This is a genomic window from Lysobacter sp. Root916 (assembly GCF_001429785.1).
Taxonomy (GTDB): Bacteria; Pseudomonadota; Gammaproteobacteria; order Xanthomonadales; family Xanthomonadaceae; genus Lysobacter.
In genome coordinates this window covers 57964-172862 of record NZ_LMJF01000011.1, presented here as the reverse complement: position 1 = coordinate 172862, position 114899 = coordinate 57964, and the positions used below count along the sequence as shown (strand labels likewise).

The 114899-nt window shown below is 68.1% G+C and carries 98 protein-coding genes and 1 tRNA gene (1 of these 99 running past the window's edge); 62 read left to right on the top strand and 37 right to left on the bottom strand.

Features of this window, described 5'->3' with window-relative positions:
- Positions 1 to 156: 156 nt before the first annotated feature.
- Together prpF and acnD are read right to left on the bottom strand one after the other, a co-directional pair.
- Positions 157 to 1347: a 2-methylaconitate cis-trans isomerase PrpF gene (gene prpF, locus ASE35_RS08420; RefSeq protein WP_057163565.1), complete on the bottom strand. Its 1191-nt coding sequence runs from the start codon at positions 1345 to 1347 to the stop codon at positions 157 to 159.
- Between the two features lie 86 nt (positions 1348 to 1433).
- Positions 1434 to 4031, bottom strand: coding sequence for a Fe/S-dependent 2-methylisocitrate dehydratase AcnD (gene acnD / locus ASE35_RS08415; RefSeq protein ID WP_057163564.1), 2598 nt, complete (start codon positions 4029 to 4031; stop codon positions 1434 to 1436).
- 370 nt (positions 4032 to 4401) lie between these two features.
- Between acnD and gcvA the strand changes: the two genes are divergently transcribed.
- Positions 4402 to 5319, top strand: coding sequence for a transcriptional regulator GcvA (gene gcvA, locus ASE35_RS08410; RefSeq protein WP_057163563.1), 918 nt, complete (start codon positions 4402 to 4404; stop codon positions 5317 to 5319).
- Positions 5320 to 5359: 40 nt separating this feature from the next.
- Here gcvA and ASE35_RS08405 read toward each other — a convergent pair whose 3' ends face one another.
- From ASE35_RS08405 to ASE35_RS08390, 4 genes are all read right to left on the bottom strand, one after another.
- Positions 5360 to 6715 (bottom strand): Gfo/Idh/MocA family oxidoreductase, encoded by a 1356-nt coding sequence (locus tag ASE35_RS08405; protein ID WP_057163562.1) that lies wholly within the window; start codon positions 6713 to 6715, stop codon positions 5360 to 5362.
- A gap of 105 nt (positions 6716 to 6820) precedes the next feature.
- Entirely contained in the window at positions 6821 to 7909 is a 1089-nt protein-coding gene (locus ASE35_RS08400) for a ricin-type beta-trefoil lectin domain protein (RefSeq protein ID WP_057163561.1), read from the bottom strand.
- A 111-nt stretch (positions 7910 to 8020) separates the two neighbouring features.
- On the bottom strand, positions 8021 to 11008 hold the full coding sequence (locus tag ASE35_RS08395) for a TonB-dependent receptor (RefSeq protein WP_057163706.1): 2988 nt from the start codon (positions 11006 to 11008) through the stop codon (positions 8021 to 8023).
- Positions 11009 to 11136: 128 nt separating this feature from the next.
- Complete coding sequence (locus ASE35_RS08390; protein WP_057163560.1) at positions 11137 to 14445, bottom strand: TIM-barrel domain-containing protein; 3309 nt, start codon at positions 14443 to 14445, stop codon at positions 11137 to 11139.
- 368 nt (positions 14446 to 14813) lie between these two features.
- Between ASE35_RS08390 and ASE35_RS08385 the strand changes: the two genes are divergently transcribed.
- From ASE35_RS08385 to ASE35_RS08360, 6 genes are all read left to right on the top strand, one after another.
- Positions 14814 to 15971: an SIS domain-containing protein gene (locus ASE35_RS08385; protein ID WP_057163559.1), complete on the top strand. Its 1158-nt coding sequence runs from the start codon at positions 14814 to 14816 to the stop codon at positions 15969 to 15971.
- The gene (locus ASE35_RS08380) at positions 15964 to 16911 is read left to right on the top strand and encodes an ROK family protein (RefSeq protein ID WP_057163558.1); all 948 of its coding nucleotides are present in this window, start codon (positions 15964 to 15966) and stop codon (positions 16909 to 16911) included. The genes ASE35_RS08385 and ASE35_RS08380 overlap by 8 nt, the downstream gene beginning before the upstream one ends.
- Positions 16912 to 16927: 16 nt before the next feature.
- Complete coding sequence (locus ASE35_RS08375) at positions 16928 to 18256, top strand: D-tagatose-bisphosphate aldolase, class II, non-catalytic subunit (protein ID WP_057163557.1); 1329 nt, start codon at positions 16928 to 16930, stop codon at positions 18254 to 18256.
- 41 nt (positions 18257 to 18297) lie between these two features.
- Complete coding sequence (locus ASE35_RS08370) at positions 18298 to 19074, top strand: DeoR family transcriptional regulator (protein WP_057163556.1); 777 nt, start codon at positions 18298 to 18300, stop codon at positions 19072 to 19074.
- The gene (locus tag ASE35_RS08365) at positions 19071 to 20183 is read left to right on the top strand and encodes an N-acetylglucosamine-6-phosphate deacetylase (RefSeq protein WP_057163555.1); all 1113 of its coding nucleotides are present in this window, start codon (positions 19071 to 19073) and stop codon (positions 20181 to 20183) included. The genes ASE35_RS08370 and ASE35_RS08365 overlap by 4 nt, the downstream gene beginning before the upstream one ends.
- A gap of 97 nt (positions 20184 to 20280) precedes the next feature.
- The gene (locus tag ASE35_RS08360; protein WP_057163554.1) at positions 20281 to 22086 is read left to right on the top strand and encodes an MFS transporter; all 1806 of its coding nucleotides are present in this window, start codon (positions 20281 to 20283) and stop codon (positions 22084 to 22086) included.
- A 34-nt stretch (positions 22087 to 22120) separates the two neighbouring features.
- Here ASE35_RS08360 and ASE35_RS08355 read toward each other — a convergent pair whose 3' ends face one another.
- Positions 22121 to 22648: a MarR family transcriptional regulator gene (locus ASE35_RS08355; protein WP_057163553.1), complete on the bottom strand. Its 528-nt coding sequence runs from the start codon at positions 22646 to 22648 to the stop codon at positions 22121 to 22123.
- Positions 22649 to 22714: 66 nt separating this feature from the next.
- Entirely contained in the window at positions 22715 to 23785 is a 1071-nt protein-coding gene (locus ASE35_RS08350; protein WP_082611186.1) for a DUF5694 domain-containing protein, read from the bottom strand.
- Between the two features lie 261 nt (positions 23786 to 24046).
- On the opposite strand from ASE35_RS08350, the gene ASE35_RS08345 reads away from it, so the two are divergent.
- Positions 24047 to 24676: an NAD(P)H-binding protein gene (locus tag ASE35_RS08345; RefSeq protein ID WP_057163552.1), complete on the top strand. Its 630-nt coding sequence runs from the start codon at positions 24047 to 24049 to the stop codon at positions 24674 to 24676.
- Between the two features lie 54 nt (positions 24677 to 24730).
- Here the strand turns inward: ASE35_RS08345 and ASE35_RS08340 are convergent, their stop codons facing one another.
- Complete coding sequence (locus ASE35_RS08340; RefSeq protein ID WP_057163704.1) at positions 24731 to 25819, bottom strand: serine hydrolase domain-containing protein; 1089 nt, start codon at positions 25817 to 25819, stop codon at positions 24731 to 24733.
- 401 nt (positions 25820 to 26220) lie between these two features.
- Between ASE35_RS08340 and ASE35_RS08335 the strand changes: the two genes are divergently transcribed.
- The 7 genes from ASE35_RS08335 to ASE35_RS08305 all read left to right on the top strand — a co-directional run bounded on the left by ASE35_RS08335 (position 26221) and on the right by ASE35_RS08305 (position 32717).
- Positions 26221 to 26820, top strand: coding sequence for a cysteine hydrolase (locus tag ASE35_RS08335; protein WP_343123521.1), 600 nt, complete (start codon positions 26221 to 26223; stop codon positions 26818 to 26820).
- A 57-nt stretch (positions 26821 to 26877) separates the two neighbouring features.
- A complete protein-coding gene (locus ASE35_RS08330) occupies positions 26878 to 27774 on the top strand; it encodes a LysR family transcriptional regulator (RefSeq protein ID WP_056179861.1) in 897 nt (298 codons plus the stop codon).
- Positions 27775 to 27898: 124 nt separating this feature from the next.
- Positions 27899 to 28630, top strand: coding sequence for a DUF3348 domain-containing protein (locus ASE35_RS08325; protein ID WP_056178096.1), 732 nt, complete (start codon positions 27899 to 27901; stop codon positions 28628 to 28630).
- Positions 28611 to 30707: a DUF802 domain-containing protein gene (locus ASE35_RS08320; RefSeq protein ID WP_057163551.1), complete on the top strand. Its 2097-nt coding sequence runs from the start codon at positions 28611 to 28613 to the stop codon at positions 30705 to 30707. The genes ASE35_RS08325 and ASE35_RS08320 overlap by 20 nt, the downstream gene beginning before the upstream one ends.
- Positions 30704 to 31366, top strand: a complete 663-nt coding sequence (locus ASE35_RS08315) for an OmpA family protein (protein WP_057163550.1) — start codon at positions 30704 to 30706, stop codon at positions 31364 to 31366. Before ASE35_RS08320 ends, ASE35_RS08315 begins: the two co-directional genes overlap by 4 nt.
- On the top strand, positions 31356 to 31997 hold the full coding sequence (locus ASE35_RS08310) for a DUF2894 domain-containing protein (RefSeq protein ID WP_057163549.1): 642 nt from the start codon (positions 31356 to 31358) through the stop codon (positions 31995 to 31997). The genes ASE35_RS08315 and ASE35_RS08310 overlap by 11 nt, the downstream gene beginning before the upstream one ends.
- A 183-nt stretch (positions 31998 to 32180) precedes the next feature.
- Positions 32181 to 32717 (top strand): hypothetical protein, encoded by a 537-nt coding sequence (locus ASE35_RS08305; protein ID WP_057163548.1) that lies wholly within the window; start codon positions 32181 to 32183, stop codon positions 32715 to 32717.
- Positions 32718 to 32738: 21 nt separating this feature from the next.
- On the opposite strand, the gene ASE35_RS08300 is transcribed toward ASE35_RS08305, so the two are convergent.
- A complete protein-coding gene (locus ASE35_RS08300; protein ID WP_057163547.1) occupies positions 32739 to 35600 on the bottom strand; it encodes a cytochrome c in 2862 nt (953 codons plus the stop codon).
- 228 nt (positions 35601 to 35828) lie between these two features.
- Between ASE35_RS08300 and ASE35_RS08295 the strand changes: the two genes are divergently transcribed.
- The 5 genes from ASE35_RS08295 to ASE35_RS08275 all read left to right on the top strand — a co-directional run bounded on the left by ASE35_RS08295 (position 35829) and on the right by ASE35_RS08275 (position 41696).
- Positions 35829 to 36224 carry a BlaI/MecI/CopY family transcriptional regulator gene (locus ASE35_RS08295; protein WP_057160224.1) on the top strand — a complete coding sequence of 132 codons (396 nt, stop codon included), beginning with the start codon at positions 35829 to 35831 and terminating at the stop codon, positions 36222 to 36224.
- On the top strand, positions 36221 to 37591 hold the full coding sequence (locus ASE35_RS08290) for a M56 family metallopeptidase (protein WP_057163546.1): 1371 nt from the start codon (positions 36221 to 36223) through the stop codon (positions 37589 to 37591). The genes ASE35_RS08295 and ASE35_RS08290 overlap by 4 nt, the downstream gene beginning before the upstream one ends.
- Before the next feature lie 78 nt (positions 37592 to 37669).
- On the top strand, positions 37670 to 39736 hold the full coding sequence (locus ASE35_RS08285; protein ID WP_082611185.1) for a serine hydrolase domain-containing protein: 2067 nt from the start codon (positions 37670 to 37672) through the stop codon (positions 39734 to 39736).
- Positions 39737 to 40237: 501 nt separating this feature from the next.
- Positions 40238 to 41023: a thioredoxin family protein gene (locus ASE35_RS08280; protein ID WP_057163544.1), complete on the top strand. Its 786-nt coding sequence runs from the start codon at positions 40238 to 40240 to the stop codon at positions 41021 to 41023.
- A 19-nt stretch (positions 41024 to 41042) separates the two neighbouring features.
- Entirely contained in the window at positions 41043 to 41696 is a 654-nt protein-coding gene (locus ASE35_RS08275) for a hypothetical protein (protein ID WP_082611184.1), read from the top strand.
- Positions 41697 to 41803: 107 nt separating this feature from the next.
- On the opposite strand, the gene ASE35_RS08270 is transcribed toward ASE35_RS08275, so the two are convergent.
- The 4 genes from ASE35_RS08270 to ASE35_RS08255 all read right to left on the bottom strand — a co-directional run bounded on the left by ASE35_RS08270 (position 41804) and on the right by ASE35_RS08255 (position 44682).
- Positions 41804 to 42340 carry an Ohr family peroxiredoxin gene (locus tag ASE35_RS08270; RefSeq protein ID WP_057163543.1) on the bottom strand — a complete coding sequence of 179 codons (537 nt, stop codon included), beginning with the start codon at positions 42338 to 42340 and terminating at the stop codon, positions 41804 to 41806.
- A gap of 119 nt (positions 42341 to 42459) precedes the next feature.
- Entirely contained in the window at positions 42460 to 43230 is a 771-nt protein-coding gene (locus tag ASE35_RS08265) for an SDR family oxidoreductase (RefSeq protein ID WP_057163542.1), read from the bottom strand.
- 136 nt (positions 43231 to 43366) lie between these two features.
- Positions 43367 to 44413 carry a LysR family transcriptional regulator gene (locus ASE35_RS08260; RefSeq protein WP_057163541.1) on the bottom strand — a complete coding sequence of 349 codons (1047 nt, stop codon included), beginning with the start codon at positions 44411 to 44413 and terminating at the stop codon, positions 43367 to 43369.
- Positions 44410 to 44682 carry a sigma factor-like helix-turn-helix DNA-binding protein gene (locus ASE35_RS08255; RefSeq protein ID WP_056178066.1) on the bottom strand — a complete coding sequence of 91 codons (273 nt, stop codon included), beginning with the start codon at positions 44680 to 44682 and terminating at the stop codon, positions 44410 to 44412. The genes ASE35_RS08260 and ASE35_RS08255 overlap by 4 nt, the downstream gene beginning before the upstream one ends.
- A gap of 175 nt (positions 44683 to 44857) precedes the next feature.
- On the opposite strand from ASE35_RS08255, the gene ASE35_RS08250 reads away from it, so the two are divergent.
- From ASE35_RS08250 to ASE35_RS08230, 5 genes are all read left to right on the top strand, one after another.
- Positions 44858 to 45337, top strand: coding sequence for a carboxymuconolactone decarboxylase family protein (locus ASE35_RS08250; RefSeq protein WP_056178064.1), 480 nt, complete (start codon positions 44858 to 44860; stop codon positions 45335 to 45337).
- A gap of 65 nt (positions 45338 to 45402) precedes the next feature.
- Positions 45403 to 45816 carry a cupin domain-containing protein gene (locus ASE35_RS08245; protein ID WP_057163539.1) on the top strand — a complete coding sequence of 138 codons (414 nt, stop codon included), beginning with the start codon at positions 45403 to 45405 and terminating at the stop codon, positions 45814 to 45816.
- Between the two features lie 85 nt (positions 45817 to 45901).
- Positions 45902 to 46786 carry an RNA polymerase sigma-70 factor gene (locus ASE35_RS08240; protein ID WP_057163538.1) on the top strand — a complete coding sequence of 295 codons (885 nt, stop codon included), beginning with the start codon at positions 45902 to 45904 and terminating at the stop codon, positions 46784 to 46786.
- Between the two features lie 745 nt (positions 46787 to 47531).
- A complete protein-coding gene (locus ASE35_RS08235; RefSeq protein WP_057163537.1) occupies positions 47532 to 48527 on the top strand; it encodes a trypsin-like serine protease in 996 nt (331 codons plus the stop codon).
- A gap of 99 nt (positions 48528 to 48626) precedes the next feature.
- A complete protein-coding gene (locus ASE35_RS08230; protein ID WP_057163536.1) occupies positions 48627 to 48905 on the top strand; it encodes a hypothetical protein in 279 nt (92 codons plus the stop codon).
- Between the two features lie 35 nt (positions 48906 to 48940).
- Here the strand turns inward: ASE35_RS08230 and ASE35_RS08225 are convergent, their stop codons facing one another.
- From ASE35_RS08225 to ald, 4 genes are all read right to left on the bottom strand, one after another.
- Positions 48941 to 49837: a hypothetical protein gene (locus ASE35_RS08225; RefSeq protein ID WP_057163535.1), complete on the bottom strand. Its 897-nt coding sequence runs from the start codon at positions 49835 to 49837 to the stop codon at positions 48941 to 48943.
- A gap of 32 nt (positions 49838 to 49869) precedes the next feature.
- Positions 49870 to 50385, bottom strand: a complete 516-nt coding sequence (locus tag ASE35_RS08220) for a lipocalin-like domain-containing protein (protein WP_057163534.1) — start codon at positions 50383 to 50385, stop codon at positions 49870 to 49872.
- 164 nt (positions 50386 to 50549) lie between these two features.
- A complete protein-coding gene (locus tag ASE35_RS08215; protein WP_056178051.1) occupies positions 50550 to 51062 on the bottom strand; it encodes a hypothetical protein in 513 nt (170 codons plus the stop codon).
- 512 nt (positions 51063 to 51574) lie between these two features.
- Positions 51575 to 52693, bottom strand: a complete 1119-nt coding sequence (gene ald, locus ASE35_RS08210; protein ID WP_057163533.1) for an alanine dehydrogenase — start codon at positions 52691 to 52693, stop codon at positions 51575 to 51577.
- A gap of 160 nt (positions 52694 to 52853) precedes the next feature.
- Here ald and ASE35_RS08205 point away from each other — a divergent pair, with 160 nt between their 5' ends.
- Entirely contained in the window at positions 52854 to 53312 is a 459-nt protein-coding gene (locus ASE35_RS08205; RefSeq protein ID WP_157489361.1) for an Lrp/AsnC family transcriptional regulator, read from the top strand.
- A gap of 105 nt (positions 53313 to 53417) precedes the next feature.
- Here the strand turns inward: ASE35_RS08205 and ASE35_RS08200 are convergent, their stop codons facing one another.
- The gene (locus tag ASE35_RS08200; protein ID WP_057163532.1) at positions 53418 to 54854 is read right to left on the bottom strand and encodes a hypothetical protein; all 1437 of its coding nucleotides are present in this window, start codon (positions 54852 to 54854) and stop codon (positions 53418 to 53420) included.
- A gap of 432 nt (positions 54855 to 55286) precedes the next feature.
- Between ASE35_RS08200 and ASE35_RS08195 the strand changes: the two genes are divergently transcribed.
- From ASE35_RS08195 to ASE35_RS08165, 7 genes are read left to right on the top strand one after another with little or no spacing between them, the layout of a single operon-like run.
- Positions 55287 to 55946, top strand: a complete 660-nt coding sequence (locus tag ASE35_RS08195; RefSeq protein WP_057160209.1) for a thermostable hemolysin — start codon at positions 55287 to 55289, stop codon at positions 55944 to 55946.
- Positions 55943 to 57430 carry an AMP-binding protein gene (locus tag ASE35_RS08190; RefSeq protein ID WP_057163531.1) on the top strand — a complete coding sequence of 496 codons (1488 nt, stop codon included), beginning with the start codon at positions 55943 to 55945 and terminating at the stop codon, positions 57428 to 57430. Before ASE35_RS08195 ends, ASE35_RS08190 begins: the two co-directional genes overlap by 4 nt.
- On the top strand, positions 57427 to 58101 hold the full coding sequence (locus ASE35_RS08185) for an iron-containing redox enzyme family protein (RefSeq protein WP_056178039.1): 675 nt from the start codon (positions 57427 to 57429) through the stop codon (positions 58099 to 58101). Before ASE35_RS08190 ends, ASE35_RS08185 begins: the two co-directional genes overlap by 4 nt.
- The gene (locus tag ASE35_RS08180) at positions 58101 to 58892 is read left to right on the top strand and encodes an SDR family oxidoreductase (protein WP_057163703.1); all 792 of its coding nucleotides are present in this window, start codon (positions 58101 to 58103) and stop codon (positions 58890 to 58892) included. The genes ASE35_RS08185 and ASE35_RS08180 overlap by 1 nt, the downstream gene beginning before the upstream one ends.
- A gap of 29 nt (positions 58893 to 58921) precedes the next feature.
- A complete protein-coding gene (locus tag ASE35_RS21950) occupies positions 58922 to 59593 on the top strand; it encodes a hypothetical protein (protein ID WP_057163530.1) in 672 nt (223 codons plus the stop codon).
- A 21-nt stretch (positions 59594 to 59614) separates the two neighbouring features.
- Positions 59615 to 60292 carry a response regulator transcription factor gene (locus tag ASE35_RS08170; protein WP_056178035.1) on the top strand — a complete coding sequence of 226 codons (678 nt, stop codon included), beginning with the start codon at positions 59615 to 59617 and terminating at the stop codon, positions 60290 to 60292.
- Positions 60293 to 60303: 11 nt separating this feature from the next.
- A complete protein-coding gene (locus ASE35_RS08165; RefSeq protein WP_057163529.1) occupies positions 60304 to 61689 on the top strand; it encodes an ATP-binding protein in 1386 nt (461 codons plus the stop codon).
- 179 nt (positions 61690 to 61868) lie between these two features.
- Here ASE35_RS08165 and ASE35_RS08160 read toward each other — a convergent pair whose 3' ends face one another.
- Positions 61869 to 62423 (bottom strand): DUF2058 domain-containing protein, encoded by a 555-nt coding sequence (locus ASE35_RS08160; protein WP_057163528.1) that lies wholly within the window; start codon positions 62421 to 62423, stop codon positions 61869 to 61871.
- A gap of 282 nt (positions 62424 to 62705) precedes the next feature.
- Between ASE35_RS08160 and ASE35_RS08155 the strand changes: the two genes are divergently transcribed.
- Together ASE35_RS08155 and ASE35_RS08150 are read left to right on the top strand one after the other, a co-directional pair.
- On the top strand, positions 62706 to 63056 hold the full coding sequence (locus tag ASE35_RS08155; protein WP_057160638.1) for a nucleotide pyrophosphohydrolase: 351 nt from the start codon (positions 62706 to 62708) through the stop codon (positions 63054 to 63056).
- 25 nt (positions 63057 to 63081) lie between these two features.
- A complete protein-coding gene (locus ASE35_RS08150; protein ID WP_057163527.1) occupies positions 63082 to 64956 on the top strand; it encodes a DUF2075 domain-containing protein in 1875 nt (624 codons plus the stop codon).
- A 257-nt stretch (positions 64957 to 65213) separates the two neighbouring features.
- Here the strand turns inward: ASE35_RS08150 and ASE35_RS08145 are convergent, their stop codons facing one another.
- The 5 genes from ASE35_RS08145 to ASE35_RS08130 form a co-directional block, all read right to left on the bottom strand.
- Positions 65214 to 66266, bottom strand: a complete 1053-nt coding sequence (locus ASE35_RS08145) for a helix-turn-helix transcriptional regulator (protein ID WP_057163526.1) — start codon at positions 66264 to 66266, stop codon at positions 65214 to 65216.
- A gap of 387 nt (positions 66267 to 66653) precedes the next feature.
- On the bottom strand, positions 66654 to 67028 hold the full coding sequence (locus ASE35_RS21150; RefSeq protein ID WP_157489360.1) for a hypothetical protein: 375 nt from the start codon (positions 67026 to 67028) through the stop codon (positions 66654 to 66656).
- A gap of 314 nt (positions 67029 to 67342) precedes the next feature.
- Positions 67343 to 67981, bottom strand: coding sequence for a hypothetical protein (locus ASE35_RS21145; RefSeq protein ID WP_157489359.1), 639 nt, complete (start codon positions 67979 to 67981; stop codon positions 67343 to 67345).
- 84 nt (positions 67982 to 68065) lie between these two features.
- A tRNA-Ile gene (locus ASE35_RS08135) sits at positions 68066 to 68141 on the bottom strand.
- 113 nt (positions 68142 to 68254) lie between these two features.
- Entirely contained in the window at positions 68255 to 70639 is a 2385-nt protein-coding gene (locus ASE35_RS08130) for a GH92 family glycosyl hydrolase (RefSeq protein WP_082611183.1), read from the bottom strand.
- A 472-nt stretch (positions 70640 to 71111) separates the two neighbouring features.
- On the opposite strand from ASE35_RS08130, the gene ASE35_RS08125 reads away from it, so the two are divergent.
- The 3 genes from ASE35_RS08125 to ASE35_RS08115 all read left to right on the top strand — a co-directional run bounded on the left by ASE35_RS08125 (position 71112) and on the right by ASE35_RS08115 (position 74654).
- Positions 71112 to 72416, top strand: coding sequence for a sugar MFS transporter (locus tag ASE35_RS08125; protein ID WP_057163524.1), 1305 nt, complete (start codon positions 71112 to 71114; stop codon positions 72414 to 72416).
- Positions 72416 to 73411 carry a carbohydrate kinase gene (locus tag ASE35_RS08120; protein ID WP_057163523.1) on the top strand — a complete coding sequence of 332 codons (996 nt, stop codon included), beginning with the start codon at positions 72416 to 72418 and terminating at the stop codon, positions 73409 to 73411. Before ASE35_RS08125 ends, ASE35_RS08120 begins: the two co-directional genes overlap by 1 nt.
- A gap of 100 nt (positions 73412 to 73511) precedes the next feature.
- Positions 73512 to 74654: an AGE family epimerase/isomerase gene (locus ASE35_RS08115; RefSeq protein WP_235570041.1), complete on the top strand. Its 1143-nt coding sequence runs from the start codon at positions 73512 to 73514 to the stop codon at positions 74652 to 74654.
- Positions 74655 to 74753: 99 nt separating this feature from the next.
- Here ASE35_RS08115 and ASE35_RS08110 read toward each other — a convergent pair whose 3' ends face one another.
- Positions 74754 to 75221, bottom strand: coding sequence for a hypothetical protein (locus ASE35_RS08110; RefSeq protein WP_057163521.1), 468 nt, complete (start codon positions 75219 to 75221; stop codon positions 74754 to 74756).
- A 142-nt stretch (positions 75222 to 75363) separates the two neighbouring features.
- On the opposite strand from ASE35_RS08110, the gene ASE35_RS08105 reads away from it, so the two are divergent.
- The 3 genes from ASE35_RS08105 (at position 75364) to ASE35_RS21135 (ending at position 77570) form a co-directional block, all read left to right on the top strand.
- Positions 75364 to 75735 (top strand): nuclear transport factor 2 family protein, encoded by a 372-nt coding sequence (locus tag ASE35_RS08105; RefSeq protein ID WP_057163520.1) that lies wholly within the window; start codon positions 75364 to 75366, stop codon positions 75733 to 75735.
- Positions 75736 to 76190: 455 nt separating this feature from the next.
- Positions 76191 to 76655 carry a hypothetical protein gene (locus tag ASE35_RS21140; RefSeq protein WP_157489358.1) on the top strand — a complete coding sequence of 155 codons (465 nt, stop codon included), beginning with the start codon at positions 76191 to 76193 and terminating at the stop codon, positions 76653 to 76655.
- Between the two features lie 60 nt (positions 76656 to 76715).
- Complete coding sequence (locus ASE35_RS21135) at positions 76716 to 77570, top strand: HEAT repeat domain-containing protein (protein ID WP_157489357.1); 855 nt, start codon at positions 76716 to 76718, stop codon at positions 77568 to 77570.
- 63 nt (positions 77571 to 77633) lie between these two features.
- Here ASE35_RS21135 and rpoD read toward each other — a convergent pair whose 3' ends face one another.
- Both rpoD and dtd read right to left on the bottom strand, forming a co-directional pair.
- Positions 77634 to 79487 carry an RNA polymerase sigma factor RpoD gene (rpoD, locus tag ASE35_RS08095; protein ID WP_056178007.1) on the bottom strand — a complete coding sequence of 618 codons (1854 nt, stop codon included), beginning with the start codon at positions 79485 to 79487 and terminating at the stop codon, positions 77634 to 77636.
- 72 nt (positions 79488 to 79559) lie between these two features.
- Positions 79560 to 80000 (bottom strand): D-aminoacyl-tRNA deacylase, encoded by a 441-nt coding sequence (gene dtd / locus ASE35_RS08090; RefSeq protein ID WP_056179852.1) that lies wholly within the window; start codon positions 79998 to 80000, stop codon positions 79560 to 79562.
- 102 nt (positions 80001 to 80102) lie between these two features.
- Between dtd and ASE35_RS08085 the strand changes: the two genes are divergently transcribed.
- From ASE35_RS08085 to ASE35_RS08070, 4 genes are all read left to right on the top strand, one after another.
- On the top strand, positions 80103 to 81020 hold the full coding sequence (locus ASE35_RS08085) for a lauroyl acyltransferase (RefSeq protein WP_057163519.1): 918 nt from the start codon (positions 80103 to 80105) through the stop codon (positions 81018 to 81020).
- Between the two features lie 71 nt (positions 81021 to 81091).
- On the top strand, positions 81092 to 82534 hold the full coding sequence (locus tag ASE35_RS08080; protein ID WP_157489356.1) for a tetratricopeptide repeat protein: 1443 nt from the start codon (positions 81092 to 81094) through the stop codon (positions 82532 to 82534).
- Entirely contained in the window at positions 82531 to 83061 is a 531-nt protein-coding gene (locus tag ASE35_RS08075) for a PH domain-containing protein (RefSeq protein ID WP_082611182.1), read from the top strand. Before ASE35_RS08080 ends, ASE35_RS08075 begins: the two co-directional genes overlap by 4 nt.
- An 82-nt stretch (positions 83062 to 83143) precedes the next feature.
- Complete coding sequence (locus ASE35_RS08070) at positions 83144 to 84592, top strand: PH domain-containing protein (RefSeq protein ID WP_057163701.1); 1449 nt, start codon at positions 83144 to 83146, stop codon at positions 84590 to 84592.
- A gap of 242 nt (positions 84593 to 84834) precedes the next feature.
- Here the strand turns inward: ASE35_RS08070 and ASE35_RS08065 are convergent, their stop codons facing one another.
- A complete protein-coding gene (locus tag ASE35_RS08065; RefSeq protein WP_057163517.1) occupies positions 84835 to 85887 on the bottom strand; it encodes a CDP-glycerol glycerophosphotransferase family protein in 1053 nt (350 codons plus the stop codon).
- Positions 85888 to 85912: 25 nt separating this feature from the next.
- Here ASE35_RS08065 and ASE35_RS08060 point away from each other — a divergent pair, with 25 nt between their 5' ends.
- The gene (locus tag ASE35_RS08060; protein WP_057163516.1) at positions 85913 to 86728 is read left to right on the top strand and encodes a glycosyltransferase family 2 protein; all 816 of its coding nucleotides are present in this window, start codon (positions 85913 to 85915) and stop codon (positions 86726 to 86728) included.
- Positions 86725 to 87576, top strand: a complete 852-nt coding sequence (locus tag ASE35_RS08055) for a glycosyltransferase family 2 protein (RefSeq protein ID WP_057163515.1) — start codon at positions 86725 to 86727, stop codon at positions 87574 to 87576. Before ASE35_RS08060 ends, ASE35_RS08055 begins: the two co-directional genes overlap by 4 nt.
- 540 nt (positions 87577 to 88116) lie before the next feature.
- Here ASE35_RS08055 and ASE35_RS08050 read toward each other — a convergent pair.
- The 4 genes from ASE35_RS08050 to def form a co-directional block, all read right to left on the bottom strand.
- Positions 88117 to 89799 (bottom strand): glycosyltransferase family 39 protein, encoded by a 1683-nt coding sequence (locus ASE35_RS08050; protein WP_057163514.1) that lies wholly within the window; start codon positions 89797 to 89799, stop codon positions 88117 to 88119.
- Positions 89800 to 90894: 1095 nt separating this feature from the next.
- Positions 90895 to 92196, bottom strand: coding sequence for a 16S rRNA (cytosine(967)-C(5))-methyltransferase RsmB (gene rsmB / locus ASE35_RS08045; RefSeq protein WP_057163513.1), 1302 nt, complete (start codon positions 92194 to 92196; stop codon positions 90895 to 90897).
- Positions 92193 to 93116, bottom strand: a complete 924-nt coding sequence (gene fmt, locus ASE35_RS08040; RefSeq protein ID WP_057163700.1) for a methionyl-tRNA formyltransferase — start codon at positions 93114 to 93116, stop codon at positions 92193 to 92195. The genes rsmB and fmt overlap by 4 nt, the downstream gene beginning before the upstream one ends.
- A 220-nt stretch (positions 93117 to 93336) precedes the next feature.
- Complete coding sequence (def, locus tag ASE35_RS08035) at positions 93337 to 93858, bottom strand: peptide deformylase (protein WP_057163512.1); 522 nt, start codon at positions 93856 to 93858, stop codon at positions 93337 to 93339.
- 161 nt (positions 93859 to 94019) lie between these two features.
- On the opposite strand from def, the gene ASE35_RS08030 reads away from it, so the two are divergent.
- The 12 genes from ASE35_RS08030 to ASE35_RS07980 all read left to right on the top strand — a co-directional run bounded on the left by ASE35_RS08030 (position 94020) and on the right by ASE35_RS07980 (position 107238).
- Positions 94020 to 95183, top strand: coding sequence for a LysM peptidoglycan-binding domain-containing protein (locus tag ASE35_RS08030; RefSeq protein ID WP_057160632.1), 1164 nt, complete (start codon positions 94020 to 94022; stop codon positions 95181 to 95183).
- A 91-nt stretch (positions 95184 to 95274) separates the two neighbouring features.
- On the top strand, positions 95275 to 96417 hold the full coding sequence (dprA, locus tag ASE35_RS08025) for a DNA-processing protein DprA (RefSeq protein ID WP_057163511.1): 1143 nt from the start codon (positions 95275 to 95277) through the stop codon (positions 96415 to 96417).
- Between the two features lie 78 nt (positions 96418 to 96495).
- Positions 96496 to 96984, top strand: a complete 489-nt coding sequence (locus tag ASE35_RS08020) for a DUF494 family protein (RefSeq protein ID WP_056177988.1) — start codon at positions 96496 to 96498, stop codon at positions 96982 to 96984.
- A 96-nt stretch (positions 96985 to 97080) separates the two neighbouring features.
- Entirely contained in the window at positions 97081 to 97863 is a 783-nt protein-coding gene (locus ASE35_RS08015) for a GYF domain-containing protein (protein ID WP_056177986.1), read from the top strand.
- 6 nt (positions 97864 to 97869) lie between these two features.
- Positions 97870 to 98802 (top strand): RDD family protein, encoded by a 933-nt coding sequence (locus tag ASE35_RS08010; RefSeq protein ID WP_057163510.1) that lies wholly within the window; start codon positions 97870 to 97872, stop codon positions 98800 to 98802.
- Positions 98803 to 99006: 204 nt separating this feature from the next.
- Positions 99007 to 101541, top strand: a complete 2535-nt coding sequence (locus ASE35_RS08005; protein ID WP_082607190.1) for a DNA topoisomerase I — start codon at positions 99007 to 99009, stop codon at positions 101539 to 101541.
- Between the two features lie 410 nt (positions 101542 to 101951).
- A complete protein-coding gene (locus tag ASE35_RS08000) occupies positions 101952 to 103034 on the top strand; it encodes a lytic polysaccharide monooxygenase (RefSeq protein WP_235570040.1) in 1083 nt (360 codons plus the stop codon).
- A 238-nt stretch (positions 103035 to 103272) separates the two neighbouring features.
- Positions 103273 to 103842 (top strand): Sua5/YciO/YrdC/YwlC family protein, encoded by a 570-nt coding sequence (locus ASE35_RS07995; protein ID WP_057163508.1) that lies wholly within the window; start codon positions 103273 to 103275, stop codon positions 103840 to 103842.
- A gap of 207 nt (positions 103843 to 104049) precedes the next feature.
- The gene (locus ASE35_RS21130; protein ID WP_157489355.1) at positions 104050 to 104742 is read left to right on the top strand and encodes a hypothetical protein; all 693 of its coding nucleotides are present in this window, start codon (positions 104050 to 104052) and stop codon (positions 104740 to 104742) included.
- A 94-nt stretch (positions 104743 to 104836) separates the two neighbouring features.
- Entirely contained in the window at positions 104837 to 105787 is a 951-nt protein-coding gene (locus tag ASE35_RS07990) for a CPBP family intramembrane glutamic endopeptidase (RefSeq protein ID WP_057163507.1), read from the top strand.
- A 120-nt stretch (positions 105788 to 105907) separates the two neighbouring features.
- Positions 105908 to 106585, top strand: a complete 678-nt coding sequence (locus ASE35_RS07985) for a DUF4124 domain-containing protein (protein ID WP_057163506.1) — start codon at positions 105908 to 105910, stop codon at positions 106583 to 106585.
- A complete protein-coding gene (locus ASE35_RS07980) occupies positions 106585 to 107238 on the top strand; it encodes a hypothetical protein (RefSeq protein ID WP_057163505.1) in 654 nt (217 codons plus the stop codon). The genes ASE35_RS07985 and ASE35_RS07980 overlap by 1 nt, the downstream gene beginning before the upstream one ends.
- Positions 107239 to 107499: 261 nt before the next feature.
- On the opposite strand, the gene ASE35_RS07975 is transcribed toward ASE35_RS07980, so the two are convergent.
- Positions 107500 to 108276: an SDR family oxidoreductase gene (locus ASE35_RS07975; protein ID WP_057160180.1), complete on the bottom strand. Its 777-nt coding sequence runs from the start codon at positions 108274 to 108276 to the stop codon at positions 107500 to 107502.
- Between the two features lie 120 nt (positions 108277 to 108396).
- On the opposite strand from ASE35_RS07975, the gene ASE35_RS07970 reads away from it, so the two are divergent.
- Positions 108397 to 108645: a hypothetical protein gene (locus ASE35_RS07970; RefSeq protein ID WP_057163504.1), complete on the top strand. Its 249-nt coding sequence runs from the start codon at positions 108397 to 108399 to the stop codon at positions 108643 to 108645.
- A 137-nt stretch (positions 108646 to 108782) separates the two neighbouring features.
- Here the strand turns inward: ASE35_RS07970 and sppA are convergent, their stop codons facing one another.
- Together sppA and ASE35_RS07960 are read right to left on the bottom strand one after the other, a co-directional pair.
- Entirely contained in the window at positions 108783 to 110672 is a 1890-nt protein-coding gene (sppA, locus tag ASE35_RS07965; protein WP_057163503.1) for a signal peptide peptidase SppA, read from the bottom strand.
- 130 nt (positions 110673 to 110802) lie between these two features.
- Positions 110803 to 112215: an MATE family efflux transporter gene (locus ASE35_RS07960; RefSeq protein ID WP_057163502.1), complete on the bottom strand. Its 1413-nt coding sequence runs from the start codon at positions 112213 to 112215 to the stop codon at positions 110803 to 110805.
- Positions 112216 to 112339: 124 nt separating this feature from the next.
- Between ASE35_RS07960 and ASE35_RS07955 the strand changes: the two genes are divergently transcribed.
- Positions 112340 to 113833 (top strand): DUF3667 domain-containing protein, encoded by a 1494-nt coding sequence (locus ASE35_RS07955; protein WP_057163501.1) that lies wholly within the window; start codon positions 112340 to 112342, stop codon positions 113831 to 113833.
- Complete coding sequence (locus ASE35_RS21530) at positions 113830 to 114141, top strand: DUF4286 family protein (RefSeq protein ID WP_056177961.1); 312 nt, start codon at positions 113830 to 113832, stop codon at positions 114139 to 114141. Before ASE35_RS07955 ends, ASE35_RS21530 begins: the two co-directional genes overlap by 4 nt.
- Before the next feature lie 436 nt (positions 114142 to 114577).
- Here the strand turns inward: ASE35_RS21530 and ASE35_RS07945 are convergent, their stop codons facing one another.
- Positions 114578 to 114899 carry the end of a DUF3106 domain-containing protein gene (locus ASE35_RS07945; RefSeq protein ID WP_057163500.1) on the bottom strand. It continues 338 nt past the right edge of the window, so 322 of the gene's 660 nt are visible here — the last part of the coding sequence; its start codon lies off the right edge, out of view; the stop codon is at positions 114578 to 114580.

Genomic DNA, 114899 nt, shown 5'->3' with positions numbered 1-114899 from the left:
TCGTGCCGGAACGCGGCCCGGTCGGCAGCGCCGAACCGCAGCCATGGCCCAGCCACGCTCGGCGGGTAAACGGCCCCAGCGGCGACGGCCGGCCAGAGCGGGCGGCGGCGCGGGCGCCCGCCGCCGGCCTTGTCCCTTGCTTAGCTTGCCCCTTGCTTAGAAGGAGTCGGCGGGCACGCGCACCCAGCCTTCCATCAGCACGCGCGCGCTGCGGCTCATCGAGGCCTTGGTCACGGCCCACTCGCCGTCGACCTGACGCGCTTCCACGCCCACGCGCAGGGTCCCGGAAGGATGGCCGAAGCGCACCGCGGCGCGGTCGTTGCCGCCGCCCGCGGCCAGGTTCACCACGGTGCCGGGCACCGAGGCGGCGGTGGCGATCGCGACCGCGGCCGTGCCCATCATCGCGTGGTGCAGCTTGCCCATCGACAGCGCGCGCGCGAGCAGGTCGATGTCGGCGGCGGCGATACGCTTACCGCCGGACGAGGTGTAGTCCTGCGGCGGCGCGACGAACGCGACCTTGGGCGTGTGCTGGCGCTGCACCGCGCCGGAGATGTCCGCAATCAGGCCCATGCGCACCGCGCCGTGGGCGCGGATGGTTTCGAACTTGGCCAGCGCGGCGGAATCGCCGTTGATCGCGTCCTGCAGTTCGGCGCCGGTGTAGCCCAGGTCGGTGGCGTTGAGGAAGATGGTCGGCACGCCGGCATTGATCATGGTCGCGCGCAGCGTGCCCACGCCCGGCACCTCCAGTTCGTCGACGATGTTGCCGGTGGGGAACATCGCGCCACCGCCCTCGCCTTCGTCGGCCGGATCCAGGAACTCCAGCTGGATCTCGGCGGCCGGGAAGGTCACGCCATCGAGTTCGAAGTCGCCGGTCTCCTGGACCTGGCCGTTGCTGACCGGCACGTGCGCGATGATGGTCTTGCCGATGTTGGCCTGCCAGATGCGCACGATCGCGATGCCGTCGTGCGGCACGCGCGCGGGATCGATCAGACCGGCGGCGATCGCGAACGGGCCCACCGCGGAACTGAGGTTGCCGCAGTTGCCGCTCCAGTCGACGAAGGACTGCGAGATGCCGACCTGGCCGTAGAGATAATCGACGTCGTGCTCGGGCACCGCCGACTTGGCCAGGATCACGCACTTGCTGGTGCTGGACGTCGCGCCGCCCATGCCGTCGGTGTGCTTGCCGTAGGGATCGGGCGAACCGATCACGCGCAGCAGCAGGGCATCGCGCGCCGCCCCCGGCACCTGGGCCGCGGCGGGCAGATCCTCCAGACGGAAGAACACGCCCTTGCTGGTGCCGCCGCGCATGTAGGTGGCGGGGATGCGGAGCTGGGGGAGGTGCGACATGGGCGATGGCTTCCGTGGATCGGGGGAATGGTTGCGTAAGGATCGCGACCTCGACCGCCGCGGCGGCGAGGTCGGCGATACCGGCCTCAAGCCGCCTGCGCGGACTCGAGGAAATCGTTGGCGAAACGCTGCAACACGCCGCCGGCCTCGTAGATCGAGACTTCCTCGGCGGTGTCCAGGCGGCAGGTCACCGGCACGTCCACGCGCTCGCCGTTGCGACGGTGGATCACCAGGGTCAGGGTCGCGCGCGGGGTGCGCTCGCCGATCACATCAAAGGTCTCGGTGCCGTCGATGCCCAGCGTGTTGCGGTCGGTGCCGGGCAGGAATTCCAGCGGCAGCACGCCCATGCCGATCAGGTTGGTGCGGTGGATGCGCTCGAAGCCCTCGGCGGCGATCGCTTCCACGCCCGCCAGGCGCACGCCCTTGGCCGCCCAGTCGCGCGAGGAGCCCTGACCGTAGTCGGCGCCGGCGACGATGATCAACGGCTGGCGGCGCTCCATATAGGTCTCGATCGCCTCCCACATGCGCGTGACCTCGCCTTCCGGCTCGATCCGCGCCAGCGACCCCTGACGCACCTTGCCGGCCTCGTCGCGCACCATTTCGTTGAGCAGCTTGGGATTGGCGAAGGTCGCGCGCTGCGCGGTGAGGTGGTCCCCGCGATGGGTCGCGTAGGAATTGAAGTCCTCTTCCGGCACGCCCATCTTGGCCAGGTATTCGCCGGCCGCGCTGTCGAGCATGATCGCGTTGGACGGCGAGAGATGGTCGGTGGTGATGTTGTCGCCCAGCACCGCCAGCGGGCGCATGCCGCTGAGCGTGCGTTCGCCGGCCAGCGCGCCTTCCCAATACGGCGGGCGGCGGATGTAGGTGCTCTGCGGGCGCCAGGCGTACAGCGGGTCGATGCTGCCGCCGACGGCGCCGTCGGAGCGGAACATGGGCTCGTAGACCTGGCGGAACTGCTCCGGCTTCACGCTGCTGGCGACGATCGCGTCGATCTCCTCGTCGCTGGGCCAGATGTCCTTGAGCGTGATCGGCTGGCCGTCGGGGTCGTAGCCCAGCGCGTCCTTCTCGATGTCGAAACGCACCGTGCCGGCGATCGCGTAGGCGACCACCAGCGGCGGCGAGGCCAGGAAGGCCTGCTTGGCGTAGGGATGGATGCGGCCGTCGAAATTGCGGTTGCCCGACAGCACCGCGGTCGCGTACAGATCGCGTTCGATCACTTCCTTCTGGATCGCCGGGTCCAGCGCGCCGCTCATGCCGTTGCAGGTGGTGCAGGCGAAGGCGACGATGCCGAAGCCCAACCGCTCCAGTTCGCTCAGCAGGCCGGCCTCTTCCAGGTACAGCTGCACCGCCTTGGAACCGGGCGCGAGCGAGCTTTTCACCCACGGCCGGCGCACCAGGCCGCGCGCGTTGGCGTTGCGCGCGATCAGGCCGGCGGCGATCACGTTGCGTGGGTTGCTGGTGTTGGTGCAGCTGGTGATGGCGGCGATGATCACCGCGCCATCGGGCATCTGGCCCGGCACGTCCTGCCATTGCCCGGCGATGCCGCGTGCGGCCAGCTCGGAGGTCGGCAGCCGCTTGTGCGGGTTGGACGGGCCGGCCATGTTGCGCACCACGGTCGACAGGTCGAACTCGAGCACACGCTCGTATTGCGCGCCGACCAGGGCGTCGGCCCACAGGCCGGTCTGTTTGGCGTAGGTTTCGACCAGCTTGACCTGGGCGTCCTCGCGGCCGGTCAGGCGCAGGTAGTCGATGGTCTTGTCGTCGATGAAGAACATCGCCGCGGTGGCGCCGTACTCGGGCGCCATGTTGGAAATGGTGGCGCGGTCGCCCAGGGTCAGCGCGGACGCGCCTGTACCGTAGAACTCCAGGTAGGCGCCGACCACCTTGGACTGGCGCAGGAACTCGGTCAGCGCCAGCACGATGTCGGTGGCGGTGATGCCGGGCTGCGGTTTGCCGCTCAGGTGCACGCCGACGATCTCGGGCAGGCGCATCCACGACGCGCGGCCCAGCATCACGCTCTCGGCTTCCAGGCCGCCGACGCCGATCGCGATCACGCCCAGCGCGTCCACGTGCGGGGTGTGGCTGTCGGTGCCGACCAGGGTGTCGGGGAAGGCCACGCCGTCGCGCGCATGCACCACCGGCGACATCCGCTCCAGATTGATCTGATGCATGATCCCGTTGCCCGGCGGAATCACATCGACGTTGCGGAACGCGCGCTTGGTCCAGTTGATGAAATGGAAGCGGTCCTCGTTGCGGCGGTCCTCGACGGCGCGGTTCTTGGCGAACGCGTCCTTGTCGAAACCGCCGTGCTCCACCGCCAGCGAGTGGTCGACGATCAGCTGGGTCGGCACCACCGGATTGATCTGCGAGGGGTCGCCGCCGCGCTCGGCGATGGCGTCGCGCAGGCCGGCCAGGTCGACCAGCGCGGTCTGGCCGAGGATGTCGTGGCAGACCACGCGCGCCGGGAACCAGGGGAAGTCCAGGTCGCTGCGGCGCTCGATCAACTGGGTCAGGTAGGCCGCCAGCATCGCCGGCTCGGCGCGCCGCACCAGGTTCTCGGCGTGCACGCGCGTGGTATAGGGCAGGCGATCGTAGGCGCCGGGCGCGATCGCCTCGACCGCGGCGCGTGCGTCGAAATAGTCGAGCGTGGTGCCCGGTAGCGGCTTGCGGTATTCAGTGTTCATGGCTGGCGGCTGGCTTCAATGCGAAAGGGCGGTCTTGCATGTGCCGGCATCGCCATGGCGACGGCGCCACGCACGAACCCAGGCCCGCCACATGCGCGCATGCGGTAACCAGGAAGACGGCGATGCCGAGGCCGGGAGTCGCCGGCAGGGGCGATTATCCCGCAATTGCCGCCGCGCCGGGGCCAGGCGGCGGCAAAGCCGAGCGTTCCGGGCCACGTAAGCGCCGTCGCAAGCCGGGCGAACGCGCGCGCGGCGGCCGATCCGACCGCGCCGATGCCCGTCACCCAAGGCGATCGCGGTTACCACTGGTTTGACCGTCCCCGTCGAAACGGGCAATCCTCGCCCCTCCCTGGCATCGGCCCTGAGATCGATGAATCGCATGTTCCCGGGCACGCGCGCGCTGCGGACCTTCGAGGCGGCGGCCCGGCATCTGAACTTCACCCGCGCCGCCGAGGAAGTGGGCCTCACCCCGGCCGCGGTCAGCCACCAGATCAAGGAACTGGAGGACCAGCTGGACCTGGTGCTGTTCGCGCGCGGCGGCCGCAACCTGCAGCTCACGCCGGCCGGCATGACGCTGTTCGAAGCCGCGGCCTCGGCCCTGGAATCGCTGCAACGCGCGGTCGGTCTCGCACGCGGCATGGCGCGCGGCGCCACCCAGCTGCGTATCTCCCTGAGCGCGCGCTTCGCGACCAACTGGCTGCTGCCGCGCCTGCCGCAGTTCCAGGCCGCGCAGCCGGAGCTGGAACTGAGCTTCGACATCAGCGACACCCTGCGCGATTTCGATGCCGACGACATCGACCTGGCCATCCGCTTCGGTACCGGCCGCGCCGCCGACACCTGCGCCGATCGCCTGTTCGACACCGTGATCGCCCCGGTGTGCAGCCCACGCCTGATCGCCGACGGCGCCAAACTCGAACACCCCAACGACCTGCTGCGGCACACCCTGTACTACGTCGATTGGAAAACCGACGCCATGGTCTGGCCGGACTGGCGGATGTGGATGGCCGCGGCCGGCATCGAGGATTTCGACGACCGCCGCTGCGTCGGCTTCTCCGATTCCAGCCACGTCGTGCAGGCGGTGATCGACGGCGGCGGCATCGGCCTGGCCGACCTGGACATGATCGCCAACGACCTCGCCCAGGGCCGCCTGCAGCGGCTGTTCGACACGGTCGTGCCGGTGGCGCCGGACTACGCCTATCACCTGGTCTACCCGCAGCGCAGTCGCGAAGACCCGCGCATCCGCGCGTTTCGGAGCTGGCTGCTGGAACAGGCGGGCGTGTCGATCTGAGCGCGCCGCCGACGGCCGTGGCCGCCGGCGGTCGTCGACCTCAGTACTTGGCGTCGAACGCGAAGATCGGCTTGCGCGACTTCCACAGGCCCTGAGTGAAGTCCGGGAAGTCCAGAGTCTGATAGCCCTGCGCGATGGACTGCTCCGACAGCGGCGTGATCGCGCTCCAGGCCACCGCGTCGTAGATGTCGATCGGCATCGGCGCTTGGGCCTTGACGGCCTCGACGAAGGCGTGGATCACGAAGTAGTCCATGCCGCCGTGTCCGGCGCCCTCGGCGTCCTTGGCGTACTTGCGCCACAGCGGGTGGTCGTACTGGTCCTGGTAGGTCTTGAACTCTTCCCACTTGTGCGGCGGGCTGCGACCTTCGATGTGGATGGACTGGTTGAGGTCCATCCACAGGCCCTTGGTGCCTTGCACGCGGAAGCCCAGCGAGTACGGGCGCGGCAGCGAGGTGTCGTGCTGCAGCAGGATGGTCTCGCCGTTCTCGCAGGCCAGGGTGGTGGTGACCACGTCGCCGAGCTTGAAACTGGCCTGGGTGCTGGGATGGGTGGTGCCGCCGCTCTTGGCCACGGTGTATTCGTGCAGGCCGCGCGCCTTGGTGGCGAAGCTGTTGATGCGGGTGAAGCGGTTGCCGCGATTGATGCCGGTGTACATCGCGCAGGGGCCGATGCCGTGGCTGGGATAGAGCTCGCCGTTGCGGCGCACCGAATGCTCGGTGCGCCAGCGCGCCTCGGACCAGCCCTTGGGACCGAACTCCACGCCGCTGCCGTAGGGCTGGTCGGGGTCGCCGGAGTTGAACTTCACCGCGCGCAGGTCGTGCTGGTAGCCGCCCTGCAGATGCACCAGCTCGCCGAACAGACCCGCGCGCACCATCTGCAGCGCGGCCATCACGTCGCGGCGGTAGCACACGTTCTCCAACAGCATGTAGGGCGTGCCGGTGCGCAGCTGGGTGCGCAACACCTGCCAGTGATCGTCCAGGGTGACGCCGGCCACGACCTCGCAGCCCACCGCGACCTTGGCCTCCATGGCGTCGATCGCCATCGGCGCATGCCATTCCCAGGGCGTGGCGATGATCACCGCGTCCAGGCCGCGCTGCGCCAGCAGGCGCTTGTAGGCATGCACGTCGCCGTCCTGGCCGTAGGCCTTGGGCGCGGGCTTGCCGGCCTTGGCGGCCATGTCCAGCGCGCGCTGCAGCATGATCGGTTCGATGTCGCACAGCGCCGCCACTTCGACGTCGTCGCGCCGCAGCAGTTCCTTCAGCAGCACCTGACCGCGCATGCCGGTGCCGATCAGGCCCAGGCGGATGCGCCGGTTCGCGGCCCAGGTCGGCGTGTTCGGCAGCAGGGTGCTGGCGCCGATCGCGGCGCTGGCGATGATGAAATCTCTACGGTTCATGCTGTGCTCCTGTGCATCCGCGGCCGGCTCTGCCATCAGCTTGCCACGCGTGGTTCGAATGAAAGCGGGCGGACGGCGCGAAACCGTCCGATCCGCCGAAATAGGTCAAGGTTTCAGGCGCCAACGTTGATAGCCGTTGGCCAGGCAGGTGTATGTGCGCAGGTACGCGCCGCGCACCGCGCCGTTCATGGGGTCCAGGCACTGCCGCGCGCCGACGTTGTAGACCTCGTTGGAGCCGGGGATCGGCAGCCAGCGCTGGCGCGAACCGTTGCCGCAATCGGCCAGCCGCACCTTGCCGTCGGCATCGGCCTGCAGGCACTTGCTGCGCGAACGCATCAGCAGGCGGAAGCCGTCGTCGCGCTCGATCTGCTGGTTGGCGTTGGCGGCGCAATCCCACAATCCGGCCTGAACGCCGCCGGACAAGGTGTCCAGGCAGTAGCCGCTGTGTTCGTTGAGCAGGCGTTGCGGACTGCCCAGGGTGCCGTAGACGTTGGCCGCGGCGGTGCAGTCCTGCTCGGCCGTGCAGGCGGCGCGGGCGATGGTGGCGCAGATGCCATAGGTGGTGGCGGTGCTGGTCACCGGCGCCACGCTGCCCTGCTCCGCGCTGGGCGCATGCAGCACCGCGCTGCTGGCCGGCACGGCCGCGCAGCTCGCGCGCTCCTGGCTGCCTTGCGCGTAGTCCTCAAGAAAGGTGTTGGTGCGGTTGGTCAGCCCGCCCCAGGCTGCGGGCACGTGGATGGTCGCGACCTTGCGCTGGCCGCCGCTGCCGGTGTCGACGATGTAGGCCGCCCAGCGCGCGGGCGCCTCGGCGACGATGCGGATGTCGTAGGTCGCGCGCTGCCGCCAGTCGTAGGTGACCCAGCACTGCACGCCGCTGCCCTCGTGATCGAAGTAGGCGCATTGGGTGCCGGGTTCGGCGGTCCAGCCGGTGGCTTTCCAGATCGAGAAGTTCAAGGCCTTGTTGTGGCCGTCGCGCTGTTGCAGGCCGACGTAGCCGCCGTCGCCGCCCTTGAACCAGAACTGGTGCGCCCAGTAGGTGTAACCGTCCTTGCCGGGCTCGTCGGTGACGGTGGTGGGGAAGTTCATGTCCAGGTAGCCCACATCGGTGGCGGGCCATTGGCGGTCGATGGCAACCATGCCGCCGGCGACCAGGGCGTAGGCGTTGGACGACAGCGAAAGACACAGCAACAGCACGGCATGGCATGGCGGATGGTGCGCATGGAACCCTCCTGGTAAAGACGTGTCGTCGTGGCGTGGTCGCGCACGGCGGCCGCCCCGGTCAGGAGCGGCCGCCGTGCGCTGCGATCAGAACTTGTAGCCCACCGAGAAACTGAAGACCCGACCGAAGTTGTTGGCGTAGCCCGGGAAGGTCATCCAGTCGTTGGGGTCGTAGAACGGATGGCGGTCGAACAGGTTCTTGACGGTGGCACCGACGGTGAGCTTGTCGGTCGGCTTCCAGGTCACGCCCAGGTTGGCCGTCCACCAGGCCGGCGCGCCATCGCACTTGCTCGGCTGCACCGACACGTAGCTGCCGGTGCAGGTCTCTTCGTTGTTGTCCTGCGCGTCGATGCGGTCGTAGGCCCACTTGGTCTTGCCGACGTAGTTGACGTAGAAGCTGGTGTTCCAGTCGCCATAGTTCCAGTCGACGTTGAAGGTCGCGCGCAGACGCGGGTTGTTGTAGTAGCCCACGGTGTTGCCGTACAGCCAGCCCGAATCGTCGCCGGCGTGGTACATGTTGCGGCGCGCGATGGTCGCGGCCACGCCGACGTTCAAACGGCCCCAGTCGCCCAGGTCGAAGCGGCTGCGTGCGTCGATGTCGAAGCCATCGACCAGGGTGCGGCCGCGGTTGCGGTACTGGCCGATGACGCTGGAGATGTTGCCGATGCTGTAGCCCGGCAGCGTGCCCGGACAGGTCACGCCGCTGGCCGGATCGGCGCACATCGCCGCCAGCGCGGCCAGGTTGGCGCGGTCGGCGTCGGTGATGCCGAAGCGCGTCATCGCCAGGATGTCCTCGGGCTTGCTGTAGTCCGGCGCGACGATCTCGTTGCGGCGGTAGATGAACCAGTAGTCGGCCGACACCGACAGCCAGTTGGTCGGCTCGTACACGAAGCCCAGTGTGGCGATCTTGGCCTTCTCCGGCTCCAGGCCCTGGTTGGGCTGGGTCAGACGCGCGACGTTGCGGCTGCAGTCGGAGTTACGCAGCGTGCGGCCCAAGTCCACGTCGCCGGGACGCGCGGACTGCAGCAACAGGTTGGCGATGGCGTTGGTCTCGTTGCAGCGCACCTCGTCGCGGTAACCGCCGATTTGGGCGAACACGCCGCCTTCGCCGGCTTCGGCCAGGCTGGGCGCGCGGAAACCTTCCGAATAGGTGCCGCGCAGCATCAGCTGCTCAAACGCTTGGTACTTCAGGCCGATCTTGGGCGCGAAGTTGGCGTTGAAGTTCGGGTACTTGTCCACGCGCGCGGCCAGTTCCAGCTCCAGCTTGTCGGTGATCGGCGCCACCGCCTCACCGAACACGGCGTAGGTGGTGCGCTTGCCGTCGAACCAGGATCCGCCCTGCTGGGTGATCAGGCCATTGGCCGCGTCGGGGTTGCCAGGCGTGAAGAAGGTCTCGCGGCTGAGGTTGAAGCCGAATGCGGCGCGCACTTCGCCCGCGGGCAGCGCGAACAGCGGCCCCTCGATCTTGCCGTCGAGGGTGTGCAGGCGGGTCCAGGATTCGATGTCGAAGGTCGGGTAGGCCTCGCGCAGCAGCTTGGCGTTGGCCTCGCTGATCTCGCCGAACCTGTAGGCCGGGTTGTCGGAGATGATCACGCGGCCCGTGGCCGGGTCGACGGTGAACGGACCGAAGGCGCGCTCGAAGCCTTCCAGGTTGACGTTGGTGGTCTGATAGGTGACCGAATGCGATCCGGCGGTGGTGAAGGCGCTTTCCCAGTTCCAGTCGCCCAGCGCGCCGCGCAGGCCGAACATGCCGCGGTAGCTCTTGTCGGTGTTGCGCTGGCCGAAGTGGTTGTCGCCCACGTCCTGCAGCAGGTACTGCAGGCCGACCACGCCGCCGTTGATCGCGCGCAGCGCGGGGCTGGCCTTGTTGTAGACGTTGTTGGGGCCGAGGTAGGGATAGAAGAACTGGTTGACGGTGTTGCCGGTGTTGCGCGAGAACCAGCTGGTCGGGTTGCCGGTGGTGGTGCCGAACGCGCGCGGCGTGCCGCCGTTGGCGCGCAGGTCGATGTCGGTGTACGTGGCTTCGGCGAAGGCTTCGGTGGTGTCGCCGATCAGGAAGCGCGCGCTGACATAGGCGGTGGCGCGCTCGGACTGGGCGCCGCCGTCGATCTCGTTGTTCAGCCAGGTCTGCCAGATGCAGCGCGGTCCGGCCGCTTCGACGACGACGTTCTGGCAGCCCGGGGCCGCCTCCTGCGTGCGCCGGCCGGTGACGGGATTGATCGCGAAGTAGCTGCCGGGATTGAACACGCCCGGCGCGCTGCCGCTGCCCAGGCGCAGATTGTTGATGTAGTTCGGGTTGTTGACGTAGAACTGCTCGGGCTTCTTGTCGTACCACTCCGACAGCGGGATCGGGTCGCGCCGGTACAGATTGACCGAGCCGTAGACGTTGTAGCGGTCCTCGTCCAGATCGCCGAAACCGCCGGTGAAGCTGAGCTGGTGCTCGCCGTAGGAATCGAAGCGCGGCGCGAAGTCGGTGGTGAGGTTGATCTCCGCGCCCTGGTACTCGCGGCGGGTGATCACGTTGATCACGCCGGCGACCGCATCGGTGCCGTACACGGCCGAGGCGCCGTCGGTCAGCACTTCCATGCGCTCGATCGCGGCAGCCGGGATCGAGTCGATGTTGACGAACTGGGTCTGGAAGCCCGCCGGCGCACCGTAGTAGGACAGGCGGCGACCGTTCAACAGCACCAGCGTGCCCTGCGCGCCGAGGCCGCGCAGGTTGGCCTGCGAGGCGCCGTCCGAGCCGGTGAACAGCGACTTGGAATCGACCTGTGCCGGGCGCGCCGCGGGCAGGTTGTCGAGCACCTGCAGCAGGGTGCGCGCGCCCATGTTCTCGATGTCCTGCTTGCTGATGACCTGCACCGGCGAGGCGGTTTCGACATCGGTGCGCTTGATGTTGGAGCCGGTGACCTGGATCCGTTCCAGTTCGGTGGCCTTTTCCTTGGCCTCGGCGTCCGGCGCGGCGGTGTCGGCGGTCTGCGCGTAGACCGGGCCGGCGAGCGCGGCGGCCAGAGCGATGGACAGCGCGGTGACGGGGATGCGGCGGTGGCGACAGCGTTGGCTTGAATGCAACATCTTCGGCTCCATTTCGATCGGCGGCGCTGGGCGCTGCGCGGGCGGGTTGGCTTGCGTGAGGCAACAAAGCTCCGGTGCCGCGGCCCACGGGCCGCAGTCGGAAGGCGAGTGCTAGGAATGACGCTGGCTTAGGGCGTGGCGATGGCGGCGGTATCGCCCTCCTGTCCGATCAACACGGCATTGGCCCAGTTGGCGCAGACCTGCGCCGGATGCGCGCCCTGCGCGCCAAGGGTGCGCAGGCTCAGACGCTTCAGACCCCGGATATCCAGTTCGGGCTTGACCACGCCCGGCGCGCGCACCAGACCGCTGTCGAACAACAGGCGCTCGTCGCCCCAGACCTGGAATTGCAGACCGCCCGCATCGCGGCAGCGGTCGTCGATGCCCAGATCGGCGCGCAGCAAGCGCCAGTCGCCCTGCAACTGCAGGTCGAGACGGCTGTTCGCGCCCACGCCCAGGCCGCGCCGGAACTGCAGGCCGTTCATGCGCATCTCGCTGGCGCCGCCGTACGCGCGGTCGCGCGCGATGTCGGCGGGCGCGGTCAGTTCGGACAGATAGAAGTGTTGCGCCGGACGCTCCGGCGCGCGGTGTTCGAGCACGCGGAAGGTCGACAGCGCGATCGGGCCGACGTCGCGCGGGCGCTGCGCATCGACCGCGCGCGCGCCGCCGCCCTGCGCGGCCGACACCATGGGATCGCTGCCGCTGGCGGCGTCGCCGTCCGGGTTCTGGGTGCTGAGCACGCGGAAGCGCAACAGGCGGCCGGCGCGCGGCGCGAAATCGATACGCTGCGGCTCCTGTTGCAGCTTGAGCTGGCCGCGCGCGATCGGCTCGCCCCATTCGCCGTTGCTGTCGGCCAGATAGATCTCGTAATCGCGGACCTGGCCGTGCTTCCAGTGCTGATCGTTGCGCGGCGCGATCTCGATGCCGTCGACCAGGGCGCGTTCGCCGAAGCCTATCGTCCACTCGTGCGCGCCGGTGCGCACCGCCTGGTTGCGCACGCTGCGGAACCAGGTCGCCGGGTCGTCGTCGAAGGCGTTCTCCAGCGGATGGCCGGGCTCCTCAGCCGGGCGATTGACCACCTGCAGGCTGTCGGGCGGCAGCGCGCGGCCCTGCGCGGGCGCGGCCGGGAAGTCGTCATCGGCCGCGGCGGGCGCGGTCGGCAGATCGATGCGGAACGCGAGCGCGCTGCGGATGTCCATGGGCGCGGTGCGCACAAGCACGGTGCCGCGCCGATCGGCCGGATCGTAGGTCCAGCCTTCGCTGGCGGCCTGCAGCGCGGCGCGGTCGGCCAGCGCCGGCAGCGCGCGCCCGTCCAGTTCGACCGCGCGCGGGCGCTCGCGGCTGAGCAGACGCAAGGCGTAGCGGCGCTGCGGCAACTGGCCGGCGTACTCGCCGCGCTGGCCCTCGATGCGCACGCGCACTTCGCCGCTGCCCTGCGCCGGCGCCTGCATCGCGATGGCCTGCTCGCTGAACTCGCCCTTCTGGTAACGGCGCGTGTTGCCGTCGTCTTCGTACAAGACGTAGCGCGACTCGCCCTGCGGATACAGGTCCAGGGTCAGCTCGTCCAGCGGCTTCTCGCCGTCGTAGAGCATGGCCGGATACATCGGCAGGATCGCGCCGGCGCGCACGAACACCGGCAGGGTGGCCAGATCGATCTGGCGATCGAGCTGGCGGCCCTGCGCGCCGGCCTGCAGCTGGCGGCCGTCCCAATAGTCGATCCAGCGGCCCGGCGGCAGATGGATGTCGCGGCGCCAGCCGCGGCTGGCGGCCTGGCTGCGGTACACCGGCGCCACCAGCAGCTCCCGACCGAGCAGGAACTGGTACTTGTGCGCCTCGGTATAGGCCTGCGGATCCTGCGGGTAGTCCCACATCAGCGCGCGCAGCGGCGGCGCGCCGGTCAGCTCGGCTTCGCGGGTGAGGCCGTACATATACGGCGTCAGACGCATCTTGAGCTTGAGGTAGTCGCGATTGATGCTGCGATAGGGCTCGTCGTACCACCACGGATGCTTGCGCCCGGCCGAGGACCAACCCGACATGCCCATCAGCACCGGCGTGAAACTCTTCCACTGCAGATCGCGGGTGTAGGTCTCGGCGCTGCCGCCGAAGATGCCGTCGACGTCGCCGGTGGCGTAGGCCAGGCCCGACAGCCCCGAGCCGATCAGGGTCGGGATATGCCAGCGGATGTAGTCCCAGCTGCCGCTCTGGTCGCCGGTCCAGGCCACCGCGTAGCGCTGGATACCGGCCCAGCCCATCACCGTCCACAGGAACGGGCGCGAATCCGAATTCTTCAAGATGCCGTCGTAGGCGGCGTGATTGGCGTCCATCGCGAACTGGTAGCCCTTGCCGGTCCAGGCCACGTCCAGCTTCTGCACGCGGCTGCCGGCGGTGCCGACTTCCCAGGCGATCTTGTCGACGCCGTCCTCGGTCCACAGGCCGGTGCGGAAGCCATAGCGCGCCAGGCCCTGCACCACCTTGGGCAGCTCCTTGTAGCCGCAGCCGTAGCCGTCGTTGGGCAGAATCCAGCCGCCGGGCATGTCGTGCTCGCGGTACTTGCGCGCGACGCTGTCGACCACGTCCGGGGTGCTGCCGCTGGGGCCGTCGCTCCAGCCTTCGGGTACGGTGCCGGGCTTCTTCTTGTTATCGCCGTCGTTGTAGCAATCGGCGTCGCCGTAGGAGAGCGCCCAGCGCGGCAACAGACCGGCGCGGCCGGTGAGCGCGGTGTAACGGTCCAGCAACTGCGGCAGGCCGGCGCCGACGAAGTAATAGACGTCGAACCGATCCTCGCGATGCAGCAGGGTGGCCTGGTCGGGCTGGCGCAGGTCGTAGCTGCCGTCGCTCCAGGTGTTGCGCAACATGCCCCAGCCGCGCGAGCTCAACAGCATCGGCGCCGGGCTCGGGCGATCGCCCTCTTCCCAGCCGCCGGAGTAGGAGATCTCCAACTCGCGGCCCTTGAACTCGTAGCGACCGTTCTGCTGGCCGCCGCCGTAATAGTGTTCGCCCGCGTCGCTGGACAGCACCTGCACGCTTTGCTCGGCGGCCAGATCCAACGGCTGCAGTTCGCGCCACAACGCGATCGCGCGACCGCCTTCGATGCGTTCCAGCGACAGCCGCAATGGCTGGCGCTGGATATGCAGCAGCAGCGCTTCGGTGCGGATGCGCACTTCGTTCGCGTCTTCTTCGTAGGTGTGCTCGACCTTATTGACGGGCTGCGCGGGCACGATAGGCGTGGCCTTGTCGCCGTTGGCGCTGAGCTTGCCGCCGCGGCCGGCCTGCACGCGCAGCAGATCGGCGCGCAGCAGTTCGATGCGCAGGCGCGCGCCGCTGGCGGTGGTCAGCTCCCAACTCGGGGTCGCCTCGCGCGCCGGGCCGGGTGCGATCGCACGCAGGTCGCCGACCGGCTCGGCCAGCGCCGGCACCGCCGAAAGCAGCAGCCAGGACATCGCTGCGATGAGCAGGCGGCCATGGCCTCGTGCGCTGGTGTCCACCTTGCCCCCAAGCCCGCCTAACGCGGGGATCCGAAACGCTTGCGACCGACTCTAGGGCAGCCTGTCGAAATATGTCAACAAATTGCAAAGGAAAAAGAAGGATATTTTCCTCATATCGAAAGATTGTGCAAAGCACCACTTTCGTATCGAGGCACGGAATGATCGAAACTTGCGCAAGAACCGCGGAATTGCTGCTTAGCAGCACGATCCGCCCTACGGACACCGTAAACCCAAGTGCGGCGCCAAAATCTTTCAATTAGCTTTCGATGTTTGACATTTCGAAAGAAAACACTGATCGTGAGCGCGCCCAACAGGAACCATGAATGGACGCTCCCCTGCTTCCCGATTTGTCCGCCTGGCAGCGCCTGGGCGGAGCCCATACCGCCCGAGAAATCGCCCAGCAACCCGAGCTGTGGGAGCAGTTGGCGCAGGTGCTGGAGCAGAACCGCGCGCGCATCGATGCCTTTCTCGGCGACTGGCTGCGCCAGCCCGGACATCGGGTGATCTTCACCGGCGCCGGCAGTTCGGGCTTCATCGCCGAGATGGTCGCCGACCAGATCAATGCGCAATGGCCGGCCGAGGTGCGCGCCTTACACACCACGACCCTGCTCACGCATCCCTCGCTGTACCTGCAGCGCGATCGCCCGACCCTGCTGGTGTCGTTCGCGCGCAGCGGCTCCAGCCCGGAAAGCACGGCGGCGGTGGATCTGGTGCGCGAACGCGTCGCCGATGCGCGCTTCCTCGACATCACCTGCAACGGCGAGGGCGAACTCGCGCGGCGCGGACGCGATCGCGCCGACACGCTGACCCTGCTGATGCCGCCGCTGAGCTGCGACCGCGCCTTCGCCATGACCAGCAGCCTGAGCTGCATGCAGCTGGCGGCGCTGGCGGCGTTCGACACGGCGCCGTGGCCGCAACGCTTTCAGCGCCTGCACGACTTGGCCGCGCACCTGCACGAGGCGCTAGACGATTGGGCGGCGCCGGTCGCGGCGCTGGCGCAGTCGCCGTACACGCGCGTGATCTATCTGGGCAGCGGACCGCTGGAGTCGCTGGCGCGCGAAGCCGCGCTCAAGCTGCTGGAACTCACGGCCGGGCGCGTACTGGCGCTGGCCAACACGCCGCTGGGCTTCCGCCACGGCCCCAAGTCCACGCTCGACGGCGACACCCTGGTGGTGGTGCTGCGCAGCGCCGAAGCGGTGGCGCGCCGCTACGAACAGGACCTGCTGGACGAGCTGCGTCGCGACGGCATCGCCGGCCGCGTGCTCTCGGTGGGCCCCGCGCGCGGCGACGATGCCGAAGGCGATTTCAGCCTGGAGGCGCCGGCCCTGCCCGATCCCTGGTTGGCGCCGCTGTGGCTGAGCATGGCCCAGCGCTACGCCCTGCTGCGTTCGGCCGCGCTCGGCCTGACGCCCGACAATCCCTTTCCCGACGGCACCGTCAATCGTGTCGTCCAGGGCGTGATCGTCCATCGCCATGACTGATGCCGGCGCCAGCGCGCGGACCTACTACGGCCTGGACATCGGCGGGACCAAGATCGAATTGGTCGCCTGCGACGAGGCCATGCAGGTGCGCTATCGCCGCCGCGTCGCCACGCCCACGCAGGACTACGAGGCGTTTCAGCAGGCGGTGATCGAGCTGGTGCGCGGCGCTGACGCGGAACTCGGCGACAGCGGCCTCGCGGTGGGCCTGGGCGTGCCCGGCGTGGTCGACCGCGACAGCGGACGCCAGCTCAGCTCCAACGTGCCGGCGCTGACCGGCCAGCGCGTCGAACAGGACCTGCGCGCACAGTTGCAACGTCCACTGTATCTGGGCAACGACTGCCAATGCTTCGCCTTGTCGGAAGCGCAGGGTGGCGCGGCCGCCGACTATCCCAGCATGTTCGGCGCCATCCTCGGCACCGGCGCCGGCGGCGGCTATTGCCTGCAAGGCCGCCTGATCGCCGGCTACAACGGCATCGCCGGCGAATGGGGCCACTGGAGCGTGCCGGCCGCGCTGCTGCAGCGCCACGACCTGCCGCTGCTGGACTGCGCCTGCGGCCTGCGCGGCTGCATGGAGCGCTACGTGTCCGGCAGCGGCCTCGCCCTGATCCACCAACAGCTCGGCGGCGACGCCGTCGACGCCAGCGCGATCGCACAGCGCGCCGAACAAGGCGACGCACAGGCGCGCCAGGCGTTGGCGATCCATCGCGACCTGCTCGGCTACGGCCTGGCCGGCCTGGTGCTGACGCTGGACCCGCACGTGATCGTGCTCGGCGGCGGCCTGTCCAAGCTCGACGCCCTGTATCGCGATCTGCCCGCCGCGGTGGCCGCGCATCTGTTCGGCGGCCCGCGCGTGCCGCCGATCCTGCCGCCGATGTTCGGCGATGCCGGCGGCGCACGCGGCGCCGCCGTGCTCGCACGTCAACGCCATCGCACCGTTTGATCTTCGAGACCCGTCCATGTCCGCCGTCCAAAGCCTGATCGCCGCCCACCGCCAAGGCGAAGCCGTCGGCCTGTACAGCGTGTGCTGCAGCAACGAACAGGTGCTGCTGGCCGCGATGCAGGTCGCGCGCGACTACGGCACCGTGCTGTTGATCGAGGCCACCTCCAACCAGGTCGATCAGTTCGGCGGCTACACCGGCATGACCCCGGCGCAGTACCGCGACTACGTGCTGGCGCTCGCGCAGGCCCAGGACTTCCCCGGCGAACGCCTGATCCTGGGCGGCGACCATCTGGGCCCGAACGCCTGGCAGCAGCGTCCGGCCGCCGAGGCCATGGCGCATGCGCGCGAGCTGATCGCCGCCTACGTCGGCGCCGGCTTCCACAAGATCCATCTCGACTGCAGCATGTCCTGCGCCGACGATCCCACGCCGCTGCCCGACGAGATCGTGGCCGCACGCTCGGCGGACCTGGCACGCGTCGCCGAACGCACCGCCGCGCAGGCGGGCCTGGCGCCGCCGGTCTACGTGATCGGCACCGAAGTGCCGGTGCCCGGCGGCGAAGCCTCGCTCGCGGGCGGCGTCGCGGTCACCGCACCCGACGCGGCCGCACGCACGCTGGAGATCCATCGCCAGGCCTTCCTCGCGCCGGACCTCGCGCCGGCCTGGGAGCGCGTGATCGCGATGGTGGTGCAGCCCGGCGTCGACTTCGACCACAGCCACGTGCAGCATTACGACCCGCAGGCCGCGCAGGCGCTGTCGGCCTTCGTCGAAAGCCAGCCGCGCATCGTCTACGAAGCGCATTCCACCGACTACCAAACCGAAGCCTCCCTGCACGCGCTGGTTCGCGATCACTACGCCGTGCTCAAGGTCGGCCCGGCCGCGACCTACGCCTACCGCGAGGCGGTGTTCGCGCTGGCCGCGATCGAACGCGAGCTGCTGCCGCCGGCGCAGTGCTCCGACCTGGTCGAGGTGCTGGACCGCTGCATGCGCGAGCAGCCCGCGCACTGGCGCAAGCATTACCACGGCGACGAGCGCCAATTGCGCCTGCTGCGCACCTACGCGCTCAGCGACCGCAGCCGCTACTACTGGGGCGAGCCGGAGGTGCGGGCCGCGCTGCGCACGCTGATCGACAACCTGCGCCAGACCCCGCCGCCGGCGATCCTGCTCAGCCAGTTCATGCCCGAGCAGCAGCGCGCGGTCGAGGCCGGCCGCCTGGCCGCCGAGCCGCTGGCGCTGATCCGCCACAAGATCCACGGCCGCCTGGCCGAGTACGCGCGCGCCTGCGCCCGCAACGGGGCCGGCGCCGGGACCGGAAACGAAACCTCCGCAGCCAACACGCTTTCGTAAGGCTAAGCTTTCGCTTCCGTTCCGAACCTCCAGGGCCCGTCATGCGAAACACCCGCCAACGCCGGCAACAGATCCTGCAGCTGCTGGTCCAGCACGGCAACGTGCAGGTCGCGGATCTGGTGGAACGCTACGGCGTGTCCTCGGTGACGATCCGCGCCGACCTCAGCCACATCGAATCGCAGGGGTTGGCCACGCGCAACCACGGCGGCGCCACCCTGGTGCGCACGCCGCCGCAGGAACAGGACATTCACGAGAAGGACGCGCTCAACCTGCCGCTGAAGGAATCCATCGGCGCGCATGCGGCGCGGCTGGTCAAGCCCGGCGACAACATCATCATCGATTCGGGCTCGACCACGATGACCCTGGCGCGCCACCTGCGTCAGCATCGCGACGTCACCGTGATGACCAACGGCCTCAACATCGCCTGGGAGCTGGCCAACGCGCCCGGCGTGGAGCTGCTGCTCACCGGCGGTTTGTTGCGCAAGCAATCGCTGTCGCTGCAGGGCAGCCAGGCCGAGGCCAGCCTCAATCCCTACAGCTTCGACGCCGTGTACCTGGGCGTGGACGGCCTGGACCTGCAGTTCGGGTTGACCACCCACCACGAGGCCGAAGCCAGCCTCAACCACCGCATGGTCGAGCACGCGCGCCGGGTCGTGGTGCTGACCGACGCCTCCAAGTTCGGTCGCGTGAGCCTGCACCGGATCGCGCGCCTGGATCAGATCCACACCGTCATCACCGACGACGGCATCAGCAGCGAGTACCGCGAAGGACTGCAGCGGCTGGGCATCGAGGTGATCATCGCCGAGTCGCCACCTTGACCACGCCACGCGTATTGCACGGCCGCATCCTCACCGCAACGGGATGGGTGCGCGGAAGCATCGAATTCGACCAACGCGTGCGCCGCATCCGCGCCGCGCACACGGACCAGGGCAGCGACGACGACGCGCTGATCCTGCCCGGCTTCATCGATCTGCACGTACACGGCGCCGCCGGCGTCGACCTGATGCAAGGCGGCGACGCCGCACGCACGATCGCGCGCACCCATGCGCGCCACGGCACCACCGCCCTGCTGGGCACCACCATGACCGCGCACGAGGACGACATCGTCCACGCCCTGCGCGGGCTCGCCGCGGCGATGGCAGCACCCGAAGCGGGCATGGCGCGGGTGCTGGGCGTGCATCTGGAAGGCCCTTACATCAGCCTGGAACGTCTGGGCGCGCAGCCGCCGCTGGTGGTCGAGGCGACCATGGAGCAGGTGCGGCGCCTGCACGCGCTAGCGCCGATCCGCGTGCTCACTCTGGCGCCCGAGATCGGCGAACATCGCCAGCTGATCCCGCAACTCGCGGCGCTCGGCATCCGCGTCCAGCTCGGCCACAGCGCCGGCAGCTACGAGGACGGCGTGGCCGCGCTGGAAGCGGGCGCGGCCGGCTTCACCCATCTGTTCAACGGCATGACCGGGCTGGACCACTACCGCCCCGGCATCGCCGCCGCCGCGCTCGCGCATGCGCAGTACGCGGAGCTGATCCCGGACCTGCAGCACGTGCACCCCGGCGCGATCCGCGCCGCCCTGCGCGCGATCCCCCGCCTGTACTGCGTGACCGACGCCACCGCCGCCACCGACATGCCCGATGGCGAGTACGCGCTGGGCTCGCAGCGCGTGCACAAATGCCTGGGCTGCGTACGCCTGTCCACCGGCTCGCTGGCCGGCAGCGCGCTGACCATGGACCAGGCCCTGCGCAACCTGGTTTCGCTGGGCCTGGACCTGGCCGACGCCTCCCACCGCCTGTCGCTGTATCCGGCCGATTACCTCGGCCTGCACGAGCGCGGCCGCCTGCAGGCCGAGGCCTGGGCCGATCTGGTGGTGCTGGATCCGCAACTGCAACTGCGCCAGGTCTTCGTCGAAGGCGACGAGGTCGCCCTGAGTTAAGCGGCACCCGCTCGAGTCGCAACCACCCGCACCGCCATCGCCCGTTCGGCGCGCACGCGCACCGCACGCCGGCTCACCCGCACACAGGATCGGCCCGATGAACGACGCTACCGCCGCCATGTCCCCGCCCGCCGCCGCCGACACGCCGCGCTGGAGCATCCGCTACCTGTTGTTCATCGCCGGCATGGGCGGGCTGCTCTACGGCATCGACATCGGCATCATCGCCGGCGCCCTGCCGTATCTGGAGGCGACCGCGACCGCGAGCTGGCACCTGAGCAGCCAGCAACTGGGCTTCGTGGTGGCGGCGGTGCTGCTGGGCAGCGTGCTGTCCTCGCTGTTCGCCGGCGCCATCGCCGATCTGATCGGCCGGCGCGGCGCTATGCTGCTGGCCGGCGTGCTGTTCACCCTCAGCATTCCGGTGATGGCGCTGGCCTCGGGCTATCTGCCGCTGCTGCTGGGCCGCTTGCTGCAAGGCATCAGCGGCGGCCTGATCGGTGTGGTCGTGCCCTTGTACCTGGCCGAGGTGCTGAGCCCGGAACGCCGCGGCCGCGGTGCGGCGATGTTCCAGCTGCTGCTCACCGTCGGCCTGGTGTTGGCCGCGGCGATCGGCCTGTATCACGCGCACGCGGTCGATGCCGCGGCGGCCTCGGTGCAGTCGCTGGCCGCGGCCGAACAGCAACGCGTGCTGTTCGCGGTCAAGGATCATGCCTGGCGCACCATCTTCTGGAGCTGCCTGCTGCCGGGCTTGATCTTCAGCGCCGGCGTGCTGCTGCTGAGCGAATCGCCGCGCTGGCTGGTCCGACGCGGCCGCGTCGAACGCGCACGCGCGGCCCTGCAGCGCACCGTGCCCGCCGCCCAAGTCGAGGCCACCCTGCAGCAGATGCAGGCGCCCGCGACCGCCGCGACCGGCAGCGCACCCGAACGCGACCGTCTGCTCAGCCGCCGCTACGTCTGGCCGTTCCTGCTGGCCTGCGCGATCCTCGCTTTCACCCAGGCCACCGGCATCAACTCGGTGCTGGCCTATGCGGTCAACATCCTCAACCAGGCCGGCCTGCCCGGCGCGGCGGCCAACTGGGCCGACGTCTCGATCAAGCTGCTCAACGCGGTGATGACCGTGGTCGCGCTGGTGCTGGTCGATCGCAAGGGCCGCAAGTTCCTGCTGATGCTGGGCAGCGGCGGCATCGCGCTGTCCCTGCTCGCGGCGGCGCTGTTGTTCGTGCAGGCCGAACGCGGCTCGCAGGACGTGCGCCCGCCCTTGCAGCAAGCGATCGCCGGCGACGCCCTGTCGCTGCGTTTCGATACGGCGCAGTGGCAACGCCTGGGCGTGGACCCGACGGCGCAGCCGCAGCAGCTCACCGTGGCCTATGCCTATGCCGGCTTCAGCAACGTGCGCTCGCTGCGCAGCGACGCGCTGGGCGATACCGAGCTGACGATCCGGCGCCAGGACAGCGTCCAGGCCGACAGCGTGATCGGCGCCTTCTTCCGCCGCATCCATCTCAACCCCTTCCCCGATCCCGCCGCGGCCGCGCAGGCGCCGCTGCGGATCGAACGCGCCAGCCTGGGCCCGGTGCCGCCGCCCGCGCACGGTTGGGCGGTCGCGGCCTGCATCCTGGTGTTCGTGGCGTTCTTCGCGGTCGGCCCCGGCGTATGCGTGTGGCTGGCGCTATCGGAACTGATGCCCACCCGGATCCGCTCCAACGGCATGAGCATCGCCCTGCTCATCAACCAGTTCGTGTCCACCGTGATCGCCGCGATCTTCCTGCCCACGGTCGGCCACTACGGCTACGCCAGCATGTTCTTCTTCTGGGCCGGCTGCACCGTGGTGTATTTCCTGGTTGCCGCGTTCTTCCTGCCGGAGACCAAGGGCAAGTCGCTGGAACAGATCGAGGCGCACTTCCGCTGAGGATCGCGGCGCGCGGCGCGCGCCCGGCGGCGCTTCAGCCGATGGGCAGGTGCAGGCGCAGTTTGCGCAGCAGCCGCGCCAACTCGGCGCTTTCGGTCTTGCTGAGTCCGGCGACGGCCTGCTCGGCCTGGGCGAAACGCGCCTGGATGGCGCGGTCGATCAGCTTGCGACCCTTGGGCGTCAGCGCCGCGGCCAGCGCGCGGCGGTCGTGGTCTTCGTGGCTGCGCACGATCAGCTCGCGCGCCTCCAGCCGGTTCAGGCAGGCCGTCATCGCGCCGGAGGTCAGCAGGACCGAACGCCGCAGCAAGGTCGGCGTGAGCCGATACGGCGCGCCCGAGCGTCGCAGCGTGGCCAGCACGTCCAGCTCGGTGTAGCTGAGCTCGGTCTCGCGCAGGCTCTCGCTGGCACCGGTCTCCAGCAAGCGCCCCAAATGCAGGATGCGGCCGACCACCGCCATCGCCGACGCATCCAGGTCGGGCCGCTCGCGCCGCCAATCGCGCAGCAATTGATCGACGACGTCTTCGTCGGGCTTGGGGATCTGCGATTTTGCGGACTGGGGCATACGCCGATCCTATCCAGGCGAAGTATCTCCACATGAAGATACTACGCCCGGAGGATCGCTACCGGCTCACTTCAGCACCTGCTCCGCATCGACGATCTCCACGCCCTGCATCTGCCCGAGCAGGCTGTCGAACCAGGGCTTGTGCGAACTGCCGACGATGGACAGCACGCGCGCGCCCGGTCGTTCGCGGAAAGTCTCGCGGATATTGGCGACCATGCGCAGGTTGCGGGTTTCCCAGCCGGCCACGTAGAGCTGGCCGTAGCGCTGCGGCGAGGGGTCCTTCAGGGCCGCGCCGAAATCGGCCGCGATCGCGATGCGCATCGCTTCGGGGCGGTTGATGTAGCGATACAAGCCCAGCATGTCGCCGGCCTTGCTCAGCGCATCTTCGCCGTCGCGCATGGCCTGCGCCGCGGGTGCCCCGGCGGCCCAGGCCTGCTGGACCGCCTTGCCGAACGCCTCGACATCGCTCGCGTCGACGTTGTCGCCGGTATGGTCGTCGACCGCGTGCACGCGCTGCAGACCCAGTCGCGCCGCCAGCCGCGCCGCGATCGACGCGTTCTCGTTATTGCTCAGCGCGGCCTTCTCCAGCATCGCCACCAGCGCATCGTCCAAACCGTCGCCGACACATCGCTCCGACTCCGGCAACTGCCACCACTGGACCAGGGCCGAGTTGCGGTCGTCGGCGGCCAGAAACAGCGACGCAAGGCGGCGACGCTGCGCGGGGGTGGGCGCCGCCGGCCATTGCTTCAGGGTCTTGTGGACCTCGCCGATCGCCGTCGGCACGTCCAGCCCCGTCGCCGCCTTGATCGCATCCAGCTTGCGGCAATACCCGCCCGGACCGTCCGGCCCGCCGTAGATCGCCGGATGCCGGGCCACCAGATCGCATTGCTCGCCGGACAAAGCCTCAATGGTGATGATGTCCGGCTTGAACGCGGCCAGCCGCTCCAGCACCGGCGCCAGCGACGCGCGCTCGAAACCCTCCGGCATCTGGCTCAGATGCACCGAGCCCAACACCAGCACCTGCGTGCGCGGCCCCTGCATGCCCTGGTCGAGGGTGGACAAGTCCACCTGCGCGCAGGCCGGGCCCGGACCGATCAATCCCAAGAACAGACCCCAGATCGCCCATGTTCTAGCCAATGTCGTACTCCTTGTGACGCGGCCGTCGAGGCCGGCGCTATCGTTGATGTCGGGTGGCGTGCTGCACCAGTACGCGCATGCGCCTGACCACCCGCCCGATCTCGCGATCCGGCCCGCGCGGCGCATCCGCCTCCGCTGCGATGCAGCCGGCATGCAAAAGGATTAAAGCGGCAATGGCGAATGCAATCGGGCCTGCGCCGTGCAAGTATCCGGCGAAGGCCGACGCGACCCTTGCGCGCGGCGCTACCCGGATTGGCGCGAATGAAACTGCTGCTGGTGGGTTCGACCGGGCTGGTGGGCCGTCACGTGCTCGCACTGGCCTTGGCGCACCCCGATATCGAACACGTGGTCGCACCGGTGCGCCGAGCGTCCATCGCCCAGCCCAAGCTGCTGGCGCCGGTCGTGGACTTCGATGCGCTGCCCGCGGAGGCCGCGTGGTGGCGCGCCGATGCGGTGATCTGCACGCTGGGGACCACCCTGCGCATCGCCGGCTCGCGCGAGGCCTTCCGCCGGGTCGATCACGACTACCCGCTCGCGGTGGCCAAGCTCGCCCGCCGTCATGGGGTTGCGAGCTATGCCCTGAACTCCGCCGTCGGCGCGGATCCGGATTCGCGCTTCTTCTACAACCGGGTGAAGGGCGAACTGGAGCGCGACCTAAGCGAGCTGGGCTTCCGCTCGCTGACCCTGGTGCGCCCCGGCCTGATCGGCGGCCAGCGCGACGAGCATCGCGGCGGGGAGCGCGCCGCGCTGCTGGCCCTGGGCCTGCTGGGACCGGTGCTGCCGCGCGCCTGGCGGATCAACCCCGCCGAGCGCATCGCCCAGGCGCTGCTGGAAGCGGCGTTGTCGCCGGCGCCGGGCACCCGCATCGTCGGTTCCGACCGACTGATCTAAGGCGTCGTCCAGCGCGGGCGATGCGGCCATCGCCGCCGCTGATGCCCGATCGGCTCAGCGTGCGCGGGTGCGTAGCGCGGGCTCATAGATTTCGGCGATCTCGGGAATGAAGCGCTCCGGATTCGCGCCGACCAGGTTGGTCAACACGACCACCGCCAAGCCATCGTCGGGATAGACCACGAACGCAGCGCGGGCGCCGCCGATGCCGGCCAACTGCCGATGCGGAGACGATGCCAGCACCGGCCAACCGGCCGCCCAGGCGCCGTCGGCGCCGTCGTTGAGCTTTTCCGGAATCCACATGCGCCGCACCGCGTCGGCACCGATCAGCTTCCCGTCCGACAACGCGATCAGCCACTGCGCCAACTCGCTGGCCGTGGTCTGGATGCCGCCGCCCGACCACAGGCTGGGCGGCATCTCGTAGTACCAGTGCGACAAGCGATCGCCATCGTCCGCGGCCATCGTGCCGCGCGGGGAATAGCTGTACATGGTCGCGGCATTGGCGATCAGGTCGTAGCTGCCGCCGAACGTGGTCCGAGGCATGCCCACCACCGCGAACTGGCGTTCGGCCATATAGCGTTCGTAGGGCCGCTGGCTCTGCTTCGCGATGATCCTTGCGAGCAGGCCGTAGTTGGTCTGGTTGTAGCGGTAGCGCGCGCCGATCGGCGCCTGCATGGGCCGCAGCTTCACCGCCTTCCAGGCCTCGGCCTCGGGCAGGCCGTCGATCATCCCGTCGGGGCCGACGACATCCGGCAGACCGGAGGTATGCGCGAGCAGTTGCCGCACACGAATCGGGCGCCAGGCTTCGGGCAAATCGTCCAGGTAGCGCGAGACGGGCGCATCCAGGTCCACTTGCCCGGCTTCGGCCAGCTGCATCATGGCCACGCCGGTGAAGGATTTCGTCGCCGAATTGATCGGGAACCGCGTCGTGTCGGTGACCGCCACCTGGTTCTCGACATTGGCCAGACCATAGCTTTCCGACAGTACGAGTTGGTTGTCGCGGATAACCGCGACCTGCAGGCCGGGGATGCGTTGCTCCCGCATCGTCTGCAGCACATAGCGCCTGGCTCGCTCGTTGGCGTCGCCCAAGGCGCTCGCACCTGCACCGAAGCCGGGCCACAACAAGGCAATGGCGACGACCGCCATCATGAAACGCGGCTTTCCGAACAGCATGAAACTCCCTCGGGCGGATCCGCCCATGATGCGATGGTCGATGGCCGCGGCGCGCATCGCACGCACCCGACACCCAGCACAGGGATGCGCGCATAGCCTTGCGGGTTTAAGCGCTCCCGCGCAGGCCGCCGCCAGGCCAGCCGCGGGTCGGGGCGGCGTCGCCCCCGCGCATCTGTGCGAAAACCGCACAGTTGGTGTTCGCCCAGGCCTCTAACACCGGCGCGCGCGGGCTCGCATCATGGCGCCCTCCCCACTCAAGGCCTGCTCGCATGCATATCGCCGCTCTGCTCGGAATCGCCACGCTCGGAATCGCCGGACTCGGCGGCGTCGATGCGCAAGCCGCCACCCGCGCGTCCCATCCCACCATCCGCAGCATGGCCGGCGCCGCGCCGATCGCCGAACTGCAAGCCGACAAGACCGTGTTGCTGGTGATCGATTTCCAGAACGAATACTTCCGCGGCGGCCGCATGCCGATTCCCGACGGCGAGGCCGCCTTGCGCCAGACCCGCCGCCTGATCGACTACGCCGACCGTCGCCGCATCCGCGTGATCCATGTCCAGCATGTGCTGCCGGCGGGCGCGCCCTTGTTCGCCGAGGGCGGCGACACCGTCGGCTTTCATGCGGACATGCAACCGCGCAAGGGCGAGCGCGTGGTGCGCAAGGACGCGGTGAGCGTGTTCGCGGGCCGCTCCGCGGGCGAGATCGAGCAGGTTCTGAAGGAAGCCGGCGCCGACACCTTGATCATCGCCGGCCTGCAGACCCATGCCTGCGTCGCCGGCGCCGCGCGCGACGCGGCCGCCAAGGGCTACCGGGTCGTGGTGTCCTCCGACGCGACCGCCACGCGCGACCTCGATCTGCGCGATGGCGGCCGCATCGGCCACCAGCAGTTGCACGCCTCGGCCCTGGCCGAAATCGAGGATACCTTCGGCGATGTGATGAGCAGCGAGCGGATACTCGCGCTTCCGGTGCGCTGATACCCTGCGCGCACGCGGCATCCGTACGTCGCGGGTGCCGTCCGCCGGAGTGGGATGATGGATCAGCTGTCCGCCATGCGCGCCTACCGCAGCATCATCGAGTCGGGTAGCTTCACCCAGGCCGCCGAGCGCCTGGGCACCAGCCATACCTCGGTGTCGCGCCTGCTGCGGCAATTGGAAACCCACCTGGGCGTGCGTCTGCTCAATCGCAACAGCCGCAACTTCACCACCACCGAGGCCGGCGCGCGGTACTACCGCGACTGCGTCGATATCCTCGACCGGATGGACGCCGCGCAGCAGCGCCTGAGCGCGGACCCCGAGCAACCCTCCGGCCTGTTGCGGCTGAGCCTGCCGCACGCGGTGGGCGCGCTGGAACTCGCGCAATGGCTGCCGGCATTCATGCAGCGCCATCCGCGCATCGACCTGGACCTGTCCTGCGACGACCGCATCGTCGATCTGGTCAAGGGCGGTTTCGATCTGGCCATTCGCATCGCCGGCCCGCTGCGGGACAGCGCCCTGGTCGCGCGCGAGCTGGCGGTGTCCGAGCGCGTGCTGGTGGCCGCCCCGCGCTACGTCGCCCAGCGCGGCCTGCCGCGCGGCGTCGACGATCTGTCGGGGCACGCGCTGATGGCCTATGCCGGCGATGGCCCTAGCCTGCGGCTGACTTCGCCTGGCGGCGCCGAAACCACGGTCGAATGCGGCGAGCGCCTGCGCCTGGACTCGATCCTGGCCCTGCATGCGGCCGCGATCGCCGGACTGGGCATCGCCGCGTTCACCCGCCTGACCGTACGCGAGGACCTGGCGGCCGGCCGCCTGCTGCGGATCCTGCCGCAGCTGCATGCCGGCCAGCGCCATTACTACGCAATCTATCCACATGCCAGGCAGCTGGCGCCGAAGGTGCGGGCCTACACCGAGTTCATGCGCGCCCATTACGCCGCCGCCCAGGCCAGCTGAACGGCCGTTTAGACCGGCAGGCAGGCCCCGCCCGCATGCCCGGGCCGGCCCGGGCGCGGCCCAGCGTCGGCGCCCGGCATCCCCCCGCACCCTGTAAACTGGTCGTTTTTTGGCCAATCGATCTTTGGAAGCTCTACAACGGACACTGGTCCGTGGCCCGACGTTCATTCGCCTGCTCGCTCGCCTCACGGACGTCGACGTACCCCCTCCTCCCGCATCGCTGTCGGACCGATTGAGCGACTGGATCGACTGGACCCGCGCGGTCGCGTTGTCGCGGGTGCTGGATGCCGCCACACCAATGGCGGGCACGGGCGGGCCCGCGTTCGACGCGGTCGAAGAGGCCGCCTACGCCGCCACGCGCGCCTCGCTGACCAGCGCGATCGCCGGCTGCCTGCAGCTGTGCGCAACCGGACCGCAGGCCGCGGACACGCCCGAGGCCGAGCCCGACTACGCGGTGTTCCGCCAGCACTACCTGTCCACGCAGCGGGCGATGCTGACCGCGACCGGGCGTTGGCGCGGGCGCCTGCGCGACCTGCTCGGCGCGCGCTCGGCGCAACTGAGCCGGCTCGCCGACCTGGACGCGCTGATGGAAGCGGTGCTGAGCCCGCGCGAACAGGCCTTGCTGGCCGCGGTGCCCGGCCTGCTCGGCGAGCACTTCGAGCGTTCGCGCCTGGCCGCGCAACAGGCCCGGATCGAGGCGCCGATGGCGGCGTCCGATGCTTGGCTGGATGGTTTTCGCAGGGACATGCAGGGCGTGCTGCTGGCCGAACTGGATGTCCGTTTTCTCCCGCTGGAAGGCCTGCTTGCAGCGCTTCGCCCCCACCCCCAGGGACGTCATGTACAGACATTCGCTTGATTTCGTTGTGTTCTCGCTCGGCCTGGTGGCGGTGTGCTGGATCGGCGCCGGTTATCTGGGTTCGAACCCGCTGGGGCTGGCGGTCACCGCGTTGATCGCCGCCGGCTACCTCGCCGGCGCGCTGGAACTGCTGCGCTACCGGCAGGCCACGGCCACGCTGGAACGCAGCCTGGGCGAGCTGTCCACGCCACCTTCCAGCCTGGACAGCTGGCTCGGCCAGTTGGATCCATCGCTGCGCAATGCGGTGCGTCAGCGCGTCGAAGGCCAGCGCCTGCCGCTGCCGGGCCCGGCGCTCACGCCTTATCTGGTCGGCTTGCTGGTGCTGCTGGGCATGCTGGGTACCTTGCTGGGCATGATGGCGATGCTGCGCGGCACCGGCATGGCGCTGGAAACCGCGACCGACCTGCAGGCGATCCGCGACTCGCTGGCCGCGCCCGTGCAGGGGCTGGGCTTCGCCTTCGGCACCTCGATCGCGGGCGTGGCGACCTCGGCGATGCTGGGTCTGCTGTCGGCGCTGCGCCGGCGCGAACGCCTGCGCGCGGTGCAAACGCTGGACGCGAAGATCGCCACCGACCTGCATGCGTACTCGCAGGCGCATCGGCGCGAGGAGAGCCTGCGTCTGCTGCAGCGTCAGACCGATCTGATGCCGACCCTGATCGATCGCCTGCAGACCATGATGGCGACCATCGAGCAGCACAGCCTGAGCGCGAACGAACGCCAGCTCGCCCAACAGCAAGCCTTCCACGCCCAGACCCAGGCGGTGTTCACGCAACTGGCGGCCTCGGTCGAGCAGTCCCTGCAGCACAGCGTCTCCGACAGCGTGCGCGTGGCCAGCGAGGCCTTGCAGCCGGTGATGCAGACCACGATGGCGGCGATGGCGCGCGAGACCGCCGCGCTGCGCGACAGCGTCGGCCTCGCCGTGGAGCGGCAGCTGCAGGGTTGGTCCAGCGGCCTGGAAACCACCACCGGCAACATCGCCGAGATCTGGAACCGATCGCTGGCTCAGCAGCAGCAGACCCACGAAGCCCTCACCGGCGATCTGCGCGGCGCGCTGGATCAATTCGGCGCCGGCTTCGAGCAGCGCTCGCTCGCGTTGGTGGACGGCGTGTCCACGCGTTTGGACGCGACCGCCGATCAGGTCGCACAGGCCTGGACCCAGGCGCTGTCGCAGCAACAGGACCTCAACGCCGGCCTGGCGACGCAGAACCAGGACGCGCTGAGCGCGGCGGCCGCCACCTTCGAACAGCACTCGGCCGCGCTGCTGCGCGCGGTGGATGCATCGCACGGCGAGCTGAAGACCGCGCTGGCGGCGCAGGACCAGCAACGCCTGAGCGCCTGGACCGAATCGCTGGCGTCGATGAGCGCCGCCTTGCGCGAGGATTGGGCACAGGCCAGCGCCGACACCGCGCAACGCCAGCGCGAGATCTGCGACACCCTGGCCCGCACCGCCGACGAGATCGGCACACGCGGCCAGGCGCACGCCAGCCAGACCATCGCCGAGATTTCGCGACTGGTGGATACCGCCTCGGAAGCGCCCAAGGCCGCCGCCGAAGTGATCGGCGAACTGCGCCAGAACCTGTCCGAGAGCATGGCCCGCGATACCGCGGTGCTGGAAGAACGCACCCAGCTGATGGCGACGCTGGACACCCTGCTGGCGGCCGTGAACCACGCGTCCACCGAACAGCGCGCCGCCATCGACGCGCTGGTCTCGACCTCGGCGGACCTGTTGGACCGGGTCGGCACGCGCTTCATGGGCCATATCGAATCCGAGACCGGCAAGCTCGGCGCGGTCGCCGACCAGGTCAGCGTAGGCGCAGTCGAAGTGGCCAGCCTGGGCGAAGCCTTCGGCGCCGCCGCGCGCGTCTTCGGCGAGGCCAACGGCCAGCTCAGCGAGCGCCTGCAAGGCATCGAAGACGCGCTGCAGCGCTCGCTCGCGCGCAGCGACGAACAGCTGGCCTACTACGTCGCCCAGGCGCGCGAAGTCGTCGACCTGAGCCTGCTGGCACAGAAGCAGATCGTCGAGGACATGCAGCAGCTGTCCGACCGACGCGCGGCCAACGGCGCCGCGGCGGCATGAGCGCGGATTTCAGCAGCGAGGTCGATGGCGACGCCGACGCCTCGGTGCCGGTGTGGGCCGCGTTCGGCGACCTGATGTCGATCCTGCTCGGCGCCTTCGTGCTGATCCTGGTCGGCGTGATCGCCGTGCAGCTGCAGCTGGAGGTCAAGCTCAACCAGGAAATCGCGCAACGCAAGCTGGAAACCCAGCGCCGCCAGACCCTGGAGCGCGCCTTGGCCGTGCCCCTGGCGGCGGGCCGGATCACCCTGGCCGACGGGCGCATCGGCATCCGCGGCAGCGTGCTGTTCGCCCTGAACTCGGACCAGTTGCAGCCCGAGGGACGCGAGCTGCTCAAGAGCATCGCGCGCCCGCTCGCCGCCTACCTGCGCGAGCGCGACGAAGCCCTGATGGTGAGCGGCTACACCGACGACCGCCAGGTCAGCGACGCCAATCCCGAGTTCGCCGACAATTGGGAACTGTCGGCGCAGCGCGCGCTTACCGTGACCCGCGCCCTGATCGCCGAAGGCGTGCCCTCGTCCGCGGTCTTCGCTGCCGCCTTCGGCGCCGAGCAGCCGGTCAGCGCCAACACCAGCGCGGCCGGCCGCGCCAACAACCGGCGCGTGGAAATGGCGCCGGTGCCGCGTCTGCAGCGCACGCGCGCGTCCTCCGATGCGAAGTAAACCCTCGCCCTACCCCGCCATCCTCGACGCCTGGCGCGAGCGGGGCGCCGATCGCGTCGATCCCCTCGCCTTCCACTACATGACCGCGCTGCGCCGGCGCGCGTCCGACTACGACGGCGAGGCGCGACGCGTGCTGGATAGCAAACTCGCCGACCTGATCGACGCCTACGCACGCCGGCTCGCGCGCAGCGAATCCGCCAGCGCCGACCTGGAGCGCGAGCGCGGGCCGCTAGGCGCCTTGGCCGACGAACTCGCCCGTCGCGGCGACTCCCGCAATGGCGGCGCGGCGGAAGAACGCGCGGCCCAGGGCACCCCGCTGCCGGAACTCGCCCTGCTCGGCGACTTCCGCACGCTGTGGGCGAATGTGCGCACCGACAGCCAGGTGCGGCGCTCGCTGGAACAATCCTCCAGCCATGCCGGCCCGCTCAACTCCAGCCGCCTGGTGCATCGCTCGCTCAGCCTGATGCGCGAACTCTCGCCCGGCTACCTGCAGCAGTTCCTGGCCTACGCCGACGCCTTGTCGTGGCTGGAGCAGATGAACGGCAGCGGCGTGCTGGCAGCGCAGGATCCGCCGCCGCGCGAAAGCGGCAAGCCGCGCACGCGCAGCAAACCGCGCAAGCGCCGCGAGTAGCATCAGAGCGCACGGCGGCGGACAGCATCGTGCCTGTTGCCGACGCAAGCGCACCTGCGCGAAGATCGACCGCAACCCGTCGCTGCATCGCGCCGGGAGCCGCCGGCGCGACTGCGACGCCTGCGTTGCAAGGACCCCTGTGCGCGATCGCGCCGGGCCACGAAACAGACTTCGAGGCGACACGTGAATACCCCTACGTTTTCGGCCGACATCCACAAAGGCAAGGTCCTGATCTCCTCGCTGTTCCTGTTCGCGCTGGGCCTGGCGGCTGCCTACATGGCCTACCGCGGACCCGACCCGAACAGCCTGAAGGCGATGCTGCGAAATCCCGCCATCTTCTATCCCATGACGGTGCTGGGCGCCCTGCTGTTCCTGGGCCTGGGCTTGCTCGGCATGGCGAAGCTGCGCGGCGGCAGCCCTTTGAGGGCCGGTCCGGAAGGGCTGGACCTGAGCGGCGATATCAAGATCCGCTGGAACGACATCGCCGGTATCGAGCGCTATACCGACTTCACCACGCCGTCCTTGAACGGCTACAAGGTGCTGCTGAAGGATGCGGATCGTTTCCTGGCCGCGCACCGCGATCACCGGCTCTACCAGCGCATGCTGTCCACGCACTCCACGGTGTCCACCCCGGTGGTCGTGTACACCAACAGCCTGCAGATGGACCACGACCGGTTCCAGCGCGTGGTCGCGCACTATCTCGCCACCGGCGCCGGCTGAAGCGTGCGCGGCGCAGGGCGCCTACCTGCGGCCGCGCCGCAGGTAGTCCGCCAGCTGTGCGATCTGTTCCGCGCTGAGGCCCGCCGCTTGCGGGCGCATCGCGCCTTCGCTCAGGGCATGGACGATGCGCTCGCGCGGATGACGGGCGATTACATCGCGCGGCGGGATGTTGCCCACGGCGTGGTCGTGACAGGCCGCGCAGCGTTGGCGGTAGATTTCGTCGACGGCCGCACCCGCCAACGCGTTCGAGGGCGCGGGCGGCACCACGGTCGCGACCGTGGGCGGCACGGGTGGCGGCCGACTTATGCGGCGCCCACCCAAACCGAAGGCCTGGATGCGGTCGGTGCCGACGAACACCTGGCCGCCGCCGAACGCCGGCTCGTTGTATTTGCCGCTGGTGTACAGCTCGCCCGGCGCGCTGCGCCATAGCAGGCGCAGGCTATCGGCCTCCAAGGCATACAGCACCGGGCGCGGCGCGTCGGCGCCGCTCAGCAAGGCCGAGCGCGGCGCATTCTCGTCCAGCACCCAGACGATCGCGTGCTGCGGCCCCCGGCTGGTGACCACGGGCGAGCCCGGGTTGCCCAGCACCAGCGAGGTCTGGCGTCGGTCTACTTCCAGGAACGGGGCCAGGCCCTTGCGACGCACCACCCGCAGACGCACCAGCGAAGGCGGCACACTGTCGGCCGAACCCGGCGCGCGCTTGCTGTTGCCGGTGACGAACAGATAGTCCGTGCCGTGCGGATCGCGGAAGCTCGCCGGCAGCGAACGCGAACGCGCCAGGTCCAGGGCGGCGTCGCGTTCCGAATAGGGACCGAACACGTTCAAGGGCCCGCGCGCGCCGAACTGCGGTTGGCGCTGCGGCGGCAACAGGGACGCGTCGCTGGAGGCATCGTCCGAACAAGGCGGGCGCCGGTCCAGGCGACCCGGCATGCGATCGCGATCGAGCAGATAGACATTGCCCTGCTTGCCGCCCACCGCGAGCAGGCGCCGTCGATCGCCGGAGCTCGCTTCCGGCAGCAGGATGGCGCCGCCGGAGCCTAGGTCGATATCCATCTTCGCGCTTTGGCAGTAATTGAACGGCGTATACGTACCGCTGAGCGCGAACCCGTGCTTCTCTCCCGGCGGCGTCAGCTGCAGCACCGACTGGGTCCAGTCGTGGGCACTGTCCTGATAGCCCTCGAAGCCGCTGCCGGTGACCACGTACACCCGACCTTCGAGATCCACCGCGGGCCCGCCCGCGCCCCAGATGCCGCCGCTGCCGCGGTGCGGCATCGCCACCGCCGCGAACGCGCTGCTGACTTCGGCGCGTCGCGTATCCACCGCCACCAGCCAACCGGTCTCGCTCTCGCCGAACGCCACGTACAGCTGCCCGCCATCGGGCGACAGGTTCAAGGCGCCGCGCTGCACGCGGAAATCGTGGCGACGCCTCGGCGGCAGGCGCCGCGGACCGGCATTCGCGTTCACGGCGTTGAAGCGTTCTTCGTCCAGTCGCACCGGCCAGCCGGGTTGCACCGCGCCGCTGCCGATATCCAGCGCATACGCCTGCCAGCGCGCGGCGGGATCGCAATGGGTTACGTACAAGCGCCCGCGCTTTGCGTCGATCACCGGCGTGCTCAGGATGCCGGTGGCGACGCCGTCCAGCGGCGCCGGCTGCAGATGGCAGGGCGCGCCCAGACGCGTGCGCCACAGAATCCGGCCGGCGGCGATATCGCCGCGTTGGGCCGCGGCGATGGCGTAGACGTAACCGCTATTGCTGGCCGCGATCACCACCGGGAAGACCTCTCCGCGCAGCGGCCCCTGGGTCAGGATGAGGCGGTCCAGATACAACGGCGAGGCGTACAGGCGCGCGGGCTGGCCGTCCACGCCGTCCAGCGGCAGCGATTGCCAGACTTCGCCGAATCGCGTTTCGTCGACGTTCTGAGGCGTCAGCACGGCTTCGTCGCTGCGCCAGCCGGAGCGCGCCGCGTCGACATGGAACGTCGCACGCTGCGGACTCGCGGCGGCGACCGCCTCGGGCGGCTTATCGTCGGCCGGCAAGCCGGCCGCCCGCAGCCCATCGCGCGGGATCTGCGCGCCGGCCGACCACGCGATCGCATTGAGCAACAGCGTCGCCAGCTGCGGCCGATCCAGTGCGCTGAGGTAATGCGCGCCGCTGTAGACGAAACCGCGACCGCCGCCGTCGCGCTCGAACGCCCAGGCCACGGTCACGTCCTCGGCGCGATCGGCGATCACAGGGCGCCCCGCACGAAACTGCGGATGCAGCGTGGTCTTGAGCACCGGCAGGCGCTTGCCGCCGGCCGCCGCGAACCGGAACGTGGGATAGAACTCGTCGCGATAAGCGAACGCGGCCACGCCGCGGCTCAGCGACGCGCCTGCATCGGCCGGCAGCAACTGCGCCCACTCGGTGCTGCGGTCGAACATGCCCTCGCGGGCTCCGCCCAACCAACGCGCCAGGCCCAGGTCCTCGCCCACCGGCACCGTCGAGGACTGGTGCAAGGCGACCAGGCCGACGCCGCGTTGCATCAGCGCCTGGAAGCGGCGGCGCCGTTGCGGATGGCGCAACGGATGACGATCCAAACCGTCGAAGTACCAGACCACGGTGTCGGCGCCGTCCAGCGCATGCGGGTCCTGCGGCCAACCGTCCGGATAGGCGACCACGCGCAGCGCGGCGCGCGCGTCCGGCGAGGCCTCGATCAGCGCCTGCAGCTTGCGTACGCCTTGCGGATAATCGTGCTTGCCCGGCCCTTCGCTGGCCGCCCCGCCGATGATGACCACCGTGCGCGGCGGCTCGGCGCAGGCCGACAGCAGGACGCAGACCGACAGCGCCGCTGCGTGCCTCCAACCGCGCCAACGCGCGGCGGGGCGGGCCTTGCGCACGCTCATCGACGCCTCTCCCAAGGACCGGCCGCACTCGGGCCTGAGCGCATCCTAGTCCCGTCGCTCTGCGGCAAGCGGCGGGCCGATCTATGTTCAATCGACAGTTTTTGTTTGCGATGCGGCGCGACGATGCCGCGATCGATCGCGCAGCCGGCACCACGACTAATTACATAGTTGACAAGCCATTCAGGGCGACCTAGGCTGGCAACAACTAAGGAATTAGTGGCGATACCCATGGCCCGACCCACGGCGCAATCGGTGACCGAAGCAGAGCAAGCGATCCTGGAGGTGCTGTGGGAACTCGGCGAAGCCTCGGTGCGCGAAGTCGCCAATGCCCTGGCCCGGCAAAAGCCCGTCGCCTACACCACCGTGCTGACCATGCTCGGCATCCTGCATAAGAAGGAGCTGGTGACGTTCCGGCAGGAAGGACGCGCCTTCATCTACCGCCCCGCCCTGACCAAGGCCGACGTACGCGAACGCGCGCTCAGCCATCTGATGACGCAGCTGTTCGACGGCTCGCCGGAAGCGCTGGCCCTGCACCTGATCGAGAATCACGACGTCGACCCCGGCAAGATCGCGGCGCTGCGCGACAAGGTTCGTGCGGCGCGGAAGCAGGAGAAGGCGCGATGACCCAGCTGCTGTTCTGGTTGCTGAACTACGCGGTCGAGCACCTGCTGCTCTGCCTGATCGTCGCGCCGCTGCTGTATCTCGCGATCCGGACCGGCGCGGTCGCCCCCGGCAAACGCGCCGCGCTATTGCTGTTGGCCTTCGCCTTGACCGTGATAGGCCCCGCGATTCCCTTGCCGACGACACAGCTGGGCCACTCGATCGTTCCGGCTTCGTCTTCGAGCCAACCGCGCGCAGCCGAACCCGCCGCGGCCGATCCTGGCGCGGCACTCATGACTGCCCGGCAGCGCGACGCCATGACGATCGCTCCGGAGCTGGCCGCGCTGCTGATCTCGCTGTGGCTGGCAGGCGCCGCCTGGGGCCTGGCGCGCCTGTTGTCGGCGCAGGCCGGCGCGCGGCGCGTCCTGGCCGCATCGCAGCGCTCGCACGAACTCGAACAGAGGTACCGACATGCGATCCCCGCAGGCACGCAGATCCATGTCTCGCCCTCGTTCGGGCCGGCGGCGCTAGGCATCGCGGCAGCGAAGATCGTCCTGCCTCGCGAACTGGCCACCTCGTTGCCGGACGACGCACTGCGCGCGGTGCTGCTGCACGAGGCCTCGCACATCCGGCGCAAGGACCTGCCGATACTGCTGATGCAGCGTCTGGCGCTAGCGCTGTTCTGGTGGAACCCGATTCTGCGACTGATGAGCGCGGCCATCGACTCCGCGCGCGAGATCGCCTGCGATCTGCGCGCGTCGCGGGCCTACGGCGCGTCCGTCGACTATGCCGAAGCCCTGCTGCTGTCGATCGAGCACCTCGCTCCGGCGCAACCGCGACGCGATGCGCGGGTGCTGTGCGCCGCCGCGTCCCTGGCAACACTGGATGAGCGTATCGATGCGATCATCGAGGCGCCGAAGACGCCGACGTGGGCCGCCACGGCTACCCTGTTGTCCGTGAGCGTTGCACTGATCGTCCTGTGGGTCGCGGCCGACATCGCGGCACCGCGCATCGCCTTGAAGCATCCCGTGGCCGGCAGCACCGAATCGGTCCGAACGTCGGCGCAAGCGCCCTCGCGCCATCGCACCGCCACGCCGACGACAGCGACGGATCCCGATGCCGTCATCGCCCTGCACGACGAATACTCTCAGTTCCTTTACGCCAGCCACGACGACTATACCCAGACCCTGACTAAGCTCATGGACGCTTACGGCCAGGAGCTTGCTGCGCTGGAGCGTACGGCGCCGCAAGCAGACCGCGATGCGCGCCTCGACCGCTTGAATCGGGACTACAGCCGCCTGCATGCGGCCGCCGAGTCGCGCTACCGCATCGCGACCGCGCAGGCCGAAGCCAAATTCCTGGCCGGACAGCATTCGCTGGGCTATCCCTGACACCTTGACCCCGCGGCCCAATCGCCGCTTCCCGCAGCCGCCGTACGTCCCGCGCACAGAACGACTAGGGGTTCCAACATGAAACGACGCCATTGGTGGCCCTGGGCCGCCCTGGGATGTCTATTGCTTCAAGCCAGCTGCGTTGGCGCGTTCGCGGGCATCGACACCGCCCGTCCGGTGCCGACCGAAGTGTTGAGCGAAGACGCTTGGAACCGAACCGTATCGGGCGTGCGCTATATCACGCCCGCCGGCTGGACCGGGCAAACGCATGGCGCCTTGACCGTGATGCGCACGCCGGCGGAGGACGCCAGAATCGCGATCGTGGACGTCGCCGCCCAGTCCGCGGACGAAGCCATCGCATCGGCATGGAAGCACTATCGGCCCACCGCCGCGCCTAGCCTGCCTGACGCGCGCGACCGTCCGCCGCGCAATGGCTGGTCGTCCGTGCGCAGTTACGACTACGCAAACGCAGCACAACCGAATCGCGTGCTGCGCGCCCAACTCCTGCACGAGGGCGATACCTGGATCGTCGTGATCCTGGACCTGCCGTCCGAGGCCATGAGCCGACGCGAAGCCCAAGTCACGCGCGTGCTTTCCAGCCTGCGCGCCAGGAACTACGTGCCCGATACCCTGGCGGGCAAGCCAGCGCACGCGCTGGACGCGGACCGGATCGCGGCCCTGCTGCGCTTCCTGGAGGACGCGCGCACCCGCCTCGGGATCCCGGGCGTCGCCTTGGGCGTCGTCCAAAACGGCGAGGTGAAGTACGCCGGCGGCCTCGGCATCCGCAAGCTCGGCAGCGACGAAAAGGTCGACGCCTCCACGCGCTTCCTGACCGCCTCGGTCACCAAGCCCATGACCTCGCTGATGCTGGCCAAACTCGTCGACAGGGGCGAACTGGATTGGAACGCACCCGCCGCGCGCCTGCTGCCTTCGTTCCAGGTCGGCGACCCGGCACTGACGAAACGAATCCGCGTGCGCAACCTGCTGTGCGCCTGCACCGGCATACCCGCGCAAGACATGGAATGGGCGCTGTCCGGCGACGAGTTGAAGCCGCAAGACGTATTGGGCCTGTTGGCGCGCATCCGGCCCACGGCCGAAATCGGCGAGCTGTACCAGTATTCCAATCTGATGGCCGTCGCGGCCGGCTACCTCGGCGCCCACGTCGCGCACCCCGAGCTGCCCTTGGGCGAGGCCTACGACCGCAGCATGCAGGAGTTGGTGTTCGACCCGCTGGGCATGCGCTCGACGACCTTCGATTTCGAGCTCGCGCAACGCGGCAACTTCGCCTCGCCGCACGGCCTCACCATCGACGGCGACCTCGCCGTGGCCGCGATGGGCTACAACCGGATGTCGATCCCGATGCGGCCCGACGGCGGCGCCTGGAGCAACATCGACGACCTCAACCGATACCTGCGCATGGAACTGGCCTCCGGGCGACTGCCGCAAGGCGGCCGTTACATCGGCGAACAAGCGCTGCATGAACGTCTGAAGCCTCAGGTCGCGCGCGGCGGTGTGGACCAGTGGTACGGCATGGGCCTGAAAACCGATCGCCGCGCCGGCATCCTGCAAGTGACCCACGGCGGCAGCATGGCCGGCTACCAGGCCGAGATCTTCTGGCTGCCTGAGATCGACGCCGGCTACGTGCTACTGATGAACGCCGATGCTGGCGCGCAGCTGCGTGGATTCTTCGCCGATCGCTTTCTGGAGCTGCTGTTCGACGTGGACCGTGGCGCCGCCGCGACCTTGGACGCACTGCCCGCCCGCCTGAAACGCGAGCGCGAGGCGCATCGCGCCCAGCTCGCGCCGCTGGACGCCGAGACCCTGCAGCGACTGGCGCCGGTGTACTCCCACCCCACGCTGGGCTCGATCCGCATCGTCACCGAAGGCGCCAAGACCTGGTTCGATTTCGGCGGCTGGCGCACCGAGGTGCTAATGACGCAGGACGACGCGGACACCGTGATCGAATCGATCTCGCCCAGCGTCGCCGGATTCCGGTTCACCGCGACGCAGCGCGACGGTGCGCGCGCCCTGGTGCTGGACGACGAGCAAAGGACCTACACCTTCCTGGAGGGCGATCGCCCCTTGTCGCTCGCCGCCCCGCCCGACGCCACCACCGGAAACGACCGGCCCGAGCGTTCGCCCTAGGCGAGCGCTCGCCGGCGGAGCACCGCAAACTGCGCTCAAGCGGCCATCGCACCGCGACCTCGCCGCGGGGCTCGGCCGGCGCCGGCACGTCGACCTCGCCCAGCGTGGGCCGGGCCGATCGCGATCTCTCCGCACCGTTGCCGGATCGGCCTCTCCTCGCGGCAGCGGACCGCACAGCAACCAGGCCGTTCCGCCCGCCGCATTCGCGACAATCCTGTTACTCCCCGCCGCGCCGATCGCTGGGTACATTGCTCCCACGGCGCCACCGTTGGCGCCATCGGACATCGGGATCAGGCGCCGCACCGGCAGCACGGCCGACCGAGCATCGGCGGACGTCGCCGAAACCCCGCCCCGCGGACCGCCCGAGCGTCGGGTCCGCGCCGCGCCCGCAAGCGCTCCGCCTTCCTCCGGCCAACGGATCGGAGACGGGCGCGCCTTGCCCGCACGCCGCCGATTCCGTGCCCGCTCACCACCACCGCCCCCCGGGTCCAGGAGCACCGCATGAACGCCGCACTTGCCGAAACCCACCTCGCCGATCATCCCGTCGTGTCCAAGGAATCCTGGCTGGCCGCACGCAAGGCGTTGCTGGCGCAGGAGAAGGAACTCACCCGCCTGCAGGACCGGATCGCGCGCGAACGCCGTGCGCTGCCGTGGCTGCGCGTCGACAAGGACTACCGGTTCGACACCCCCGACGGCCCGCGCCGCCTCGCCGATCTGTTCGAGGGCCGCCGTCAGTTGCTGGTGCAGCACTTCATGTTCGCGCGGGGCTGGGAGCAAGGCTGCAAGAGCTGCTCCTACATGGCCGACCACAACGACGGCGCCAACCTCCACCTCGCCCAGCGCGACGTGACGTTGCTGGTCGTATCGCGTGCGCCGCTGCCGGATATCCAGCGCTTTCGCGAACGCATGGGCTGGCGGTTCAATTGGGTGTCCTCGTACGGAACCGACTTCAATCGCGACTTCGGCGTCAATTTCAGCGCGGACGAAGTCGCCGACGGCAACGCCGACTACAACTACACGATTCAGCGCTTCCCGCACGAGGAAGCGCCCGGCATCAGCGTGTTCTATCGCGACGATGCGGGCCAGGTGTTCCATACCTACTCGCGCTACGGCCGCGGCGTGGAAGCGATGATGCACACCTACGCCCTGCTGGACCTGACACCCAAGGGGCGCGACGAAGACGGCCTGGACTATCCGATGGCCTGGGTACGCCATCACGATCGCTACGCATCCGAGGCGCCAGCAAAGGCGCCGACGGCGGCCGCGTGTTGCGCGTCTCAATCCTGACCGGTCGCAGGCGCGCATCGTGAGCGGCTTATGGCCATGGCTGGCGGTCGCCGGACTGGGCGCGCTGCACGGGCTGAGTCCGACCAGCGGCTGGATGTTCGCCGCCGCCTCGGGCCTGGGCTCGCGCGACAGCGCCCGGGCACGCCTTGCCCTGCTGCCCATCGCGATCGGACACGCCGCCTCGGTGGCGATCGTGGTGCTCGCGGTCGCGCAAGGCGTGCTGGTCGACCGTGGCCGGGTGCAGGCATTCGCGGGCGCCCTGCTCGTCGCCCTGGCGTGCTACCACTGGCTGCATCGCGCCGTGCCGCGCGAAGAGCGGCGCGGCGGCACCGCTGTCCGCATCCATGCGCATGCCGGTCACGCCGGCATGGCGCTGTGGTCCTGCCTGATGGCCACGGCGCACGGCGCCGGACTGATGCTGGTTCCGGCGCTGGTGCCGCTGTGCATGTCGGACACGCCCGCGCGCGAAATCACGGCCACCGGTTCGCTGACCCTGGCTCTGGCCGCGGTCGCGCTGCACATGACCGCCATGCTGATCACCACCGGCACCATCGCCGTCGGCGTTTGCCGCGGAGCCGCCAGGTTCCCGACCCTGCTGAGTGCGAGCGCGCGGCGCCCGCTCTGGATCGCCACACTGGCGGCCGCAGGCACGCTGTTGATGGTGCTGCGTTAGCGCAGGCGCCGACGCCGGCTCCGATCAGGCGTGAAGCGCGTGCAGCACCTGTGGATCACGCGTCGACGCGGACGGCTGCCCCGGCCGCGATAACGAACGCGCGTCGCTCAAGCAGGGTCCGCGCGACCGGCGGACGACGACATTTCGGGCTCGCTGGCCAACACCACCACGTGATCGATGCCATGGCGCAACATCTTGGCGTAGGGGCAGACGCGCTCGGTGTTGCGCACCAGTTCGGCGGCCAGCGCGCGCTCCACGCCGGGCAGGCTCACGCGGATGTCGGCCGACAGCAGGAACAGGCCATCCATGGGGTCGCGCGCGAAGGTCACCGCCGCCTCCACGGCCACGTCCCTCACCGCCACGCCCGCGCGAGTGGCCAGCAGCAGGAGCGCGCCGTGGAAGCAGGCCGCATAGCCCGCCGCCAGCAGCTGTTCGGGATTGCTGCCGCCGCCGGGCCCGCCCAGTTCGACCGGCAGGCGCAGATGCGCATCGAGTGCGCCGTCGTCCGAGCGCACCACGCCGGACGCGCGCCCGTGCGCGGCCTCGCCGCCGGTCACGCGCACGCGTCCGGTGTACAGCGCCAGGGTTTCGTCGCCGTGGTACTTGTCCAGCAAGCTCGGCGAGGGCGGCTGCAAAGGGCTCATGCGCGACGGGTGTCCGTGTCGGGTTCGACCGATACCTTGCAGCCGCGGGGCGTGCGCGCGACGCGTCGCGCGCACGCGGGTTGCGATGGCCGATGGATGCGCGGGCTGCGCTTGCGCGCTCAGGCGCGCGGGACGTAGCGCGCGTACTCGGACTGTTCCAGCCAATGCTCGAAGTTCAGCGCGCCCTGCCAGGCCGGCCCGGCAGGCACCAGGGTGTCGTTCTGCAATTCGGCGCCGAAGTAGCGCGCATGCGCGTCGCCGACCACCTCGCGCGGGTCCTGGACGATGTTCATGAAACGCTGCGCCAGATCGGACAAAGGCTCGCGCACCGGGCCGGCGATCTCGACGATGCCGTTGGCCGGCGCCTGCAAGGCCAGCCGCGCGACCGCCGCGGCCACGTCTTCCGACGCGATCGGCTGGATCAGCGCCGTCGGCAGGCGCACGGTGCCGCCCTCGCTGCCGGACTGGATGATGCCGGGCAGGAACTCGAAGAACTGGGTGGAGTGGACGATGGTGTAAGGCAGGCCGGACGCGCGGATCAATTCCTCCTGCGCGCTCTTGGCGCGGAAGTAGCCGCTGGCGGACAGCTTTTCGGTACCCACCACCGACAAGGCCAGATGATGGCCCACACCCGCGCGCGCTTCGGCCGCCAGTACATTGCGGCCTGCGGTCTGGAAGAAGTCCATGACCGCGGCATCCTCGAACGAGGGCGAATTGGCCAAGTCCACCACCGCATCGGCGCCCGCCATCGCGGTGTCCAGGCCCTCGCCGGTCAGGATGTTGACGCCGGTCGACGGCGCCGCCGCGACCGCCTCATGGCCCTGCTCGCGCAGGCGCGAGACCACCTTGCTGCCGATCAGTCCGGTGCCACCGATGACGACGAATTTCATGTTCCACCTCTTGAGGTCCTGACGGGGGAGCCGGTGTCCGTAGGCGTCACCGGCGACTGCGCAACGATGCTAGGCGCCGCGCGCGGCCCGCAGTAGCCACGCAACCGGCTGCATGGTGTTTCCCGGCGCGCACCAATCAGGCGGCTTCGTCCTCGACCGCGCGCGCCCACATCGCCTCCGCACGCGCCGCCGGCTGCGCCGGCAGACGGCTCAAGTGCTCGACGCAATCCAGATTCAGCGCGCGCACCTGGCCGGTGACGAAGTCGATGAAGGCGCGGATGCGCTTGGGCAGCTGGCGCCGGCTCAGGTAGCACAGGTAATGCCCGCGATCGTCGGGCGCGTACTGATTCAGTGCGAACCGCAGCGCGCCCTGGCGCAGGGCATCGCAGACCTGGAAGCCCGGCATCTGCGCCAAGCCCTGCCCGTCCAGCACCGCCTGCAGGATCAGATCGTCGTCGTTGAACACCAGATCGCTGGTCGGCAGCAGGCTGTGAGCGCGGCCTTCAAGCTTGAAGTCCCAACTGCGCAGACGTCCGTTTGGCAAGCGGCGATTGATGCAGGCATGCGCGTCCAGATCGGCGACGGACGTGGGCAGACCGTGGCGACGCGCGTACTCCGGCGAGGCGCAGACGAACATCTGCATGGGCACCAACTGCTTGGCGATCACCTGGCTGTCGTCCAGGCGGCCGTCGCGGAAGGCCACATCGACGCGGTCCGTGGCCAGATCGGCCTCGCGTTCGTCCAGGATCAGCTCGATGGCGATGCCCGGGTAGCGCAGGCGGAACTCGCGCATCAGCGGCGCCAGCACCTTGCGCCCGAAACCGTGCGTCGCCGCGATCCGCAGCTGTCCGCGCGGCGGGCCTTCGCGCAGATCGCGCATGTCCTCCAGCGCTTGCTCGATGCGCTCCACGCCGGGGCGGCAGTTCTCGAAAAACAGCTCGCCCTCGCTGGTCAGTGAGGTGGACCGGGTGGTGCGCGAGAACAAGCGCGCGCCCAACTGGCCTTCCAGCTTCTGCACGCTGCGGCTCACCGCCGAACGGCCCACGCCCAGGCGGTCGGCCGCGCGCGCGAAGCTGCCCTCGGTGGCCACCGCGATGAAGGCCATCACGCCGGCATAGCTGGCGGAGAAGCTGGATTCCAACCGGACCTGGCGTTCGTGGGTGTCTGGCAGGGTGGCGCTCATCGCGACGTGACCTTCGCTTTCGGACTCAACGGTGGCATGCGGGTGCGCGCATGCGCTCGCGCGTACTCCACATGGCTGCGGCAGACCTGCGCCGGCTGGCCGATCAGCCGGGCGATGTCGTCGTAGCCGGCCTCGAACACCTCATGCAGCAGGAACGCGGCCCGCACCTCCGGCGCCAACAGATTCAACGCTGCTCTGAATTCGGACCAGACGCGGTCCACATTCGAGGCTGTCGCTGGCGCTTCGAGATCGTCCTGGGGGTGGCTCATACGACAAGGACGCAGCCGCGGGCCGTTTTGTTACAGCGCCTTCGCATTGGTGCGCCGCGCTCAACACCGCGCGTCCGCGCGGCGACCTACCGGCGCGGTCCGGTCCTGCCTAGATTGGCCGCCAACCGGTCGGGCCCGCGCCTGCCGGCGCCCCTCACCCACTGGAGCTTTCGCCATGAGCCAACGCGTCGATTACCAGCAGCAGTCGCCCGAGCTGTTCAAGAAGCTCGTCGAATTCAGCCTGCTCACCCACAAGTCGTCGATCGAGCAGTCGATCCGCGACCTGGTCAACATCCGCGCATCGCAGCTGAACGGCTGCGCCTTCTGCCTCGACATGCACATCAAGGAAGCCACCATCCACGGCGAGCGCCCGCTGCGTCTGCACCACATCGCGTCGTGGCGCGAATCGCAGCTGTTCGTCCCGCGCGAACGTGCGGCGCTGGCCTGGACCGAGGCGCTCACCCAGTTGTCCCCGCTGGGCGTGCCGGATGAGGTCTACGATCGCGTGCGCACGCAGTTGTCCGAGAAAGAGATCTCCGACCTGAGCTTCGACGTCATGGCGATCAATGCCTGGAACCGCGTCAACGTCGGCTTCCGCACCGTGCCCGGCAGCGCCGACCAAGCCTTCGGCCTGGACAAGGCGCAACTGTCCTGAAAGCGGGCGCCACGCGCCCGGCCCATCCCACACCGCCCCGCGGCGGTCACACAGGAGTCCCCCGCATGCGCATTCCCCTTTCCCTGAGTCTGCTCGCCCTGCTGTGGACGGGCGCGGGCGCGGCGCATGGCCAGACCGGCAGCGACGCCCCGCATCCCACGGTCGCGCCAGTCATGACCCAGGCCCTGCCCGATTACCCGGGCAAAGAAGCGCTGATGCTCACCGTCGAGTACCCGCCCGGCGGCGCCGACCCGGTCCACCGCCACGACGCGCACGCCTTCGTCTATGTGCTCGAAGGCTCGATCGTGATGGGCGTGGCCGGCGGCAAGGAGGTCACGCTGACGCCTGGGCAGAGCTTCTACGAAGGCCCCGGCGACCTGCACACCGTCGGCCGCAACGCCAGCCGCGACAAGCCGGCCAAGTTCGTCGTGGTGCTGCTCAAGGACATCGACAAGCCCGCATTGATCCTGTCGCCCTGAGCCGGCGACGAAGCGTCGGGCCGGCTCCACGCCGGCCCGACGTTTCATCCGTCACAATCGGGCTTCCTCGTGCGACCTTGGTTTTATGGAAGGCGCGACTCACACCTTTACCCAGCTCCAGCCCCGCCTGCTAGGCGTGGCCTACCGCATGCTCGGCTCCCTGGCCGAGGCCGAGGACGTGGTCCAGGACGTCTGGCTGAGCTGGAACGAAGCCGCCTCCGAGCAGGTCGCCGATCCCGAGGCCTGGCTGGTGATCGCCACCACCCGCCGCTCCATCGACCGCCTGCGCCGCGTGCAAAGCCGGCGCGAGCACTACGTCGGCATCTGGCTGCCCGAGCCCATCCTCACCGAAAGCCCGGCCACGCCCGAGGAGCTGCAGGAAGCTTCAAGCGACTTGTCCATCGCCTTCCTGACCGTGCTCGAACGCCTCGCCCCCGAAGCCCGCGCCGCGTTTCTGTTGCGCGAGGTCTTCGACGCCGACTACACCGACATCGCCAGCACCCTGGACAAGAGCGAAGCCGCCTGCCGCCAGATCGTGCACCGCGCCAAGAGCCAGCTGCGCGAGGAACGCCCGCGCTACGTGGTGTCCGCAGAAGCCCACCGCCGGCTGATGCGCCGCTTCACCGAGGCCTGGACCAACGCCGACTTCCGCGCCATGAAGGACTTGATGGCCGAGTCCGCGGTCCTGGTCGGCGACGGCGGCGGCATCGTCACCGCCCTGCCCAAGCCCATGATCGGCGGCGACCGCATCGCCCAGCTGCTGTTCGCCTGCACCCTGCGTCGCAAACACGAACTGCGCCTGCAGCTGGCGACCATCAACGGCCGCATGGGCGTGCTGCGCTACTTCGGCGACCAACTGGAGTCCGCGCAGTCCTACGACACCGACGGCGAACGGATCCTGCGGGTCTATGTGCAGCGCAATCCCGAGAAGTTGCGGCGGATCGCGGCGGCGAGCACGCCCATACATTGATCGCGACGCGGCACCAGTCGCGCCTTCGCACACTGGGGACGCCGCAAGCTGGACTCCGCAAAAATCCGCGCTCGCCGACGGGCGCAGTACGGAATCGTGACGCTGAACTTTCAAAGAAGTTAAAAACGTTGCTTGCGGTAAACACGCCGATGCGCCTCAGACGCGATCTACGCGATGCCGGGTGATCGACTCCGCTCATGTTTGAGCATTTGTGAGTCGCATCACGACGGACACATTCTTTAGAGCGTAATTAAGTCGCGCAAGAAATGGACTTTCTCACCACGCACGCGCGGTTGATGCAGTAGCGATCAGCCGTCCGGACATGGAGGTCGCTATGCGCATCAACGCAGGCGCAGGCCCGATAGTCTTCGCGGCCGCCCGTTTCACGCGGGGTCTTGTCGTCTACGAGCTCAGGCCGCCTCCCAGGCGCGCCCTGGCCGCGCGCGCCTGATCGAACCGATCACGCTCGACGCCCCGCAGCGACGACCGCAGCCGCGACGTTCGGCACGCAGCGAGCGAGCGCGGGTGCCCGTCCGCATGCGGCTTCAGACACCGGTATCGGCGGCGCGTCGCCAGATGCGCTGTCCGCGCGGCCATGGACGGCCGCATAGGCGAAACGGACAGCCCCGCGTCCGTTCCGTCGGAGCCGGTCCGGGCTTGCGCTCGAATCGCTCAGGTCGAGGGTGCAGGACGCGCTTGCTCGACCACCCGTTAAAGGACTACCCCACCACAAACGGAGCTTGTTATGAAAACGCTAGTCGCGCTGAGTTTGGTGCTGTTGATTTCGGTCCCGGCGATGGAGACGGCGCAAGCCAAGGAGCCTTCATTCCGGAAGTTGAACGAAAAAGCCCGGTTCATCCATGGCGGCAATCTGGTGACGCGCGCGTTGCCGGAAATGGGCATCGTCACCGACGCCCGCCAGCAGACGCCCGGCCAGAAGGCGGCCGGTCTGAGCACCATCATGGTCACCCGCAATGGCGACCAGTACGAATCGCGCATGGATCCGGAAGATGTCGCGATCTTCGAGCAGGCCATCAGCGACCTGGAAATGATCGGCCGCACCTCCACCAGCATGAACACCCCGCCCAAGCTGCCGCTGCGCTTCGGCAGCAACATGGTCGGGCCCACCGTCGTGATCGGCCCGGACAACCGCGTGCAAGTGACCAATACGGTCGCCTCGCCGTACTGGCATATCGGCCGCATCGCGATCGGCTGCACCGGCACCCTGATCACGCCGAAGCACGTGCTCACCGCCGGGCATTGCGTGTCCAACGGCGCCGGCACCTGGTACTCCGACCTGAATTTCACCACCGCCCAGAACGGCAGCTACCAGCCCTGGGGCACGACCAGCTGGGCCCGCGCCGTCACCACGACGGCCTGGCACAACAGCGCCGACAGCAACTACGACTACGCGCTGATCGTGCTCAGCTCGGCCCCGCACGGCGGCAACTCCGGCTGGGGCGTGTACTCGGGCGGCACCCACACCATCAGCGGCTATCCGGGCGACAAACCCCTGGGCACGATGTGGACGCACTCCGGCACGGTCTCGACCAGCGGTTCCTACCGGTTGTGCTACACCATCGACACCTTCGGCGGTAACAGCGGCAGCGGCATCGCCAGCGACGGCGGCGTCAACGTGCGCGGCATCCACACCACGGGCTCGTCCACGCAGAACTGCGGAACGCGGTTGACCAGCACCGTCTACAACCAGCTGCAGAACTGGATTGCCACCTATCCCTGACCCGGCGACGGCTATCGAAGTACCGCAACAGCTACGTGGCGCGCCGCGGTACGGCGTGCCACGTTCCAGCCCGCAAGTCCAACACGCAAGGCGGCAAGCATGAGAATCGCATTCATCCTGGCGTTGATGTTGTCGGCCAGCTGCAACCCTGGCGACAAGCAAGCGGCTACCGATCAGGAACCGTACGAGAGCGCGCTGATCGTCGGCAGCGCCCAATCCCCGGACCCCGTATTGGCGCGGGTGATGGAGCTGGAGAAGAGCGGCGTGGTGAAAGACGTCGTCGTCCAGGAATCCTTCCCGGTGCAGATCCGCCTGCGCGCGCCCAGGAAGGTGATCGAAGAACTCCAGCGGATGCCTCGAACCGGCGAATTGCGTTAGCCGGACCGGGTCATAAGCCGGACCGAACGCTGGCGCTAGAACAGCGCGCGATACACCAGCGACCTGACTTCCCTTAAAAGGCCCTCAGACGCATCCTCCCGGACGTAGGTCATGTACTCGTCGAACATGTGGTCGTAGTGGAGGCAAATAGGCAGCAGATCGCCCCCCGTGTTCAACAGCTCCGCCTGCGCATACCTATCGGCCGGATCCAGCAGGCGCAGACCGCGCGAGCGATGCTCCTTGCCGTTGATCCGAAAGAAATCGTCCTTAAAGTCCTGCCATCTGTCGGCAGGAACGACCGCGCTCGATACGCCAGCCTTCCTGGCGGCCTTGCAGAGCAGGTGCGAATGAAGATTCGCCAGCTGAATGCATTGCTTGACGAAACCGCCAAGGGAAACGTGGGCCTTCGAGATCGCCTCCTCCTTGCCGAACGGCGGGTTCAAGGGCATCCGATACGAGTAGTACTCGCGTAGGAAGCGAAGATCCTCCACCAGCTCTTTCGAGTTCAATCGGATGATCGGCGTATTTCCCTGCGAGTAACCCGCATAGAAGGCGTTAGCCATCTTCGAGTGGGTGATATCGGTGATCTTATCGACCGACTCGTGGGGATGCAGGTACATGACCGCCCACATGGCATGCATGGAGGCGTAGTAGGCCATGTAGTAGCTGGCCGCCAGCGAGCCCTGCTCGCGGGTTTGATTGGCGACCAAGGCGAAGTAGGTGGCGCTGAAGCACAGCTTCAACGATTGCCTGACCCGAACGCACCAGATGACGGTGTCGTAATCGGTCCAGGTGGCCATGGCGGCGCCGTAAACCCGCATCCATCTTTCATGGTACTGGCCGCATTCGCTTTCCGAACGCAGGTTGATCTCGAGATGGACGAAATTCGATACGAAATCGAAGTACTTGGAGAATCCCTTTTCCTGCTGCACTTTCGCTCCCCGCCGGATCGATCGTAGCGAGTTTATCGGGCCGACTGAGGCACGCGCCTCAGCCGACGCAGGAAGTGCACGCCCTCGCTATCTCCTTCGATCGTCAGCACATCCCCCTCGACCCGGAACGGCCGCGGCTGATCGGTGCCGGTATAGCTGGGCATCAGGCTGCCTTCCACCCGATGCACGACGATGCCCCGCTTGGCGTCCACTTCATAGGTCCCGAAATAGGCCACGAAGCCATCGTAGGCGGCGCGCACTTCGGCATCGCTGCCCTTGGCGTCGTCGCCCGAGGCGAACGGCGGCGTGGCGGGCGTGCGCATGAGCTGCACGCTCAGATGGCCGGTGGGGTCGTAGACGATGTAGCCCTTGGGGTGCTCGCCATAGGGATGGACGACCTTGCCGGTCTTGATGTCGGTATCGGTGATGCGCTCGACGCGCCAGGTGCCGACCAGCGAGGCGGCCTTGTCGGCCGCGTGCGAAGGCAGGCTGACCGATAGCGCCAGCAGGGCGGCGCAAGCGGCGGGGAAAGCTCGGGCGATGTTCATGCGGTTATCGCGTGGCGGCGTCGGGGCCTACACCCTACCAGCGTCGCGCCGCCCGTTCCTGGAACGCTGTGAGCGACGGATCGGCACGAAGCGCCCGCGGTTGGCCGCGACGCCCGGATACGCTCCGGGCGCCGCGGCCGCATTGCGGATCGGAAGCCCGCCCCTTACGGAATGGTGAACTCCGCCGTGCTGGTCGCGTTGTAGGTGTTCACGCCGTTGGTGGCGTTGTGGACGCAGACCACGGTGATCTTACGGTAGGCGCCGTAGATCCAGTTCGACGGGAAATGCACGTCGACCAGAGCGCCATCGCTCTCTTCGTCGTACTCGGTCGTGTAACCGCCCAGGGCATCGTAGGCGTTGCAACGCACGCTGATGAAGTCCGCATCGACGCGGTTGTTGTTGACGTCGGCGAAGCGCGAGTAGCCGCGAATCTTGACCCGCTTGCCGCCCGCCGGGCCGCTCTCGTAGCCCTCGTTCTGGATCACGCCCTGCAGCACGTAGGTCGGACCCGCTCCGCCACCGCCGCTGCTGCCGCCGCCTTCGCCATCGCCGCCGCATTCGGTGCCGATGGGGCAGTTCTCCTCGAAGGACGGGGCCAAGGGCGCCGCTTTCGCCGCCGGCACCGCGCCGACCAAACCCGCCACCAGTACCGCTGCCATTGCCGTACGCACGATCATGAGTCACCTCCTGTGTGAATTCCTTGATTGCCATGTCGGGGACGAAGCAGGGCCCGCCGCTTGCGCAACGTCGCGATCGACCGGCACCTCTCCCCTATGCGTCGCGGCATCGCTCGCCCTCCTGGGCTCGCGAGCCGCCGCAATAAGAAGAACGCGGGCACCGCGCAGCCTCCCTACCCATTGGGCAGCGCTCGGGAATGCAATATCGAAGTGCATCGCTGTCGCCGGCGCGCGGTTGCATGACCGGAAGCCGGCGCCGCGCATGCAGCCGAACGCAGGCGCGCCGCTTACGCGCAAGGCGTCGGCGCGTCGGCAGGGAACGCAGGAAAGGCGTAGGAGCAGAGATCGAGAACGGCCGGGGACCGTCTCAGGCCACCGGAGCGCACCGCGGCTGGAGTGCGCCGCGATGCCGTCCCGCCAGGGCTCGCCCCTGGCAGCGAAGGACTAAGCGCCCTTCGCGAGACGGGGCGGCGTAACACCACCGCCCCTTTCGCACATGCGACGTCCGCCGCTTACAGACCGATCGCGGTTTCCGCGCTCACGTAAGGCAGGCCGTGCGCCTCGGCGACCGGCTCGCAGGTCACGTGGCCTTCGGAGACGTTGAGGCCGTTGCGCAGGTGGACGTCGCGCGCCAGCGCTTCCTTCCAGCCGTGGTTGGCCAACGCCAGGGTGAACGGCAGGGTCACGCTGTTGAGCGCGAAGGTCGAGGTGCGCGCGACCGCGCCGGGCATGTTGGCCACGCAGTAGTGGACGACGCCGTCGACCACGTAGGTGGGCGCGGCATGGGTGGTGGCGTGCGAGGTCTCGACGCAACCGCCCTGATCGATGGCGACGTCGACGATGACCGAACCCGGCTTCATGGTGCGGACCATGTCGTGCGTGACCAGCTTGGGCGCGGCGGCGCCCGGCACCAGCACGGTACCGATCAGCAGGTCGGCGCGGCGCACCAACTCTTCGATGGCCGAGCGGGTCGAGAACACGGTCGAGATCGAGGTGCCGAACTGGGTGGCCAGACGCTTGAGCGCATCAGCGGAACGATCCACCACGGTGACCTGAGCGCCCATACCCACGGCGATGGTTGCCGCGTGGGTGCCGGACACGCCGCCGCCGAGGATCACGACCTCGGCCGCCGGCACGCCGGGCACGCCGCCCAACAGCACGCCACGACCGCCCTGCGCCTTCTCCAGCGCGTGCGCGCCGACCTGCGGCGCCAGGCGACCGGCGACTTCCGACATCGGGGTCAGCAGCGGCAGCGAGCCATTCGCGGCGGTCACGGTTTCGTACGCGATGCAGATCGCGCCCGAGGCGATCAAGTCCTTGGTCTGCGCCGCATCGGGCGCCAGGTGCAGATAGGTGAAGAGGATCTGGCCCGGGCGCAGCTTGGCGCGCTCCTCGGCCAGCGGCTCCTTCACCTTCACGATCATTTCGGCCTCGGCGAAGATCTGGTCGGCGCCGTCCACGATCACGGCGCCGGCGGCGACGTAGTCGGCATCGGACAGACCGGCGCCCAGACCGGCGCCCGCCTGCACCATCACCTGATGGCCGTGGTGCACCAGCTCTTGTACGGACGAGGGCACGAGACCTACGCGGTACTCGTGGTTCTTGATTTCCTTCGGGACACCAATGCGCATGGTCTGCTCTCGCCGTTGATCTGGCCCCGGCTCGTCCGGCGCCTTGTGGGGAGGCAGTATGGACGAGCAAACATGCACTTATTCGCCAATTTCGTTGCCCCCAGACCTGCAATGCCGCACTATTCGCCAGTATTCCGGCCATTCATCGAATAATATGCGAATGAAATTGGACTCCCGCGATCGCGCCATCCTGCGCCTGCTCCAGGAGGACGGCCGCCTGACCAATGCCGACGTGGCCCAGCAGATCAACCTGTCGCCCTCGGCCTGCCTGCGGCGGGTCAAATTGCTGGAGGAGCGCGGCCTGATCGCGCGCTACGTGATGCTGCTGGACGAGAAAGTGGTGGGCCTGCCCGGCACCGCCTTCGTGCTGGTGTCGCTGGACCAACAGGGGCGCGCCTCGCTGGACGCGTTCGAGGCGGCGATCCAACACCACCCCGAAGTCACCGAGTGCTGCCTGCTCGCCGGCACCGCGGACTACATGGTGCGCGTGGCCTACGCCGACTCCGCCGACTTCGAACGCATCCACACCGAAATCCTGACCCAACTGCCCGGTGTGGTGCGCGTGCAATCGACGCTGGCGCTGCGCACGGTCAAGAAGACGACTGCGCTGCCGGTGTGAGATCGCCGGCGGCCGTCGACGCACCTCGCGCCCCACTCATCCAGTCCTCAATCGAAACAATCGGTCGCCGGCGCCCGCAGGCACCGACGACCGCACTGCAAACACTCAGCTCATCGCGATCGCCAGCGTCAGCACCGCCAAACGGTTGACGTAGGCCGACATCAGATCGGCCTTGTCGAAGCCCTGCGGAGTGAACGCGTCGCACTGGCCGACCGGGGATGCCGTGCCGAAGTTCGGATTCACCAGCGCGTTGGCCGCGGCGATGATCGTCGGCTTATACGCGCTCAGCAGCGCCGGCTCGGCCTGATAGGCCTGCAGCAGATAGCGCATATAGGCGCCCACGCCGGTCTGGTAATCGCCGTAGTCGCTGCCCGGCGGCGTCGCGTTGTACGGGTCCGCGGCGCCTACCTCCAGCCACGGCAAGGGGAAACTGCCGCTGACCGAGCCGTAAGTGCGCGGCCGGAAGTAGTTGGCGAACGTGCCCTTGATCAGATCCGGATACAGGCCGCACACCGGCGGCGGCGAGGCTTTGTAGATCGCGTTCGCCTCGCGCAGGGCGCCGATCAGCAGCCCCTGGTCGCCGCTCCAGGTCATGTCCTTGTTGTACGAGGAATCCCAGTAGATCTCGTTGTTCACCGCATGGAAACTGGACACGCGTTCGCGCACCAAGGACCCGCCCTGCGAGCCCTGCTGCCCGGTCAACAACAACGACTGCAGCGGGTCCGCCGTCTTCAGCATCCACAACTGCCACCAGGCGATCTGATTCTCCCAAGCCTGATTGCAGGCCGCGAGATTGAAGCCCACACCGCTGAAGTACGGCGCGAAATCCGGCCGCTTCGCGGCCTGCGACAAGCGCAGGCTCAGCAGCGCATAGACCGCGTTGGTGACGGTGTTCTGAATCGGATTGAGGACGTCGCCACCGCCGCTGTTGTACTCGGCCGACGGAAGGGGATGCTCGGTGGCGGTGAACGGCGAGTTCCAGATGCCGCCGGGCGAATAGCGCGGACGCAGCTTGGCCTGCATGTCCGGCGTCACGCCCGGCCAAGTCTGGTCGATGTAGACCCAGCAATTGGGCGCGCCCGTGTTTTTGGTGTGGGTACTGGCGAAGCTCGCCCAACCCGGCGGATCGAGGTAGGGATAGACCCCTTGCGGACCCGACGCCGTCGACCAGCCCGCGCCGTACATGTAGCACCAGGAGTTGATCGCGATCTTGAGGAAGTCGTAACGGTGCTGAGCCGCGAAGCCCAACTCGGCCGCCCGCAAGGCGGCGATGCCGATCCAACCGAAATCGTCCCACCAATTGCCTTTCTTGGTCGGATCCAATGCGGTCAACGCGTCATCGGCATAGTTCGTGCTGTCGGTGCCGCTGACCACGAAGTAATCGAGCAGGCTGTCGAACGCGCAGGCGGTGCGCCAGACATTGCCGGCCGAATCCCATAACGGCAGGATCTGTTTGAACAGTGCGGTCGCTTCGGCCAGATAGGCCGCTTTGTCGGCGGGCACGCCTTGCTGCGTGGCCCCGCCATCCTGAGTGTCGTTCATGGCTTCATCCTTGAGCTGGGTGATAGGGAGCTGCGGTCTGTGCTGCTCGTGGTGCGTGGGCAGCATAGCCCCGCCCAGGGCCGCCACCCTGACGCCCCATCCGTTTTCCATGACGCGCGGCTACGTTCATCGGCCTGGGCGGCACGAAGGCGCGCCCCTCCCCCCGCGCCCCCAGCCTGTCGGAACCCCGGCCCGGGCTCGAGCGGATATCGATCCTAGCGATACGCCCCAAGTGGCGGGAACGAGGCCGCCAGCGTTGCGAATCGCTCCGATTCGCAATCAGGGGCGGCGCAACCGCAGGGGTGGTCGGCCCCATCGCGCGAGGTATCGCGCGCATGGCGGACGCGTTGAACGAGAAGCTAATGCGCGCCTTACATCTGCCTAACAATGTGCTAATGGTGACTTAATCGGGGAGCGGAATGATGCCGCTCCATGCGCACTCATCCCCACAAAAATACCGACCTCGATCTGCGGCCATCCGGCCTGGAGGTGGATTCCGACGATGCCGTCCGCCCCGAAGTCGAGTCCTTCATCGCTCAGGTGTACCAGTTGCGATACGGCGCGCGCCTACGCAATTTCCTGCCGCGACTGATCGCATTCCGGGACCAGACCAATGCACTGCACGCCGCGGTGGGATTGCGTGGCGGCGCCGACGGCCGACTGTTCGTCGAACAGTACCTCGACGAGCCCGCCGAGCGCGCCATCGGCGATTTCGTCGGGCGGCCGGTGAATCGCAACGAGCTGGTCGAGGTCGGAAACTTCGCGGCCGTGTCGGCAGGGCAAAGCCGCGAGGTCATCGTCGACCTGACGTCGCGCCTGCATCGCAGCGGCTATCGCTGGGTGCTGTTCGTGGCCACCCGGCAGTTGCGCAACGCCTTCGATCGCCTGCACCTGGCCACGGTGGAGATCGCCGACGCCTCGCCCGCGCGCGTGTCAGGCGATTCCAGCGACTGGGGCCGCTACTACGAGACCCAGCCCAAGCTGATGTTCGGCGATCTCGCGGCCGGGTACGCCTACCTGACGGAGGCCAAGCGGTCGACGGTGGCCGCCGACGCGCAGTCCGAGAAGACGCTCGCGGGTGCGCGGTCATGAGCATCGGGCGACTGATAGAAGAACGCGTCGGACCTGCGCTGCGCGTGACCTGGAACGGCGGCGATCTCAGCGACGATGACTTGCGGGCACGGGTTTCCCGAGTGGCCGAACAGCTCGCGGCGCCGGAGTTGCGCTGCGTCGCCAGCCGCCTGGACAACGGCCCCGACTGGCTGATCCTGGATCTCGCACTGCGCCGCCAGGGCATCGCCCATGTACCGGTGCCGACCTTCTTCAGCCCCGCGCAGATGGCCCATGCCCTGTCCGACAGCGGTGCCCAGGCCTTGGTGCTGTCCGACCAATCAGCGCCCCCCGGCGACGCGGACATCGCCGTCTCGCAGGAACTGGCGCCGGGCCTGCGGCTATGGCCGCTGAGCGCGGCCGCGGTGGCGCTGCCGAATGGCACCGCCTGCGTCACCTACACCTCGGGCACCACCGGCGCCCCGAAGGGCGTGTGCCTGGACGAAGCGGCCCTGTACCAAGTGGCGCAATCCCTCGCCCAAGCCGCACAACCCTTGGCGCCGCGCCGCCATCTGTGCCTGCTGCCGCTGTCGACCTTGCTGGAGAATGTCGCCGGCGTGTACGCCGCGCTGATCGCCGGCGCTGAAATCGCGGTGCCCCACCTCGCCGAGATCGGCTACACCGGCGCCGCCGGACTCGACGTGCCCACCCTGTTGGCGTGTCTGCACCGCTACCGCCCCGAAAGCGCGATCGTCGTGCCGCAGTTGCTGCTGGCGCTGGTGATGGCGGCCGAACATGGCGCCGCCTTGCCGGACTCGCTGCGCTTTCTCGCCGTCGGCGGCGGGCGCGTCGGGCCCGCCCTGCTGGCGCGCGCGCAAGCCGTCGGCCTGCCGGTCTACGAGGGCTATGGCCTGACCGAATGCGGCTCGGTCGTCTGCCTCAATCGCCCGGGCGCCATCCGGCCCGGCAGCGTGGGCCAGCCCTTGCCGCATGCGCGCGTGACGGTCGTCGACGATGAACTGTGGGTCGAAGGCGTGCGTTGCCTGGGCTATCTGGGCGCCGACACACCCGCTCCCGGCGCGATCGCCACCGGCGATCTGGGACGAATCGACGAGGACGGCTACGTCTACATCACCGGCCGCCGCAAGAACGTCTTCATCACCGCCTTCGGCCGCAACGTCTCGCCCGAATGGATCGAGAGCGAACTGCTGCAGCACCCGATGTTCGCTCAAGCCGTGGTGCATGGCGAGGCCCGCGAATTCAACGTCGCCGTGGTCTGGCCGCGGAACCCCGCGCTCACCGACGCGCAACTGCGCTCGGCGCTGGACCAGGTCAACGCGCAGCTGCCCGATTACGCGCAAGTGCGCGACATCGTGCGTGCCGATGCGGCCTTCAGCGCCCTCGACGGCTTGATGACCAGCAATGGCCGGCCGCGACGCGACGCGATCTTCGCGCGTTACGCCGATGCGATCGAGCAGCGCTATCCGTCTTCCTCTCCCCCTATCGAGACAGGAGTACCCGCATGACGTTCCACGAGCGCCTCTTGGCGCAGACCCAGCGCGAGCGCGAAGCGCTGATCGCGATTCCCATCATCCAGACCGCCTTGGCCGGGAAAATCGAAAGGCAGGACTACATCGCGTTTCTGACCCAGGCCTTTCATCATGTGCGGCACACGGTGCCGCTGCTGATGGCCTGCGGCGGGCGGCTCCCGGCCCGCCTGGAATGGCTGCGCACCGCGATCGGCGAATACATCGAAGAAGAAATGGGCCACCACGAATGGGTGCTGGACGATCTGGCGGCCTGCGGCTGCGATCGGGCGGAGAAGGCGAACTCGGCCCCGTCGCAAGCCACCGAACTGATGGTGGCTTATGCCTACGACACCATCGCGCGCGGCAACCCGGTCGGATTTTTCGGCATGGTGCTGGTGCTGGAGGGCACCAGCGTGGCGCTGGCCACGCGCGCCGCCGAGACCATCGAGACCTCGCTCGGACTGCCGCGCAACGCGTTCACCTATTTGCGATCCCACGGCGATCTGGATGTCGAGCATACCGGCTTCTACGAGCAGCTGATGAACCGCCTGGAGGAGGAAGAAGACCGCCAGGCGGTGGTGCATGCCGCCCGACGCTTCTACAAGCTCTACGGCGACATCTTCCGCACGCTGCGCGAAGAGTCCGACGAACTGGCCGCCGCCGCATGATCGCGCTGCGCGACAAGACGGTGTTGCTGACCGGCGCCAGCGGCGGAATCGGCTCCGCGCTGTGCGACGCGCTGGTGGCGACGGGAGCCCGCGTGATCGCGGTCGGCCGCAACGAGCCGGCCCTGGCCGCCTTGGCGCAGCGCCACGAAGCGGGACGCGTGACGCCGCTGGCCGCCGACTTGTCGAGCGCGGAGGGGCGCGCGCGCGTGATCGATCTCGCGCGCCGTCTGTCGCCATCGCCGTCCGTCGTCATCCTCGCCCACGCCCAGAGCGCCTTCGGCTTGTTCGAGGATCAATCGCCCGCACGGCTCGAACAGTTGTTCGACACCAACCTGGTGGCGCCGGCGCTACTGATCCACGACCTGCTTCCGATACTGAAGCAGCACGAACGCGCGACGGTGGCCGCGATCGGCTCCACCTTCGGCAGCCTGGCGTTTCCGGGGTTCTCCGCCTACAGCGCCAGCAAGTTCGGCCTGCGCGGGCTGATGGAAGGCCTGTCGCGCGAGTACGCCGACACCAACCTGCGATTCCAATACCTCGCGCCTCGCGCGACGCGAACGGCCTTCAACTCCGAGGCGGTGAACAGCTTGAACCGGGCGATGAAAGTCGCCCAGGACGAGCCCGCCGCGGTCGCCGCGCAAATCATAGTGGCGATCGAACAAGAACGACCGCGCATGCAGCTGGGCTGGCCGGAAAAGCTGTTCGCGCGTTTGAACGGCGCGTTCCCCAGCCTGATCGATCGAAACCTGAAAGCGCAGCTGCCCCTGATCCGGCGCCACGCGCGCCCCTGATCGCCGCCCCCATTACCGAGGAACCAGCCATGTTCGATTTCCGCATTCGTCGCGCGTCCCTGCTCGCCGGCCTGCTGCTCGGCGTCGCCGCCCTGCCGTGCCTGGCCGCGCAGGCCGTTCTGCCCGCGCAAGTCGCGACCGTGCAAGACCGCTGGGCGCAGATCAACTACAACACGCCCAAGAAGCAGCGCGAATCCGGGTTCGAGGCCTTGGCCAAGCAGGCCGCCACCGTTCGCGCCGCGCAGCCCGGCAACGCATCGGCGTTGATTTGGGAAGGCATCGTCCTGTCCAGCTTCGCCGGCGAGCGCGGCGGCCTGGGCGCCTTGAGCCTAGTGAAACAGGCCAAAAAGGACTTCGAACAAGCCCTGGCCATCGACCCCAAGGCATTGGACGGCGCGGCCTACACCAGCTTGGGCGCGTTGTACTACCAGGTACCCGGCTGGCCGATCGGCTTCGGCGACGATGCCAAGGCGCGCGAACTGCTGAAGGCCGGTCTTCAGGTGGACCCCGACGGCATCGACGCCAACTATTTCTATGGCGACTATCTCCAGGACCAGGGCGATTGGAAAGCCGCCGCCGCGTCGCTAGAGAAGGCCCTGGCCGCGCCGGCCCGCCCTGGCCGCGAACTGGCCGACCAGGGCCGTCGCAAGGACATCCAGGCCTTGCTCACCAAGGTCCGTTCGCACCTTGCCAGCCGGTGATCCAGCGAAGACACTGCCCGCATGCGCATCCTGCTCGTCGAAGACGATTTGTCGCTAGGCGAAGGCATCCGAACGGCATTGCGCCGGGCCACCTATTCGGTGGACTGGCTGCAGGACGGCGTGAGCGCGCTGGCCGCGATCAAGGACGGCGGCATCGACTTGGTCGTGTTGGACCTGGGCCTGCCGCACATGGACGGCCTGGAAGTGATCCGCCAGGCCAGGCGCACGGGAGACGGCCTGCCCATCCTCGTTCTGAGCGCGCGCGAACGCGCCAGCGACCGCGCGCTCGGGCTGGACACCGGTGCCGACGACTACCTGGGCAAACCTTTCGACACCAATGAGTTGTTGGCGAGGGTGCGGGCCCTGATTCGCCGCACGCAGGGGCGCGCCGATCCGATAGTGCGCCTGGGCAACCTGGTGCTCGATCCGGCGACGCTGCTGGTGACGTGGAGGGGCAAGCGCTTCGATCTGCCACGTCGGGAGTTCGCCTTGCTGCATCTTTTGATGGAGAACAAGGGCCGGCCCATCAGCCGCGAGTCCGCGCAGCAGCGCTTGTATGGCTGGGATGAGGATGTCGCCAGCAACGCGGTGGACGTGCACGTGCACGCCCTGCGCAAGAAGCTTCACCCCGAGTTGATCCGAACGCTGAGGGGCGTGGGCTACGCTATCGACGACAAGATCGCTCACGCCGACGGATAGAGCGAACACTCATGGGATCCATCCGCAACAGACTATTGGGATCCCTGCTGGGAGGGACCACGGCCGTGCTGTTGGTGGCCGCGTTCTTCAGCTACCGCGCCGGCCTGCAGGAGGCCGGCGAGATGTTCGACGCCAAGCTCGCGCATTCCGCGCGGGTGCTGATGAGCCTCGTGGACGAGCCGCTGGCCGACCTGGCCGAGCACCCCGGAAACCCGATCGAAGTGAAGGTGTGGCACGGCAACGCCAGCGGCGTCGGCGACGCCCTGGCGTTCTCCACGGGTCATGCCTACGAGACCAAGCTGGCGTTCCAGGTGCGCGACGCCACCGGCAAGATACTGCTGCTTTCTGATAGCGGCCCCCGTACCGGCCTCGCGCCGCTGGTGCCCGGCTACGGCAACGCGGTATTCGACGGCGAGCAGTGGCGGACCTTCACTCTGAAGACGCCGGCGGGGCGTTGGTATCAATCGGCCGAGCAATCCGCGATCCGCAGCGAGCTGGCCGAGGACATCGCCTTCGGCACCATGCTGCCGCTGTTGCTGGCCTTGCCCGTGCTTGCGCTACTGGTGTGGCTGGCGGTGAGCTGGGTCACCCGCACCATCCAGGACGTGTCGGACGCGGTCGCTCTGAAGGATCCCAGACAGCTCGAGCCCATCGTTCTAGCGAAAGTACCGACCGAAGTGCATGGCATCGTGCAGGCGATCAACGGATTGCTGTCGCGACTGAACGATGCGCTGCTGCGCGAACGTCGCTTCACCGCCGATGTCGCGCACGAGCTTCGAACGCCCTTGGCCGCTTTGAAGGTTCATGCATTCAACGTCCGCCAGGCGCCCACGCAGGACGAGAGAGCCCAGTCGCAGGGCTATCTCGACGACAGCATCGAGCGCATGGAGCGACTGGTCAGCCAAATGCTGATGCTCAGCCGACTCGAATCGCGCGAGCGCAAGCCGCAGATGGACAGAATCGACCTGTCAGTCGTGGGCAACCGGCACTTCCGCGACTACAGCGCCCTGGCCGCGGCCCAAGGCAAGACCCTGACCATGTCGGCGGCGTCGGTGAGCATATTCGGAGAAGAGCTCGCGATCGACGCCCTGATGCGCAACCTGCTCGACAACGCATTGCGCTACAGCCCCGCACCCGGGGCGATAGCCCTGCGGGTATCCCGCGACGGCGACTCGGCGGTGCTGGTGGTCGAGGATTCCGGGCCGGGGATCGCGGAAGACGCCCGCGCCAGAGTGTTCGAACGCTTCTACCGCGAACTGGGCACCGGCGTGGAGGGCAGCGGCCTGGGCCTGTCCATCGTCGCCGAAGCCGTGTCCCTGCATCGCGCGCAGATCGCGATGGACCGCTCGCCCGAGCTGGGCGGCTTGCGCGTCACGGTAACCTTCGCCGCCGTTTGATCTATACGGCGGGTCGCTTTCGAAAAGCGCCAGCGTCCGCACTGCTCGACGTGGCGCCGGTCCGTGCGCAGGTAGAGCTGCCGAAGATGGAGCCGGAATGGACTTTCGCCACTACCGCCAGCGAAAGCCTCCAAAGACGAACTCCGACGCCGGGCTTTAATCCCGAATTTCGGCGCCAGTCACCAAACCAGATCGTCGGGCACCTTGAACTGCGCGTAGTACGCATCGTCTTCGGCCGTCGTCGCGGCAGCACCGGTGTCGGAAGCCAGCCCATGATCCAGCACGATCATGCTGGCATCGCGCTCGCGGACCTTATCCCCCGCCGCGCGCGGCAACAGTTCGTAGCGTTCGCCCAGGCAGGCGATCACGAGCTCGCCAGAGGACAACTTCTTGCGCAGATCCTCGTTGACCAACAAGGTGCGGATGACCCCGCCCGCGGTGAAGCGGTACTCGCTCTCGCCCGAGCGCGGCACCTTCCTGTCCTCGATGATCTGCCGCGCCTGCGCGCGCAGTTCGGCGACCCGCGCCTGTGCCTTTCGCTCCGCCGCCAGCGCGCGGTCCCGCTCGGCCTTTTCGGCCCGCGCCCGCTCCGCCTCCAGCTGGGCCTCGCTGGGCCCAGACGGCCCCTTTGCATGCCGCGCTTTGTTCTGCTCGCGCGCGACCTCGGCCACCTTGGACTTTTTGACCAGGCCGGCCTTGAGCAACTGTTCCTGAAGGGGGTTTGCCTTTGCCATGGCGCGGGTTCTTGCTGGGGGTTTCTGGGCATCATACCCCCACCCCCGCCGCTCTTCCCCTGGGATGGAGGAGACGTTATAGCGGGGATCTGCGCTTGCCTTGCAAGGGGGTCGGATATGGGAGCAGGCAGCTCTTTATGACCTCCGGCCAGCGCGTCTCGTGAAGTGCACACTCACCCCACCGCTGGCCCGGAGGTTAGCGTCAACCGACATCCATCGGAGTGTCGACTCCCCGGCCTTCCGGTGAGCTAGCATTGCTCTGACGTCGCACGGATGAGCAACATGGAACGCAGTATCGAGGCTCTGCAGGAGGCCATGCGGGAGTTCGCCCTGGCCCGGGAATGGGACCAGTTCCACACCCCGAAGAATCTGGCCACCGCCTTGTCGGTGGAAGCCGCGGAACTGCTCGAACATTTCCAATGGCTCACCGACGCTCAAAGCCAGGCCCTGGACGAGTCCAAGCGAGCGGCCGTCGCCGAGGAGATCGCCGACGTCCTGCTGTACCTGATCCGCTTCGCGGACAAGCTCGGCATAGATCCGATCGAGGCAGCCTGGAAGAAGCTGGAGGTCAATGCGTCCAAGTACCCGGTCGATCTGGCCAGGGGCAATAGCAAGAAGTACACCGAGCTATGAGCGACGGCCACAAGGAGGGCGGCCATTGATTGTCTACCAGTCGACGAAGTCGAAGTTTCTCGATGACCACGACAACCTCGATATCGAAGAGGTCATCGCGCATGGATACCTGCAGCGGACCGGCCGCTATGCGCCAGACGCCGAAATGCGCTCGTGGAAGGCCTCTTTATCCGAGATGGCGAAGGTCCTACGGGACGGGGACATCGCCGAGGACGTCGGCGTCGGCATCGAATTCGGCATACCGCAATCGGCGAAACGGATCGACTTCATCCTGTCGGGCCAGGCGGAATCCGGATCGCCTAATCTGATCATCGTCGAACTCAAGCAATGGTCGCAGGCCGCACTCACCGATAAGGACGGCATCATCCTGGCGCGTCGAGGCGGCTCCGCCCCACCGACCGAAGGCACCCACCCCAGCTATCAGGCCTGGTCCTATGCCACCTTGCTGGAAGGTTTCAATGAGGCGGTCTACGACCACGGCGTCGCCCTCAGCCCCTGCGCGTACCTGCATAACTACGTACGCGACGACATTATCGACAATGCCAGATACGACGCTTACACGCAGAAGGCGCCCCTGTTCCTGAAGGGCGAAGAGGAGCGTCGCCGCCTGCGCGAGTTCATCAAAAAGCATGTCCGACGCGGCGACAATGGCGAACTCATCTACCAGATCGAGAACGGCCGTATTCGGCCGTCCAAAGCATTGGTGGATAGCCTTGCCGGCATGCTGAAAGGCAACCGTGAGTTCGTGCTTATCGACGACCAAAAGGTCGCTTTCGAAACGGCCGTATCGGCCGGAAAGCGCGCCTCCGAAGATCGAAAGCAAGCGGTCATCGTTCAGGGCGGGCCGGGCACCGGAAAATCCGTCATCGCCATCAACCTGCTCAACCATCTTTCCAAGCTTGGCCTGGTCTGCCAGTACGTATCGAAGAACGCAGCGCCCCGAGCCGTGTTCAAAGCTAAGCTCACCGGCAGCTTCAAGACCAACGCGATCGACAACCTCTTCAGGGGATCGGGTGCATTCACCACGACTGAGCCCAACGCGTTCGATGCCCTGATCGTCGACGAAGCGCATCGTCTGAACGAGAAGTCGGGCCTGTACGGAAATCTCGGCGAGAACCAGATCAAGGAGATCATTCAAAGCGCCAAGTGCGCGATCTTCTTCGTCGATGACGACCAACTGGTCACGCTGAGCGACATTGGCCACTCCCGAGAGCTGGAGCGCTGGGCGTCGCAACTGGGCGCCGAAGTGACCCGCCTGCAACTCGCCTCCCAGTTCCGATGCAACGGGTCGGATGGCTATATCGCCTGGCTCAACAACATGCTGGGCATCGGCGAGGTCGCGGATGAGCTGGTCAGCGACTTCGATTTCGACTTCCGTGTAGTCGACTCCCCGAACGAGCTACATCGCCTCATCGAGGATAAGAATGCCGCGAATAACCGCTCGCGCGTGGTCGCCGGCTATTGCTGGGACTGGATAAGCAAGAAGCATCCGGAGCGGAACGACATCGTCATCCCGGAACATGGCTATGCTCGCAAATGGAACCTCAGCCAAGACAGCAGCCTCTGGATCGTCGCCCCGAACTCGATCAATGAAGTTGGGTGCATCCACACCTGCCAAGGGCTCGAACTCGACTATGTGGGCGTCATCATCGGGCCTGACTTGGTAGCGCGATCCGGTCAGATGACCGTCAATCCCGAAGCGCGCTCCAGCAACGACCGCTCTATTCGAGGCTGGCGCAGTTCAATGCGCAGAGACCCGGACGCGACACGTGAACGCCTGGATCAGGTCATTCGAAACACCTACAAGACGCTAATGACGCGCGGCATGAGGGGTTGTTATGTCTATTGCGTCGATCCTGAAACTCAGAGCCACTTCAAGCGCCGACTAGAGCAGCCGTAGCCGCTGGACAATCTGATCGCTTGACATAGAGATAGGGGCCGACTTGATTCTCATGAGCTCGACCTAGCGCGCGTCTCCGGAAAATGCACTCTGGCCCATTATTTCTGAGGTTGGGATACGTGGGCCAGGAGTGGGCGCATGTTGACCTTAAGAGTCTCTAGTACCCGCCTCTAAGATAGATGGGTGGCATTCACTTTCTGCGGCCACATCGAAAAGGCAAAGCCGAAAGTGCACACTGACCCCGGATTTCACTCAGTTTAAGCAGCGCGCCTTTTCTTCGGCTTCTTTTCATCCGTCACTTCCTTCGCCGCCTCCTTCTCAAGCGCTTCCTCATCCCGCCTGATTGCATCCTCCAAGTCCAGCAACGGTAGGACAATGCCACTGATCCGGTCGCTCGGGTACCAGTAGTCGAAGCCGTCTCCGGCACCTTCGATGTTGATCATCGTTGAATCCAAGCCAGCATCGACGTCCATGTAAAGATTCACCAAATTCCGCTCGTCTGCCCAATAGGCGCTTGAAGATCCGTTGGTGAAATAAATCGACGTGTACCTGATTTTCTGGAAGTACGCATCGTCGTCGATCAGTTCTTCTTCTATGAATGCTTCCGCGACCGTACCGAGAAACGCATCGGAGGCTTCTCCATCAAACAGAGGGCGGAGCGAAGCGATGAATTGGTCCCACGCTTTCTCATCGCCACCCGCCATGCGGCCCTTTTCGTCAGGCTTTGGAAGCGCAGCAATAGCTGCATCCCAGTCGAGATCCATGCCATGCAGCTCATCAAATGCGCGATAGATTTCGGCCGGATATCCCTGATACGGCAGATCGACTTCCCAATCGCCTTCCACTTCGTCGCAGTTGTCATCAAGGATCGTGACCTTCTCGACGGTTGCCGGGCGGAAAATGATCATCTTGTTGGCAAGACTCGGAAACGTCACCCACTCGAATTCCTTGTCCAGCCGCCTGAGGTCTCCCGAGAGCCGTTCGACCGTTCCCAGAGTCACGGGAAACCATTTCGAGTATGGCTGCCCCGGAAACTTCACTCCGACATGGCCCCAGAACCCGTCATGGGCTTTGCCCACGAAGGCGTGATACCTCGGGGTCGGTAGGCGACGCGGGTTATCGGGATCGAAATTCAACAGGTCATCGACACTGGTCCCGAATAGCAGGGCTAGATCACGCAGGGCGGTCAGGTTCGGCTCGGCCTTGCCCGTTTCCCACCGCCCAATGGTCTGCTGGGTTGTTTTCAGGCGTTCAGCCAGTTCCTTCTGCGAGTAACCGGCAGATTCCCGGAGAGCTTTCAAACGCTTCATTGCGATCCCCCATAGACAGATCCGCACAATAACACCTAAATCGTGTTTAAACACGATTTAGGTGTTTTGGATGAAGCCTGCCGGTCTGGAACGGGCTGACAGGCCGCTTGGGGCGCTCCGCGATTTCAAGGGGTCAGCAAAATGGGGGCCAGCAAAATGGGGTCGGAATGCACTTTCACTACAACCACCAGCGAAAAGCACTCCAAAAGTGCACGCTGCCTCCAAACCCCATTGATTGGGCGAGGCCTAAAATGCGCCAATGCCGGCGCCCCTTTTCAAGAGTGTTGTTGACTGATTCTCTGAACGAAACCTGGGCCACACGTGCTACATACGACTTGCGACAACTCCAAAGAAAAGGCCGGCACCAGGCCGGCCTTAGTCAATGGCTCACCGAACTTCGTTCTGCGGCCAACGACATTCGAAGTTAACGCTGATGATGGTTCCAGGCCGAAGTGCTTCATTGCCATCTTTGAAAGGCGACATGGATGTAAGCGCCACCGGCGGCTTCAGGCATGTGGCCTGCATAGCCTGCAGAAGATAGCCGAAGCTCATTCCTAGCGAGTCATCAACAATTTCGGCAGTGACCATACCTTTTCCGGTCTTCGCGTCGAACGATACCTGTGCATTTTTCACCGGCACCGGAGCAGCAATACGCGTCAAGGAGCCGTAGAACCGGCCTATCGCGAGCCCCACAACCAGCCCAACTACTGCTGCAAACACCCACCTCAAGCGCTGAGGCTTACTGCTTGATCCAGTGTCCATATCCGCTCCCGAGGATGAGGTCAGAGTAAGGTGCACTTTCACAATAACCACCAGCGAAAGGCATCTAAGAGTGCACTCTGCCTCCAAACTGGTTGGGCGAGGCCAGAAATGCGCCGATGCTAGCGCCCTTTTCAAGAGTATTGTCGACTGACTCTCTGAACGAACCTTAAGGCCGCGCCGGAGTAATTTTGGGGCCGGAAATCATGCCCTTAGCCGTGCGAGCTATGTACGACTTGCGACGACCACAAAGAAAAGACCGACACAAGGCCGCCTTTAGTCAGTGGCCTACTGAACTTCGTTTTCCGGTCGACATTTCAACGCGACGACTGCGGCGCACTAGAGAGCCAACCCCTGTCAAGTTTCAGCCTTCTATAGCTATTTCCAGCTTTTGTAAGAATAGCGCGCTTGAAGTACTGCTCGCGAAATCGGAATGGCGCGTCGGCCAATATAACCTCAAGCCTGGCGCGGTCGATCGGTGAGTCCCAGGCGAACGGAAAAGCGAACGTCGGCTGGAGGAAAATGCCATCCCGATCAAAGATGATGCCCAGATGCGAGCCAGCGCAGATACCATCATCGATTCGCCATTTGAAGTCATAGCACACGTCGAACCGGATATGTGTTCCGTCTTGGCGGGGAAAGCCTGGGGCGCGGAAGTAGATATCCGTCAGCTGCGGAATGGTCGTATCGTCCAAGCACCATGCTTGGAATTGGCTGTAAGTCGCTGCTTCCTGGAAACCTGTCGGCTTCCCAAATGCGCTCTCAAGTTCGTCAAGCGTGGATTTGTCTGAGCCATAGCAATGCAGTCGAATTCTCTCCGTGGAACGGAATCCGCCTAATGTGTGTTTCTCCAGGAAGGATTGGGTCTGCTGCCAGGCATTCTTGGTGTTCCTGACGCGTGATCTGTGACCGAAGCCTGCGGATTTGGGTGGGCCATACAGCAGGTGCTCCGTCATACCCACCTCACGTGGTTCGCAGTTGAAAAGAACGTGCTTTGGCGAGGCGCGAGAGGTGGAGACGTGAGTTTGAACGTCGGGGGTTGGTGGGCCCACCAGGATTCGAACCTGGAACCAAAGGATTATGAGTCCTCTGCTCTAACCGTTGAGCTATAGGCCCGCGCGTCGGGGAATTCTACGGGAGCGGGCCGCGCGGCATAAGCCGGGCTGGGCGTGCCGGCCAGGTACGCCGGAGGTGGTCGCGCCACTGGGCGCGGTGCGGCCGCTGCGGGCTCAGGGCTGGGAGGACATCGAGTACGGCCGCCGCTTCGGATCCGTCGCCCAGGCCTTGTCGGGCTGCGCCTGCATGGTGAAGCGCAGCTCACCACCGGCCAGGATTTCGTCGTGGCGCAGGTAGGCGCGGTCCAGCGGTTGGCCGTTGAGGGTGGCGCGGCCGATGTAGGTGTGGGCCTCGTCCAGGCCGTCGGCGATCACGCTGAAGCGCTTGCCGTTGGGCAGCTTGAGGGTGGCGCGCGGGACGAAGGGGCGGCCGATCACGTACTCGTTGCTGGCCGGGGCCACCGGGTAGAAGCCCAGGGCGGTGAATACGTACCAGGCGGACATCTGGCCGAGGTCGTCGTTGCCGGCCAGGCCGTCGGGGCGCGGGGCGTACTGGGTGGCCATGATCTGCTTGAGGCGTTCCTGGGTACGCCAGGGTTGGCCGGCGTAGGCGTACAGATAGGCTACGTGGTGGCTGGGTTCGTTGCCGTGCGCGTACCAGCCGATCAGGCCGGTGATGTCTTCCATGTGTTCGAAGATCTTGGGGTCGACCTTGGCGTCGAAGACCTGGTCGAGTTTGTCGACCAGTTTGGCGTCGCCGCCGAGCGCGACGGTCAGACCGGCCACGTCCTGCGGGACGTACCAGGAGTACTGCCAGGCGTTGCCTTCGGTGTAGTCGCTGCCGTAGCCGCTGACGGTGGGGTCGAAGGGTTCGCGAAAGGCGCCGTCGCGCTTGCGCGCGCGCATGAAGCCGGTCTTGGCGTCGAAGGCGTGTTTCCAGTTGCCGGCGCGCTTGTTGAAGTTCGCGGCGATGTCCTTGCGGCCCATGGCCTGGGCCATGCGCGCGATGGTCCAGTCGTCGTAGGCGTATTCCAGGGTCTTGGACGCGGCTTCGCCTTCTTCGTCGATCGGCACGTAGCCCAGTTGCATGTATTGGGCGATGCCGTCGTAGGGGCCGTAGCTGGCGCTGGCGACCATGGCCTGCAGGGCTTCGTCGGCGTCGTAGCCGCGAATGCCTTTCATGTAGGCGTCGGCGATCACCGGCACGGCGTGGTAGCCGATCATGCACCAGGTCTCCTGGCCGTGGAACGCCCACACCGGCAGCACGCCGTAGGGGCTTTCGCGGCGCGAGGCCAGCAGCGAATTGACGAAGTCGCTGTTGCGTTGCTCGGGCTGCACCAGGGTCAGCAGCGGGTGCAGCGCGCGGTAGGTGTCCCACAGCGAGAAGGTGGAATGGTGGCGATAGCCCTTGGCCTGATGCACGGCGTTGTCGGGGCCGCGATAGCGGCCGTCGCTGTCCATGAACAGGCTGGGGCCCATCAGCGTGTGATAGAGCGCGGTGTAGAAGCTCTTGCGCATCGGCTCGGGCGCGTCGAGATCGACCGCCGATAGCGCCTGCGTCCAGCTGGCGCGCGCCTGCGCGCGCACGCCGTCGAAATCCCAGCCGGGGACTTCGGCATCGAGATTGGCGATGGCGCTGTCCTCGCTGACCGGCGAGATCGCGACCTTGACCACCAGCGACTGCCCCGCGGCGTCGGCGAAGTCGAAGGCGCCGACCAGCTGGCGGCCTTCGATCTGCGCGCGCAACGCGGGCGTCTTCTCGGCCGGCGGCGGGAAGCCCTTGTAGATCACGTCCTGTTCGGTGTCGTGGAACTGGTGGCCGCTGAGCGGGCGCGAGAAGCGCATCGCGAAATAGAGCTGGCGGCCGGGCGCCCAGCCGCGGGTTTCGCGGAAGCCGGTGACGGTGCCGTCGGGACGCAGGCGCAGGCGCGACCACAGCACCTTGCCGGGGTAGTCGTACATGCTGGTGCGCAGGTCGATCAGCACGTGCGCGGGCTTGCCCTTGGGGAAGCGGTAGCGATGCACGCCGACGCGTTCGGTGGCGGTGAGTTCGGCACGCACCTGGTAATCGTCCAGGGTGACGGCGTAGTAGCCGGGCTGGGCGACTTCGTCGTCGTGGCGGAAGCGCGAGCGGTAGCCGCTGCCGGGCTTGCCGTCTTCGCCGCGCTCCAGGCGCACCTCGCCCGCGATCGGCATCAGCAGCACGTCGCCCAGGTCGGAGTGGCCGGTGCCGGAGAAATGGGTGTGCGAGAAGCCGACGATGCTGGTGTCGTCGTAGCGGTAGCCCGCGGCCCAGCCGTAGGCCTCCTTGCGCGGCTTGATCTGGGTGTCGGGACTGAGCTGGACCATGCCGAACGGCACCACCGCGCCGGGAAAGGTGTGGCCTTCGCCGCCGGTGCCGATGAAGGGATCGACCGCTGCGTAGGCGCGGCGACCGGCGTCGTCGGTCGCGGGCGGTGGGGCCGCGGCGGCGAGGCCGCTCATGGCCCAGGCCAACAGCAGCGGCCAACGCAAGCGGCGCTTCGGCGTGGGTCGCGGGGACGAGGTATCGGCAGGCATGGACGGCTCCGGCTGGGCGCGCCGGGACGGGCCCGGTCGGGGCGCTGACAGTGAGTTTAGATCGTTCTAAACCTCGTAAACGCTAGCATGTGGCCAATACGCCCGCATGCTGCACCGCAGAATGCAAGGCGCTGCACCGGGGCGCAGCATGCGATGCAATTAGACCGATCCAACGCATGCGCCCCTGCCTTGCTCGACGCCATGGCCGCACCCCGTCGGCGCCGACCCGCGCCCGCCTTGGCCGAGCGACTTTGGGCGGCACCGCCCACGATCCGCGCCCCGCCACGTCGCGCCTTCGAACGGCTGCGGCCCATCGGCTGATCGGCACCTGCCAACGCACGCACATCCAAGCCGCACAAATCATGCCGCGTCCGCACGATTGCGATGCGATATCCGCGCGTACTATCGGGTGGATGCGCCCACCTATTCGCGCCGGCTACGACACCGCTTCCGCCCCGCGCGGAGGCAGCGCATGAACGATCGCACCTTGTCCTACCGCGCGGCCACCGCCGTCGTCAGCCTGATCTTTTTCACCTGGGGCGGGCTGACCAGCCTCAACGACGTGCTGATTCCGCATCTGAAGTCCGTCTTCGACATGAACTACGCGCGGTCGATGCTGATCCAGTCCAGCTTCTTCGGCGCCTACTTCCTGATGTCGCTGCCGGCGGGACGGGTGCTGGCCACGTTGGGTTATCAGCGCGCGATCGTGGTCGGCTTGCTGGTGGCCGCGGCCGGCGCGGCGATGTTCTTCCCGGCCGCGCGGCTGCCTTCCTATCCGCTGTTCCTGGGCGCGCTGTTCGTCTTGGCCAGCGGCATCACGCTGCTGCAGGTGGCGGCCAACCCCTACATCAGTCTGCTGGGCGACCCGGCCGGCGCGCCCAGCCGGCTCAACCTGGCGCAGGCGCTGAACTCGCTGGGCACCACCCTGTTTCCGTATCTGATCGGTCCGCTGATCCTGTCCGGCGCGGTGCTGGGCGCGACCGAACTGGCGGCGCTGTCGCCGAGCCAGTTGGCGGCCTACCGCGCCGACGAAGCCGCATCCGTGCAACTGCCTTACATGATCATCGCCGGCGGCCTGCTGGCGATGGCGGCGTTCGTGGCGCTGATGCGGATCCCGCCGCTGACCGAGGCCACCGAGCGCGCCGACGACGCGCGCCACAGCTACGGCGAGGTCTTGGGCCACCGCCACCTGCGCTGGGGCGTGTTGGCGATCTTCGTCTACGTCGGCGCCGAGGTTTCGATCGGCAGCTTCATGATCAACTACCTCAGCGAGCCCGGCATCGGCGGATTGGACGGCGACGCCGCCACCCGGCACCTGGCCTACTACTGGGGCGGCGCCATGGTCGGCCGCTTCATCGGCGCCGCGCTGCTGCGGCGTTACGACGCGCGCCGCCTGCTGGCGCTGGCCGCGGTGATCGCGATCGCCCTGCTGCTGGCCACCATGTCGCTGCACGGCAAGCCGGCGATGTGGGCGGTGCTCGCGATCGGCCTATTCAACTCGGTGATGTTCCCGACCATCTTCACCATCGCCATCGAGCGGCTGGGGCCGATGACCAGCAAGGCGTCCAGTCTGCTGGTGATGGCTATCGTCGGCGGCGCGATCGTGCCCTGGCTGCAAGGCGCGCTGGCCGACCGCATCGGGCTGCAACCCTCCTACGCGATCCCGCTGCTGTGCTACGCCTTCGTCGTCTGGTACGGCTGGCGCGGCTCGCGCCTGGCGCCGTCGCTGCTGGGCGATGCGTCCGCATCGGCGCCGCCAGTCCGGGCGATGCACTGATGGCCCGCGATGCGCGCCAGGCCATCGTCTGCTTCGGCGAAGCGTTGATCGATTTCCTCGCGCGCCCGCCGCAGCGCCCGGGCGAGCCGCGCCACTTCGTCGAATACGCGGGCGGCGCGCCGGCCAACGTGGCCACCGCGATCGCGCGCCTGGGCGGGCAGGCGCGCTTCGTCGGCATGCTGGGCGAGGACATGTTCGGCGACTTCCTCTACGACCAGCTGCGCGACATCGGCGTGGACGTGCGCTATACGGTGCGCACCGCCGGCGCCAAGACCGCGCTGGCGTTCGTGTCGCTGGACGGGCACGGCGAGCGCAGTTTCAGTTTCTACCGCCCGCCCGCGGCCGATCTGCTGTTCCGCGCCGAGCACTACCAGGCGCGCTGCTTCGAGGATGCGCTGGCCTTCCACGTCTGCTCCAACAGCCTGACCGAGGCCGGCATCGCCAACGCCACCCTGTCGGGCATGCAGCGCGCGCGCCAGGCCGGCGCGCTGGTCAGCATGGACCTCAACCTGCGCCCGGCGCTGTGGGCCGACGCCTTCGACCCGCTGCCGACGGTGTGGCGGGCCTTGCTGGAGGCGGACACGATCAAGCTCAGCCGCTCCGAGCTTGCGTTCCTGGCCGCGCCGCTGGGCAGCGAGACCGCGGCCCTGCAACGCTTGTGGCACGGCTATGCAACCTGCGTGCTGGTCACCGACGGCGCCGCGCCGATCCGCTGGTACACGCGCACGCGCCAGGGCGAGCTGGGCACCTTCGAGGTGCTGCCGGCCGACACCACCGCCGCCGGCGACGCCTTCGTCGGCGGCTGGCTGCACCGGCTGGCGACGCTGGACGTGCAAGCCCCTGACTTTCCGGCCTTCCTCGAACGCCGCGAGCTGTTCGAAGATGCGCTGCGCTACGCCGCCGCGACCGGCGCGCTGGCGACCACGCGCCACGGCGCGTTCGCGGCGATGCCGCCGCGTTCGGAAGTGGAGCTATTGATGGAAGAGCAGCCGTGATGGAAGGACCGCTATGAGCCGCTACAACGCCACCCTGCACGACGGCACGCCGCCGGATTTCCGCGACCCCGCGTTCCTGCGCGCGCACATCGCCGACACCATGGCGTTCTACCACCCGCGCGCGATCGACCCGGCCGGTGGTTTCTTCCACTACTTCCGCGACGACGGCAGCATCTACGACCGCTCGCACCGGCACCTGGTCAGCAGCACGCGCTTCGTCTTCAACTACGCCATGGCCGCGCGCGAGTTCGACCTGGACGAATACCGCGAGGCCGCGCGCCACGGCCTGCGCTATCTGCGCCAGGCCCATCGCGACCCGGTCGGCGGCGGCTACGCCTGGACCCTGCGCGACGGCGTGCCCGAGGACCGCAGCAACCATGCCTACGGCGTCGCCTTCGTGATGCTGGCCTACGCCAGCGCGATCAAGGCCGGCATCGACGAGGCCGCGCCCTGGCTGGAGGAAACCTGGCAGCTGTTGGAGACCTGGTTTTGGGACGAGGACGCCGGGCTCTACCGCGACGAGGCCGATGCCGGCTGGCGCTTCAGCGACTACCGCGGCCAGAACGCCAACATGCACCTGTGCGAGGCCCTGATCGCGGCTTACGAGGCCAGCGGCGACGCGCGCTATTACTACCGCGCGCGCACCCTGGCCAGTCAGATCACGCGCCGGCAAGCGGCGCTGGCCGGTGGGCTGGTGTGGGAGCACTACGACCGCGACTGGAACATCGACTGGGATTACCACCGCGACGACCCCAAGCATTTGTTCCGGCCTTGGGGTTTCCAGCCCGGGCACCAGACCGAATGGGCCAAGCTGCTGTTGATCCTGGATCACCATGCGCAGGAGCGCGGCGCGCCGGTGGACTGGCTGCTGCCGACCGCGCAGCAATTGTTCGACACCGCGGTCGCGCACGCCTGGGACGAGGCTTATGGCGGATTGAGCTACGGCTTCGATCCGGACGGCGCGGTCTGCGACGACGACAAATACTTCTGGGTGCAGGCCGAAACGCTGGCCGCGGCCGCGCGTCTGGCGCAGCGCACCGGCGATGCGCGCTATTGGGATTGGTACCAGCGCCTGTGGGCGTACAGCTGGGACCATTTCATCGATCATCAGCACGGCGCCTGGTTCCGCATCCTGGATCGCGAGAACCGCAAGTACAGCGACGAGAAGAGCCCGGCCGGCAAGACCGACTATCACACCATGGGCGCGTGCTACGACGCGTTGGAATTGCTGCGGCCGCGTTGATTCGCGCGGACCGATCGGCCGTTCGCGTTCCGCGCGCCGCCGCCTTTCGAAGCCACCGGGTCGGCGGGCGGCTGCGCAGCGGCAGGCGCTGCCGCGCATTCAGCCCGGCAGCGAATCGGCCAGCAGCAGGGCCAGCACCACCATGACCGCGACCAGGCCCAGCAGCACGAGCAGGGCGATCCCGGCCGCGCGCCAGTTCGAGTGCATCGTCGCGCCCTGTGCTTCGTGAGCGCGGATCGTCGGCCCCTGCAGCAGGTGCGCCAGCGACAGCACGATCGCCAATTGCACGCACAGGAAGGCGATAGCGGGCACTTCTTCCGGCAGCACCATGGACAGCGCAATCAACGCCACGGTCCCGACAAAGGCCCCGATCAGCGCCATGCGCATCTGGCTGGGCCGGCCCAGCGCGCGGTAGTTGAGCGCCATCAGCAGACCGCCGGCGAAGACGCTGCCCAGGAAGGTGGCCAGGCCGATGCTGCGCAGGCTGTACAGGCGCGCCTTGGCATCGACCGCAAGCGCGTCGTGCACGGAGACGGTGGGCGGTTGGTACGGATTGTCGTGCGACATGCGCGGCTCTCGGCGGGTCAGAGCGCACGATGCCGCAGCCGCCTAGGCCCCGCAAGCCGGATGCGCCCGGGCGCTCACCCCTGACAACACGCTGTCAGCAGGCCGGGCGTAGTCTTTGGCTCCCACCCAAGGAGTTCCCCGCATGAATACCGAGCAGATCGCGCAACGCCTGGTCGAGCTGTGCCGCAAGGGCGAATACGACCGGGCCCAGGTCGAGCTGTACGCCGACGACGCCGTGAGCATCGAACCCGAGGGCCTGCCGCCGGAAGCGCTGGGCAACGCGCACGGGATGGAAGCGATCCGCGAGAAGGGCCGCAAGTTCAACGAGAGCATCGAAGCCATGCACGGCAGCAGCGTCAGCGACCCGGTGATCGCGGGCAACTGGTTCAGCGTGTCCATGCGCCTGGACGTGACCATGAAGGGCATGGGCCGCATCGACATGTCGGAGATCTGCGTCTACCGCGTGCGTGACGGCAAGATCGTGCACGAGCAGTTTTTCTACGACGTGGGTTGAGTCGGCAGCCCGAGCCTTCGGCGTCGTTTCGTTTTCGTGGTCGCGGCTTGCGCCGCTCCTACAGGGAGCAGCGGCGGTGCTGCTTTGGGGTAGGAGCGGCGTGAGCCGTGATGCGATTCGGGACGAACCCGATGCACCCAGTGGTTGCTACGCCGATGCAGGCACAGCCGCCGCGCTTTGAGGCTGTGTCGGCGATCCGAGCTTTCGGCGTCGTTTCATTTACGCGGTCGCCGCTTACGCCGCGCCTACAGGGAGCAATAGCGCCGCTGCTTTTGGGCGGGGCGGCGCCTGGATTTTTTAAACTATTAATACATTAAAAATTCACTTTTTTTATTTGATTGGAATGCAATTCACCACCTAAATTCCGCAGCAACCTCATCCGCAAACATTGGCTTCACATCTCCTGCGTAGGCTCGCGTTGCCGACTAGGCGAAAGGAAGCAGGGGAGAAGGAACATGAACATGAAAATGATCTGCGCAAGCCTGTTGTTGTTGGCCGGTCTATCCGCATCCGGGGTCGCTGCCGCACAGACATGTCCCGGTAAGCTCGTTGCGATGAAGGTAATCCGCCAAGGTTATCCAGACGGCCCCAAGCTGGGCGAGCTGCAGCTTTATTGGGACGCCGCCTCGGGCAAGAACTGCGCGCGCACCATGCATTCCGCACGGACTTGGGGGAAATCGCACTGGACGCAGGCGATGATAAGCACCTGCACACGCAGCAACTTCGACCCCCGCTACGGAACCTGCGCTTCGGACTCACCGTTTAAGTTCGATAGCAAGGTTTACAAGTACCAGGCCGGTCCACTCAGCCTGCCGGGCAAGGGCCGTTGCGTAATGGTCCAGGGCGGCATAGACGCGGTTGCCAACAGGCCCGGCGGTGTCCACGCCTATAGCACTGGCATTTCCGGACACTGCCGCTAACATCCGGAAAGACCGTCCGCTCCATACGCGGAACAGCGCATCAGCGATACTCGCCACTCGATGGATAGATCTCTCGACGCGCCCATTCGCATCTCTGGGCTCCCGGTCCGCTGCGCCGCGGTCGCATTGATCGCGGCAGTAGCTTTCGCGTGCGGCTGGTTCGCTTCCGTCCGGTTCGCGGGACGGAACGGAGACGACGAGGTCCGCTCCGCTGTGGTGGCGAATGCTGCAGCCTCCGCGGCACGCCCCCCGGCAGCGCATCCACTGTCTCAAGACCAGATTGCAAGCGGCGACGCTGCGCATGCGCAGCACGAGGGCCGAATCGGCGGCGTCCCGACCCACGACTACTTGAGCCGTGCCGCCCTGCTCGCGACGCTGAATTGCTCGGAAAGCGCGCGAAGAGCGGTATCGCAAAACTGTCTAGGAGAACTCGCCAGGTTCTCGCTCTCCGACCCGCAGATCCGCGACACGTTCCTTGCATACCTCGCGACAACGCGCGATCCCTCGCGCAGGGAAGAGGTCATCTCGGCGATGACACCAACCCCGCTCCCGACCGACCAGCTCGCGCCACTGCTCGCGCAGATCCAGTCGCTGCGCGAAGCCGACGATCCGCGCATCCGCGCCGCCGGCCTAGTGCATCTCGCGCAATGGGACCGCGGTGCGGCGATCGAGCGGCCACTGCGCGAAGGTCTGGACGACGCCGATCCGGAAGTGGTGCGTTCGGCGATCACCGCGGTGTCCCTGTCCAACGCGCGCACCGACGAGCTCAAGCAGACCTTGCTACTGCTGGCCAGCGACAGTCCACCGGGGTCCGAACTGCGCGATGCCGCAGTCACCGCGCTGCGCGACTTCAGCCTCGACGCGCGCGAATTCGCGATCTATCAGAACGCCTCCGGCTCATCCCGCTCGCCCTGATCGCCGCACAAACGAAACAGGCCCCGCGAGCGGGGCCTGTTTCCACGCACTTCGCAGCCTCGATCAGTCGATATCGAGGAAGCTGCGCAGCTGTTCCGAGCGGCTCGGGTGACGCAGCTTGCGCAGCGCCTTGGCTTCGATCTGACGGATGCGCTCGCGGGTGACATCGAACTGCTTGCCGACTTCCTCGAGGGTGTGGTCGGTGTTCATGTCGATGCCGAAGCGCATGCGCAGCACCTTGGCCTCCCTCGGGGTCAGGCCGGCGAGCACGTCGCGGACCGTCTCGGAGAGGTTGATGTTGGTGGTGGCTTCGACCGGGGACTCCACGTTGGTGTCCTCGATGAAGTCGCCCAGGTGCGAGTCCTCGTCGTCGCCGATCGGAGTCTCCATCGAGATGGGCTCCTTGGCGATCTTCATGACCTTGCGGATCTTGTCCTCGGGCATGTCCATTTCTTTCGCCAGCTCTTCCGGCGTGGCCTCGCGGCCGTACTGCTGGAGCATCTGGCGCGAGATGCGGTTGAGCTTGTTGATCGTTTCGATCATGTGCACCGGGATACGGATGGTGCGGGCCTGATCGGCGATCGAACGGGTGATGGCCTGACGGATCCACCACGTGGCGTAGGTCGAAAACTTGAAGCCGCGACGGAACTCGAACTTGTCCACGGCCTTCATCAGGCCGATGTTGCCTTCCTGGATCAGGTCGAGGAACTGCAGGCCGCGGTTGGTGTACTTCTTGGCGATGGAGATCACCAGGCGCAGGTTGGCCTCGACCATCTCCTTCTTGGCCTTGCGCGCCTTGGCTTCGCCATAGGCCATCGCACGGCTGATTTCCTTGATGTCGGCCAGGGTCAGGAACGAGGCCTGCTCGATCGCGATCGTGGCTTCCTGCTCGGCGATGACCTGGTCCTTGACGTCGCGCAGGCCCGACGACCACTTCTGCTTGCGCTTGAGCAGCTCGTCCACCCATTCCAGATTGGTCTGGTTGCCTTCCCAGGCGCGGATGAAGTCCTTACGCGGCATCTTGGCCACGCGCGTGGACAGGTCGAGGATCTTGCGTTCGTGGTCCTTGATCTTGCCGACCACGTCGCGCAGGTTGCGGACCAGCGAATCGGTCAGCGCCAGCGGCAGCTTGAGGGTGACGAACACCGCCGCCATGTCCTCGCGCGCCTTGAGCACGGTCTTGTGGCTGGGACCGTTCTTGGCGTACGCCTTCTGGAACTTGGCGTAGTTGTCCGCCATCGACTCCATGCGGTTGGCGACCTCGACCGGATCCGGACCGCTGACGGTCTCTTCGGCTTCCTCGTCGGCGGCGGCTTCGACTTCTTCGTCGTCGCCCACTTCGACCTCGGCCACCACCACCGGTGCCGGCGGCTCGGGCTCTTCGTCGAGGTGGTCGTTGAAGCCGACCACGATCTCGGCCAGGCGCTTCTTGCCGGCCTTGTGCAGTTCGTAGTCTTCCAGGATCAGCTGGATCGTCGCCGGGAACGAAGCGAGCGAGGCCTGGACCTGGTTCAGGCCCTCCTCGATGCGCTTGGCGATGGCGATTTCGCCTTCGCGGGTCAGCAGCTCGACCGTACCCATCTCGCGCATGTACATGCGCACGGGGTCGGTGGTGCGGCCGCCTTCGCCGTCCAGCGCGGTCAGCGCGGCCGCGGCTTCTTCGGCCGCGGTGTCGTCGACTTCGCGGTTACCGGTGTTGCCGTCGGCAAGCAGCAAGGTTTCGGCGTCGGGCGCAACTTCGTGCACCTCGATGCCCATGCCGTTGATCATGCCGATGATGTCTTCGATCTGCTCGGCGTCGACCAGGTCGTCCGGCAGGTGATCGTTGACCTCGGCATAGGTCAGATAGCCCTGCTCCAAACCCTTGCTGATCAGGAGCTTGATATCGGACGGAGGGGGCTGTCGTTCGTTGGCCATGGGCTGCGCCACCCGCGCTTGTAGGTCTAGGGAACGTTCCAGTATAGCAGGCCGGGCCGGCTGGGGCCCGATCTAGGACCGGAGGAGGAAGGTGACCGGGCCATCGTTGACCAGGCTGATCACCATATGGGCACCGAAGCGCCCGGTTTCCACCCCCCCGGCGTGAGCGGCCCGGCAGGTCTGGACCAGCCGGTTGAATATCGGTTCAGCCAGCTCCGGGGCGGCCGCGGTGCTGAAGCCCGGGCGCATGCCGCTGCGGGTGTCGGCGGCCAGGGTGAACTGGCTGACCAGCAGCAGGCCGCCGCCGGTGTCGGCCAGGCCTCGGTTCATGCGCCCGGCCTCGTCGGCGAACACCCGGTAGCCGAGCAGGCGCTCGGCCATGCGCAAAACCTGTGCCTCGCCGTCGCCGGGCTCGACCCCGACCAGGGCCAGCAGGCCGGGCCCGATCGCCCCGACGGTCTCGCCGTCGACGGTCACGGCCGCCTGGGTCACGCGCTGGATCAGGCTGAGCACGGCGGCGGGTCCTGCGGAACGGGCCGCACAGTGTCGCCCGGCCCGGCGCATCCGGCCAGCCTGCGCACCGGGCCGGCCGCCCGCGCCGGCTAGACTGACGCGATGACCCGCTTCGTCGCCCGCCTGCTCTATCTGCTCGCCTCCGCGCTCGCGCGCCTGCCCTGGTCCTGGCTGCTGGGCCTGGGCGACCTGGTCGCCGCCGCCTGGCGCTGGCGCGACGGCCGCGAAAGCCGGGTGACCCGGGTCAATCTGGAGCTGGCCTACCCCGAGCTGCTGCCGGCCCAGCGCGAGCAGTGGCACCGGGCGATCCTGCGCACCACCGGGCGCCAGATCCTGGAGACCCTGCGCCTGTGGACCCGGCCGCACCAGGAGAACCTGACCCTGCTGCGCGAGACCCACGGCACCGAGCTGTTCGACGCGGCGATCGCGGCCGGGCGCGGGGTGATCGTGGCCGCGCCGCATTACGGCAACTGGGAGCTGCTGAACCAGTGGCTGGCCGCGCGCACGCCGCTGGCGATCCTGTACCGGCCGCCGGAGTCGAAGATCGGCGAAGCCTTCCTCAACCTGGTGCGCGCCGACGCCCCCGACCGGGTCACCCAGATCCGCGCCGAGGGCCCGGCGGTACGCCAGCTGTGGAAGCTGCTCAACGCCGGCGGCGTGACCGGCATCCTGCCCGACCAGCAGCCCAAGGCCGGCGACGGCGAGTTCGCGCCGTTCTTCGGCGTGCCCGCGCTGACCATGACCCTGCTCGGCCGCCTCGCTGGCCGCACCGGCGCGACGGTGCTGTTCGCCTATTGCGAACGCATCGACACCCACGACGGCGCGCCCGGCTTCGCGCTGCACATCGAACCCGCGCCCGCGGACATCGGCGACGAGGATCTGACGATCGCGACGACCGCGCTAAACGCCGCGGTCGAACGCATCGCGCGCCGCGATCCCGCTCAATACCAGTGGACCTACAAACGCTATACGCTGCGACCGCCGGGTTCGGGCGAGGAAAACCCGTACTGGAATCGCTGAGCGGACGACGCTGGCGGAGCACGATCGCGCGACTCCATGGCGCGCGAGCGAATCACTCAAGGGGATGATGGATGCGTTGTTGGATGTTGTGTTTCGCGCTGCTCGCCGCACCGGCGATGGCGGCCGACGATCTGGCCGAGATGAACGCCGTCAGCCAGGCCTGGGACCGCTACGCGCAGCTCAGCAGCCGCGACGATCCCGCCAGCGCCGCCCTGCTCGCGCCGTCCAGCCTGGACTACTACCTGTTCCTGCGCGACGCGGCGCGTGCGGCCTCCTCCGACCAGGTGCGGCGCATCCCGATCAGCGACCGCCTGATCGTGTACGCACTGCGCGCCAGCCGCAGCGACGCCCAGTTGGCCGAGCTTGACGGCACCGGCGTAGCCAAACTGTGCCAAAGCCGCGATTGGTGCGGCGTGGCGGCGCCGGAAGAGGGCGAGTCGCTGCCGGCGCTGAGCCACGTGACCCTGATCGGCAGCGATCGCGCGGTCGGCGAGTTCGGGCCGCCGACCGGCACCAATTTCCAGTTCGGCCCGGAACTCGTGCGTACCCAAGACGGCTGGAAGGTGGTGGCCGAATCGCTGGTCAACGACGAATCGGTCCAGATCGCGCGGCACGCGCAACAGACGGGCACGAGCGAAGCCGACCTGGCGCAGTTCGTCCTCGGCGAAATGCTCGGCGACGAGACCGAGACGCCGGCGGTCGCGAGCCTGGAGCAGCCGACGCGGGACGACGCCGCCCTGCGCGCCAGCCTCAACGATCGCTGGCCGGCATACCTGGCGACTTACAAGACCCGCATGGCGGCTATTCAACGCAAGGCCGAGGACGGCGATCCGCTCGCGCAGGTCACGTTCGGCACGATGCTGTACACGGGCAAGCTGTCGGACTGGGTGCCCCAGGACAAAGTCCGCGGCATGACACTGCTGGTACAGGCCAGCGAGGGCGGAAACGTCGCCGCGGCCACCTTGGTCGCCGGTGAACTGATCGCGGGCGACGACCTGCCCAAGGGCCAGCCGATTCCGCCCGAGCGCCTGGCAAGGGCGCTGCCGCATCTGCGCCGTTCCGCCGAGGGCGGCCATGCGATGGCGATGTCCGAGCTCTCCCTGCTCTATTTCAACGGCGCTGCGGGCCTGAAGCGCGACTGCCGCCAGGCTGACGAATGGATCGCGCGCGCCGAAGACGCGGGCTACGAGGATGCGCGCAACAATCGCGTCTGGAACCTGGCCGTCTGCCCGATTCCGGAGCAACGCGACCCTGCGCGCGCATTGGCGCTGGCCCAGCGCATGATCGAGGAACAGGATCGTTTGGGCGCCGCCGAACTGGACACGCTGGCCGCCGTTTACGCCGCCAACGGCCGGTTCGACGAAGCGGTCGCGCTGCAGAAGCGCGCCCTGATCAAGTTCGAAGACCCGGCCGAAACGCAAACGCCCAAGCGCGCCCGCGAGCGCCTCAAGGCCTATAGCGCCCGTCGCGACTGGGTACAGGACTACAGCGTCTTCGAGACTCAACCGAAATGACCTCCGCATCGGAAGACAGCGCGCTCGACACCGCGCCTGACCTGACTCCGGCCGCCGAAGTCGAATGGCAGGCGCTGCCAGCGCGCGCGCGGCCGCTGTTCCTGCTGGATACCTCGATCTCGCTGGGCGTGCTGTTCGGCGTGGCCGGGGTGGTGTCGGGCACGCTGGGCCTGGGCATGGCCGCGGGCATCGCCGCCGGCGCCACCGGGGCCCTGCTCGGCATCGCCACCGGGATCTGGATCGGCACCAAGCAGTTCAATCATTGCTACTGGCGCCTGGACGAGCACGGCCTGGCGGTGCGGCGCGGGCGCTTGTGGCAGCGCGAAACGCGGGTGCCGATCACCCGCGTGCAGCACCTGGACATCAAGCACGGCCCCTGGCAGCGCCGACGCAAGCTGGCGACGCTGGTGGTGCACACCGCCGGCACCCGCCACAGCTCGGTCAACGTGCCCCACCTGGACGCCGACGACGCGCAGCGCCTGCGCGATCGCCTGGGCCGGCAGATCGATCTCGATGACGACGCCTGATCCGATCGCGGGCGAGCCCGCGGGCGAGCGTGCGCCACCGACCGCGGTCGAGGCCGCGAGCGCCGAACGCCGCCTGCACCCGATGTCGTGGCTGTTCGTGCTGCTGGCGCAGCTGCGCCAGTTCGTGGTTCCGCTGATCGTGCTGCTGGTGCTCGGGCGCGGCGACCGCAACGAGCTATGGTCGCTGATCGCGGTCGGCGTGCTGGTGGTGCTGTCGCTGTGGCAGTACTTCACCTATCGCTACGGCGCCACCGGCGACAGCCTGGTGGTGCGCAGCGGCCTGTTCGAACGCAGCCTGCGGGTGATCCCGTTCGCGCGCATCCACAACGTCGCGCTGCGCCAGTCGGCGCTGCACCGGGTATTCGGCGTGGCCGAGGTGCGCCTGGAATCGGCCGGCGGCAACAAGCCCGAAGCCGAGATGCGCGTGCTCAAGCTGTCCGACGCGCTGGCGCTGGAAGCGCTGGTGCGCCGGCGCGGCGCGGCCGCGGGCGCGGCCCTGGCCGCCGACGACAGCGCCGCGCCGCCGCTGCTGGCCATGTCCTTGGGCGAGGTGCTGCGCCTGGGCGTGGTCAACAACCGCGGCATGTTCGTGGTCGGCGCCGGCATCGCCGGCTTCATGCCCTACAGCCGCGATCTGCTACCGGAAGGCATGGGCGGCCAGATCCGGCAACTGGTGCTGTCCCTGTTCGGCTGGACCAACGAGCATCACTTCGGCGCGCCGCAGTACCTGCTGGCGGCGCTGGTGCTGATGGGGCTGTTCGTCGGCCTGGTGCGGCTGCTGTCGATGGCGCTGGCGCTGCTGCAGTACTACGGTTTCCGCCTGAGCGAGCACGGGCGCCGCCTGACCGTCGAACGCGGCCTGCTGGCGCGCTGGCGCACCAGCGCGTCGCGCCGCCGGATCCAGGCCTGGACGCTGCGCGAAGGTCCCGTGCACCGTTTGTTGCGCCGGCGCACCCTGGAAATCGAAACCGCGGTCGGCAACGAGCAGGAGCAGGAGCGCGCCTTGCGAGAGCTGGCGCCGATCGCCACGCCGGCGGTCTGCGAATCGCTGATCGAGCATCTGCTGCCGAAGGCCGGATGGTCGCGCCTGGATTGGCGCGCGCTGCCGCTGGTGAGCTGGTGGCGGTTGTTCCTGTCCGGCATGCCCTGGCTGGCGGCGATCACCGCCTTGCTGTGCGTGCGCTTCGGCGCCTGGGGCCTGCTGGCGCTGCTGTGGCTGCCGTGGGCGGTGTTCAAGGCGCGCCAGCGCGCGCGGCGCATGGGCTACGCGCTGGGCGCCGAAGTCGTGGCCGTGCGCGAGGGCTGGTGGAAGCGTTATTGGCGCTTCGCCGAGATCGACAAGCTGCAGGCGCTGCAGCTGGTCCGCAACCCGATCGACCGCCGCTGCGGCACCGCGACGCTGTGGCTGGACACCGCCGGCGCCGGAGCCATGGCGCCGCCGCTGCGAATCCGTTTTCTGCCGGTGGCCGAGGCTGAGGCCTTGTATCGCGAGCTGTCGGCGACCCTGGCGGTGCGCAAGCTGCATTGGTAGGCGGAGGGCGGCGGCGCACGTGCGGTGCGGCGATGATGCGGTTCGCCTTTGGCTCACCGCATCCTACGAAGGCGGGACTCGCGGCGGGCTGTCTTACGCAGCCGCGCCGGCCGTAGGGTGCGGTGGTAACCGCACCCTACGGCCGGCGCGGACTTGCGGGCCCTCGCGATGATGCGGTTCGCCTGCGGCTCACCGCATCCTACGGAGGCCAAAGGCAGGTGGCTGCCGCGCCTACGTCCGGCTCAGCCGCGGCCCCAATAGCCCAGTTCGCGGCGGATCTGCAGCGCGCGCAGGCGCGCCGAGAACGGCTTGGCGCTCAGGCGGCCCAGACGGCCGGCGAGCAGGTCCTCGGTGGCCGCGATCACCCGCTCGGACGAGCGTCCGTCGCGGTAGGGATGGATGGCATCGGCGTAGGCGTCCAGCGAGGCTTGCAACTCCGGCGTCGGCGTGAACGCGTGCTCCAGCATCGCCGGCAGCTCGGCCGGCTCGTGGAAATCGATCATGTGCGCCTTCGGCGCGCGGTTGCGGAAGGTCACGACCGGCTTGCGCTGGACCACGAACTCCGAGACCACCGACGTGGTATCGGCCACCAGCACGTCGGCGGCGCGTTGGGCCGCGATCAGTTGCTCGGTCTCGACGAAATCGGCGTTCGGGCCGGCCAGCTTGCGGTAGCGTTCGAACAGCGCCGGCGGGCACTTGGGGTGCAGGGTCAGCAGCCAGAAACGATCGCCGCGCCGAACCTCCTGGGCGATCGCGTCGTACAGGTGCGGCGCCGCGCTCAGACGCTCGGTGAAGGTCGAGGCGAACAACACCACCGGGCGCCGGCCGGCGCGCCGGCGCAGGCGCGCGGCGCTGCCGTCGTCGTCGCGGAACAGCGGGTCGAGCTTGGGCCAGCCGGTTTCGACCACGGCGAAATGGCCGGCCTCGGCGGCCAGGGTGCGGAACGGCGCGGTGGTCGCCGGGCCCTGGGTGCAGTACAGGTCGAACAGGCCGCGCACGCGGAAATGGCCGCGCGCGTCCTCGCGTTTTTCGACGTTGAAGCCGTGGAACAGCTGGACCTTGGCCCCGCCGACGAAGGGCGGCACCCAGTTGGCGGCGCTGAACACGGCGCGCGGTTTCAGCGCCACCGCCTCGTGCAGGCCGACGTTGCGCACCGGTGCGGCCAGGCTGGCGCCGGCCGCGCCGTCGACGAACCAGGCATGTACCGAGTGTCCCTGCGCTTGCAGCGCATCGGCCAGCGGTTGCAGGATGGGCAGCGCATAACGCTCGCTCGCGAACAACAGGTAATCCGCCATCAACGCATCCCGGACTGAATCGAACGTGGCCGCCGCGGGCGCGCAAGCGCGCGCGGCGCAGGCATCTTGCCAGCTTTCGGCCTGCATCATCGCGTTCAACGAGGCCGATCGCATCGGCGACTGCCTGGCCTCGCTGGCATTCTGCGACGAGGTGGTGGTGGTGGACTCATATTCCAACGACGCCACGGTCGAGATCGCGCGCGCGGCCGGCGCGCGCGTGCTGCAGCGCCCGTTCGACGGTTTCCGCAGCCAGAAGCAGTTCGCGATCGAGCAGGCCGCGCACGACTGGGTGCTGTGCCTGGACGCCGACGAGCGCGTCGACGAGGCCCTGCGCGCGGCGATCCAGGCCGAACAGGCGACGGGCTTCGCCGCCGCGGCCGGCTACCGCTTCGCGCGGCTGTCGGAGTATTTCGGCAAGTTCCTGCGCCACGGCAACGCCTACCCCGACCGGGTGCTGCGCCTGTTCGACCGCCGCCGCGGCGGCTGGCGCGGCCAGCGCGAGGTGCACGAGGCCGCCAGCGTCGACGGCACGGTGCGGACCCTGCCGGGCGATCTGATCCACTACCCCTACCGCTCGCTGGAACAGCAGCTGGCCAAGACCCAGCGCTACGCGCGGATGATGGCCGAACACGACTACGCGCGCGGCAAGCGCGCCACCCTGGGCAAGCTGGTGCTGGCGCCGGCCTGGCGCTTCTGGCGCGGCTATGTGCTGCGCCTGGGCTTCCTGGACGGCTGGCACGGCCTGGTCTACGCCTACGTGCGCGCCAACTACGTGCGCCAGAAAACCATCATGCTGTGGATGTTGCAGAACGGTCAGCCCGTCACCACCTCCGAGCCATGAACGCATCCACCGCCCCGCGCGCGAGCGTGGTCATCACCACTTACAACTGGCCCGAAGCGCTGGGGCTGGCCTTGGGCGCGCTCGCGCGCCAGCGCCACCTGCCCTACGAGGTGGTGGTGGCCGACGACGGCTCGCGCGATGAAACCCGCGCGCTGATCGCCGCGACCGCGCGCGACTACCCGGTGCCGCTGCGCCACAGCTGGCAGGAGGACCGCGGCTTCCGCGTCGCCCTGGCCCGCAATCGCGCGATCGCGGCCACCTCCGGCGACTACGTGCTGTTGTTGGACGGCGACATGCTCGCGCACCCGCAATTCGTCGCCGATCATCTGCGCGCGGCGCAGGCGGGCAGCTTCGTGCAGGGCCAGCGCGTGCTCACCGACGAACTCGGCCGCGACCGCCTGCTGTCGGGCGAGACCCGGGCATTGGGTTTCTTCGATCGCGGGCTGACCCGGCGCCGCCATACCCTGCGCATCCCACCGCTGGCGGCGCTCTCGCTGCGCGGCACGCGCGGCCAGAGCACCGCCGCGATCAAGACCTGCAACCAGGGCTGGTGGCGCGCGGATCTGGTCGCGCTCAACGGCTTCGACGAGCGCTACGAAGGCTGGGGCCGCGAGGACAAGGACCTGGCCGTGCGCGCGTTCCACGCCGGCCTGGAACGACGCTCGCTGCGCTTCGCCGGCCTGGCCACGCATCTGTACCACCGCGAACGCCACGACGACGGCGACAGCCCCAACGATGCGCTGCTGGCAGAAGCCAGGGCCAGCGGGCGGGTGCGCGCGCCGGTGGGGCTGGATCGGCATCTGGCGGAGTTCGCGGCGGCGCCGTTGGTGGATTTGCGTAAGCAGTAGCGCGAACGTAGGCCAGCACCGTTCTTGCCGGCGCCGACAACAGCGCGCGACGATGGCCATGGCGGCGCGGGTATTCGGTTCGGCGCGACGATGCGGTTCACCTCCGGCTCACCGCATCCTACGGCCAGCTTTCTGTGGGAGCGGCGTGAGCCGCGATGCCGCCGCAGGCGGCGAATTTGTCCCAAGCGCGAGACCATGCTGGACCCGTTTCGCGAAACGGATTCGCGACTATCGTCGTTACCACAGCTCATCGCGGCTTACGCCGCTCCCACAAGGGCAGGTCGTTGTGGAGGGCGGAAATCCGCGCCTCTCATTCGCGATCGATAGCGCAAGCGTGGATCGGCGCGACGATGCGGCCGGCTCTCTGTGGGAGCGGCGTGAGCCGCGATGCCACCGCAGGCGGCGCTTTCGCCCCGAGAGAGCCCGGCCCGAACGGCGTTTCACAAGACGGGCTCGAGGCTGGCGTCATAGCCGCCGTTCATCGCGGCTCACGCCGCTCCCACCGGGTCACGCAACGCGCCAGGGCGAGAACCCCGCCCCTTATTTGCGATCAATGGCGCAGGCGTGGATGGCCGCGCCGGGCACCAGGGTCCAGCCGCGGCGGTTGGCGTTGCCCATGTGGGTGGTCTTGGTTTCGTCCACGCAGGCATCCAAGGCCACGTCCTGCACCAGCAGCCAGCGCGAGTCCGGGCGCTGCGCCTGCCAGGCCAGGCCACGGCGCATCTGCTCCTTGAAGTCGAGCTTGAAGCCGAAGGTGGTGGCCGGGCGGTCGGCCATCAGCAGGTTCTGTTCGCGCCAGGCGACCAGGGCCAGCTCCGCGTTCGGTCCGATCTTCTGACCGACCTCGGTCATCAGGCCGCGCGCGGACGAGGAGTCGTTGAGCAGCGGCGCCATCAGCAGGCCGAAGCCGACCCACAGGCCGGTCAGCAGCGACACCATCGCCGCCAGCGGATGCTTGGGACCGAACCACAGTAGGCTGGCCAAGCCCCACACGCCGACCGCCATCAGGCTGGCCGCCATCGCATGCGCGCCCTCGGCGATGCCGCGCTCGGCGACCAGCTTGCGTTCGAGACCGGGGTTGCCGAACCACATCGCCGCGCCCAGGCCCAACAGGCCCAGCGCGAACAGCCAGCTGAAACCGGCGGCGATGCGGCGCGGCCACAGCTTGCGCACGATGCCCGGCAGCAGCGGCGCCAGCGCCAGGCACACCATCGGCAGCGCCGGCAGGATGTACATGTCGCGCTTGCCGTTGGGCAGGGTGAAGAACACCAGCACCAACAGCCACCAGGCCAGCGGCAGCAGGTAACGCGGATCGCGCCGGCGCAGGCGGCGCCACCACGCCGGCAGCGCCCAGGGCAGCGCCAGCATGGTCGGCAGCCACATGGTCAGCACGACCTCCAGGAAGTACCACGGCGGCTGGCCGTGGTCCCAGGACGCGCCGTAACGCTTGGCGGTCTGGCGCAGCAGGATGTCGTCCATATAGGCGCGGTATTCGGGCGAACCGTTGGTGGTCGCGGCGATCACCATCGGCACCAGCCACACGCAAGCCGCGGCCACGAACGCCAGCGGGCCCAACCAGAACCGCCAGTTGCCGGCCTGCACGCGCACGCGCCAGCCGCGCAGCGAGGCGATGCCGGCCGGTATCAGCATCAGCAGCGCGATCGCGCCCACGCCCTTGCTGATCGTGCCCAGGCCGGCGGCAGCCCAGGCCAGTGTCCACATCCGCCAGTCGCCGCCGCCGTCCTTGCGCCAGGACAGCAGGTGCCGCAGCAGGCCGTAGTTGGCCAGGGTGATCCAGAACACCACCAGCGGATCGATCTGGGCCTTCTTGGATTGCCAGGTGAATTGGAACGCGAACAACAGCGCCCAGCCCGCGTACAGCCCGACCTTGCGCGTCCACAGGCGCCGGCCGAGATCGACCACGCACCACAAGGTACCCAGCGCGGCCAGCAGCGACGGCAGCAGGAAGGCTACCCGCCAATCGCGAAACACGGTGTAGGCCGCGGCCTGCAACCACATGAACAAGGGCGGCTTATCCGAGTACAACTCGACGCCGCGATGCGGGAACAGCCAGTCCCCGCTTTCGACCATCTGCTTGGCCACCAGGGTGAACCGCGGCTCATCGGCCGGCCAGGGATCGCGCAAGCCCAGCCCGGCGCCCAGCACCAGCAGGGCGATGATCCAGAACAACCAAGTGTCGCGGGAGCGGGTCGAATTCGGCATGCGCGGGATGATAGCCGCGAAGCCGCGGGCGGATGTCGGAGAAACGTTCAGGACCCGGCGGACTCGGCGGGCGGACGCGGGGCCCGCGCGCTGTCTCAGCCATTGCCAGACGCCCCAAGAACCCAGCCCCGCGAGCGCGAGCGCGACCGCACCCCACCGTCACTCCTGCACTTACTCTCGTGGCTGTGGCTCTGTACCTGTACCTGTACCTGTACCTGTACCTGTACCTGTACCTGTGCCTGCCGTTGCCGTGGCCGTGGCATTGAAGTCCAAAAGCAGCGCACTCACCCGACCAACCGTAGACCCGAAGGGCGGCGCGCAGGACGCGCGCCGTTTTTCGAATGGACAGGGACGTCCATTCGAAAAATCCCGGCGAACGCTCCGCGCTCGCAAGGGAGGGTTGGTCACGCCAGCCCTTCTCTTTGGTTACTTTCTCTTGGGCTAGCAAGAGAAAGTGACCCGCATGCGCAGCAGGCGGAAGCCGTTGACCTTCGGTCAGAAGAAGCGACAGCAAAGCAAAAGCAAATCCTCCCCAACCCTCCTTTTCCAAAGGAGGGAGCTAAGAGCTAAAGAGCTAGGAGCTAAGAGCAAGTGGTTGGCGTTCAGTCGCGCACGAACCTGCGGTTCGTAAGCCGCACGGCTTCACCCTTTGATAAAGAAGGGAGCTAGGAGCAAGAGAAAGTGACCCGCACGCGCAGCAGGCGGAAGCCCTTGATCCAAAGCTGAAGTCCGATGCCAGCGGATCTCAACAAAACCCCAGCCAGCGCTGTAGCCGGAGTTAGCCATCGCGGCTTACGCCGCTCCCACAGAAGGCCGGTCCAATCCGGAACGAGCAACGCGACCGGAGTTCGCGGTCGCGGCTTACGCCGCTACCACAAAAGGCCGGTCCAACCCGGAACGAGCAACGTGGCCGGAGTTCGCGGTCGCGGCTTGCGCCGCTTCTACGGAGAGCGCCCCTGAGAGGAGGTGTCGATATGCGACGCCGTTTGCCTGTGGGCGCTGCATCCTACGGAACGGGATCCACGCCTAGGCAAGAATGATGGCGCGGGATGGCTACAACTTCGGGACAGCGGTAGCGGGCAGCGACGCCCGCCGCTACCGCGCGGCCTTCCTCAAGCGCGAATAGAAGAAGCCGTCGTAGCCCAACTCCCCAGGTAGCCGTTGCCGACCGACTTCGCAATCGCGCCCGTAGCTCGCATCCAAGGCCTCGGCCTGCGCATCGTCCGTCCGCGCCAGGAACGCGCGCACCTGATCCTCGTTCTCTTGCTTCAGGATCGAGCAGGTCGCGTAAAGCAGCACGCCGCCAGGCGCCACAGTCCGCCACAGCGCATCGAGCAGACGCGCCTGCACCGCCGTCACCGCCGCGATGTCGGTTTCGCGCCGGTGCATCAGCACATCGGGCTGGCGCCGCACGATACCGGTGGCGGAACACGGCGCGTCCAACAGCACCGCATCGAACGGCGTCCCGTCCCACCAGGCGGCCAGATCCGACGCGTCGGCCGCGAGCAGACGCGCATCCGCGCCCAGGCGCAAGCGCGCCAAGCCGCTGCGCACCGTGTTCAAACGCGCCGCGTCCACGTCCAGCGCGGTGAGGCGCAGCGTGGGATCGCGTTCGAGCAGATGCGCGGCCTTGCCGCCGGGCGCGGCGCAGGCGTCGAGCACGCGCGCGCCGGCGGGCGGCGCGAGCGCGTCGGCGACCCGTTGCGCGGCGCCGTCCTGCACCGAGACCGCGCCGTCGGCGAATCCAGGCAGCGAGGCGATCGCGACCGCCTCATCCAGCCGCAGCGCATCGGCCAAGGCTTCGTCGACGCCCGCGACCAGGCCGGCTTCGTCCAGACGCGCGCGATAGCCGTCGCGCCCGCCCTGCTGGCGATTGACGCGCAGCCACAGCGGCGGCGCGCTGGTGCTGGCGTCCAGGATCGCGGCCTCGTCCTCGGGCCAATCGTGGCGCAGGCGCGCGCGCAGCCAGGCCGGCCAATGCGCATGCGCCTCGACCGTGGGCAGGCCGTCGCGTTGCGCGCGCCGCAGCAGCGCGTTGACCAGGCCGGCCTGATGGCTGCGGCCGATCGCGCGTGCGGCGTCGACCGTGGCCGCGACCGCGGCGTGCGCAGGCAGGGCCAGATCGAGTTGGGCGAAACCGACGAACAGCAGCGCGCGCAGGTCGCTGTCGCGCTTGCCCAGCGGGCGCGGCATCCAGGCCTTGAGCGCGGCCTCGTAGCGCGCCGGACGGCGCAGCACGGCGAAGCAGATCGCCTCGACCAGGGCGCGGTCGCGCGGGTCCTTCAGTGCGGGCAGCGCGTTGGCGAGTTCGGGCTTGAGCGAGCGGCCGCGGTGCAGCACCGCATCGAGCACGCGCGCGGCGACCGCGCGGCTTTCGGCGCCGCTGGCGGCGTTCACGCGCCGACCGCCAGGTCGCGGCGACCGTTGAGGTAGTCGGCGGCGGTGATGGCCTTGCCGCCGTCGCGCTGCAGCACGCGGATGCGCAGCGCGCCTTCGCCGCAGGCGACGTCGATGCCGTCGCGGCCGGCCTGCAGCACCGTGCCCGGATCGGCGCCGTGGTCCAGCGCCAGCGCGACCGCGCCGTGCAGGCGCACGCGCTCGCCGGCCAGCACCGCCTCGGCCATCGGCCAGGGATTGAAGGCGCGCACCTTGGCCGCCAGCGCGATCGCGGGCTGGCTCCAATCCAGTCGCGCTTCGGCCTTGTCCAGCTTGTGGGCGTAGGTCACGCCCTCCTCGGGCTGCGCCCAGGGACGCGGGTACAGGTCCGCGCGCAGCAGGCCCAGACCGTCGCGGATCGCTTGCGCGCCGAGTTCGGCCAGGCGGTCGTGCAACTGGCCGCCGGTTTCCTGCTCGCCGATTTCGGTGGTCTGCGCCAGCAGCACCGGGCCGGAATCCAGGCCCTTTTCCATCTGCATCAGGCACACGCCGGTCTCGCGGTCGCCGGCCTCGATCGCGCGCTGGATCGGCGCGGCGCCGCGCCACCGCGGCAGCAGCGAGGCATGCACGTTCCAGCAGCCGCGGACGGGAATGTCGAGCACCGACTGCGGCAGGATCAGGCCGTAGGCGACCACGATCATCAGATCGGGCTCCAGCGCGCGCAGCGCCTTGCGCGAGATCGCGGCCTTGAAGTTCTCCGGTTGCAGCACCGGGATGCCGCGCAACAGCGCCTCGCGCTTGACCGGCGAGGGCGTGAGCTCGCGCCCGCGCCCGGCCGGGCGATCGGGCTGGGTGTACACGGCCACGACTTCGTTGCGCTGCGCGGCGGCGCGCAGGCTGGGCACGGCGAAATCGGGCGTACCGGCGAAGACGATCCTCAGGGACATGCGCAAACTCCGGAAGCGGGATTACGGACGCGTCCGTGCGGCGGAGGTCCGGGGACTAGCATGCCGTTTGCGGCGGGCGCGTTGCGCGCCGCGCGCAGAGCGAATGCGGGAAACGCGACAGGCCGCCCACGCTGCGGGCGACATGCGGCATCGTGTTAGCGCCGTCGGCAGGCGATCGGCGCGGCGCGCGGCGGGTTCGCCGCGCGAGCGGCCTTTACGCCGCGTCGCCGGCGAGCTTGCGCTGCTTGGCCAGCTTCTTGCGCACCATCTCGCGCTTCAGCGGCGAGAGGTAGTCGACGAACAGCTTGCCGTCGAGGTGGTCCATCTCGTGCTGGATGCAGACCGCGAGCAAGCCGTCGATCTGCAGCTCGAAGGGCTGGCCGTCGCGGCCGATCGCGCGCACCGTGATCTCGTTGGCGCGGGTCACGTCGGCGAAGATGCCGGGCACCGACAGGCAGCCTTCCTGGTAGACCTGCTCGCCGGCCTTGGCCACGATTTCGGGGTTGATGAAGACCAACGGCCGGTCGTGCTCCTCGGACACGTCTATCACCATGAAGCGCTGGTGCACGTCGACCTGGCTGGCCGCCAGACCGATGCCCGGGGCCTCGTACATGGTCTCGAACATGTCGTCGAGCAGCGTCTGGAACGCCGGCTCGGTGACACGGGCGGGGTCGACGGGCACGGCTTTGGTGCGCAGCCGCGGGTCGGGAAATTCAAGGATCGGCAACAGAGACATAGCGTCGAAAAAAATGGGGGCGTTGGTCACATACACAAGCAAGAAGGGGATTGTAACCCCGTTTTGGGCCTCGAAAGCTTGCAAGCACGGGGTTCTTCTGGGCTATAGTTCCGAGGCCCGCAAAGGGCAAACCTGCAAGGGGAATCAGGTAGATGGCCGCCATGTTTAAACCATTCCGCGCGGTTGCAACCGCCGCGTTGCTGACGATCGCCACCTACGCCCTCGCGGCGGAGATGCAGGGCGGTCACCCCGACACCTACGTAGTCAAGCGGGGCGATACCCTGTGGGACATCGCCGGTCGTTTCCTTAAGCGTCCGTGGCTGTGGCCGGAAATCTGGCAGGCCAACCCGCAGATCAAGAATCCGCATCTGATCTACCCGGGCGACGTGATCTCGCTGGCCTACCTGGACCGCCTGGGCGTGCAGCCCGGTCCGCGCCAGGAAGCCCCGGTCACCGGCATCCCGCTGGATCAGGTCGAGCCGTTCCTGAAGAACCTGCGCGTGGTCGACAGCTTCGAACAGCTGCCCTATGTGGTCAGCCTGGAAGAGGACCGCCTGCGCGGCTCCCAAGGCCAGGTCGCCTACATCAAGGGCTTGGCAGGCGCTGAGGCCGGGCAGCGTTACGCCGTGGTCCGCCCGACCCAGCGCTACACCCGCCTCACCAAGGAAAAGTGCTGCGACGTGAACGGTCGCGTCACCACCCTGCGCAGCCACGAGTTGGACTTCAACGGCCGCAACCCGCCCGGGTTTCAGGCCCTGTGGACCGACTCCACCCTGCCCCAGGGCCGCGGCGATCTGCTCGGTTACGAGCTGATGCAGCTGACCACGGGCACCGTGAGCCGCGGCGAAGTCGGCGGCGTCGGCGCCAGCACGCTGGTGATCGACGATGCCGGCCGCGAAGTCCGGGTCGGCGACCGTCTGATCCCGGTCGAAGCTCAGCCTTACGACCTGCAGTTCTTCCCGCACCCGCCGAAGCAGGAGCTCCAGTACGGTCACGCCCGCGTCCTGGCGGTGGCCGACCAGCTCACCAGCGGCGGCGCGCGCGACGTGGTCGCCCTGTCGGTGGGCCGTCTGGACGGCATCGATAACGGCACCGTGCTGTCGACCTGGCGTGTCGGCCGCAACGTGGTCGACCGGGTCAAGGTCGGCGCGGAGCGCTCCGAGGACACCGTCGGCCGCGCCAACAAGGTGCGCGTGCCCGACGAGTACGCCGGCCACGTGATGATCTTCCGCACCTTCGACAAGGTCAGCTATGGCCTGGTCATGGAAGGCGTGCGCCCGACCCGGGTCGGCTACGAGCTCAAGCATCCGGACGCCCCGTACTGATCGGGGCGCCCCGCAGGCCGGGGCGTTTTCCTACAGCAAGCAGCGACGGCGCCCTAGGGCGCCGTCGTCGTTTCCGGGCCAGGCTGTGCGCATGCCCGAAACCGCCGCCGACCGCCACGCCCTGATCGCCCTCGTCGCTGCCGACGGCCCCTGCGCGCCGCGCCGGACCCTGCTGGAGGGCCATGCCAGCCCCGCCGCCGCGCTCGCGGCTGGCCCCGCGGCCTGGCGCCAGGCCGGGCTGGACCCGGCCCAGATCGCGGCCCTGCAGGCCCCGGACGCGGCCGTGTCGGCGCGCGCCCAGGCCTGGCTGGACCGGCCCGGCCACCACCTGCTCGGCTGGCGGCATCCGGACTACCCCGCGCTGTTGCGGCGCGCGCCGAATCCGCCGCTGGCCCTGTTCGTGGCCGGCGATCCGGTCCGCCTGTGGCACCCGGCCGTGGCCGTGGTCGGCAGCCGCGCACCCACCCCGGGCGGGCGCGACAACGCCGCGGACTTCGCGCGCGCGTTCGCCGGCGCCGGCCTGGGCGTGACCAGCGGGCTCGCGGCCGGCATCGACGCCGCCGCGCACCAGGCCGCGCTGGACGCGGGCGGGCTGACCGTGGCCGTGCTCGGCACCGGGCCCGACCTGACCTATCCGCGCGCCAATACCGCCCTGCACGCGCGCATCGCCGAGGTCGGGGCGGTGGTCAGCGAACACCTGCCGGGCACCCAGGGCCGGCCTTCGCACTTCCCCTCGCGCAATCGCATCATCGCCGGCCTCAGCCTGGGCACGCTGGTGGTCGAGGCGGCCGAACGCTCCGGCGCGCTGATCACCGCGCGTCTGGCCGCCGAGGCCGGGCGCGAGGTGTTCGCCTTGCCCGGCTCCATCCACAACCCGCTCGCGCGCGGCTGCCATCGCCTGATCCGCGACGGCGCCGCCCTGGTCGAAAGCGCGGCGGAACTGACCGTCGCCCTGGCGCCGCTGGCCCAGGAGCTGGCCGCCGACTTGCGGCTGCGTCTGAACGCCCCCATACAGTGCGGCCACACGCTCGTCACGAGGCCCGTTCAGGATGAACGCCTCGATGATCGCGACTACCAGTCCTTGTGGAACGCGCTCGGCCACGACCCCACCGGTATGGATCGCCTGGTCGAGCGGACCGGATTGACGCCTGCCGTACTGTCCTCCATGCTGCTGCTCATGGAGCTTGAGGGTCGCGTAGCGGCGCAACACGGCCGTTACTTCCGCAACCGCTGAGCCACTCTCTGTGCAGGGGCCCAGCGGTCGTCAGCCACTCCGGACCCACCGCGCCGCATGCGGCGCAGGCCGAGGGAAATGAAAGAGAGCATCCTGGACGTCCTGCTGTACCTGTTCGAGCATTACTTCACCGACGATGCGGACCTGGTCCGCGACCGCGATTCGCTCCGCAGCGGCCCCCTGTTCGACGAATTGGGCCAGGCCGGTTTCAGTCCCGCCGAAATCAACAAAGCCTTCGAGTGGCTCGATGCGCTGGCCCAACAGCGGCCGGGCGTCAGCGCGCCGCGCGCGAACGGCCCGACCCGCATCTACTTCGGCCCCGAGCTGGACAAGCTCGATGTCGAATGCCGCGGTTTCCTGATGTTCCTGGAACAGCACGGCATCCTCGACGCCGACCAGCGCGAACTGGTGCTGGACCGCGCGATGGCGCTGGATCAGGACGAGCTCGATCTGGACGACCTCAAATGGGTCGTGCTGATGGTGCTGTTCAACCAGCCCGGGTCGGAAGCGGCCTACGCCTGGATGGAGACCCAGATGTTCGAGGACGAGCCCGAACCGGTACATTAAGCGCGCACGAATCAAGCGCGCGGCGCCTGGGGAGGCGCCGCGCGGCGTCGACTCCGTGGCGGCGCCTCATCAAGGACGACTCCAGGGGGAGCGAAGATGGCGGATTGGTATTACCACGATGCGGCGCAAGGCCGTGTCGGACCTTTGAGCGCGGAAGACCTGCAGGCGCGCTATCGCGAACGCCGCATCCAGCGCGACACCCTGGTATGGCGCGAAGGCCTGCGCGAATGGCAGCCGCTGGACCGTCTGTCCGAGGAGCTCGGCCTGGACGGCATCCAGCAAGACACCGCCAAGCCGCCGCCGCTGCCGCCGGGCGGCCCGATCGGCGTCAGCGCCAGCACCGCCTATGCCAGCCCCGCCGCCGGCGCGGGCAGCGGCAGCGTGCGCACCGACGTGCGCTATTCGGCGCCGCCCAAGCGCGGCATGTCCGGCTGCCTGATCGCCGTGATCGTGCTGGCGGTACTGGCGGTGCCGATGGTCGGGATCCTGGCCGCGATCGCGCTGCCGGCGTACCAGGACTACACCCTGCGCACCAAGACCGCGCAGAGCTTCAACGAAGCCAATGCGGTCAAGCTGGCGGTGGCCGAGCATATGGCCGCCAACGGGCGCTGCCCCAGCAACGGCGACGACGGCTTCGGCGAGGCCACCGACTACGCCAGCGCCACCACCGCGCAGATCAAGATCGGCACCATGCGCAACGGCCACTGCGCGCTCGAAATCGAGCTGCGCGGCATCGGCCCGAAGGTCGACGGCAAGACCATCTGGTTCGAAGCCATCCCCACGGGCGACCGCGTGGACTGGGATTGCAGCGGCGGCGATCTGCCCGCCATCTACCGACCGGGCACCTGCCGCCCGGGCACCTCCATCAGTAACGGCTGAACCGACATGACCGATTGGTACTACAGCGACAGCGACCGCAACCGCCACGGCCCGGTACGCGCCGAAGACCTGGAGCAGCTGCACAGCCACGGCCAGCTCTCGCCTGAGACCCTGGTCTGGCGCGAAGGCATGGAAACCTGGCGCCCCTGGCGCGAAATGATCGGCGAAGTCATCCCCGGCGCCGGTCGTCCCGCGCCGGCCGCGGCCACCTTCGCGACCGCCTCGGCAGACGCCGCACCGGACGCCGACGCCAATCCCTACGCGATCGCCGAACCGGCCTCACCCTACGCCCCGCCGCGCGCGGCGCTGGCCGAGACCGCGCAAGTCGTGCACGGCGGCGAAGTCGTCTATGCCGGCTTCTGGAAGCGCGTCGCCGCCAGCATGATCGACGGCTTCGTGGTCGGCATCGTAGGCGGCATCCTGCAGATGATCCTGATGATGGTGTTCTTCGGCATCGGCGCCGGCCTCAGCGGCAATCCCGAGACCATGTTCGAAAGCGGCGGCGCGATCGCCCTGCTGGTCCTGGTCTACCTGCTGCCACTGGCGATGCAGGCGCTGTACTTCGGCATGTTCCATTCCTCGGCCAAGCAGGCCACGCTGGGCAAGATGGCGATCGGCATCAAGGTGGTCGACGACAACGGCGGCCGGATCAGCCTGGCGCGCGGCATCGGCCGCTTCTTCGCTTATCTGCTGAGCAGCCTGACCCTGGGCATCGGCGTGCTGATGGTGGCCTTCACCGACCGCAAGCGCGGCCTGCACGACATGATGGCCAGCACCCTGGTGGTGGACCAGTGGGCCTTCACCGCCCACCCGGAGCGCCAGCGCCACGAGCTGGGCACGGTCGCGACGGTGATCCTGGTGATCTTCGGCGTCCTGATCGCCCTGTACGTGGTGTTCGCGCTGTTCATGCTGGCCGCGGTGGGCCTGGCCAGCCGCTGAACCTGAACGGCTGAAGCTGAATGGGAGCCCGGTCCTAAGCGGCTCCCGGTCGCACTCGCAACGCCCCGCGCTTGACAGCCGGGGCCGCCGCATGGTCCCAATAAAAAAGGAAACCCTGAACGCCCGCGTCTTCATTGCCGCGGGCGTAGCCTTCTTTGCGTTAGTCAGTTGCAGTGCGCCGGCAATGGCCCCTGCGGAGCTCCAATGGCCAAGAACCTCCTCATCGTCGAGTCGCCCGCCAAGGCCAAGACGATCAATAAGTACCTCGGCAAGGACTTCACCGTCCTGGCCTCCTACGGCCACGTCCGCGATCTGGTGCCCAAGGAAGGCGCGGTCGATCCGGACAATCACTTCGCGATGGACTACGCCGTCATCGAGAAGAACGAAAAGCACGTCGATGCGATCGCCAAGGCCGCCAAGAGCGCCGACAACCTGTTTCTGGCGACCGACCCGGACCGCGAAGGCGAGGCGATCAGCTGGCACATCGGCGAGATCCTGCGCGAGCGCGGCCTGCTCGAAGGCAAGCCGCTGCAGCGCGTGGTGTTCACCGAAATCACGCCGCGCGCGATCAAGGAGGCGATGAACCACCCGCGCGCGATCGCCGGCGACCTGGTCGATGCCCAGCAGGCGCGCCGCGCCCTGGACTACCTGGTCGGCTTCAATCTCTCGCCGGTGCTGTGGCGCAAGGTCCAGCGCGGCCTGTCCGCCGGCCGCGTGCAGTCGCCCGCGCTGCGCATGATCGTCGAGCGCGAGGAGGAAATCGAAGCCTTCGTCGCGCGCGAGTACTGGACCATCGAGGCCGAGTGCGCGCACCCCAGCCAGACCTTCACCGCCAAGCTGGCCAAGCTGGACGGCAAGAAGTTCGAGCAGTTCACCATCACCCAGGGCGACACCGCCGAGGACGCGCGCAAGCGCATCGTCGCGGCCGCCAACGGCGCCCTGCACGTCACCGATGTGGCCAGCAAGGAACGCAAGCGCCGTCCGGCGCCGCCGTTCACCACCTCGACCCTGCAGCAGGAGGCCGCGCGCAAGCTCGGCTTCACCACCAAGCGCACCATGCAGGTCGCGCAGAAGCTGTACGAGGGCGTGGCGATCGGCGACGAAGGCACGGTCGGCCTGATCAGCTATATGCGTACCGACTCGGTCGCGCTGTCCGCCGATGCCCTGGTCGAACTGCGCGACGTGATCGCGCGCGACTACGGTACCCGCGCCCTGCCCGACCAGCCCAACGTCTACAAGACCAAGTCCAAGAACGCCCAGGAAGCGCACGAAGCGGTGCGCCCGACCTCGGCGCTGCGCACGCCCTCGCAGGTGTCGCGCTTCCTCGACGACGACGCGCGCCGCCTGTACGAACTGATCTGGAAGCGCACCGTCGCCTCGCAGATGGTGCCGGCCACGCTCAACACCGTCTCGGTCGATCTGGCCGCGGGCAGCGAGCACAGCTTCCGCGCCAGCGGCACCACCGTGATCGATCCGGGCTTCCTGGCCGTGTACGAGGAAGGCAAGGACAGCAAGGCCGCCGAGGACGAGGACGAAGGCCGCAAGCTGCCGTCGATGAAGACCGGCGACCGCATCCCGCTGGACCGCATCCACACCGACCAGCACTTCACCCAGCCGCCGGCGCGCTACACCGAAGCGGCGCTGGTCAAGGCGCTGGAGGAATACGGCATCGGCCGCCCCTCCACCTACGCCTCGATCATCCAGACCCTGCTGTTCCGCAAGTACGTGGAACTGGAAAGCCGCAGCTTCCGTCCCAGCGACGTCGGCCGCGCGGTGTCCAAGTTCCTGTCCGGCCACTTCACCCAGTACGTCGACTACGACTTCACCGCCAAGCTCGAGGACGAGCTCGACGCGGTCTCGCGCGGCGAAGAGGATTGGGTGCCGCTGATGGAGCGGTTCTGGGAACCGTTCAAGAAGCTGGTCGAGGAGAAGAAGGAATCGGTCGATCGCAGCGAGGCCACCGGCGCGCGCGAGCTCGGCACCGATCCCAAGAGCGGCAAGCCGGTCAGCGTGCGTCTGGGCCGTTACGGGCCGTACGCGCAGATCGGCACCGCCGAGGACGAGGACAAGCCGACCTTCGCCTCGCTGCGCCCGGGCCAGAGCATGCACACCATCGGCCTGGACGACGCGCTGGAGCTGTTCAAGCTGCCGCGCAAGCTGGGCCAGGACAAGGACGAGGAAGTCAGCGTCGGCATCGGCCGCTTCGGCCCCTTCGCCAAGCGCGGCAGCACCTATGCCTCGCTGAAGAAGGAAGACGATCCGTACACGATCGACCTGGCGCGCGCGGTGTTCCTGATCGAAGAGAAGGAAGAGATCGCGCGCAATCGCATCATCAAGGAATTCGAAGGCAGCGAGATCCAGGTCCTCAACGGCCGCTTCGGCCCCTACATCAGCGACGGCAAGCTCAACGGCCGTATTCCCAAGGACCGCGAGCCGGCGTCGCTGACGCTGGAGGAAGTGGTCAAGCTGATGGAAGAGACCGGCAAGCCGATGCGCGGGCGTTTCGGCAAGAAGACCGCGGCCAAGAAGGACGCGCCGGCCAAGAAGGCGGCGGTCAAGAAGACCGCGGAAAAGAAGCCGGCGGCGAAGAAGGCGGTCAAGAAAGCCGCCAAGAAGACCGCGAAGAAAGCGACCAAGAAGACCGCGGCCAAGACAGCGCCGGTGAAGGCGGTCGAGACCGTGGCGCCGCCCAAGAAGCCGATCAGCACCGCCAAGAAGCTGGTCAAGAAAGCCTCCTGATCGCGCGCTCATCGCTGCGGACGAAACGAAAACCCCGGCCTGTCCGGGGTTTTTCGTATGCGCGCGACGCATGCGCGCAACATGCGCGGCGGTATGGCGCGCGGACGCACGCGCGATGCCGCGCGCAGTCGCATCGAGGCGTTTCGATGCGGGCGGACGTGACCGCATAGCGAACTGCGCCACAGATTCGCGCGTTCGCGCGCCCTACTATCGAACGCTAGAACAGATCGCGGCCATGTCCCGCGACGCGCGCGACGCAGGACTTCCTGACCGAGGGGGCACCACCCACCCTTCCACTCTTGTCGGGAGTCGACATGACCATCCTCAACACGCGAACGCAGGCCGCTTGCGCCGCCGCGCTCGCCCTGGCCGCCTTGTGGCCGCACGGCGCGGCGCAAGCGCACGGCACCATGATCCATCCCTACAGCCGCGTGTACTACTGCGCGCAGGGCAACATCGAGAATCCCACCGATCCCGCCTGTCGCGCCGCCACCCAGGTCGGCGGCACCCAGGCGTTCTACGACTGGATGAGCATCAATCAGGCCAACGCCAACGACAATCACCGCGCGGTGGTGCCCGACGGCAAGCTGTGCAGCGGCAACAACGCGACCTTCCGCGGCCTGGACCTGGCGCGCGACGACTGGCAGGCCACCGACATCGCGGCCGGCAGCTACGAGTTCCAGTTCCGCGGCACCGCGCCGCACGCCACGCGCGAATGGGCGTTCTACATCACCCGCGAAGGCTGGGATCCGAACACGCCGCTGCGCTGGAACGACCTGGAGCACTTCTGCAGCGTCGGCAACACGCCCGTGGTCGGCGGCATCTACCGCCTGCAGTGCACGGTCCCGCAGCGCACGGGCCGCCACGTGATCTACAACACCTGGCAGCGTTCGGATTCGACCGAGGCCTTCTACACCTGCATGGACGTGAAGTTCGCCGGCGGCGGCAATCCGCCTCCGCCGCCGCAATGGCGCGACGCCGGCCCGCTGACCGCGCAGAACGATCACCCGATCGGCACCACCGTCAGCGTGCGCGTGTTCAACGCCAACGGCAGCGATGCCGAACGCATCGACACCGTGCTGATGGCCGGCCAGACCAGCGCCGCGGCCTGGCCGCTGCGGGTCGCGCAGAACGTCAACGCCCAGGCCAGCACCGTGCGCATCGGCGTACTCCAGAACGGCGCGATCACGCCCGTGCCCGCTGCCACCGGCAACCGCGTCTACCTCAACGGCACGGGACGCACCCACCAAATCGACGTGCGTCTACCCGATCCGCCGCAGCCGCCGGAACCGCCGGGCCCCACGCCGGATTACGACTACGTCTATCCGGCCGGCATCGGCCAGTACGTCCCCGGACAGACCGTGGTCAAGGCCGGCGACGGCAAGCTCTACGCCTGCAAGCCCTTCCCCGAAGGCGCCTGGTGCAACATCGACGCCGAGGCCTACCGCCCCGGCACCGGCTGGGCCTGGCGCGACGCCTGGATCGCCTACTGAGCCGCGCGCGACGCAGGGGTTTCGCCCCTGCGTCGCTTGCCGGCGCCGCCTGGCTTTGGGGTAGGAGCGGCGTGAGCCGCGACCGCGCCACTCGGCCGCCATCGCGAATCACGAATCCTGCTTGGACCCCGGCGGCCGACTGTCCTCGCTTCGGGATCGCGGCTCACGCCGCTCCTACTCCACAGCAAGCGGCCTCCGATGCATTCCGGCCCCGACCTCCGAATGCGACACTGCGCGCATGAACACCTCCGCGCCTTTGACCCTCGAAGCCGCCGCCGCCGCGCTGCGCCGTGGCGGCGTGATCGCCTACCCGACCGAGGCCGTCTGGGGCCTGGGCTGCGACCCCTTCGACGAGGCCGCCCTGCTGCGCCTGCTGGCGATCAAGCAGCGCCCGGTCGACAAGGGCGTGATCCTGATCGCCGGCGAGCTGAGCCAGTTCGACGGCCTGCTCGACTGGGACGCGCTGGCGCCGGAACGCCGCGCCGCCGTGCACGCGACCTGGCCCGGCCCGCATACCTGGATCGTGCCCACCACCGCGCGCGTGCCGCGCTGGATCACCGGTGCCCACGACGGCGTCGCCGTGCGGGTCAGCGCGCACCCCAGCGTGATCGCGCTGTGCGCCGCGTTCGGCGGCGCCCTGGTCTCGACCAGCGCCAACCTCGCCGGCGCGCCGCCCGCGCCCACGCGCGCCGCCCTGGACCCGGCCGTGCTGGGCCTGGTCGACGGCGTCAGCATCGGCGAGACCGAAGGCTACGACCGCCCAACCACCATCCGCTCGGCGATCACAGGAGAAGTTCTGCGGATGTAAGAATCCCAGGAGCTGACCAGTAACGCAGCCTCGTGCTTCACGTCTGGGCACTAGAATTGCGGAGCAACCCTTGCGGATAGATCGAGCTCAGGGACTGTCTTTGAGCAACGCACATTTTTCACACAGATATTGGGCATTGACCGCAAGAACAAATACTCAAATAACGTCAGATGCCAATTGGCGCCTGTCAATAAAGGAGTATTGAAGATGTCGCTGCGATCACTTGCTTTGTCGTCGCTCGTCATGAGCATTGGATTGAGCTACTGCACAACTGCGCTCGCTACCAACGGCCCAGGCGACAACTGGACTCATGAAAACCCCGAAGGGCCCGAGATCTACTATTCGACCACCCAAGCCGCGCCTGGCTCAGTGAGCGTGAGTGGCGACGGAACCGAGATGGTATTCACCGCTGTGGATGCCGAAGGCCAAACGTTCACCGCTCATGTGAATGGCGCAACGCGCGAAATCACGGCCACGAATGGCTCTTCTCTGATCTCGAATCAGCTCACTCCTCAGCAGTGGCAGCTGGCTTCGCAGAAGTACGGTCAAGCGCAGACAGCAGGCGCCGCCATCTACATCGTCCCCGTCGTTGTCGGTGCAGGGCTTTGCTACATCAACGACAACATAACAAAACATAGAATGATCAAGCACTGCGAGCGCCAAGGCGGCACCGTAGTTATGGAAGACAGCGGTTTCTGCGGCATGGGTGCTAGCTATCACTGCGAACACATTCCGCCTCCGGAACCGCGCACGCCGCCCAAGCCAACTCCAGGACCGGTTCCGGGACCTGGTTCCAATGGCTTCTGGATGTCGGACGGCATGGGTTCGCTCATCGGGGTGACCGCATCCACCAACCTGTCTGTTTGGACCTACGATAGCGATTGGTTTGGCGCCCCCTAGGAGCGCCGTGCACTCGGCAAGGTGCGCTGCAAACACGGCGCGCCCTGTCGCCTCCGCCGGTGTCGGACCACTTTCTCTCGACAAGGAGTCGTAAATGAGCGATGAGCAGACGCCGCCATCGGCACGATCGGTAGTCAAGGCGATCGGCGCGCTGCTCATCGCTGAGCTTTTCGTATCGGCGGCTCTACTTGTCCAAGCGGCGCCAGCCTACTTCTCGGATTCGTGGAACATGGAAGCGACGTTTCAGATCCTGGAAGAGTCCAAACCCGTTCGATATCCGGTTAGCGCGACGTTCGAAACCGGAGCCTTGAGCTCGATTCAATGCGACAAGATACCGGCGTCGAACGGCAAGCCGGGCATTCCACTGAAATGCAGCTTCGTCGGCGAAGGCCTGTTCGACGCCGAGGAGTACTTGAGCAGTATCGGAATCAGGACGGGAAACTCCTACTCCGAGGTCAGCTCCTGGCCTCGCTGGGGCGCTCAGTCGAACATCGTCTGGCAACTGGTCCTGGCTGTGATCCTAACGTGGGGATGGCTTAGATGGGCTGCCGCCTCGCTTCGCGATGACCTGACGAAATCGATCGTCTTCGTTCGGACCCAGCCGCAGTTTCTGCTTTTGCCCTACGCGGCAAGCGTAGTCGCTATGTCCTTGGCTTTGGTTGCCGTCCCGTACGACGCAGGGGCAACCAGCGCCCAGCGGGGACTGTTCGGCTCCGATTTGGCCCTGACCACTGTCCTGGCGGCGATCCTGGTCGCTCCGCTGCTGGAGGAGGCTGTGTTTCGCGGCGTGATCTACGATTTGCTCAACAAGTACATGCCTTGGAGCATTGCCAGCCTGCTCGGCTCGTTGAGCTTCATGGCCATGCACTCCCTGCAATTGGCGGGTTCGCCTAATGGAGTACCGCAGTCGTTCGGCATTCTTGCTGCCGGCTTGGGCCTGTGTTGGCTCCGAAGACGCGGCTCGAGCCTGTCGGTCTGCATCTTGGCTCACGCCATCGCCAACGCGATCATGCTGGCGACCCATTACCGGCAATCTCTGGGCTGACCAGAGCGCTTTAGGCCCACAGTCCGGGGCCGCCGATCGCCTGAACGGCGGTCAACAGCCTCCCCGATCGACGGTGCCCCCCGACTTCCGCAGGGCGAACGGCGAGCGCAAGATGCGCGCATGCACCCGCGTCTGCGCCCCTGCCTGCTGTTCGCGCTGCTGGCCCTGGCCGGCGGCGCGCAGGCGGCCGAGGTTACGATCTACCGCTGCACCGACGCCCAGGGCCGCTCCAGCCTGCGCGATACGCCCTGCGCGCGCGGCGAGCAGCAGCAGACCCGATCGATGACGGTGCCGCGCGATCCGCCGCCGCGTCCGACCGATGCGGTCGCGCGCGCCGAGCCGGCGCCGGCCGCGGCGCCCGCGCCGCGTCCGCAGGTGATCGTGGTCAACACGCCGCGCCCGATGTACGAGTGCGTGACGCCCGACGGCGACCGTTACACCAGCGAAACCGCCGAGGGCAATCCGCGCTGGGTGCCGCTGTGGACGCTGATGCCGGTGATCGCCACCCGCAATCCGCTGGGCGACCACGTCGGCGCGCGCCGGCCGCCGCCCAGCGAGTTCCGTCCCGGTCCGCCGCGTCCGCTGCCGCCGGGGGTGGGATTCGCGTACCCTGCGGGCACCTGGGTACGCGACGAATGCCACGCTCTGCCGCAACGCGAAGTCTGCGCGCGCTTGAGCGACCGCCGCTACGAGCTCGACCGCCGCTACAACAGCGCGCTGCAGAGCGAGCGCGTGCGCATCCAGAGCGAACAGCGCGGCATCGATGCGCGCTTGGCCGACGATTGCGGAGCGTACTGATGCGGTTGCTGTGGAGTTTGGCTTTGCTGGCCCTGACCGGCGCCGCGCAGGCGCAGCAGGTCACGATCTATCGCTGCACCGACGCCAGCGGCGCGCTGACGGTGCAGAACGACGTGCCCTGTCCGAAGGGCAGCAAGCAGGACAAGCGCGTGATCGGCTCGGCGCCGACCACGTCCACGCCGCCCGCGTTCGTCACCCCGATCGGGGCGGCGCCCGCGCCGCCACCGAACGCGGCGCCGAAATCGCCGCCCGCCACGCCGATGCCGGCGAGCACCGCGCCGGCCGTGCCGCCCGCCAGCACGGCGCAAAGGGACGACAGCGCCGTCAGCGACCGTTTGCCGCCGCCGACCCTGTTCGAGTGCCGCACCTTCGACAACGACCGCTACCTCAGCGACAAGGGCGACCAACCCGAGCGCTGCGCGCCGCTGCAGACCTACGGCGTCAACGGCGGCCCCAGCGCGGGCGCCGCCTGCCAGATGGTCACCGACCAGTGCCAGCGCGTCGCCGATGGTGCGTTGTGCGAAAGCTGGCGGCAGCGCCTGCGGCAGGCCGAGTCGCAGTTGCGCTTCGGCCCCGTCGATCAGCGCGCGGGCGCACAGGCGGACGTCGAGCGCATGGGGCGGATCGTGCGCGAGAGCACTTGCGGGCAATAGGCTGGGTTGTCGTGCGTCGCGGCGATGCGCGTGCTGGCAAGAGCAAATCCCCCTCAATCCCCCTTTTCAAAGGGGGAGGCAGAGCGGTGGGCTCGCCTGGCTTTAAAAGCAAATCCCCCTCAATCCCCCTTTTTCAAAGGGGGAGGCGGCGCGGTGGGCTCGCGTGGCTCTAAAAGCAAATTCCCCTCAATCCTTCTTTTTCAAAGGGGGAGGCGGAGCGGCGGGCTCGCGTGGCTCTATGCGCGTCGCGCCACGCCCGCTTCAGAATCCGTAGCGCAGGAAGCCGCCGTCCACCGCGATGCATTCGCCGGTGATGTAGCCGGCCGCGGGCAGGCATAGGAACGCGACCGCGGCGGCGACTTCTTCGGCTTCGCCGATGCGGCCCAGCGGCGTGCGCAGCAGCACTTCGTCCAGGTAATCCGGATCGGCGAGCTTGTCGGAGGTGCGGCGGGTGCGGATGTACCAGGGCGCGACCGCGTTCACGCGCACGCCGTCCTCGGCCCATTCGACCGCGAGGTTGCGGGTCATCTGGTGCATCGCGGCCTTGCTCATGCCGTAGGGCGCGCCGGTGCGCACATGGGTGACGCCGGACACGCTGCCGACGTTGACGATGCTGGACGCCGCGTGTCGGGTCAGCAGCGGATGCGCGTAGCGCGACAGTTCGAAGGCCGAGAACAGGTTGATTTCGAACACCTGCCGCCATTCGTCCTCGGTGTAGTCGGTGGCCGACTTCACCAGGTTGCCGCCGGCGTTGTTGACCAGGATGTGCAGGCCCTCGCCGAAGTCCTCGACCCAGTCCAGCAGTTCGCGGCGCTGTTCGTCGTCGGCGACGTCGGCGACGAAGGCCTGGACCTCGCGCTCGGGGAAATCCTCCAGCAGTTCGGCGCGCGCGGCGTCCAGCGCGGCGATGTCGCGCGCGGCCAGCAGTACGTCGGCGCCGAAGCCCAGCAGTTCGCGCGCGATCGCGCGGCCGATGCCCGCGCTGCCGCCGGTCACCAGGGCCAACTGTCCGTCCAGCCGCCAACGTTTGGGGTCCATGCCTGCCTCCGCCTCCGAATGTGCGGCCGATCGCCGCCGCGTCGCCGTTTTGCGGCGGCCTGCGCTTGTCGCGCGCGGCCGCCGGCGTAGCATAGCCGCGTCACCGACGAGGATGCCGCGATGCGCTCACCGATATCCCGCACCACCCCGCTCCGCCTAGCGCCACTGGGCGCGGCCACGCTGGCGCTGCTGCTGGCGGCCGGCTGCTCCAAGCCGCAGCCGCCGGAGAAGGAACGCCCGGTCGATCCCAAGGCCACCCAGCTGCGCGACAGCATCCAGCAACCGATCCAGAAGGCGCAGGCGGTGGAGGCGGATGTGCTGGAGGCGGCGGATAAGCAGCGCGGCGCGATCGAAGCGCAGGCGAATTGAGGCAGGAGTGAGCGCGGAGAAGCGAGAAGTGAGAAGCGAGCGGCAGCTTCTGCCCTCACTCACTTCTCGCTTCTCCGCGCTGACTTCCAGCAACAAAAAACCCCGCCGAAGCGGGGTTTTTTGTTGCGCCGCAGTACTCAGAGCCCGCAGAAGCAATAGGCCAGCGACTTCACCGGCACGCCGCGGGTGGGCTGCACCGAGCTTTGCAGGAAGCGCAGGTCGGCCGCGGCCTGCGGCATGGCCTTGCCGATCAGGCTGCGCGCCAGATCGGAGTCGTTGCGCAGCCAGGCCGCGCCGATGCGGCTTTCGGCGAAGCCGGTGAAGAAGCGTTCGAACGGGGTCGCGCTCTTCTCGATGTAACGCAGCTGATACTCGTCCTTGCCCAGCTTGGCGCGCTTGGCCACGTCCTCGATCGCCACCTGCAGGCCGCCGAAGTCGTCGACCAGGCCACGCTCCTTGGCCTGCGCGCCGCTCCAGACGCGGCCGCGGGCGATGCCGTCGATCTCTTCCACCGGACGCTTACGCGCGGTGGCGACCTTGCCGGTGAAGTCGCGATAACCCTTGTCGATCACCGACTGGATCACCTGGCCGACTTCCGGCGCCAGCGGGCGGGTGATGTCGAATGCGCCGGCGAAGCGGGTGGTGCCGACGCCGTCGGCGCGCACGCCGATCTTCTCCAGGGTGCGCGGGATGGTCGGGATCATGCCGAAGATGCCGATCGAACCGGTGATGGTCGAGGGATCGGCGTAGATCTTGTCGGCGTTCATCGAGATCCAGTAGCCGCCCGAAGCGGCCAGGTCGCCCATCGAGACCACGACCGGCTTGCCGGCGGCCTTGAGCGCGACGATCTCGCGGCGGATCTGCTCGGAGGCGAACACTTCGCCACCGGGCGAATCCACGCGCAGCACCAGCGCCTTGACGTTTTCGTCGTCGCGGGCCTCGCGCAGCAGCGCGGCGGTCGACACGCCGCCGACCGTGCCCGGCGGCTGCTCGCCGCCGCTGATCTCGCCCTCGGCGACCACCACCGCGATCTGCGGGCCGGTGACGGCCGCGGCCGACAGCGCCGCGCTGTTGAGGTGGGCGAGGTAACCGTCCAGCGAAATCTGCTGGAAACCGCCTTCGGCGTCTTCGTCGGCCACGCCGCGCTCGATCAGCAGGTCGTCGACCTGTTCGCGCGTCTTCAGGCCGTCGACCAGCTTCTGCTGCACGGCGTACTTGGCCAGATCGCCCTGCGCGGCCTCGATCTGGGCCGGCATCTGGTCGATGTCGGCGGCGATCTTGGCGGCGTCGAGCTTGCGCGCCTTGGCGATGTCCGCCAGGTAGCGCTGCCACACGTCGTTCATCCAGTACAGGTCGGCTTCCTTGGCTTCCGGCGAGGCCGCATCGAGCACGTAGGGCTCGGCTGCGGACTTGTACTCGCCGACCTTGAACAGGTGCACGTCGACGCCGAGCTTTTCCTGCAGGCCCTGGCGGTAGTACAGGCGATAGCGGCCCAGGCCCTCGAGCATCAGGCCGCCCATCGGATCCAGATAGACCTCGTTGGCCTGCGCGGCCAGCAGGTACTGCTTCTGGTCCATGGCTTCGCTGAAGGCGATCACCTGCTTGCCTGACGCGCGCACGCGCGCGATCGCGGCGGCGACGTCGCGCATCGAGGCCATGCCGCTGCCCTGGAGCTGGTCCAGGCGCAGCACCACGCGGTTGATGCGCTTGTCGTCCTTGGCCGCGTCCAGCGCGCGCAGCAGGTCGCGCAGCTGCACTTCGCCGCCCTTTTCGCCCAGCGCCTTACCGAGCGCGCGCGAGGCCGGGTCGCTGCTGTACTGCTCGACCAGGGTGGCCTCTGGCGCGATCACCAGGGTGGTGCCTTCCAGCAGCGGTTTGATCCGCCCGGCCGAACTCATGGCGATCAGGAACAGGAACAACAAGGTGAAGAACACCAGGTTGAAGATCAGCCGGCGGGTGAAATTCATCGCATCCCAGAGGCCGACGAAAAACCGGGCCACCGGGCCGCGACGCGAGGTATCGTTCATTGCGCACACTCCATTAGACGTACGCAGCGTACCGCGACCCGGGGTTTTTCTTCATCCGCCATTCGTAACGCGGATTTTTCGCATACGGCCAAGACCGGCGGGCCGGGCCGGCCAGGGCCAGGCCCGGGATTCAGGCCTCGGCCTGCAGGGCCGGGGCCTGCGGGGCTTGGCGGGCTGCCCGCTCGGCGATCCGGCGCGGGTGGCTGGAGCGCACGAAGCGGGTGCACAGCAGGATCGAGGCCACGGTGAGGCCGGCGATCAGGCCGATCCACATGCCCTTCGGGCCCCAGCCCAGGCCCAGGCCCAGGCCCGCACCCAGCGGCATGCCAATGCCCCAGTAGGCCAGGGCGGCCAGCAGCATCGGCACCTTGGTGTCCTTGAGCCCGCGCAGGGCGCCGGCCGACAGCACCTGGATCCCGTCCGGAAACTGGAACGCGGCCGCGTACAGCAGCAGCGAGGCGGCCAGGGTCGCGACGGCGGCGTCGGCGGTGTAGAAGCCGACCAGGAAGTCGCTGGCGCTGAACAAGACGATGCCCGACACCAGCTGGGTGCCCAGCACGATCGCGTAGCCGGCCGCGGCCGCGCGCCGCACGCCGTGCAGGTCGTTGCGGCCCAGCGAGTGGCCGACCCGCACCGTGGTCGCCTCGGCCAGGCCCATCGGGATCATGAAGCACAGCGCCGACAGGTTGATCGCGATCTGATGCGCGGCCGCGGGCACTTCGCCCAGGCGGCCGATCAGCAGGGCGGTGACGATGAACAAGCTGCCTTCCATCAGCACGGTCACGCCGATCGGCAGACCGGTGGCGAGCAGGCCGCGGATGGTCGGCCAGTTCGGCGGATCGAAGCGCTCGAACAGCTTGAGATCGGCGAAGCGCTTGGCCTTCCACAGCACCACCGCGAACGCGATCGCCTCGATCCACAGCATGATCGCCGAGGCGATGCCCAGGCCGCCGGCGCCCATTTCCGGGAAACCGAGCTTGCCGAAGGTCAGCACGTAGCCGATCGGCAGCAGCACCAGCAGGCTGCCGGCGCTGATCAGCATGGTCGGCAAGGTCCAGTGCAGGCCCTCGGCCAGATAGCGCATGCAGAAGAACAGGGTCAGCGCGAACACGCCCCAGCGGATGCCGTGCAGGAAGTCGCGCGCGCCCGGAATGATCTCCGGCGCCATGCCCATCGGCGCCAGCGCGTGCGGGATGAAGGTCAGGAACGCGAACAGCAGCACGCCCAGGCCCAAGGCCAGCCATAGCGCCTGACGGAACAGCGCGCCGATTTCGCCGCGGCGGCCGGCGCCGTCGAGCTGCGACACCGACGGCGGCACCGACAGCAGGGTACCGATCGGAATCATCATCGGCAGCCACCACAGCGCGGTGCCGATGGTGACCGACGCGAGCGTGGTCGTGCTGTGGTGCCCGGCCAGGACGTTGTCGATGAAGCCGATCAGGCCGGTGGACACGTGGCCGGCGACCAGCGGCGCGGCGAGCAGGGCGGTGGTGCGGATTTCGCCCGACAATCCGGGGCGCACGGAAGAGGAAAGAGACGACATGACGCGGAACCAGAACCACGACTTCGGCCGCGCAACCGCAAAGGGCGCTGGCGCCGGGCCATAGCAGCCCGCTATCTTACGCGCTCGCCCATGAACGGCCTGGGAGCCGCGAGCGATCGGACCTATGAGCGAAGCCCAAGACCACCCCACGCCGACCCACTGCGAAAACTGCGCGGCGCCGCTGCAGGGCCACTACTGCCACCAGTGCGGGCAGTCGATCGTCAATCCGCTGCGCCATGCCGGGCATGCGCTGGAGGAAGTGTTCGAGTCGTTCTGGCATCTCGACGGCCGCATCTTCCGCACCGTGCGCGACCTGCTGTCGCCGGGCCGGGTCGCGCTCAATTACCTGCGCGGTCATCGCGTGCGCTACGTGCCGCCGCTGCGGCTGTTCGTGATCCTGAGCGTGCTGACCTTCTTCATCGCCCAGTTCACGGTGCATTTCGGCGAGGACGATGGCGGCAGCTACAAGGGCAACGGCCCTATGGTCATCGACGGCAAGAAGGTACGCCTGGGCCGCACCGGCGAACGCATCGAGAACGCGCGCAGCGTGTCCGAAGTCGAGAGCGAACGCGCGCAGGCCCTGAAGGAACTCGAAAAGGCGCGCGCCGCGATCCCGGTCGGCCTGCCCGGCGGCGCGCAGGTCGGCATCGCCGCCGGCATCAAGCAGGTCAACGCGATCGCCGACAAGCGCGTGGCCGAACTGCGCGAGCGCACACGGCCTGACGCCGCCGCCGAGGCCGCCGGCATCGTCGCGCCCTCCCAAGAGGAAGAGAACGCCGCGCTCCCGGCTACGATCGAGAACGCCAACTCGCTGGCCGAGCTGGAAGCCCTGCGCGACGAAAGGCTCAAGCCGCTGCAGGCCGAACGCGCCGGCATCGCCGCCGGCAACGCCACGGCACTGGCGCGCAACGCCAACGCGATCCGCGATATCAACCGCCGTGCCGGCTGCCGCGCCGCGCAGTTGCAGATCGACCACGCCGTCGACACCGAGGGCGCGCTCAAGCGCAAGGCCGCGACCGACGCGCAAACCTATGGCGACGGCGAATGCAACGAGGGCCTGACCTTCTTCGGCAACGCGCCCTGGGACGCGGAAACCAATCCGGTGGTGATGGCCGGCGCGCCGGAGTTCTTCAACCGCTGGCTCAACAAGCAGATCGGTCGCGGCTACGCCAACTTCAAGCGCGCCACCCAGGACCCCTCGCTGTACGAGCATGCCGCGCTGAGCGCGGTGCCCTCGGCGCTGTTCCTGCTGGTGCCGATGTTCGCATTGCTGCTCAAGCTGACCTACCTGGGCTCGGGCCGCGGTTACCTGGAGCACCTGGTGGTGGCCTTGTACAGCCACGCCTACCTGTGTCTGAGCCTGCTGGCGATGTTCCTGATGTTCGGCCTGGACGCCTGGATCTCGCCGCATTGGTCCGGCTTCGGCTGGGTCGCCGGCATCGTCGAGGCCGGGCTCTGGCTGTGGATGCCGATCTATCTGCTGCTGATGCAAAAACGCGTGTACGGCAACGGCTGGTTGGTGACCCTGCTGCGCTATCTGGTGGTCGGCGGCTGCTACTTCTTCATGCTGGCGTTCGCGGTGGGCTTCCTGATGATCGCCAGCCTGGTGCGCATGTGAGCGCGGGCGTGGTCTACGAGGTCAACCTCGATCTCGACGCGGCCATCGCCGACGACTACCGCGCCTGGCTAGGGCCGCATACGCGCGAGATCCTGGCCCTGCCCGGCTTTCTCGAGGCGCGCATCCACACCCAGCTGGACCCGCCGGCCGAGCCCGGGCGGGTGCGCCTGAGCGTGCGCTACCGGCTCGATCGCCAGGAATCGCTGGACGCCTACGTGCGCGATCACGCGCCGCGCATGCGCGCCGATGCGGTGGCGCGGTTCGGCGATCGGTTCAGCGCGACGCGGCGGGTGTTGCGCGAGGATTAAGCGCGGCACGCGGGCTGGAGCGCGCGAGTACGCACGCAGAACGTCTGCCTTCCCTACTCCCGCTTGCGGGAGAAGGCGCCCGCCAGGGCGGATGAGGGCAGCGCATGCGGTTGCAGTTGCACACGCCCCCCTTCTCCCGCTTGCGGGAGAAGGTGCCCGCCAGGGCGGATGAGGGCAGCGCACGAGGTTGCAGCTGCGCACGCCCCCCTTCTCCCGCTTGCGGGAGAAGGTGCCCGCCAGGGCGGATGAGGGCAGCGCACGTGGTTGCAGCTGCACACGCCCCCCCTTCCTCCGCTTGCGGGAGACGGTGCCCGCCAGGGCGGATGAGGGCAGCGCAYRTGGTTGCAGTTGCACACGCCCCCCCCTTCTCCCGCTTGCGGGAGAAGGTGCCCGCCAGGGCGGATGAGGGCAGCGCATGTGGTTAGGGACTACAGCCCTACTGCCCCAGCTTGTGCCAGAACCACCCGTCGCGCTCGTCCCAACGCGTCGCCAGCAGTTCCCGCCGCAGCGCGTCGCGCGCCTGCGGGGGCGTGCGTTGCACCAGCACCGCCAGATCCTTGCGTTGCTGCGGACTGAGTTCGCGCAGCACGCGCAGCATCGGCTCGTGCTGCTCCGGCGGCAGCTGCGCCAGCAGGGGCTGTAACGCCGCGTAGTCGAAGCCCAGGCTCGGCCCCAGCAGCCAGCCGCGCTGCAGGCTGCCGTCGAGTGCATCGAAGCGCGCGCGCAAGGCCTGTTGTTGCTCCGGCGGCAGCACCGCA

Excerpts from the sequence above, each read along its gene's own strand:
- prpF (WP_057163565.1), bottom strand. The coding sequence starts at position 1,347 with ATGTCGCACCTCCCCCAGCTCCGCATCCCCGCCACCTACATGCGCGGC.
- acnD (WP_057163564.1), bottom strand. The coding sequence starts at position 4,031 with ATGAACACTGAATACCGCAAGCCGCTACCGGGCACCACGCTCGACTAT.
- gcvA (WP_057163563.1), top strand. The coding sequence starts at position 4,402 with ATGAATCGCATGTTCCCGGGCACGCGCGCGCTGCGGACCTTCGAGGCG.
- ASE35_RS08405 (WP_057163562.1), bottom strand. The coding sequence starts at position 6,715 with ATGAACCGTAGAGATTTCATCATCGCCAGCGCCGCGATCGGCGCCAGC.
- ASE35_RS08395 (WP_057163706.1), bottom strand. The coding sequence starts at position 11,008 with ATGTTGCATTCAAGCCAACGCTGTCGCCACCGCCGCATCCCCGTCACC.
- ASE35_RS08390 (WP_057163560.1), bottom strand. The coding sequence starts at position 14,445 with ATGTCCTGGCTGCTGCTTTCGGCGGTGCCGGCGCTGGCCGAGCCGGTC.
- ASE35_RS08385 (WP_057163559.1), top strand. The coding sequence starts at position 14,814 with ATGGACGCTCCCCTGCTTCCCGATTTGTCCGCCTGGCAGCGCCTGGGC.
- ASE35_RS08380 (WP_057163558.1), top strand. The coding sequence starts at position 15,964 with ATGACTGATGCCGGCGCCAGCGCGCGGACCTACTACGGCCTGGACATC.
- ASE35_RS08375 (WP_057163557.1), top strand. The coding sequence starts at position 16,928 with ATGTCCGCCGTCCAAAGCCTGATCGCCGCCCACCGCCAAGGCGAAGCC.
- ASE35_RS08370 (WP_057163556.1), top strand. The coding sequence starts at position 18,298 with ATGCGAAACACCCGCCAACGCCGGCAACAGATCCTGCAGCTGCTGGTC.
- ASE35_RS08360 (WP_057163554.1), top strand. The coding sequence starts at position 20,281 with ATGAACGACGCTACCGCCGCCATGTCCCCGCCCGCCGCCGCCGACACG.
- ASE35_RS08355 (WP_057163553.1), bottom strand. The coding sequence starts at position 22,648 with ATGCCCCAGTCCGCAAAATCGCAGATCCCCAAGCCCGACGAAGACGTC.
- ASE35_RS08345 (WP_057163552.1), top strand. The coding sequence starts at position 24,047 with ATGAAACTGCTGCTGGTGGGTTCGACCGGGCTGGTGGGCCGTCACGTG.
- ASE35_RS08340 (WP_057163704.1), bottom strand. The coding sequence starts at position 25,819 with ATGGCGGTCGTCGCCATTGCCTTGTTGTGGCCCGGCTTCGGTGCAGGT.
- ASE35_RS08335 (WP_343123521.1), top strand. The coding sequence starts at position 26,221 with ATGGCCGGCGCCGCGCCGATCGCCGAACTGCAAGCCGACAAGACCGTG.
- ASE35_RS08330 (WP_056179861.1), top strand. The coding sequence starts at position 26,878 with ATGGATCAGCTGTCCGCCATGCGCGCCTACCGCAGCATCATCGAGTCG.
- ASE35_RS08320 (WP_057163551.1), top strand. The coding sequence starts at position 28,611 with ATGTACAGACATTCGCTTGATTTCGTTGTGTTCTCGCTCGGCCTGGTG.
- ASE35_RS08315 (WP_057163550.1), top strand. The coding sequence starts at position 30,704 with ATGAGCGCGGATTTCAGCAGCGAGGTCGATGGCGACGCCGACGCCTCG.
- ASE35_RS08310 (WP_057163549.1), top strand. The coding sequence starts at position 31,356 with ATGCGAAGTAAACCCTCGCCCTACCCCGCCATCCTCGACGCCTGGCGC.
- ASE35_RS08300 (WP_057163547.1), bottom strand. The coding sequence starts at position 35,600 with ATGAGCGTGCGCAAGGCCCGCCCCGCCGCGCGTTGGCGCGGTTGGAGG.
- ASE35_RS08295 (WP_057160224.1), top strand. The coding sequence starts at position 35,829 with ATGGCCCGACCCACGGCGCAATCGGTGACCGAAGCAGAGCAAGCGATC.
- ASE35_RS08290 (WP_057163546.1), top strand. The coding sequence starts at position 36,221 with ATGACCCAGCTGCTGTTCTGGTTGCTGAACTACGCGGTCGAGCACCTG.
- ASE35_RS08285 (WP_082611185.1), top strand. The coding sequence starts at position 37,670 with ATGAAACGACGCCATTGGTGGCCCTGGGCCGCCCTGGGATGTCTATTG.
- ASE35_RS08280 (WP_057163544.1), top strand. The coding sequence starts at position 40,238 with ATGAACGCCGCACTTGCCGAAACCCACCTCGCCGATCATCCCGTCGTG.
- ASE35_RS08270 (WP_057163543.1), bottom strand. The coding sequence starts at position 42,340 with ATGAGCCCTTTGCAGCCGCCCTCGCCGAGCTTGCTGGACAAGTACCAC.
- ASE35_RS08265 (WP_057163542.1), bottom strand. The coding sequence starts at position 43,230 with ATGAAATTCGTCGTCATCGGTGGCACCGGACTGATCGGCAGCAAGGTG.
- ASE35_RS08260 (WP_057163541.1), bottom strand. The coding sequence starts at position 44,413 with ATGAGCGCCACCCTGCCAGACACCCACGAACGCCAGGTCCGGTTGGAA.
- ASE35_RS08255 (WP_056178066.1), bottom strand. The coding sequence starts at position 44,682 with ATGAGCCACCCCCAGGACGATCTCGAAGCGCCAGCGACAGCCTCGAAT.
- ASE35_RS08250 (WP_056178064.1), top strand. The coding sequence starts at position 44,858 with ATGAGCCAACGCGTCGATTACCAGCAGCAGTCGCCCGAGCTGTTCAAG.
- ASE35_RS08245 (WP_057163539.1), top strand. The coding sequence starts at position 45,403 with ATGCGCATTCCCCTTTCCCTGAGTCTGCTCGCCCTGCTGTGGACGGGC.
- ASE35_RS08240 (WP_057163538.1), top strand. The coding sequence starts at position 45,902 with ATGGAAGGCGCGACTCACACCTTTACCCAGCTCCAGCCCCGCCTGCTA.
- ASE35_RS08235 (WP_057163537.1), top strand. The coding sequence starts at position 47,532 with ATGAAAACGCTAGTCGCGCTGAGTTTGGTGCTGTTGATTTCGGTCCCG.
- ASE35_RS08230 (WP_057163536.1), top strand. The coding sequence starts at position 48,627 with ATGAGAATCGCATTCATCCTGGCGTTGATGTTGTCGGCCAGCTGCAAC.
- ASE35_RS08220 (WP_057163534.1), bottom strand. The coding sequence starts at position 50,385 with ATGAACATCGCCCGAGCTTTCCCCGCCGCTTGCGCCGCCCTGCTGGCG.
- ASE35_RS08215 (WP_056178051.1), bottom strand. The coding sequence starts at position 51,062 with ATGATCGTGCGTACGGCAATGGCAGCGGTACTGGTGGCGGGTTTGGTC.
- ald (WP_057163533.1), bottom strand. The coding sequence starts at position 52,693 with ATGCGCATTGGTGTCCCGAAGGAAATCAAGAACCACGAGTACCGCGTA.
- ASE35_RS08205 (WP_157489361.1), top strand. The coding sequence starts at position 52,854 with ATGAAATTGGACTCCCGCGATCGCGCCATCCTGCGCCTGCTCCAGGAG.
- ASE35_RS08200 (WP_057163532.1), bottom strand. The coding sequence starts at position 54,854 with ATGAACGACACTCAGGATGGCGGGGCCACGCAGCAAGGCGTGCCCGCC.
- ASE35_RS08195 (WP_057160209.1), top strand. The coding sequence starts at position 55,287 with ATGCGCACTCATCCCCACAAAAATACCGACCTCGATCTGCGGCCATCC.
- ASE35_RS08190 (WP_057163531.1), top strand. The coding sequence starts at position 55,943 with ATGAGCATCGGGCGACTGATAGAAGAACGCGTCGGACCTGCGCTGCGC.
- ASE35_RS08185 (WP_056178039.1), top strand. The coding sequence starts at position 57,427 with ATGACGTTCCACGAGCGCCTCTTGGCGCAGACCCAGCGCGAGCGCGAA.
- ASE35_RS21950 (WP_057163530.1), top strand. The coding sequence starts at position 58,922 with ATGTTCGATTTCCGCATTCGTCGCGCGTCCCTGCTCGCCGGCCTGCTG.
- ASE35_RS08170 (WP_056178035.1), top strand. The coding sequence starts at position 59,615 with ATGCGCATCCTGCTCGTCGAAGACGATTTGTCGCTAGGCGAAGGCATC.
- ASE35_RS08165 (WP_057163529.1), top strand. The coding sequence starts at position 60,304 with ATGGGATCCATCCGCAACAGACTATTGGGATCCCTGCTGGGAGGGACC.
- ASE35_RS08160 (WP_057163528.1), bottom strand. The coding sequence starts at position 62,423 with ATGGCAAAGGCAAACCCCCTTCAGGAACAGTTGCTCAAGGCCGGCCTG.
- ASE35_RS08155 (WP_057160638.1), top strand. The coding sequence starts at position 62,706 with ATGGAACGCAGTATCGAGGCTCTGCAGGAGGCCATGCGGGAGTTCGCC.
- ASE35_RS08145 (WP_057163526.1), bottom strand. The coding sequence starts at position 66,266 with ATGAAGCGTTTGAAAGCTCTCCGGGAATCTGCCGGTTACTCGCAGAAG.
- ASE35_RS21150 (WP_157489360.1), bottom strand. The coding sequence starts at position 67,028 with ATGGACACTGGATCAAGCAGTAAGCCTCAGCGCTTGAGGTGGGTGTTT.
- ASE35_RS21145 (WP_157489359.1), bottom strand. The coding sequence starts at position 67,981 with ATGACGGAGCACCTGCTGTATGGCCCACCCAAATCCGCAGGCTTCGGT.
- ASE35_RS08130 (WP_082611183.1), bottom strand. The coding sequence starts at position 70,639 with ATGCCTGCCGATACCTCGTCCCCGCGACCCACGCCGAAGCGCCGCTTG.
- ASE35_RS08125 (WP_057163524.1), top strand. The coding sequence starts at position 71,112 with ATGAACGATCGCACCTTGTCCTACCGCGCGGCCACCGCCGTCGTCAGC.
- ASE35_RS08120 (WP_057163523.1), top strand. The coding sequence starts at position 72,416 with ATGGCCCGCGATGCGCGCCAGGCCATCGTCTGCTTCGGCGAAGCGTTG.
- ASE35_RS08115 (WP_235570041.1), top strand. The coding sequence starts at position 73,512 with ATGGCGTTCTACCACCCGCGCGCGATCGACCCGGCCGGTGGTTTCTTC.
- ASE35_RS08110 (WP_057163521.1), bottom strand. The coding sequence starts at position 75,221 with ATGTCGCACGACAATCCGTACCAACCGCCCACCGTCTCCGTGCACGAC.
- ASE35_RS08105 (WP_057163520.1), top strand. The coding sequence starts at position 75,364 with ATGAATACCGAGCAGATCGCGCAACGCCTGGTCGAGCTGTGCCGCAAG.
- ASE35_RS21140 (WP_157489358.1), top strand. The coding sequence starts at position 76,191 with ATGAACATGAAAATGATCTGCGCAAGCCTGTTGTTGTTGGCCGGTCTA.
- ASE35_RS21135 (WP_157489357.1), top strand. The coding sequence starts at position 76,716 with ATGGATAGATCTCTCGACGCGCCCATTCGCATCTCTGGGCTCCCGGTC.
- rpoD (WP_056178007.1), bottom strand. The coding sequence starts at position 79,487 with ATGGCCAACGAACGACAGCCCCCTCCGTCCGATATCAAGCTCCTGATC.
- ASE35_RS08085 (WP_057163519.1), top strand. The coding sequence starts at position 80,103 with ATGACCCGCTTCGTCGCCCGCCTGCTCTATCTGCTCGCCTCCGCGCTC.
- ASE35_RS08080 (WP_157489356.1), top strand. The coding sequence starts at position 81,092 with ATGCGTTGTTGGATGTTGTGTTTCGCGCTGCTCGCCGCACCGGCGATG.
- ASE35_RS08075 (WP_082611182.1), top strand. The coding sequence starts at position 82,531 with ATGACCTCCGCATCGGAAGACAGCGCGCTCGACACCGCGCCTGACCTG.
- ASE35_RS08070 (WP_057163701.1), top strand. The coding sequence starts at position 83,144 with ATGTCGTGGCTGTTCGTGCTGCTGGCGCAGCTGCGCCAGTTCGTGGTT.
- ASE35_RS08065 (WP_057163517.1), bottom strand. The coding sequence starts at position 85,887 with ATGGCGGATTACCTGTTGTTCGCGAGCGAGCGTTATGCGCTGCCCATC.
- ASE35_RS08055 (WP_057163515.1), top strand. The coding sequence starts at position 86,725 with ATGAACGCATCCACCGCCCCGCGCGCGAGCGTGGTCATCACCACTTAC.
- ASE35_RS08050 (WP_057163514.1), bottom strand. The coding sequence starts at position 89,799 with ATGCCGAATTCGACCCGCTCCCGCGACACTTGGTTGTTCTGGATCATC.
- def (WP_057163512.1), bottom strand. The coding sequence starts at position 93,858 with ATGTCTCTGTTGCCGATCCTTGAATTTCCCGACCCGCGGCTGCGCACC.
- ASE35_RS08030 (WP_057160632.1), top strand. The coding sequence starts at position 94,020 with ATGTTTAAACCATTCCGCGCGGTTGCAACCGCCGCGTTGCTGACGATC.
- dprA (WP_057163511.1), top strand. The coding sequence starts at position 95,275 with ATGCCCGAAACCGCCGCCGACCGCCACGCCCTGATCGCCCTCGTCGCT.
- ASE35_RS08020 (WP_056177988.1), top strand. The coding sequence starts at position 96,496 with ATGAAAGAGAGCATCCTGGACGTCCTGCTGTACCTGTTCGAGCATTAC.
- ASE35_RS08015 (WP_056177986.1), top strand. The coding sequence starts at position 97,081 with ATGGCGGATTGGTATTACCACGATGCGGCGCAAGGCCGTGTCGGACCT.
- ASE35_RS08010 (WP_057163510.1), top strand. The coding sequence starts at position 97,870 with ATGACCGATTGGTACTACAGCGACAGCGACCGCAACCGCCACGGCCCG.
- ASE35_RS08005 (WP_082607190.1), top strand. The coding sequence starts at position 99,007 with ATGGCCAAGAACCTCCTCATCGTCGAGTCGCCCGCCAAGGCCAAGACG.
- ASE35_RS08000 (WP_235570040.1), top strand. The coding sequence starts at position 101,952 with ATGATCCATCCCTACAGCCGCGTGTACTACTGCGCGCAGGGCAACATC.
- ASE35_RS07995 (WP_057163508.1), top strand. The coding sequence starts at position 103,273 with ATGAACACCTCCGCGCCTTTGACCCTCGAAGCCGCCGCCGCCGCGCTG.
- ASE35_RS21130 (WP_157489355.1), top strand. The coding sequence starts at position 104,050 with ATGTCGCTGCGATCACTTGCTTTGTCGTCGCTCGTCATGAGCATTGGA.
- ASE35_RS07990 (WP_057163507.1), top strand. The coding sequence starts at position 104,837 with ATGAGCGATGAGCAGACGCCGCCATCGGCACGATCGGTAGTCAAGGCG.
- ASE35_RS07985 (WP_057163506.1), top strand. The coding sequence starts at position 105,908 with ATGCACCCGCGTCTGCGCCCCTGCCTGCTGTTCGCGCTGCTGGCCCTG.
- ASE35_RS07980 (WP_057163505.1), top strand. The coding sequence starts at position 106,585 with ATGCGGTTGCTGTGGAGTTTGGCTTTGCTGGCCCTGACCGGCGCCGCG.
- ASE35_RS07975 (WP_057160180.1), bottom strand. The coding sequence starts at position 108,276 with ATGGACCCCAAACGTTGGCGGCTGGACGGACAGTTGGCCCTGGTGACC.
- ASE35_RS07970 (WP_057163504.1), top strand. The coding sequence starts at position 108,397 with ATGCGCTCACCGATATCCCGCACCACCCCGCTCCGCCTAGCGCCACTG.
- sppA (WP_057163503.1), bottom strand. The coding sequence starts at position 110,672 with ATGAACGATACCTCGCGTCGCGGCCCGGTGGCCCGGTTTTTCGTCGGC.
- ASE35_RS07960 (WP_057163502.1), bottom strand. The coding sequence starts at position 112,215 with ATGTCGTCTCTTTCCTCTTCCGTGCGCCCCGGATTGTCGGGCGAAATC.
- ASE35_RS07955 (WP_057163501.1), top strand. The coding sequence starts at position 112,340 with ATGAGCGAAGCCCAAGACCACCCCACGCCGACCCACTGCGAAAACTGC.